Below are 115,343 nucleotides of genomic sequence, written 5' to 3'. Positions count from 1 at the left end.
AAGACACGACCTTTCATCAATATGGATCGGAGACCGGTCTGGATACAACCTCTCATCTGGGGGGAACCGCATACAACAGACACGGCTGCGGAACCCATTCAACCGCTTTCTCCTTACACGCAGCAAACAGCCTGGGCTCAGTATTTGACGATGGGCAGCCGGGGGTATCGATTTTCCCTGATCCGGTTATCAATAAATTGACGGTCCGGATCAAACAGGACCAAACCGGCCCTGTCCGGCTGGAGCTCTGGGATCTTAGTGGACGTATATTGCTAAGACAGGACAAACAATTGGCCGCGGGGGTAAATCTGCTGGGATGGGATAATATCCGGCAGGCTGCAGTCAGTCCGGGCGTTTATATCCTGCACATTACAGGGACTGCTCAACCGATAACCCGGAAAATCCTGGTATTATAAAAGAGAGGGGCAAAACAGTTAATTATTCCGGATCCGGAATAACACCGGGTTCGGAATAATTATTGAGGATCGTGGATCACTAATTGGGATTGTAATAAAATATGGTGGATAGGAGGGTTATCAGGGTCTTCCGAATTTCGCTCCAGTAATTGTAAGAGGATCTCTGTTGCTTTTTCCCCCTGTTGGTAAGGAAATTGCTCAACGGAAGCTATGGGAGGATTTTCCAGGTAATCGCAGATGGATTCATTGGCAAAACTGACAAAATAAATATCCTTGTTGACCTTGATCTTTGATTTTTTGGCATATTGAATACTGTCCATGGCAACGTAATCATTAAAGGCAATAATTGCCGTGGGTCTTTGTTTCCCATCCAAAAGCTGTTGCATGGCCTGACAGGTGCTTTCCTTGGAAAGGTTGGAAGTGACTACCAGGGAGAGGTTAATATCCATTTTGTTAAGCGCAAGGGCTTCCTTAAAAAATGCCAGTCTTTCCTGGCTGGCCAGTAATTTTTCAGGGCCGTTGATAAGGGCGATATGCCGGTGTTTCCTTTTTACCAGGAAACTGATGGCTTCCTGCATCCCTGAACCTAGATTGGCCGCTATATAATGAATGTCCGGCATATTGGGTATCCGGTCAAAAAATACCACCGGTATCTTAAGTTTCTTTAAAAGTTCAAAATGTTCGTAATTCGTAGTGTTCTTTGAAATGGAAATGAGCAGCCCATCGACCCGGTTCGATTTCATAGCTTCCACCAATTGTTTTTCCCGTTCTTCATCATCCCTCGACTGGCAAAGAAGAACAGTATATTTTTTTTTGTAAGCCACATCCTCGATGCCATTTACGATCGAAGCAAAAAAATCCTGCGAAAGATTGGGCAGGATAACCCCTATCATGGAGGTCCTTTTTTGTTTAAAAAAGATGGCTGCCTGGTTCGGCTCATAATTTAATTCCCTGGCAAGTTTGTGAACCTGCGTTTTTGTACGCAGACCGATACTGTAATGATTATGGAGAGCCCTGGATACTGTGGAAACAGAAAGATTTAATTGTTGGGCGATGATTTTTAGTGTGGGCAAATTATTGGACATAGCAGCGTCTTGTATAACTAAAGATAACAAAAACAAGTCATTCGGAGACTGGACTCAACCGATTGCGCAATTTAAATTTGCGCAATCGGTTGATAAATTTCCAGGTCCGCGCTTACTGTACCTTTAAACAAAAGAATGAGCAAAACTTATAATATCTTACATTGACTGGTAAGGTCCATTGCCATATTAATAACCCATACAACCGTAACAAAAATGAATTTATCCTTCCAGAACCGGACCGCTATTGTCACAGGAGCAGCGAGTGGCCTTGGTCAGGCCATTGCCCGAAAATTATCAGCGTTGGGAGCCTCTCTGGCCCTCTTTGATCTGAATGAAGATGACCTGCTTGTCACCCAAAGATCACTTTCCGGAAAATCAAAAATTTATAAAGTTGACATTACCCTTGAAGCAAAAGTAAAGGAGGCCGTGTATGACGCAGCTGACCGGTTTGGCAGCGTGGATTTGCTGGTGAATAGCGCGGGGATCACCGGAAGAACGAATATAAAAAGTCATGAAGTGGAAACAGAAGATCTGTTGAGGGTATTCCAGGTCAATTTTATGGGCTCCTGGAATACGTCCAAATTTGTATTGCCCTTTATGCTGAAAAATAATTACGGGCGTATTCTTCATATCGCCTCTATAGCCGGGAAGGAGGGGAATGCTGGCATGCTGGCCTACTCGTCCTCAAAAGCTGCAGTAATCGGGATGACCAAGGTACAGGGAAAAGAATATGCGGAAACAGGGATAACTATCAATGCCCTGGCCCCTGCGGTCATCAGGACGGCATTGGTGGATGCCATGCCGGAAGAACAGGTGCGGTATATGACCGATAAGATTCCCATGAAACGTTGCGGAACCCTTGACGAGGTAGCAGATATGGCCATGTTTGTTTTATCTCCGCAAAACAGTTTTACCACCGGTTTCACCTTCGATTTGTCCGGCGGCAGGGCCACTTATTGAACCAGGCAGTCTAATAACTTTTTCTATGTTACTTACTATTTTTCCCTTTTTCCATCCTTAAAATCAAACCGGTCATGAATCCATCTCAGAGCATGCATTCTTCTGTTGAACCCAAATCTTTACCGGTTGGGGTGGTCGGGCTGGGTCTTATGGGATGCAGTATCGCCACCTGTTTGTTGATTGCCGGTCATCCGGTCATTGCTGTAGCACCCATTCCGGGAGACTTGTCCCATGCCGGCAGCCGGATCCTGGAGCATCTTAAAAGGTCTGCCCAGGAAGGAATGATCCATGAGGATCCTGAGTATTATCTGCCCCTTCTCAAGATCACCGAGGATTATGGTGAATTAAAAGAATGCCGGATCGTAATTGAATGTACATTGGAAAACCTGGTCATAAAGGAAGCTGTTTACCAAAAAATAGAAAGGGAGATAGCAGAAGATGCTATTCTGACTTCCAATACGTCCGCTATCCCGATCAGCATCCTGCAGCAGCATACCAGCAGGCCGGCCCGGTTCCTTGGTTTACATTGGGCCGAACCTTCTCATACAACCCGTTTTCTGGAGATCATTTGCGGTGATCAAAGCGATATTGCCAACGGGGAATATCTTTATGCTGTTGCCCGGAATTGGGGAAAGGAGCCGACCCTGGTAAGAAAAGATATAAGGGGCTTTATTACGAACCGCCTAATGTATGCTATGTACAGGGAAGCGTTTAATCTGGTCGAGAACGGGTATGCCACCATCGAAGACGTAGACAGGGCCTGCCGTAACAACGCAGGATACTGGATGACCCTCGTAGGCGTTTTCCGGTGGATGGATCTGACGGGAGTACAGGCTTATTATACCGTCATGAAAGACCTTTTTCCTACATTGAGCAATGCTACCGAAGTGCCCAGACTGATCGAAGATATCGTAAGGGACGGTGGGAAAGGAGTCGCTAATGCCAAAGGATTTTATGAGTATACGCAGGAAGAAGCCAAACTTTGGGAAGAGACCTTCGTTCAATTCAGTTATGAGATCAGGAGATTAGCCCTAAAATATCCTGCTGATATCGTAAAAAAGGAGCTGATTAAAAATAACGGCACCATCCAGCCATAAGTTCCCCGATTTTTATTTCATTTTAAAAGAACAAAATGCTATTATTGACCATTCGGAATACGGATGACATAATATATAAGTTTTTTTAAAGTGTAACCCATGTCCATTTCTCAGACCATCCCGCTTCCATCACGGGCAACCACGATAAGCCCAAAGGGAAAAGTGATTACGACAGCCAGCATTCCTCTTTATATTTATGCGGCGTCTCTGGCTTCCATACTGACTGTTATCGGGATTTTATGGGATATATCCTGGCATCGGTCCATTGGAAGGGATAAATTTCTCTCTCCTCCTCATATCCTGATCTACCTGGGGGCTATTTTCGCCGGTTTGTTCTCGGGCGTTCAGGTATTATGGAACAGTTACCGTCCAACCGAGGAAATAAAAGCATCCTCGGTTAAGGTCTGGGGGATATTTTATAGTTCGCTGGGAGCCATGTTTTGTATCTGGGGAGCTATTGCCATGCTAACTTCGGCTCCTTTTGACGACTGGTGGCATAGCGCCTACGGATTGGATATCGTTATCCTTTCCCCTCCCCATGCGCTTCTCGGCCTGGGTATGTTGTTTCTCCAATTCGGGGCCTGTGTAAGTGTAAGTAAATACTTAAATAGTAACAGCTATGCAATGAATACTTCGGCAGACCGCCCAATGCAACCAGTCTTGCTGAAAGGATTGTTTATTATCAGCGCAGCCAGTTTAATAACGATGATCTATACCCTGGGAATTGCATTCCTTCATACCAGGAACATGCGGCATGCCCTTTTTTACCAGATCGTTTCCTTTATCACCCTTTTATTTCTGCCTGCTTTTGGCCGCGTATTACGAATGAAATGGGGAATGACAGCCATTGCCACCGGGTATTTTCTTATATGCGCTCTGACAAACTGGACCTTGCAGTTATTTCCAGCCGAGCCAAAACTCGGGCCGGTACTGACACATATAACCCATTTTCAACCCGCTCCATTCCCCTTACTGATCGTACTGCCACTTCTGACCATGGATTGGGTAATGCAACGGGCCAAGGCAAATGACTGGCTGAATGCAATAGTCCTCAGCCTTCTTTTTGTGCTTATCATACTCCTTATTCAATATCCTTTAAGCGGTTTTTTGCTGGAGTCTCCCGACGCCCGTAATTGGATTTTTGGCGCCGCATCCAGGACCTACAGCGAATCACCGGATTCGGTCTTCCGGTATAAATTCAGGGCCGGAGATATTGAAGCCTTGCCCGCCCTGGCAAAAGGGATCGGTCTGGCTATAGGCACGGGGATCCTGGTTGCCAGGCTCAGCCTTCGGTGGGGAAAATGGATGCAACAAATACAACGATAACCTTCTTTATGAAAAAACAGCTGATCCTTTTTATCGTAGCCTTGTTGCCGGTTTATGGCCTGTATGCCCATGTCGGAAGCCCTGGTGTTTCTATGGAAGGGACGGCGGGTCCTTATCATCTGTTGGTGATGATCAATCCTCCGGATGTTATTCCCGGAACAGCCACCATAACCGTCTTTGTTCAAAATGGTCCCGCAACAAGCGTATCTGTTCAGCCTATTTATTTTTATTCGGGAAAGAACGGAGCACCGCCGGCTGATCAATTGATAGCCGTTTCAGGACAACCCGGTAAGTTTACAGGAATCGTTTGGTTGATGAACAATGGTTCGGCAAGCATAGAGCTGCAGATCACCGGTCAGGCAGGAAGGGGAGAAATGATCGTGCCGATAATGGCTCTTTCCACCGCTGAAAAAAAGTTGCCGGGGATAACCGGAGGAAGTCTGGTGATCCTTGGAAGCTTACTATTTATCCTTCTTGTAACAATTGTAGGTGCAAGTGTCGGGGAAGGGATAACAAAAAAAGATAAAACAGTATCGCCGGCAGGAAAACGTTCCAAAAGAATCGCTTTTGCGGTAGCGGCAGTTTTATCCTCTTTGATCGTATATGGTGGAAACCGGTGGTGGCAGGGATTGGCAGGAAATTATCAGAAATATATGTTTAAGCCCATGCATGCCGCCTATGATCTCAGGCAAAAGGATGGCGCCAATGAACTTTTCCTTACTATCGATACGCTCCATGCGCAAAGAAGATCCGGATTGTCTTATGTAATTCCGGATCACGGAAAATTAATGCATTTGTTTATTATTCGTATTCCAGCTATGGATGCTTTTGCCCATTTGCATCCTCTCCGGTTGGATTCAGCGACCTTCAAAACCGATCTCCCTGCTTTGCCGAAAGGAAAATACCTGGCCTTCGCGGACATAGTTTATCATTCTGGTTTTACGGAGACCTTAAAGGATAGTTTCACTATTAATCAGGACCTGAATGATAGTCTTCACCGGATGGACCCGGATGATGCTTACGCTTTTGCGCTGGCCTTGCCCGACGAAAAACCAGACCAAAAGGCAGAACGCTCTTTCCGGGAGGACAGGAATACTATTGTTTGCCGGAAACCCGGAGCAGGGGTAAAAATGAAAGACGGATCGGTTATGGTTTTGAATGACATGAATGGCGAGGGGTATCAAACCGGCCAGTTATATGCCCTTCATTTTACGGTTTTTGATTCCAATAAACAGCCTGCCAACCTGGATCCTTATCTGGGAATGAAAGGACATGCAGCGATCATCCGGAACGACGGGAATGTTTATATCCATATTCATCCGGTAGGGACCTATTCGGTCGCTGCCCAGGAAGACCTGATCGGGCGGGTAGCAAAGGATATTAATGAATATCAATACCCGGACAGGGAAAAATTCCGGGATAGCATCGACGGTCTTGTCAGAAAATGGAAGAATATGAATGAAAAGGAACGCAATGACCTTTTGATGAAACAAATGAAAATGCCGGCAATGAAGGGTATGAATGGTGACAGTAGGAATAGCCTTAGTTTTCCCTATACCTTTCCTCAACCAGGCTTGTACAGGATCTGGGTACAGGTGAAAATCAACGGCCAGGTATTGACAGCCGCCTTTGACAGAACGGTGATATAAACCAATTTTAACCTCCCTGAATGTTTTACGGTAAATTTGCAGCCATGTTTGGCAGAAATTTTAGTTTATTAAAATACCTGCCATATAATTTAATTTGAATTAAACTTTGTAAATAGCTGATCTTGATCAAAATAGGAAATATTGAATTGTCGGAATTCCCTCTTTTGCTGGCCCCGATGGAAGACGTAAGTGACCCTCCATTTCGGGTAGTTTGTAAGGAGAATGGGGCAGATTTGTTATTTACCGAATTTATTTCCAGTGAGGGGCTTATCCGGGATGCGATGAAATGTCGCAGGAAATTAGACATATTCGAAGAGGAAAGACCAGTTGGGATTCAAATTTTCGGGGGTGATGAGGGCCGCCTGGGTATGGCTGCGGGCATCGTGGATATAACTAAACCCGACTTGCTGGACATTAATTTCGGTTGCCCGGTAAAAGGGATCGTAAGTAAAGGAGCAGGGTCAGGTGTTTTAAAAGATATTCCCTTAATGATACGGCTGACAGAGGCCTGTATAAAGGCTACCCGTCTTCCGGTGACCGTAAAAACAAGGCTGGGTTGGGATGAGCAGACTAAAAATATCGAAGAAGTTGCCGAACGTTTACAGGATATCGGTGTTGCTGCCCTTTCCATTCACGGCCGGACCAGGTGCCAGCTTTACAAAGGGGAGGCTGATTGGGATCTTATCGGCAAGGTCAGGAATAACCCCAGGATAAAGATACCCGTTTTTGGAAATGGAGACATAGACAGTCCGCAGAAAGCCCTTGAATACAAAAACCGTTATGGAGTCGATGGGATCATGATCGGCAGAGCTGCAATCGGTTATCCCTGGATCTTTCGGGAAATAAAACATTACCTGGCGACAGGTGAGTTGAGAAAAGGCCCCACCGTGGAAGAACGGGTGGCGGTTTGCAGAAAGCAGTTGCGTAAATCCGTGGACTGGAAAGGTCCGGTTGCTGGCGTTTATGCCATGCGACGGCAATATTCCCATTATTTGAAAGGTTTGCCGGGTATCAGGGAATTTCAAAAAAGAATGGTCCTGCTGGACAGGATCGAGGAAGTAGAGGAGGTTTTACAGGAAATAGTGACCACTTATCAGGGATTTGAAATAATAAGCACCCCGATCGCATTGATCAATTACCACGAAAATTGCACGTTGTAACCACGGCAAAATGATTTATGTCTCTTCCTTTTAGTAAACTCCTGTCAATCTGCATTTTTTAATACCGTAAGGACATTTTCCTGCGGACAGACTGCTTTATTATTTTGGCAATAAGGTTTATGATATTGTTCCAGGAAAAGTTTCTTGGAATCGTGGTATTCGCTCACGACACCGATCTTGCTCATTAGTTTAATATAACACCAGGCCAGATCCAGCTGATAATTCAAAAAACCACTGCGTGCGCTTGAAGGGTAGAGGTGATGGTTATTATGCCATTCTCCAGCCACGATACCAGGCCATATTTGGTTTATCGACATGTCCTTTCTGTTGAAATCCATACCATCCTTTCGTTTGTCCTTTCCTTTCCCATGTCCTTCAAAATTAAAGGTGCGGACTCCGATGGCCCAAAAACCAGCCGCTCCGAACAGGGCGCAGGCAAGGGCGTGGCCTCCTAATAAATAAAAGGCAAAGTACCAGAACGACCAGTTCAGCACACATAAAAGAACAGCCTTGTACGGATTCACGATAGACCCCCAGGAAAGGTACTGGGCATAAGAATTCGGCTTTACTCCGGTATGTGCCATCAAACCTGCCAGACGGCCATAATCGGCTTCATTCAGGTTGCGGGCAATAGGCTGATGATTGACATCCGCGAGAAAACAATAAAGGAATCCGGCAGAGGCATTATAGGGATCTCCCGGCTGATCTGACTTTGCGTGGTGGACATGATGCGAGATAACATATATTTCTTCGGGAATTATACTAATAGTAAGATTTTGCGTAACAAACTTCCAGAATTTATTACTAAACCTATACGCACTGTGTGTACAATACCTATGGTACCAAATTGTCCCGTGTGTTCCCATTACGATCATGCTGTACACAAAAGCTATTGCCAGCACGCCAAAACTGAAATAGTTAAAAAAGAAAATAAATAAAAAAGGGACTAAAAAAAAGATCTTGGCCCAACTGAAAAAGGGTAGCCAGTTCTTTTTACTCTTAAATACATTGAGCCGGGAAAAAAACTCCTTCAGGATCTGTTTGTGGGAAGGTTTGATCAAATTCTGATCGATATCCATCCAGCCGTAGGCAGGAGGTTCTAAGGCACGGTCAAGTAAGGGCATTTTTTTGTTCTATTAATGGTTAGTAATCAGAGCCCTCCTCCTAAAAACAAAATCTTAGATAAGCAACTTCTTCGTTTAAAAGAATTATTCACCTAAGATGCTATGTAGCAATCGTTTAAATTAGATGAGCCTTTAACACTCCCTGAATGTAAACAATTTTTCGCCTTTATTACATATTCGTTGGCCGAATTGTCTTATTTACCATTTATTTATCATTTAAATTGTTGATTTGAATCTTTTTACGGCATCGAATGTCTCACCCGGTCTTTAATCCTGGCCCCGGCTGCGGCATCCACCAAAATTTCGCAATGAGGATGTAATTGTACAACGGAGGCAGGGATATCTGTAGTCACCGGGCCCAGAACGGCTTTTTCGATAATTTCCGCTTTATGGGCTCCTTTGGCGATCAATATGATTTTCCGGGTATGCATGATATTCTTAATTCCCCGGGTCAGTCCGCCCAATTCTACCTCGGGAGCTGTCTGTGTTTCTCTGCGTACCCGCGCTTCGAAGTCCGGATCCATGGGGGAGACCCAGGTCTCTTTTTCAAAGGGAGTTCCCGGCTGGTTGATTCCTATATGGCCATTGGCCCCTATGCCCAGCATTTGCAAGTCGGCGCCCCCCCGCGCTGCCAGCCGCTGTTCGAAAAGTTTACACTCTGCCTCAAAATCGGCAGACAGGGTGGGAGGCATGATAAAATTTTCCTCTTTTATGCCCAGGGGGCCTGCAATTTGCCGCAAAATCATCGTATAACAGCTCCCGGCATATTCTCTTGGAAGGTTCGTCAATTCATCCACATTAAAAAGGGTAATGCCGGCTACATCAAATGGATATTGCCTATAGATATCCGAAACGATCCTATGCATATCAAGGGTAGTCTGCCCTGTAGAAAGGCCAATGACCGCAGTTGGTTTTTCCAGCATCTGGGCAATGATGCGCCATGCCGCCATTTGATTAAATTCCTGCTCGTTCTGCGTGATCGTTATTTTCATTTTTCATTTTTTACGGATTGGTTAAATCTTCCCGGATCCCAGGGACGCCTTATTCTTTTCCTAATGCGGTAAAAAAGGCATCGAATGCAAATGCCGCATTTAGTTCGTCTTCTCCTTCAAAAGTTACAGAGATCAATTCGCCGTATTGGAGAGATAAGGAAAGAATATTCAACCTACTGTTCAGTCTCACTTCCTGCCCGGCCTTTTGTAAACTGATCATGGAATTGAATTTTTTGGCTAGCCGGACAAGGGTGGTAGCTGGCCTGGCATGAAGCCCTTCAGGGGCCATAATCGTGTAGTCTTTTGTGATCATAGGTTTGTTTCCTTTAAATAGGATATGATATCTTGTGAGTTATCCATTTCCATAACCTTCCTGCAAACCTCTTTTGCTGCAGATAAAGAGTGGTTCAGAATAAGTTGTTTTATAAAGGGAATGGAGGGCGCATTCATAGAAAATTCTTCCAATCCCATTCCCAATAACAAAAGCGTAGCCATCGGATCGGCAGCCAATTCGCCGCAGAGCCCTACAGAAATATTGTTCTTATGCCCCTGTTCAATCGTGTATTGAATAAGCCGTAACAGGCCCGGGTTGAATGGATCATAGAGGGATGCTATCTTTTCGTTCATTCTGTCAACTGCAAGGGTATACTGACAAAGATCATTGGTGCCGATACTGAAAAAATCCACCTCCTTAGCCAATATATCCGAAGTTATGGCGGCAGAAGGGATTTCAATCATAATGCCAATCCGGATTTGGTGGTCAAAAGCAATCTTACTTCTGTCTAATTCCGCTTTGGCCACTTCCAGGACTTCTTTTGCTTCCCTTATCTCCTGCACATTTCCGATCATAGGGAACATAATCCGGATATTTCCAAAACACCCTGCCCGTAAAATGGCCTTCAATTGAATCCGGAACAGGTCTTTCCTGTCCAGGGAGATCCTGATGGCCCTGTACCCGAGAAAGGGATTTTGTTCCACTGGCCATTCAAAATAAGATAATTGTTTGTCTCCTCCGATATCCAAAGTCCGGATGGTGACAGGTTTGTTCCCGGATCGCAGGGCAACCTGTTTATAAAATTCAAATTGTTCATCTTCCGTTGGAAAAGAATCCCTGCTCATGAATAATAATTCCGACCGAAAAAGTCCAACCCCTTCTCCGCCATGATCGGATACCGCATCCATGTCACCGACCCCGGATATATTGGCCAATAGTTTTATGCTTGCTCCGTCGGAAGTTATGGCCGGAACATCCCTTAATGATTTTAGCTCCGAAGTTTGACTTTCATCCATCTCTTTTTTTAATCGGTATTCTTTCATCTCCTGTGGATCCGGATTAACCACCACTATTCCCTGTAAGCCGTCTATAATGAGGATATCGTTATTCCTGACCTCCAGTAACCCTTCCCCGCAGCCCACTACAGCCGGGATGCCTCTCGATCGTGCAATAATGGCGGCATGGGAGTTTTTTCCTCCGATCCGGGTTGCAAAACCTGTTATCGGGGAAATGTGCATCCCCAGCAAATCCGATGGGGCGATATCCTCAGCAATGATAATAATAGCTTCGCCGGGAAACCCGGTATCTGCAATATTTCCAAGGCTGCTATTTTCAGGAAAGGGAGCTTCTGTTCCCTGTAAATGTTGTAAGATCCTGTTGCCAATATCCTGTATATCGGCTGACCGGGCGCTCATATATTCATCCTTCATGTTTTTAAACAATTGAACGAATTCTCCGATTACCTCAATGATCGCATCATTTGCGTTTTTCCTGTCCTCCTTAATTTTATGAACAAGTGCTGTTTTGAGTTGAGGGTCATTGAGCAGCTCAATATGAACCTCCAGGATTTCCAGCTCTTCCTCCCCGGATCCCGGTTCGACACCAGTTTTGATAGCTTCGATCTCGCTAATGGATAATTGGACGGCCTGGTCATATTTTTCTATCTCAGCCAGCATCTCCGTTTCATCATTCAAAAGGATACCGGTATGTACCGCTTCCTTTTTAAGTAGAAGCCTGGCTTTCCCAATGGCAATACCGGGTGAAACTCCAATCCCTTTCATTCCTGTCAATTATGTTGTTTTCATCGGAACTTTGAATGGGGATTCCATATCATCGAAACGGCCATTATAACGAAGCTTTCGCTCCTGGTCGAAAATAAAGACATGGGGGGTGGCCACCGGTCCATAGGCCTGGGATGCCATTTCTGATTCACCATCATACAAATATGGGAAATTGAATTTTTTTTCCCTGGCCCGGACCTTCATATCTTCAAAGGAGTCGCCAAGGTCGGAATAATCCAATTCGGCCAAACACAGGGATTTTTCATCGTTAGGCATTATGGCAACAACAGCGACACCCTTCCCGGAGTAATCCTTCGTGAGTTGTATAATACGGTCCTCGTAAGCTTGTGCGGTAGGACAATGATTACAGGTGAAAACCAGGACCAGAACAGAAGCCTCCTTAAAATCCCCCAGCCGGTACATTTTGCTGCTTACGTCGGGAAGGTTAAAATCCGGTGCTGGCGCTCCGATTGCCAGGGTAGGGTGGTCGTCCTTTATAATTCCAGGGATTTGAAAGGCGATTGATGCCACCCAGATGATCCATAACAGGATCCTCGGTATATTAATCAACCTTATCATTTTCATAATCAATCGTTTAATAATCCTTGGACAGCTAGCTGAAGATATAGTATTCAAAATTCTAATTCTGTAATTAAAAAACCTATTTTTTCAATAAGGAATTATCAGGGTTTACTACTACATCACTACTACATTACCACTACAACCTAGTTTCAGACCATGAAATCATATTTATGCGGTATATTACTTTCCCATTCTTTTTTAACCAACATTATGAAATCATTGATTTTTGTATTGTCCTTTTTGATAAGCGGAATTTACCCTGCGATTATCAAGCCGGCGCCCGATTTTCCAGCAAACCCTTCGCTGATGGTCAAAAAATGTACTGATTTTGACATAACAGGCAAAGGGAATAATCCGGAATGGAATAAAGCGGATTGGAATTCCCTAATTAAGCTTGATTCGGGAGGCAGGAATTATGAAAGCCGGTTTAAGATCCTTTATTCCCCGAAAGGCATTTATCTTTTATTTGAAGGGCAGGACGACCGGATAACTACCTCTTATGATAAAGATTTCGAGAATCTTTTCCGGGGAGACGTTTTTGAAGCTTTTTTTCATCCTGACCCAAGAATGCCTTTGTATCTGGAATATGAGATCAACCAGTTGAATAAGGAATTGACCTTGCTGATCCCCAATTTAAACGGGAAAGTGAGTGGATGGGTTCCCTGGCATTATGAAAACCAGCGACGTATCAAAAAAGAGGTAGAGATAATTGGTGGAAAGGGAGAATCCAATGCCGCCATCCTGTCCTGGAAGGCCGAGCAGTTTTTCCCTTATTCCATATTTGATCCCTTAAGCAATGTCCCTCCCATTAGCGGAACAACCTGGAATGCAAATTTTTGCAGGCTCGATTATGACAGCGGTCGAATGATCAAGTGGGCCTGGAGTCCCATCAAGACTTCCTTTCATGAATTCGAAAAATACGGACAAATTGTATTTGAATGACTTTTGAGATTAAACAGGAATAATAGGCAAAACAGCTATAATCTGAAAAACCGGGTTCCATTTGGTAAGTATCCCAACCTTTCGCGAACAATGTCTTTCCATGCCTGAAACACAGGAGGTAGATCATATGGGGAATCCTGCTTTCCGGACAAAAAAAAGGATTTTTGCAACGCTCCGCGTTTTGGAAGGTACGGCGAATTTTAAATTTACGCCATTGGAACAGGCTGCATTTTGCCAGGCAGACAAAATATCCTTCAGCCCCGTAAAAGGTGGCTGGGGCAACCAGGGTTGGACAACCGTAAATTTAAAAAAAATAAAAAAGGAAATGCTTAAAGAAGCTATTACCTCAGCCTGGTATGATGCCGCCCCGGATAAAGTCCAGGAACAATTCCGAAAAAACAGGAATTTGGATTAATCAGGGTTCCTCAAAAATCACCGGTCCGGGCTGTCTTTATTATATTTTGCCCTGTAGGAAGCTGGAGTAATTCCCGTTATCTTTTTGAACACATCCCTGAATGCCTTCGTATCCGAATAACCAATATCATACATCACCTCGTTGACGTTTTTTCTCCCCGATTCCAATTGCAATTTTGCCGTCTCGATTTTTATACGCTGGATATATTCAACAACGGTATTGGACGTTGATTTTTTGAATCTCCTTTCGAATGTCCTGCGGCTGATGCTGAAGCGTGCCGCAAGCTGATCGACTGTCAGTTTCTCCCGGTAATTCTGTTCAATATAGACCTGTGCCTGGTGTATAGCCTGGTCATCATGATCCTTGATGCCCTTGAATACCGCAAAAGACAACTGGTTGGTCCGGTCCAGATCGATCACAAAATATTTGGACACCCGGATGGCCAATTTCCTGCTGGTGAATTTTTCCACCAGGTGCAACAGAAGATTCCAATATGACCCACCGCTCGAATATAATCCCCTGTAATCGGAGAACATTCTCTCGTCCACCAGACGTATGCCGGGATAATGTGTCCTGAATTCATTGGCATACATCCAGTGTGTCGTGCATTGTTTGCCATTCAAAAGGCCTGAAAAGGCCAGTAAAAAGGTGCCAACCGACAAACTTGCCACCTCCGCCCCGTTTTTAAATTGGGTTGATATCCAGGATATATAACCTTTATTCAGATAAGTAGCGCTGAATATGTCTCCGGTCATGGAAGGAATTATAACAAGGTCCGTTTGTTGAATGTCACCAACCATGGTATCCGGATGTATGGTGAATAATCCGTCCTGAAGGTCAACCTCCTGTGTCAGACCAGCCAGGGAGATATGAAACAGGGCAGGAGAGCCTGATTGCCTTAGAAATTCGTTGGCCATCTGAAAGATATGGACGGCATCGGCAATGGATGCCAGTACGGCCCGCTTTAATACCAATACAGTAATATTTATCATCGGTTAAAGATACCCCTTCTTCCTGGCGGGATCAACCCCCTTGATTGTCGTATTCACCCTCCATAATATCAATTATTGCCAATAATTTTGTGGCCATGACCAAAATCTATAATCATGCTTCAGCTCAATCCTTATTTACATTTTAAGGGGAATTCCGAAATTGCTATGAACTTTTACAGATCCGTTTTTGGTGGGGAATTCACTATTTTTTCAAGATATGGAGATGTACCGGGTGGCGAAAAAATGTCCACCCATGACCAGGAGAAACTCATCCATGTGTCTTTACCTGTTGGTGAGAATGTAATTATGGCTACAGACATGCTGGAAACCATGGGACAAACCATAATAACCGGAAACAATTTCCATATTTGTATCCATGCAGAAAGCGAAGGAGAAGTTGACCGCCTGTTCAAAGAACTGTCCATTGGCGGCCAGGTAGAAATGCCTTTGAACAAGACCTTTTGGGGAGCCTATTTCGGTATGTGTAAAGACAAGTTCGCCGTTCAATGGATGGTCAGTTACAGCGACCAGGAAAAGGAGAAACCGGGTAACTCCTAAACTAGTCGTCACTTATTTTTAACCAGCCGGTTATACTAAGTCGGGGTTTATTTGTCAGCAACACTTCATGTTCCAATTCGTTGCTTTTAAAAAATACACTTTTCCCGCTGGTGGGGGAAATGTCAAAGGTATTACCTTCCTGATGGATTCGTAATTGCCCTCCATCCGCCACTTCCCAAAGATTATTTAAATAAATGATCATGGAATATTGCCTGCTTTGATCGTTACGGAACTGATCCAGGTGCTTTTTATAAAAGGCGCCTTTTCCATATACCGCAAAATGAAACTCGCAGCCGGTTATACCTGTGTAGCAGGTACTGTTCAAATAGGCTATAAAAAGATCGATCAGGGCAAGGAATTCATTTTCGAACCGGTTATTATGTTTCCGGTCAAGCCAGTAAATGACATCACTTCTGAATAATTTATCGAGGACCTGCTCGTTCCCGTTGCCCGTTCCTGCTGCCAAAAAGTAGTTATCCTCCAGCAAACCGGCTAAATGAATTCTAAGATGACCGGCTAATTCATCCGTTAAAAAATTTTCAGTAATCCCGATCTTTGTATCAATAAAAGAGTTAATTAAAGTATCGAAGATCTTTTGCAATAAGTTTTAGATTTTGGCGTTGTCTGATTGAATTATCCAAATTGTGGTATGGCGAAGGTATCCTTATTAATAGGATATATGCTAAATGGTTAATTTCTTCCTAATATTAGCTTGTTAAATCAGCTAACGATTAACGGTAATGCAAAGTAGATTTTTAAATCCTGATAAATTGGTTATTTTTACATGAATCTTAGACATTTATCTTCTCGATCTAAATCTTTAACCTTTTAACTTAATCAATGAAAAATTTATCCAAACCTCTATTCTTTAGAAATTTGTTGGTTGTTACCCTCGTTGGTATAGGTCTTTTTTTATCCTGCAAAAAGGATAATCCACCTACCACTCCTTCCAAAGATGTTAATCTGAAAAAAGGGTTATTACTCTATCTTCCTTTTGATGGAAACTTTGCCGACTCCAGCGGAAATGGCAATTTAACTTATCCTACCGCTGATGCCGCTTTAACCTATGATGAACATGGATATGCCAACAGCGCATTCAATGGCGGCGGTAACGGAGAAAGAGTAAAAGTTGTGAATAATGGCTCTATTAAATTCGATACGGCTTTTTCCACGTCCTATAATGTGATGCAAAGGGATATTTCCCGCTGGCAAGGATTCTTAAGCATGGTCGACCCGGTCAACGGGTATGCACCTACTTTCATTTCCGGGACCAATATTATAGGCACCAATAATTTTAACTTTGCCGTTAACGATAGTACGGCTGGCTGTGATAATACCGGTTATTTGAAGCCAAATGGTGTAAATGATACAACCTCTTTTACTCCCCAACCCGAAAGCTGGTATAATATCATTTGTACCTACCATAAAGGAACTATTTGGGTTTATGTCAATGGGAAGTTAATTTCTACCAAGACCGGAACCGGAACCAGGGCTCTACTTTGTCCGGCGTCCAAGGTCATTATCGGAGGATGGTGGGATAACGATCCCATTTCCCTGAACGGTAAACTGGATGAGGTGCGAATCTATAACAGAGTGCTGAGTGCGGATGAAATCGCCGAATTGTCCAAGGACTTCCAGAATTAGATCAATTTTGTAGATCAATAAAGCTACTTTTAGAAGAGGCCGTCTCAAAATTAATTGAGATGGCCTCTTTTCTTTTTATTTCGCTATGTCAAGGCGTCTTTTCCAATAACCGTCCAATCTTCATTTCCATGGCCTCTTTCTATCCAATGGTCCATTCTGGCAGCGATGGCAGGTATAACAGTCAATGTTGTTCCGCCTTTTTGAGCGGCCTCGATGAATAACCCGGTGTCTTTTCTTGCCATGTTCAATTCCCAGGATGGTTTGCTGTAATCACCCCCTGACATCCTTTTTATCCTGGCCTGCAAACTTGTACCCGGGTTCCAGGAATCAAATAAGGCGGCAACATCATCTACGGGGATTTGCAATGCTTTTGCCAGGGAAAGCGTATCTGCCAGTCCTGCCGTAAGGGAAACAAGAAAGAGATTGCCGATAAGTTTCATTCCTGCCGCCTTTCCCGTTTCTGTACCAAAATTGATCAGTTTCCCGGTTATTTTTGATAATTCCGGCCCGAGCTTATCAATAATTGCCTGATCTCCGGAAACCAACATATTACCTGTACTTTCCAGAGCGTTTTGCGGGCCCATAAAAACAGGGGCATGCAGATAGGTAAAACCAAGCTCTTTCCATTCTCCGGTCCGTTGTATGGCTCCTGACGCAGAGGTAGTGGTATGATCAACGATTATGGCTCCGGGCTTAAGACCTGTTTTTGCTGCGGCCAGTACTTCGTTTACCGTTGCATCATCTTTGAGCGTAAGATGGATGATGTCCGCTCCATTTACCGCATCAGCGACCTGAATAAATGCTTTTGCTCCAAAAATTTCCAATGCGGTTGCTTTTGATGCTGTCCTGTTCCATACCTGTACCTGGTATCCTTTTGTCAGCAAAGCCCTGACAAAATTGCTCCCGAGAAGACCCATGCCTAAGAATGCGATCATTGTTTTTTTTTATTTATAAAGATAGGCAATACTTTATCTACTTGATATTTGTAATTGTAACCAAAACTGTAAAAGTTTATTTGTACTCCACACGGGAACTTTGTTTAGCTAATTCTGCAAGAAACGTTTACCTGGCCTTATTTAATCCCGATCCGGTTGATTATTATCATTCTACTTAATAATTTTGTATATACGACCCGTTATTTTTCATTATTAGGCCATTACCACACCTTTCAGGGCAGGGCATTTTGTTTCTTTGCTCCGGTAAGCGTGTGCAAAATCATCACCTTTTAAAAAAAAGTTATGGGAAGAGCAAAAAAGATACTGATCACGACAGTATCTCACGAGGAGGCGGAACAGGCAATGGCTGTTTTTGCAAAGTGCAATACGCTGTTAAAAGTAATTGAAACGAAAATGGAAGAAGAAAAACAGCTGATCGATAGCAAATTCCAGGGCGATATTTCAAAATTAAAAGCCTCGAAAGAAGAACAAATGGAACTTCTCCAGGTTTATGGTCAAAAATTTAAAGACAACTGGAAGGGAAAGAGTTTCGAACTTCTCCAGGGAAAGATAGGGTTCCGGACTGGTAATCCTAAATTAGTGAAAGATAAAAAGTTTACCTGGGATGCCGTAACTGAACTCTTGCGGAAAGCATTTCCGATGTTTGTCCGTACCTCCTATGAAATCAATAAAGAGGCCCTGATTTCTTCCAGGGATAAAAAAGAATTTGAAGAAATAAAAGATAGTTGTTACGTTGATGTCATTCAGGATGAAACATTTTATGTAGAGGCCAAAACGGAAGAATTATCCGTTGCCTATTCTATTCACCGCTGATCATATCATAAATCCCGTTAAAACATCCAGTTGATTCCCGCAAATAAAAAGGGTCTTTTAACGGTGGTTGTTATTCGAAATTATTTTCTTACATTTGAGTTACAACCTACTCGCCGGGGCATAGCCCTGATTTTTCCCTTATTTCAGATTCCCTGTCCATTAAGTATTTCTGTCCCTTAAGTATTTATTAAGCATTCATTAGGATTGCCTTTTAATTTTTTACCCGATCCTAACCAACCTGCGCCTGATAGTAGCTGATCTGTTATTCCTCAAATTCTAAATCAGTAATATCATGAAAAACCGCAGTATTCTTTGGGTAACGACTTGTATAACCGGTATATGTATTCTTCTTATTGGTATGTCCTCTACCGATCCCCAACCCGATTTTGCCCAAAAAGCCGCAGCAGGCTCAGGGCGCTTCCCGGATTTCGGAGCCATGATCCCGGTAAACCAATTCCTGAAACAATACCCGGGTCGTAAGGCTTTTATGTTAAGCCAGGATTATCCCAAAGATCTGCCGGGGGAAGATAAGATCCCTTCATTTTTTAAAATTCCTTTTGACAATAAGAGCCGGTGGAAAGAATGGCTGATGGCTGCCAGGGATTATTGTTTCGAAGGAATGATCCAGGCCGATTTTGTTGCACAGGATAATAAACAACGGGATTGGTATCATATGCCCTGGCTACACTATGGGCCCCTGGCTTCAGAAGGTTTTAGCGGCCTTGCCAAAGAAGCTCCCATCAGCCCCTACCAATTGTCCCCGCAACAGAAGAATCCCGGCCAGGTATATGCGCTTGGTTTTTATAATGATTTTGCCGGACATATACTTTACAAAATGTGGAACCCTTCCACCGATCCTGACCCAATGGCCACCCAAGCTCCAAAGGGAGGCTTTCCCCAGGGTACCGTTATATTTAAGTTGCTGTATACGGAACTGGATTCCACCGACGTACCCTATCTGAAAAACCCATATGCCAAACTGGCCTACATAACTCCGACTTTTGGGGATAGTGCCAATAGGATCGTCAAAACGGTTAACCTGATCCAAATGGATATCATGGTGAAGGACAAGGCGGCCGACAAGTATGGTACCGGTTGGATCTTTGGCAATTTTTGCTACAATGGAAATCTCAATAACGGTAAAACGATGAAGGAGCGGGTAAAAAATCTTGTGCCTGTCGGGATCCAGTTCGGTGATGACCCTAACTACACCACTAATTGGATCAATCCTTATCCGGTGATTAAAACCATGATCAATGATACGCTCAAAGAGACCTTTATCAATACTTCCGGAGATCTTCCCCTTCAGCATCTCGGATGGGGTGGAAGGCTGGATGGTCCCGTTGACCTGAATACCTGTTCCTGTATGTCCTGTCATGCAACCGGCGAATTCCCCCAATACGCTCCCCTGGTGCCCGAAGAAGCCTTTATTGGAGATACCTTGCCGAATGGGTCCATGAAATATCTTACCCAAACCAACGATCCGGCATGGAAAAGATATTTCCGGAATCTCAAATGCGGAACTGCCTATGACCCCGCCCTGGCTACCTCCACCGATTTTTCCCTCCAGGTCTCGCTGGCTTTGGGATATTACTGGGAATGGAAAAATAATCTCATCGGTGGATTTTATTCCAACCAATTCAAGGGAGAAGAACATCCGGCTATCCGGGGAGGCCTGCCTTTCAAAAGAGTGGAACTTCTTAAAAAGGGAGGCTCAAAACTTAAAGCCAATACCTTGCCCGAAACGAAGGAAAATTTCTAAAAATACCAATATGGATACCACCTTATCTTTTTTCCTGAATGGTAATCCCGTGACCATTGAGAATCCATCCACGGAAACTTTGCTCATCGATTATCTCCGGTCACCGGAAGTACATTTAGCAGGCCCGAAAAAGCCTTGCGCACAGGGTGGCTGCGGCGGATGCACGGTTATTTTATCCGAGTGGAATGAAAAGGCCGGTAAAGTGAAACACCGGGCGATCAATTCCTGTTTACGGCCGCTGGTGGCTGTAAATAGAATGGTGGTCACAACGGTGGAAGGGACCGGAGCGGCCCGTATGGCGAATGCCGAATTTCTTACCCACTCGGCGATATCCAGCAGGGGTGGGGCCCCGGCGGAAGAGCCCCTGATCCCATCGGTGCTGCAGGCTTACCAGGAAGCAACCTCGAAACGAGCGGCCGTATTCAGCGCGATCGAAAAGGCCCCTGCCTTTTCTCCCACATTCAAACCTTCCCTTTTACTTAGAAAGGAAATTGCGGAACATCCATCTGAGAAAACCCAGTTGGGGATGAACCCCGTAGCCCAGCGGCTGGCTATTAATAATGGCACGCAATGCGGTTATTGTACCGTTGGTTTCGTGATGAATATGTCCGAATTCATCGTCAATAATCCTGAGGCTACCAAGCGGGAAATCGAAGATGCGTTCGACGGTAATATCTGCCGGTGTACGGGTTACCGCGCAATATTAACCGGGATGAAAACCTTTGCCTCGGACTGGACACCTGCTGATGAATCATTCCGGATGCCTTGTATCGGGGATGATGCGGTTAATTCACAATTACCTGCTTCCTCCATTGTCATTCCCTTTCCGGATGACGCAAAATTCCCCCCAAGCGGCATTTCTGTTCAGGATGGATCAAGGATCTGGATAACCCCGCTTTCGATGGACGATCTGGAAAAGGCCTGGAATCAGCATCGTGATTCAAGCCCTTATATGGTCCATTCCAATACGGCTTTCGGGATCTATAAACTGAATTTCCAGGATGCCCGGGTATTGCTGGACCTCCGTTTCATTCCTGATTTGCACAAGGATCCGGATATAACGGATCAGCATATCCTGGTCTCTGCCGGAACCACCTATAGTGATCTGATTCAACTATTGGACCACGCCATAAAAAAATATGCCGACCGGATTCCAAAGGATCGCGACCGGGAAACCATCAACTGGGGGGCCGTTCAGTTCATGGCCCGAAGGACCGCAGGGCGCATCGTACGAAATGCAGCGACCCTGGGAGGTAACACCATGCTCGTGTTAAAACATATTGCGCAAGGCACGGGTGAACCCTTTCCTTCGGACCTCCTGACGGTACTGGCGGCCACTGGCAGTCAGATCCAATATTATGAATTCTCTTCCGATCAGGACGGAGGCAGTGATGAAGTCGATTACATACCCGTCCTTTGTGAAAAGATCATAAACGATCCGACCCTGGCCGAAAGGATCGTCCTTATCTCTTATCTGATTCCTTTCGGGGACATGGATCATGTGGTATTAGCGCAAAAAGTGGCCTTAAGGGAGGTGAACGCCCATAGTATCGTTAACGCCGGCACCCAAATTTGGGTGCAGGAAAAAACAGTCAAAGGAGCCCTGCTGTTTTTTGGAGGGCTGTTACCTTACCCCTTTGAAGCCGTTGAAACGGAAAGGCTGTTGAATGGCTCCACTTTATCACCGGATATTATTTCCCAATTAATAGCCGTCCTAGGATTGGAGATTATAGACGCCCTGGATAAGGAAACAGCACGTACGGCTCAATTACCTTATGACGGGTTCACCAGGACCTATAAGCTGGGATTGGCCATAAGTTTTCTGATAAAGGCCATAATCAATGCCATGACTGAATTAAAGATCCCTGTTCCCTCCGATATTCGCTCCGCCGGTGATATTACCTGGGGAAGATGGCCTGTCAGTGACGGTTTTCAATTATATGAGACGCAGGATTTTAAGGCCCCGGTTTCCCAGCCTTATATTAAGTTCACCGCAATGGAGCAGGCTTCCGGACAATTACATTATACCCATGAATTACCAGTACCCCCTCAAACAGTCAATGGATCTCTGGTACAGAGTAAAAAGGCTTTGGCCAATTTTTATTTCAGGTTGCCGGAAAAGGATGAACCGGTTTCAACGGACGTATTGCGTGATTTTCTTTCCGGGAAATTTGACAGTTTCACCGATCTGGTGACCAGCGAGGCGTTTAAGAACGGGGGAATTAACCTCCTGGGTATGGGGTCGGATCAGCCCGTATTCACTGAGCAACAAGTCGATTATGTTGGACAGGCTCTTGCACTGGCCTGTGCAGATACGGAACAGCAGGCAGCCCATATTGCGGGTTATATCACGGATAACTGCATCGGGTATACGCCGGTACTAATGCCGCCGAACGGGCAGGATTGGTGGATCAAACCGGTATTGGGTATTGACGAGGCCCTTCTTTATAACAGTATTTACCCGGATTACCCCAGTTCCGCCCCTTTTAATTCCCATGTTTGGCAGATTACCAGAAGGGGAAGCAGGATGGATTGGGTAAATGAAAAGAAAGCGCCCATCGACAGAACGATCGTCACCCGGGATACCATCGTGGACGGAAATACCTGTACCGTGGTGGAATCCACGCAATTGGCCGGTGGCCAGGCGCATTTTTATATGGAGACCCAGGCGGCCATTGCTGAACCACTGGACGGAGGACGATATATCGTCCGGCCCTCTTCTCAAAGCCCGATGGCCATGCATTCGACGGTAGCAATGGCTCTGGGTGTCCAATACAATAGTATCGATATCCAGATCCCCCCGGTCGGAGGAGGGTTTGGAGGAAAAACGGAACAGGCCAAGTTCGTTACGGCCGCCGCCGCCGTTGCTGCCAAGGCGTTGAAGCGCCCGGTCAGGCTGGTTCTCACACGTGAACAGGACATGGCGATGATCGGCAAACGGCATCCTTATTACGGGCAATCCCAGGTCGCCATTGACAAAGGTGAAGGGGAGGGCAACCTGGCCAGCAAAGGAATCCTCCGGGGTCTGTCCCTCAAAATGTATGGGGATGGCGGAGCATTTTATGACTGTTCGTTTGTTGTGTCTAACTGTATCATTACCCGTGCAGACAATGCTTACCGGATCGCCAACTCTTTGGCCCAAATCGATGTTTGCCGGACCAATACGGCCCCCAGCACCGCCATGCGGGCCTTCGGCGATATCCAGGGGAAATTAATGATGGAAAATGCCATTGCCGATGCTGCGCATTCCATTGGAATGACCCCGGAAGCGGTAAGGGAAAAAAATCTATACGAACGGGGAGATGTTACCCCGTTCGGCCAGGCATTGACCTATTGTTATATGCGGGAGGTCTGGGATTATCTGAAAGAAATGTGCGAGTATGAGAATAAAATAAAAGAGATCGAAAAATATAATAACGAAAATCTTTATCGCAAACGTGGATTGAGCATGATTCCCGTTAAATATGGCTCGGGTTATAATCTAACCATGCTGGAGCAGGCAGGTGCCATCGTCTCCGTTTACCAGGGCGACGGTAGTATTATCATTCACCAGGGCGGTGTGGAAATGGGGCAGGGCCTTTTGACCCAGGTGCGGCAAGTCGCCTCTTATATCCTGAATGTGCCGATGAGCCTTATTGAAGTGGAAGGCGCTAAGACCAGTACCATTCCCAACCCTACCAGCACAGGAGCATCCACCGGGACTTCCTATAGTGCCGAAGCTGTTAAACGGATCTGCGAACAGTTGCGACAGGTCCTGACGGAATTTGGTTACGATATGCTCAAAAAGAATGGAAATGACTGGTGCGTTTTGCAGGGAATCGATTTCTGGAATCATGGGGTGCTGGGCTGGCAGGACAAACCAACGGCCCCACACAAAAAACCGCTGATCTGGCAGAACCTGGTTTCGATGGCCTATCAGAACAGGATCAACCTGACCTGTAGTCTGAGCGGCCCCATCGTCGGGGGAGAAGCGCCTACGCCCAATCTTTCCTACAAACCGCATGATCAGCAGCCATCGATACCAGGTTATCAAAGCAGCCCTAACGGGGCGCCAGGAGCCTTTAATGCATTTTCCGGATTTACTTATTCGGCTGCCTGCTCCGTAGTCGAATTGGATGTACTGACCGGAGAAACCAAGATCTTAAGTTCGGATATCGTATATGATATGGGATGGAGCATGAATCCTGCCATCGACGTCGGTCAGGTAGAAGGGGCATTTGTACAGGGAATCGGTTATGTCACATCGGAAATGCTGGCTTTTGAACCTTCCGGTCCGGACAAGGGCAGACTGAACTCTCTCAATACCTGGACCTATAAGCCGCCGGCCGCGTCCAGCATTCCCCTGGAATTAAATGTTTATCTGTTCCCCAGGAATCTTGCCGCCATTGTTCCGGAGAATCCTACGGATGTATTATCCTCTAAAGAAGTGGGAGAGCCTCCGTTAGTCCTTGCCGTAACCGTATTCTTTGCGATCAAAGAAGCTGTGCGGGCGGCCAGGATGAATAATGGTATAAACGGTCCGTTCCGGTTAGATGCACCCGCTACAGTGCAGGAGATCATGATTGCCTGTGATAATGGAATAAGAATGGCAGGTTTAGGACCGGTTTAGATCAAACATGCGACTGTTTTAGAACAAACATGGAACTGCCGGGAGCTATAAATTTTTAGTTTCGTTTTCCAGGAACAGGCGAAATCTTTCGCGTAACTGGCGATGATAGACGATCATTTGTTTGGCTTCCTCTGAAACGGTGGAACCTCCTCCTTTTTCGCCTCCGGTACTGGTAAGGACAAAGGGCCTGGAACCCATGGTATTCATATTGCTGACCAGTTCCCATGCCTTTTTATAGGATAGGCCCATTTTTTTGGCTGCCTGAAGGATGGAACCGGTTTGGCCTATGTGTTCGAGTAATTCAACAGGGCCAGGGCCAAAAAATTTTTTTCCATTGCCTTCGATCCACAGACTTCCATTTACTGTAAAATCACCCTTTATTAATAATCCTTTTATTTTTTTTTCCATTGTCCCTGATTTTTAGCCGATAGCTAATTCGTCGGAAGAAAATTACTGCTTTTTCCGGAAGATTTTATGAGGAATAAACGGGGGAAATAAATTCTTTCCTCCTTTTTTTCTAATTTCGTTATATATTAAAGAATATAGCGAAAAAAACTAACCTTGTTATGAGAAAAAAAATCTTGCTGATTTCTTTTTGCCTTTTTTATTTGCTCGGTTACGGGCAGGTTAATCCATCGTCTTCAGCGGCTCCCGCTCAAATGGATTCCACCTTCAAAATCTTAACGGAAGTTACCGTCAATGCCACGCGCATCAAGGAAAATATACTTCAGTCTCCCGTTAGTATTCAGAAAGTAGGGCAACGCTATTTTAGCGGATCCCCGGGCCCTTCTTTTTTCGATGCCCTGGAAAATGTACAGGGAGTACAGGTGATCACGCCAAGCCTTGGTTTTAAAGTTTTAAATGCCAGGGGATTTGCCAATACTACCAATGTCCGTTTTACCCAGTTGGTTGATGGGATGGATGTTGCGTCACCTCATATCGGAGGCCCGATAGCAAATGCTCTTGGACCATCTGACCTGGATGTAGATAACGTGGAAATTGTGCCCGGTGTGGCTTCCGCCTTATATGGAATGAATACGATCAACGGGCTGGCCAATATTTCCACTAAAAATCCATTTTTTTCGCCCGGTCTTAGTGTTCAGCAAAAAACAGCAGTTACACATTTGGGTGACCCGGGGACGGGAGCAAGGCTGTATTCGGAGACCAGCCTGCGCTGGGCTAAGATAATTTCTTCCCGATTGGCCTTTAAACTGAATGCCTCTTTCACCAAAGGTTACGACTGGATTGCGGATAATCATTCCGATCTGAATGCAGCAGCCAATGCCAGTACCGGTCTTACTGGCTCAGATAACCCTGCACGGGATCCGGTGAATGGATATGGCAATGAGTCCTCCGACCGGAAAACGATCAGTCTGAAAGGAAAAAGTTATGTAGTGGCGCGAACAGGGTACGATGAAAAGGACTTGGTCGACTATGGCCTGCAAAATGTGAAAGGAGATGTCGGGGTCTATTACCGGATTGATGCGAATACAACCATCAGTTATCTTTATCATGTGGCCGTATTGGATAATGTTTACCAACGTGCAAATCGTTTCCGCCTGCAGGACTACCTCCTTCAGCAGCATGGACTGCAGTTCCAGTCGAACTCCGTGCAGGCCAGACTTTATCTCAACACGGAGAATGCGGGAAATTCCTACAATCTACGGTCAATGGCCGAGAATATTGATCGCAATTATAAACCCGATAATGCCTGGTATGCAGATTATACGACACGGTTCAATAATGCTTATCAGGGGGGCAGCTCCGTCGCAGATGCACACAGGCAGGCCCGTGTCTTTGCGGATGCCGGTAGATTTGAGCCGGGGACGCCCCCTTTTAAGAATGTACTGGGTAAACTGCAACAGATCAATAACTGGGATAGTGGTGCAGCCTTAAAAGTCAAAGCGAATTTTATACATGGTGAAGGACAGGTAAACTTGACGGAGCAATGGTTAAAAGGCCTGAAGAAAAAGGCTGGACTCGATATCCTGGCCGGGGCCGACCACCGGACTTATTTCATCGTTCCGGACGGAAATTATTTTATCAACCCTGTTCCTGGAAAAACAGATCAGGATATACGGTATAGTAAAACAGGAGGTTTCATTTCCCTGACAAAATTATGGCTGAAAGACAGGTTAAAAGCAGGATTCATCCTACGGACAGATAAAAACGATTATTTTAACCAGACCTGGAATCCAAAGTTTACGGCAGTTTATTCTCCCTGTCATACCCAGCATTTTCGTCTTTCCTTCCAGAGCGGATATCGCTTCCCCAGCATTTTTGAAGCCTATTCGAATGTTAATAGCGGAGGAGTTAAACGGGTAGGAGGGTTGCCGGTTATGTCGCACGGGATATTTGAGAATGCCTGGTTGCAAACTTCCATTTCAGCCTTTCAGCAGGCTGTGCTCAATGATATCAATACCAATGGGCTTAGCCAGGGCACAGCTATTGAAAAAAATAAATCCCGGCTTATCCGGAATACTTATACTTATATAAAGCCGGAGCATGTGAACTCGATCGAAGGCGGCTATAAAGGGCTTTTTGCCAACGGAAGGATATTCATCGATGCCGATTTTTATTTTAATAATTATCAATCCTTCATAGCACAGGCCAATATGAACGTCCCAAAAACGCAGAACCCGGACTCCATTCCTTTCAATCTGTACAATAAAGGACAGCAGAACCAATACCGCATGTGGACAAATTCTCAGACGAGGGTATATAATTATGGAGCAAGTCTGGGTATTAGTTATAACACCGATGGATACATGGCTAATGGGAATGCCTCATTTGCCAAACTTCAAAAATCTTCCGGCGAAGATGGATTGGAGGATGGATTTAATACCCCTCAATGGATGGTTAACCTTTCCATATCAAAGGAAAATATTTGCAACCATTTAGGCGCGGGTATCGTCGGGAAATGGCAAAGTAAGTATTATTGGCAGTCCTTTTTAGTCAACGGAAATGTAGCCGCGTATTCCTCGCTGGATGCGCAGGTAAATTATACCTGGCCGAAAATAGCCTGCCGGCTGAAACTGGGTGCTACTAATCTTCTTAATAAATATTATTATTCCTTTCTTGGGGGCCCTTCCATCGGCGGCATGTATTATACAACCTTAACGTATGGACTGAAATGACCTCAAATTTCGATCAGGAGCCAACAATTTAAGCCCGTCATAAACGTTTGAACCTTTGCTGTATTAGCCTTGTAATGGCTATTGACAGTGCATTTGACCCCTAAACCCTCTTTTTTTTTAAAAACTCAGCTATGAAAAGACTTTTCCTCTTAACTACCTGCCTGCTCCTGGCAGTGCTCATCCAGGCTCAGAATCAGCCTGTTGCCAATCTGACTATCTTTTCGGAAGATGGCGATAAATTTTTTCTTATTCTGAATGGCGAAAAACAGAATACTGTCGCCCAATCGAATATCAGGATCGAAGAATTGCCCCAGCCTTATTATAACGCAAAGATCATCTTTGACGATGCGACCCTCGGTACCATCGCCAAGGCTAATCTGATGGTAGCTGGTCAGGATGGGACGATGATGGATGTAACTTATAAAATAAGGAAGGACAAAGCGGGCAAAGTAAAGATCAATTATTATTCTGCGATTGCCGTCCAGCAGAATTTTATTCCTCCTACGGGTATGTATGTTCATCAGTTCGGCAGGCAGGATGCTGGGGGAAATACGGCTATAACAACATCCACGACCAAGACCACGATCGCTAACCCGCAGGTCACCAGTGTCACTATGAATGCGCCAGGTATGAATGTAACGATCAATCAGCCTGTGATTGCGGAAAGTACGACAGTTACCACGACAAGTACTTCCGGAGCAGGGTATAACCAGAATAACGGCAATACTCAATCTTCGGGAGGCAATGGACAGTCTTCCGGATGTAATGGTTATCCGATGGCTGGAACTGATTTTGCGGCCGCTAAAAAAACGATTGCCGGCAACAGCTTCGAAGATTCAAAATTGTCTTCGGCAAAAACGATCGCTTCCACCAATTGCCTTTGTGTAACCCAGATTATGGAGATCTGTAAACTATTCGGGTTTGAAGAAAGTAAACTTGCCTTCGCAAAATTTGCCTATTCCTATAGTACCGACCCAAAAAATTATTTTAAAGTAGTTTCCGTATTTTCCTTTGATGCCAGTAAAGAAGAATTAAATCATTTTATGGCCGGTAATTAAAAATGATAGCTTAAAGACGTATATGCATTAAAATATGCATTAGTTATATGGATTAGTTATATGTATTAGAAAGTATAGCATTGACAAAAGAGGCTATTTCCTTAGAGGAGATAGCCTCTTTTGCAGTAAAAGGCATAATAAGTGATCATGGGCCACTAATTTTGTTCTTTATTGTCATTTCAGGTACATTATTCATATTGTATAATTAAAAAATATGAAAACCCTTCTTGCTTCTTCTTACCCTGACCCACGCAAATTTCAAACGAAAATTGCAATCGGTTGAAAATAGTTTTGTTGATTGAGTATTAAAACAATAGATCAATCTCTTAATGTTTTAATTTCGCCCAAATCAAACCCATGAAGATCTTAGTTACAGGATATAATGGCTTCGTTGCCGGGAGTATCATTGCCCAGGCTCCCAAAAAGCGGGAATTGCATGCTACAGGCAGATCAGCGCTGTCGGAGGATACCGGGCGGGTAACCTACCACCAGGCGGACATAGTTGACCGGAGTGCCATGGAAATACTCTTCCGGCAGGTAAGGCCTGATTCAGTCATTCATACTGCTGCCATGGCCAATATTGACCTATGCGAGAACAACCAGGCCTTGGCAGAGTCTGTAAATGTAGGCGGAACGGAAATCCTTGCCTCTCTTTGTCAGGAAACAGGCGCTAAATTGGTATTTTGCTCGACCGATTCTATCTTCGACGGAAAAGAAGGCCTTTATACGGAAGAAGACCTACCCATCCCCATAAATTATTATGCTTCCACCAAAGTAAGGGCGGAACAGATCGTATTAAACGCAAACGATATAAACGTCGTGGCGAGGCTTTCTCTGGTAATGGGATTGCCGGTCATGGGCAAAGGCAATTCTTTCCTGGCGGATCTGGTAGGAAAGCTGCAGAAAAAAGAACCGGTCAAATTCCCGGCCAATGAAATTCGCACCCCGGTGGATGTGATTACTCTTGGTTCGGCTCTCCTTGAATTGGCTGAAGGAGGATTTGGTGGGATCATTCACCTGGCAGGAAATACCAGGATAAACCGGTATGAAATGGGTAGAAAGATCGCCGCCTTCGGTGGTTTTCCCGAGGAACTTATTCTTTCTGTTGATTCGAATTCTTTACCCGGCAGAGCACCCCGTCCAAACGACGCCTCACTCAGTAATGAGCGGGCGAAAGGTATCCTGAGAACGCCGATGTTATCCCTGGAAGAGGCGCTGGCCCTTATTTTTAAAAATTAATAAATTACCCTATAAAACGACAAAATATGAGTAGTATTAAATTCGACCTGGAGATCAAATTTGGGACACAGTATGGTAAAGAGGAAGAGGAGGCTGTACTGAGGGTGCTTCGCAACAATGCGCCCACCAGCGGGGATGAGTGCATCCGTTTTGAAAAGGAGTATGCCGATTACTCGGGTTCAACATATGCCAGGGTTGTTAGCAACGGGTCAACGGCTTTGTATTTGTCTATGATCGGGATTGGACTTAAACCGGGAGACCGCGTGCTGACCACGCCCATTACCTGGATAGCCACTGCTGCAGCTCCTGTCACGCTTGGCGCCAAGGTGGATTTTGTCGATATCGACCCGGAAACCTATAATATCGACCATCGCCTTATCGAAGAAAAACTGACCCCGAATACCAAGGCGGTCATCCCTGTTCACCTCTATGGTCAGCCTTGCGAGATGGACGAGATCATGGCGCTTTCACGAAAACATGATTTCCATGTGGTCGAAGACGGTGCTCATGCAATAGGTGCAGAATACAAAGGTAAAAAAGTGGGTACCTTCGGTACTACAGGTTGTTTTAGCTTCCATGAACAAAAAAATATTTCTACACTCGGAGAAGGCGGTATTGTCCTTACCAATGATGCGTCGGTATACGAACGGATCTCTCTTTACCGGTCTCATTGCACAAGGGTACATGGCAAAAGCACGAAATATTGCAAACTGGATGAGGAGAAGTTTCCGGTAGGAAAAAAATTCTGGTGGCAGGATTTCGATGACTGCGGTTATAATTTCCGAATGACAGATATCCAGGCTGCTGTTGGCGTTGAACAATTGAGGAAACTGGACTACCTTAATCAGCAACGTATTAATAATGCTGCATACCTGACCGAAGGACTTAAGGATATCCCGGGTTTGACCCTGCCAACTGTACGTCCTTATAATAAACACGTCTTTCACCTGTACCCGGTAATGATCGATCCTGCTGAATTTGGTATGAATAAGGAAGACCTGATCTATGATATGCTCCATAAATTTGGTATTAAATTGGGTTTTCATTATATCCCTCTTCATTATTCCACGGCCTTCAAAAACCGGGGATTTAAAAAAGGGCAGTTCCCTAATGCTGAAAAATTGGGAGAAAGGCTTGTTACACTTCCCATCAACCCAAGACAAACGGAAGAAGCCCTTGCTTACCTCGTTGAAAGCTTTAAGAAGGTCAGACCCTAAAAAATAATTATGCATTTTGAAGAAATAGTACTGCAGCTTCAATCAAAAAACGATTTTTTTTCACAAGCGTCACCCATATTTATATCCCGTGCACCGGGCCGTCTGGACCTGATGGGAGGAAATGACGATTATACCGGAGGGCTGGTTTTTGAATCGACGATAAGGGAAGCAACTTATGCGGCTGCCCAATTACGGGAAGACCGTTTCGTAATTCTGAAGAACAGCAATGTCAGCAAGGCTGGGTGGCAGGGGGATATCCGGATCAGTCTCGATGAGTTAACGGATATGGAAAAGGTCCGGGCATTCGTGAACAGTACGCCTTCCGTTAGGTGGACTGCTTATGTATTAGGGAATATACACTTCCTGTTAAAAAAATACCCGGGACAAATTGAATCTGGTCTTTGTTTGTTTATGGAATCTACCATTCCCTTTAATAGAGGGGTCAGTTCCTCGGCGGCAATCGAAGTCGCGGTGATGAAAGCGGCTGCCGCGGCATACGGGATCGTATTGGAAGGGGTTGAGCTTGCCCTTGCCTGCCAATGGGTGGAAAATGCCATTGCCGACTCCGCTTGTGGGATAATGGACCAGATTGCAGTGGTGACTGGGCGACAGGGATATATTATGCCACTTGTTTGTCAGCCTTGTAATCCCGAACCCCTGATCCGTCTTCCGGAACAATTAAAAGTTTGGGGCATCGATTCCGGCGTCAGTCACCAGGTATCAGGCATAGAATATGAAGCGGCAAGAGCAGCTGCCTTCATGGGTTATAAGATCATCTGCGATCTGGAAAACCTGCCCGTACGCCTGGATAACAGTGCCGACATATCCCGGTATACAGATCCGGTATGGAATGGTTATCTGGCCAATCTTTCCCGTTCTGAGTTTTATGAGAAATATGAATATAGTCTTCCTGAAAAGATTTCACGGGAAGAATACCTGGATAAATACAAGGTCCATCCGGACCCTTTTACGTCTCTGAGGGAGGGAGTGGTCTATAACATTCGTGCGAATACGCGATATGCCATCGAAGAGAACCAGCGGGTTCAATTATTTTCTGAGCTTTCCCGGGGCGCTTCCATGGCTCCTTCGCCAAGGGCCTTTACCCTGATGGGAGAATTGATGTACCAATCCCATTTTGCATACACGCAATGCGGTCTGGGTGCAAAAGCAACGGATTACCTGGTTGGCCTTTGCCGAAGCCAGGGGGTTTCGAATGGTATTTATGGCGCCAAGATTACAGGAGGAGGAGCCGGGGGAACGGTCGCCATCCTTGCCGATGCCCAGGCTGGACCTTTGATCCATCAACTGTTTTCTAATTATGCGGATGCGAAATTGGGAGACCCTTATCTATTCGAAGGAACCTCCGACGGTGCAGATAGTTATGGTATCAAAATAATAAAATAGTAATTTATAACCCTAATCCACCAAGATCGGTTAATTCTTTTTTTAATTGATCCGCTGATTGAAAATGGATGGCATGAAATCCCAGGGCGGAAGCCGGAACAAGGTTGCGGGCATTGTCATCGATATAGATCGTCTCTTCAGGGCGAACTCCGTAACGATCGACCAGCAATTGATAAAAACGGGGAAAGGGCTTACGTATCTTCTCTTCTCCCGATACCAGCCGGCCGTCAAACCAGTGAAGAAAATCATAATGCTTTAGTGCTAATGGGAAGGTCTCAGCGCTCCAATTCGTAAGTGCATATAATTTTTTGTCGGTATTGAATTTCAGATGACGGAATATCTCCAGTGTACCACTGATTGGACCTCCCAGCATTTCCTCCCACCGGTCGTAATAAGCCCGGATGGTCAATTCCTGTTCCGGAAATTTTTCCAGCAGATCTGCAGTGCCGGCAGCCAAACTTCTCCCGGCATCCTGCTCTTCGTTCCAGTCCATGGTGCAAACCTCATCAAAAAAACGGCGGCGTTCTGTTTCGTCAGGAATTATATTCCGATAGAGATAATCCGGATTCCAATCGATGAGTACTGCGCCAAGGTCAAAAACAACGGAAGAGATCCTTTCCATGAAAAATATTTGGCGCAAATATCCTTCATTTCAAGCATAAAGCAAGCGATATCAGCGTAGTATTAAGAACCGAAAAGAAGGTTATTTTATTCCGGATTTTATTTGATGCAACAAGCCGGACAAATGTCCGACTATTAAGGAACGTATAACCGGAAAGATAAATACAAGATGGGCAACAATGCCCGCAAACCAAGTAACATGATTAAAAGCTTCTTAAAGATCGCCTGGCGAGGGCTGCTCAGGAACAAAGGCTATACTTTTATCAATATTATGGGATTAGCGACAGGTATGGCGATTGCCTTGCTGATCGGTTTGTGGATAAGTGACGAGGTTTCTTTCGATCATTACCATACCCTTCACAGCCGGATCGCTCAAGGCAGGATCGTACAATCCATGAACGGAGAATCCTACGTCGGCGAGGTAGTCTCGATGCCTATGGGGCAGGCATTCAGGGATCAGTTCCCTGATCTTTTCAGTAAAGTCGCTCTTACCTGCGACGGGGGAGATCACCTGATCGCCAATGGCAATAAAAAACTGGCCGCTCCTGCCATTTGGGCTCAACAGGAATTACCCGAAATGTTTACTTTCCGGATATTGCAGGGATCCATTGCTTCTATGAAGGATCCTTCCTCGGCACTGATAGCACAGTCTCTTGCTACAGCCCTTTTTGGAAAAGACAACCCCGTCAACAAGACCTTCCGGCTCGATAATCATCTTGATCTTACTATTGGCGGAGTATACGAAGACCTCCCCCGCAACAGCAGTTTTTCCGGGGTAAAGGCAGTCCTGCCCTGGTACAATAAAGAAAATAATTATCATAACACCAATACGAATTGGAACGATCACAACGGAAGGCTATATGTAGAATTGGCCGGAAAGGTGACTGCAGAACAATCGACAGCCCGTATCCGGAAACTGCCTTCGTCTTTTATACCCGGCTGGAAAGAAGAAGCCATGATCTACCCGCTCGACAAAGCCTATCTCTATAATGAGTTTAACAGGAACGGCCAGGTTTCCGGGGGCCGGATCCAGTTCTTGTGGTTATTCGGCATTATCGGTGGTTTTGTATTATTGCTCGCTTGCATCAACTTTATGAACCTGTCCACCGCCAGAAGTGAAAAAAGGGCCAAGGAGGTAGGTATCCGCAAAACCGTCGGCTCGATGAAAAAACAACTTATTCTGCAATTCCTGAGTGAATCGGTACTCGTAGCCCTGTTAGCTTTTGTCCTGTCAATAGTGTTGGTGGAATTGTCTCTTCCTTTTTTTAATTCCCTGGCCGCCAAGGAAATGAACCTTCCTTTGTTAAACGGATGGTTCTGGTTGTTTTCTTCCGGCTTTATCCTTTTCACCGGTATCCTCGCAGGTAGTTATCCGGCCTTTTATTTATCACGCTTCGATCCTGTGCGGGTACTCAAAGGCACATTCCGTGCAGGCCGTTATGCTTCTCTTCCCCGCCGGATATTGGTCGTTCTGCAATTCACGGTGTCGCTGATCCTTATTATCGGGACGCTGATTGTATTCCGGCAGATCAATTTTGCAAAGGACCGCCCGGTGGGATATGAAAGGGATGGGCTGCTCACGGTAGATATCAATACTCCGGATCTTGAAAGCCATTACACCGCTCTGCGGGAGGAATTACTGCGAAGCGGCTTAATCGGGAATGTCGCAGCCTCTTCTATGAAATTGACGGGTTTTCAGAATAATAATGAACTCTATTGGCGCGGAAAACGTGCAGACCAGGAATCCATTTTCTTCAGGAATGTTAATGTAACCCGCGACTTTGGCAGGACTGCCAGATGGACCGTTCTGCAAGGACGCGATTTCAGCCGCGACTTCCCAACGGATTCCAGCGGAATGATCCTCAACGAAGCCTCGGTTAAAATCATCGGGATCAAAAACCCTGTAGGAGAAACCATGAAATTTTATGGTAAAAATTATACGGTCATTGGCGTAGTTAAAGATATGGTAACCAATTCTCCTTTTGACAATATAGAACCAGCCATTTTTATGGGTGATGGTTATGTATCGGCTATCACCATTCGAATCAAAAAAGGGCAGCCTGTCCACGCAGCCCTGGATGCCATGGCCCCTGTCTTTAAAAAATATAATCCCGGCAGCCCGTTTATTTACCAATTTATGGATGATGAATATGCCCGAAAATTCGAAGCCGAGCAACGGATCGGCAGTCTGGCATCGGTATTTACTTCACTGGCCATCTTTATTTCCTGCCTGGGTCTTTTCGGTCTGGCCTCTTTTGTAGCGGAACAACGCACCAAAGAGATCGGGGTCAGGAAGGTTCTTGGCGCAGGGCTACTCAGTCTATGGGCCATGCTCTCGAAAGAATTCCTGGCCCTGGTTGGAGTCTCCTTCCTGGTTGCTATTCCGGTCGCTTATTGGAGCATGGATCACTGGCTGCAAAATTATACTTTCCATACGGCTATACCCTGGTGGATATTTGTCGCAGCCGGAGCCGGTATCCTCCTGATCACTTTACTGACGGTAAGTTTTCAATCAATTAAGGCGGCGCTCATGAACCCGGTAAAAAGTTTGAGAAGCGAGTGACCTTTTTACCTTCCGGAAATGTCCATACGTCAAAGAAATTCACCGCTACCAACAGGGAAAACTAGTTTAGCCTATAAATCATTTATATGGATCATTCTATTACAACCCCCATTGTCAGTATCCCCGGCACTTTTGTAAAATCCGGTTCCAAAGCCGTAACGGGTCGTCTTCTTTATATCGATAATCTCAGGTGGGTTATGATCATGCTGGTTGTTAGTATGCATGCAGCCGTAACCTACAGTCACCTGGGCAGTTGGTATTATATGGAAAACAGCCCGGTAGGCCTTCCGGAAACAGGAATTTTCGCTACGTACCAGGTAACTCTCCAGTCCTTTTTTATGGGCTTCCTTTTTTTTATTGCCGGATATTTTGTGCCTGGGGCGTATGATAAAAAAGGGGTAGGCAGATTTGTGCGGGACAGGTTATTCCGGTTAGGTTTACCCCTTTTGTTCTATATGTTTATACTACAGCCGCTGGCTGTATTTTGTATTTCCCTTTTTCATGGTGAGGTTGTCTATCCGAAAGGTTTTGTAATTGGGTATAGCCATTATATTACCAATGGTCGTTGGTTGGGCGGCACCGGCCCTCTTTGGTTTTGCGAAGCATTGCTGATCTTTTGTCTCGGGTATGCACTTATCAGAATTTTGGGCAGCAGGAAGAAGACGGAAGATACCGCAAACAGGGAGTACAGGACCGGTGATCACATCAGAACCAGTGATCCCGGATTGAGAGAAACAAAGACGATGCAACTACCGGGTAAGGGTCAGATTTGGGGGTTTGTCGCCCTGATTGCCGGGCTCACCTTTCTGATCCGGTTTCCATGGCCCAACGGGACCTCTTTTTACAATCTGCAGTTTTGTTATTTTTCACAATACGTTCTCTTTTTTATTGCAGGTACATATGCTTTCAGGGGGGATTGGCCGGGCAGATTCACTGCTGGCACCGGGAAGTACTGGGGCAGGGTAGCCCTGCTGGGGGGGCTTAGCGGCTGGGTAGCTCTTTTGCTGCTGGGAGGGGCTTTCAACGGAAATCTTTCTGCCTATAAAGGCGGACTCCACTGGCAGAGTCTGGGGATGTCCTGTTGGGAATCAATGACAGGCGTTGCCATATCCCTGTTCCTGCTGGTCTGGTTCCGGGAAAAATTCAACGAACAAGATTCAACATCCAGGTATTTCTCTGCCAATGCATTCGCGGTTTATGTTTTTCATGCCCCCATACTCATTACCATCAGTCGTATGATAAGTGATGTACATGGTCCACTGCTCCTGAAATTCATCTTTCTCACGCTCACCGGCATCCTGGTCAGTTATGCGCTTTGTTCGTTTCTGTTTAGAAAAACACCTTTATTGAAACGAATTTTGTAACAGAGAACCATGTACATCTTATCACCTGAACCCTTCAGGGTTGATCATAGGTAATATTATTTTCAGCTTCATTATCCGGGAAGAATACCCTAAATTTTCATAAAAACGTGCGGAAATCCATTCACTTTTGTATTTTTCAATAGCACAATCGTACCTCATTTTTTGTACCTTTAGGAAATAGGTTAAACTTGCCCGTATAAAACGATTCCTGTGGCTGTAAAAAATCTCCTTCATAAGGTGGATCTGACACATCCCAAATACCTGCAAACATTGGTTGAGAACAGGCGTATATTTAATTTAGAGAATTGCGAGTTGAATATTTTCGAGAGTTACCAGCAAACTTATCACGTGCCCCTGACTTTCAGCGAATTCGTTATTACCAGCATGATTCGCGGGAAAAAAGTAATGCACTTATTCGATAAGCCGGCTTTTAATTACCTTCCCGGCGAAACGGTAATCGTTCCTGCCCATGAAACGATGATCATCGATTTCCCGGAAGCCGAGACTGAAAATCCTACCCAATGTATTGCTTTGGCTGTCGATACGCTTTATATAAAGGAAACGGTACACTATTTAAATACGTATTATAACAGCAGCCCCGGAGAAACTAATAATTGGAAACTGCAATTCAACCAGTATCATTTTAATAATGACAATGAGATCTCGGGTCTGATCAATAAACTGATCAGGATTTGCAGAAGTGGCGACCACTCAAAGAATATCTTCGCCGATCTGAACCTGAAAGAATTGCTTATCCGCTTAATGCAGAGCCAGCATCTTCAGCAGGTATCCTGTGAAATTAACGACCATTCGAATCAGACCCGTCTCCATGCTATTTTGCATCATATACATGAAAATCTTTCCGAAAAGATAGCTATAAACGGTCTATGCCGGAAAGCCTATCTCAGCCGGAACATGTTCTTTAAATGGTTCAGGGAACAATGCGGGCAAAGCCCGCTGGATTATATCAATAGCCACCGGATCAAACTGGCCAGACAGCTGCTTGCCGATAATTGCCATGATATAAGGTCGGTAAGCGTATTGTGCGGTTTCAATGATGTCAATTATTTCATCCGTCTTTTTAAGAAAACGGAAGGGATCACTCCAGGAGCATACCAGGCTTCGGCAGCAAAGGGGGTATTTCACAGTTAAATCCAAACAGGCATCTCTCTTTAATCATTTCGGCAACCTCGGCTGGTACATATTTCTCCCATCCCTCAGCGCCCTGTTTTATCAGTTGCAGCACTTTATCCGTTTGAACCTGCAGATTATTTTCATTGTAATCCCTGATATCTTCTATTTTATTATTGACGATCAGATATTGATACAAATCAATCAGGTGCGCAGGGGGATCAAATTTACGTCCATTCCAGATCACTCCATTTTGCAAGGTAGGATAAATGAAAAGCTTTACCTTCCGGCTGAACAACGTAGCAAAAGATTCGAGGATGCCGCCCGGAAGATCTTTGTAATGTTCTTCAGAAAAGATATATTCCAGATTGGGATATCCCAGAACAACCCCCAGTTTTAATTTGGTTATTTTTGAGAGGTAGGCGACCAACTTATAATATTCATGAAAATCCGAGATCAGAACCGTTTGCCCCAGGGAGCAAAGGATGTCCACCCGGTCGAGAAAATCTTTTTCATCGATCTCTGCAGTTTGGTCGGCATTCCTCTCTTTCAACGATTGCAAGGTAAGTTCGGTAATGACCATCACATTTGTACGATCCACATCAGGCTCCTCCATAAATTGTTTAACGCCCGTGTTCATCATATCCAGATGTACATTGATAAGAGGCCGGAATCGTCCCCTTATCACTACGATATGCTTTTTATACAGGACTTCGGAAGGCTGAAGGTTTTTGCCGTCTGGACCAAATAAGGCCGCATCGGAAAAACCATACTTTACCAGGTGTAAACTCATCAGTCGGTTATCCACCTTTGTAAAATTTGGCCCTTCAAAACGGATCATGTCAATCTGAATGCTCTCTTTTGACAAATTGTCCATAAGGGAAAGCAAAAAAATAGGAGGGTGACCATTGTAATAAAAACAGGCATAAATCAGGTTTACGCCCAGGATACCCACCGCCTGTTGCTGCAAATTATTATCGTTATCCAATAATTTGACATGGAGTACCACATCATTGAATTCCCCGTTCGGCTCAAGTTGGAACCGAACACCCATCCAGCCATGTCCATCATTTGTTTTGTGGTAATTCAACGCCGAGGCAGTATCTGAAAATGCAAAAAAAGTGGTGGTATTGCCTCTTTTTTCTGCCAACCGCTCGATCAGCAGCCCATATTCATGTTCAAGCATGGATATCAACCTCGGCTCACTGACATATCGCCTGCCTTGTTGTGCTCCGTAAATGGCGTCTGAAAAGACCATATCATAGGCAGACATCGTTTTGGCGATGGTTCCTGAAGAGCCTCCTGCCTTGAAAAAATTGGCGGCTACATCCTGGCCTGCGCCAATTTCGGCAAAGGAACCATATATTTCAGGGTCAAGATTAATGGCAAGCGCTTTTTGTTTTGTTCCAATATCTTTATTGTGAATGATATTCATACACGGAATTTATAGTTTACGGCTACCACAATCATTAACTGAAAAGATGCCTTAAATGTACGATTTTTTTATATAACGGGTTGATCGCAAAAAGCGGTGAGCAGAAGAGGGAATTATTTTTTCTGATAAATCTGTTTCCAGATAAAATTTAACAGAGAATTTTTCGTTGCCGGAGTTTATTACATGGATAACCAGGTTTTTTAACGGTGGCATACGGCATATAAGGCGCTCCATTGCCTTATTCCTTTTATAAGCATTTTTAGCTTTTTCTGTTTTATGCCATAACCCATGAACCGGCGAATATATTTTTTAGCATTGCGGACAAAATAGGCGTAAGCAACCGGACTTAGGAAAGGATGATCCTTCCATTGACGGCATTGATAGATATAGTCCTCCATAAGTTTTCCTACCAGGTCGGCATCCTCAAGACTTCCTGTAACCGATCCGCTGTGGATCCTGTAAGATGCATACGGTTTCAGAATACCAATCACCTTCGTATACATTCCAACCCGATAAAAAAAGTCATCATCCGCAAGATGTCCTGAGGAAGGTTCATATCTGCATTGATCAAAAATACTTTTATGGGTAATAACTCCGGGACATCGGTGAATATGCGGTTCCCCCCCCGTCTGATAGGAAGAAACATATTCGGGACCGGTATAGGTTAATTCCTGAATAGGTTCGGGAAACAGGTTGTCAGGAGAATAGGACAAGGACAAGACCTTATCATTTTCATCGATATAACTGCAGGTGCAGAACAGATGGCGAACGCCCGGATTCCTCTCCAGCGCGTCCATTCCAGCCCGGATAAATTCCGGCTCCAACATGTCATCCTGGTGCAAAATGCTGATATATTCCCCTTTTGCCCTGGCTATCGCTTTGTTCCAGGAATTGACAAAACCGGAAGGACCGTCCGGATTGAAGAAGATGGAGATCTGATCTTTATAACGCTCACAGATCTCCAGGGTATTGTCCCATGAATTATCGTCGCAGACAAGGATCTCGTCCGGTCTTCTTTGCTGACCAAGCACTGAAAGAATGGCACGTTCTACAAAGCGGTTTCCGTTATAAGTGGGTATGATGACCGAAATGGTCATATCTGTTGATTTTTGTTATCTCCGTTGATAGTTTTAATCACCCGCGCAGGAATACCTACGGCAATACTATTGGCCGGAACCGACCTGGTTACCACGGAATTGGACCCAATTATGCTGTTTTCTCCGATTTCGACGCCCGCCAGAATCACCACTCCCGTCCCAATCATAACATTTTCCCTGATAATGACGCCGCCTTTGGATGTCAACGCTCTTCTCATTACAGTGGTTTTAAGGTCCTCATATCCCGGAAGGCCATGTGCATGGTCCATAACCTTTGTGCCTACTCCCAGGCCTGAATTATTACCAATCTCGATCCGGTGCGTGCAATTGATTACACAATCGGTGGCCAGATGCACATTGTTGCCAATTTGCAGGGTAGGAGTGAATGTGGCATCTTCATAAGAAGTATAGGCTCTTAATTTTACCCCGGAACGTGCGGTGAAATTATCCCCTATGGAAATACATTGCGGATTCATTATCTTAATCGGCAATTCGATAGTGGCATTTCTGCCTATATGGCGAAACTCTCCCTTTAATTGAAAAAGGTAAATATCCGAATAGATCTTCACCAGTTTTTGAACCAGCCTGATCAAAATCCTGGCTAAAAAATGTTTTACTTTATTCATACAGGTGTTTTTTATACATATTCCGGACCAGCGTCCTGAGAGAAATTTTTTTGAGTTGCAAGGCCTTTTTTTCGATAAAATGCCAGGAAAGAAAGGCCAGAACCCCCGTAACCATTAGAGAAAAGAGGAAGTTCAACCTTCCATCGAATAGATGGAGCTGATAAAATGAGTTTAAAATAAGAAGATGAGTCAGATAAACCGCATAGGAATAATCGTTTCCTTTCAATATTTTTCCGGAAAGACCTGTTCGCGAAAAGGCGGCGGAGAATACCATAAACATAAGAAACAGATGCCGGAATAACGAGAAAGGGTCGGGGGCATACCGGTCGACCCTGGAAAGATCGGTGAAGAAACTGGAGACAGAACAGATCAGCACATAGAAGATAAGATAAGAAAGGAATTGCCTTTCCAGAAATTTTTTCAGGTACCGGTAATTGACATAAAACAACATCCCGGTAATAAAAAAGAATAAAAAATAAAAGATCCTGAATTCGCTTACGAGGATCTGAAGATAGCCGTTGAGCCTATTGACATTAAAAGGCGGTTCGGGGTCATGTCTGTCGATCCAGTACGACAGGAATCCGATACCCAGCAGGATCAGGTTTTTACCTAAGAGAGAACGTCTTCGGATCAACAGAAATATCAGGGGGAGGAGGAAATAAAATTGAAGCTCCACTCCAATGGTCCATAAGGAACCATTGGGGTTGCCTTGCGCAAATCCTTTAACGACAGTGGGAACAAAATAAAAAATGGCAGTGCATCTTCCAAAAAAATAAAGCAGGAAGCTGGGATCGGAAAGCCCCCGCCATGTTATAATTCGAAAAGCCAGAAGGATAAAGGTAGTAAGGATCATGGTAGCCCACAAAGCAGGATATAACCGAAGAAACCGGTTTTTAAAATAAGTTGCCAAATCCGGATTCCGCTCAAACGACCATAATAAAAGGAAACCGCTCATTCCAAAAAAAACCGGCACCCCGGGAATGAACCACAGGAAGGCCGAAACCCGGTTTTCTCTAAAAAAATGAAAGAGGAACGCATGTCCGGCAAAGACCTGCAAAGACGCCAGCAACCGGATCAGGTCGAAATTATTAATTAATGGTGGAAATTTGGCAGGGCTCATAAAAAATATTTTTTAATTTTTTCGGGTCCTTAAAAGGTCCAGAAACAAACATTCCCATTGCCGGTAAATGATCTCCGATGAATAGAAGCTATGTATCCTTTCGACACATCGTTTTCCCAATTCCCGGATTAGATTTTCATCTTTCCATAAGGTAAGGATGGCTGCCTCAAGATCAAGGGGGTCATTGGGGCGAAAAAGACACCCGAGCGCATGACGTCCCTTACCGATGATTTCCGTAAATCCTCCGTGATCAGGGGCTATAACGGGTTTGCCCATGGCCATTGCCTCCAGGGCAACAAGCGGGAATCCCTCATAACACCTGCTGGGAATGACCAGGAATCTGGCCCGACGATAGAACTCCATTAACTCGGTCTGATCCAGGTATCCTGCAAAATGGATATTGGAGGGTATTGCACCGGATGTGGTATGCTCATGTATAAATCCAGCCACAGCAATCTTCAGCTCCGGGTTTTTTCCTGCGATCCCCATCAGCAGATCCCATCCTTTTTCCTCACTTAACCGGCCCACATAGGCAATATAAATGCCTGGAGTCTCTGAATAGGGTGGTGGGACAGGTACGCTATTCGGTATGACCATGATTTTTTCTGCCGTAAAACCAGCCTCGATCAGTTTCTTTTTTTGAAAAGAGGAGAGACATACATATCTGTCCACATTCTTTTGATAAGCTCCGATCTTTCGGGCTACATATCCTCTCAGGGCATATCCAAATGATTTGGACAAATTCTTCTCACAATTATAACGAACGCAGCCCCATTCATTTCCCTGCTGGAGGCAAAGCTCACAAGGCTGACCATCCCGCAGGAAAAGGCCTGTTGGGCAAACCAGCCGGTAATTATGCACCGTCATTACAATGGGAATACCCGCTGCCTTACAGGCAAACAAAGCCGCCGGAGAAATAAAAGGGTAAAGATTGTGTATATTTATAATATCAGGATTCTCCTTAAGTAAAGCCTTTTTAATCCCTTTAACGCCACGGTAAGAATAAACGCCTGACAAGAACATCCTGATTTTGCTGACCAGGCCATGCTGGTGATCCGCTGTACTGGGGCGATAAAAGCATATATCGTGACCGTGAGCTTTCAACATTTCTCCCATTTTATCCACTACCGCTTCCTCTCCACTGCGTCTGCCGTAATCGTTGTGTGTGATAAGGATTTTCATTGATTTTGATTTTCGGATGGTTTTAGAGATTATCCTATATTGACTATTAGATTATACCGGCCTGTATCTGCCTTTCCAATTTTTCAGAACAATCCAGGCAGGAACCGATCTGCATGTTTTTTTGTTGGCCATCGCATAGGTTATTGCCTGCAAGCTGCCCTGGACAAACCGGTCGAGCCCCCATGACCGGATAAGATTTTGGGAAGACTGCCCCATGGCTTTTTTTTCTGCAGGATTTTTTCCCGTAAAGGACAGAAGGACTTCCAGCAATTCATCAGGGCTATCCGGGGAAAAGGTATATCCGTTTATACCTTCCTGGATCAGTACCGGTGAGCAGCCGCATGTATGGCTTGCCAACACAGGGATCCCCGATGCCATAGCTTCGTTTATAACCAATCCCCAGGTTTCTGATTTGCTCGGAACCACCAGCGCAGCGGCCTTATGATAAAAGATTCTCAATTTTTTGGGACTGACGAAGGGAACCAAATACACCTTTTCCAGTTGTTTTTCCTGCATAAAAATTTCCAGTGATTTACGCTCAGGCCCGTCCCCTATCAATATAAGGGGCAGACAATGCTGGGCCCCTGTTGCTGTCTGGTATTTCTCATAAACCCGGAGCAGAAAGAGAAAATTCTTGACGGGTATCTGACGACCTACGGCAAGGAGATATGGAACGGATAATTCAGGGATTTCTCCACCTATCACCTCCTGGATCGTTAACGTCTCATCCGGCTCAGCCGGGTCCTGATGAGCCCAAAAATTGTTGTCTACCACATCCACTCCAAAAAACAACTGTTCCGGCCGGAATTTCCAACGAAGGAAGGTGTCTGTCCATGGCAAAGCCGGACAGAGAATGGCATCCACCTGTTCATAGATCAGTTGTTTTATATAATTAATCAATGAATTGCGGGGGACATCCTGTGGCCTTGCATCGTCGAAAATAATGACAGAGCGATCTGTAGTTTTTGCCCAGTTTACCGCTGTGGCGCCTGAAGGGTAAGCAATACTTCCTGCCATTACCACATCAGGAGAAAGTTCGTTCAATATGGAGAATAATTTAAGGGACGCCTTTGCCGGGGAAAGGTCCTCCATCCTGGTTAACGGAAACAGGCAAATCCAATTTCTTATTTCTCCTGTCAGCGATTGTCCATTTTCTGAAAAGGCATAAGGACTTCCTTTTCCGGCTATCTCAATGATGTATAGTTCATCCCCGCTGCTTTCCAGCGCCCGCTGCAAGGCTGAGATCCTGGATGGCCAGTAGATCCTGAAATCGGTATGGGTAATTGCTACTCTCATCGGTTTTTCATGGCCAGACCTTTACCGGACTAATCAGCAATAAAAAATAGGCCCAGGTCTTATAATGGCCCGGGCTGAATTGAACCAGTTGCCTCCATTCCTCCCAGGCCTCCTTCCTCATTGAGTGGGTCAGGAAAATCCTGGCCCTCATTTTATGCCATAATCCCACGTACTGTTTCAAGCCAGGTATTCCGGAATGTTGGTGCAGTAGTTTTTTCAGACAGTCTCCGACAATATCCTTTTTGGGGGGCATACGTGTCTGCTGGTCTCTGTTGAACCATTTGGGATCCTGGTTATAAACCCCGAGAGATCTTTTGTTAAAAGCGATCCGGCAATTTAAAGCCAACTTTGCCCAGGTAAGCAAATCTTCGCCGGATGAAATACCTTCAGGAAAACAACCTGCAGCCAAAATGGCCTTTTTCCTGGCGATGGTAGTTATACTGCTTAGGGGGGGGTGGGAACAGGCGGCCACTTCAAAATAATTATTTAATTCACCTTCGTTTTCCCTGAATGGCAGCTTTGAAAATTTACCCGGCACAAATTTTCCGGCACCAAAGTTGAACCCATAAGCGGCAGCCAGCACTTCACAAAAAGGGTATTTAAGGGAAAGATCATACTGGATCTGCAAATATTCCGGTTCCCAGGTATCATCTGCGTCCAGGAAAGCAATCCAGTCAAAACGGCTTTCATGGATTGCTTTGTTACGTGCGGCTGATACACCTGCATGAGGCTGGCCGAACACCCTAACCCTTCCGGAAAAATCATTGTCATTTTTCAGATAATCCCGGACAATATCCAGACTTCCATCTGTTGATCCGTCATCCACAATGATCACTTCATAATTGGTGAATATCTGGTTACGCACAGCGGTGAGCGTATTTTTTACCTGGCCGGCTTTATCATACAGGGGAATAACTATGGAGATCATGGTTGTCTTTTATTAGAGGATCCGTTTCTTCATTGCCTGATTCCTTCCAGCCTTCTGCCAGACGGCTGTAAACGATGCCAATCAGACAGAAATGAAGATTGCCGAAAAAAGGAGAATATTTAAGGGCATTATCCGTATACATAAACCCGGCCCACGCGATGAATATCGTCAATGCCGCATAAAAGATCACTGCAGTAAATGCATCTTCAATTTTGTTTTTATTAAGATATAATAACCAGAACTGGAATATAAATGCGAAAAGCAAACACCCCAAACCTATCCAACCACTGTTGTACCGGACCGCAATAAAGTCATTGTGCAATTCTTTTAATTTATACCTGTATTTGATCAGCAATTTAAGATCGGCCCTGGAACCGGCACCTAACCAGGGATTGGCGCCCATTTCTTTTTCCGCCAGCATCCACATTCTGTTTCGGCCGCTGGTATTCAGATCTTCGTTGTTCCGGGTCAGGCTGGTAATATCTCCCTGGCCTGAATAAAATGTTTTCTTTTGAAACCCCGGCGAATAAAATACAATAAGCCCTACACAACAGACTACTGCGGAAATAAGCATCCTGGATACCATATTCCTGTTGCCAAAATGAAAGATAGCAACGGCAAATATCATGGCTATCCCCATCCTGGTGAGTGCGATAATGGGGATAATTGCCATAAGGGAGAAATAAAGGAGCATCTTCCTGTCGTTATAAAACCAGTACTCACTCAGCACAATGGCACCCAATACAACAAGCGTCATGACGGACCCCACACCTTTTCCGAACTCCGCGACGTCTGCCAGAGCGAGGAACATGCTGGCCATTACTACAAGCATATACCTCCCGAACCACTTTTTCAGCCTGACCATTGTTTCATCAGAATACGAATAGGTAGAGGCAGCCACTCCGACGATGGGAAATACCATATATTGTAAAGTTGACTGAAGACCCAAAAACCCCAGGTCATGCAACCATTGACCGGTAATATAAATTATCCAGGGAAGCCAAACCCAGCCGGGCATGGTAATGGAATTAAAATGTACGATGGTACGCACAAGACTGACGATCAATATAATGATCCAGGCAAAACCACTTAGATTGAAACCCCAGATTCCATCAGGGAAAATGGGAATAAACCTGTCCGCATAGGGCAGAAGGGCCGTAAAAAAAATCAGCTTATAATACCCGATCGTAGACTTATCGTACATGTAAAATTCTATTATCCTGAACAAGTGAACGGAATAGATTTTTCCAACGGTCCATAATTCTGTCTTCTGCAAATCGTGCTGCTGACGTTATAGCATTTTTTCCCATCCTGGTTCTTAATTCCGGTGAGGCAATTAACAGAAGAAGGGCTTCTGCAAATTTCTCTGTGTTTTGTGGTTCGACGAGTATACCATCGGAACCATCACAGATTATTTCCCGGGGACCGCACTGGCAATCAAAAGCTACGCTTGGTACACCGCATTCCATGGCTTCTGTGATGACCAATCCAAATCCCTCATACCGTGAAGGAGCTGCATAAATAGAGCTGCGAAGCATTTCTCCTGCAATATCAGCGGTGGGAGGAAAAATTTCCACCTGATTTTCCAGGCCATAGTTGCGAATTTTATTCAAAAGGAATTGTTTGTCCTGCCCTTCACCGAAAATAGCGAGCTTCCAATCAGGATACCTTTTGGCTACAAGCCTGTAGGCCTCGATTAACAGATCGAAGCCCTTGGTAGCGATCAGGCGGCCCGCCGAAAGAATTCTTTTACTGTCCAGGCCGGATTTAACCGGACTGGTAAACGAGAGGGGATTGGGTATGACGACGACATTGGGGGGATTCCCCCACAAACCACGGTCTGCTTCTGTAAGCAGCACCAGGCAATCATAGTGCCGGGCGCATCGTTCATCCAGATATTGGAGCAGCCTGACATATTGCAGCCTCAATTTCCGGAACCGCAAATGGGGTAGTCCTTTAACCAGGTGTACCAAATGATTCCTGGTGAAATGGAATTCCAGGATCTTTTTACTACCATCCCTGATCTTATACAGGAACCTTGATTCTTCTCCGTAAAGACTGATTACGATATCCGGCCTTAGGATATAAAGAATGGTAGCCAGTTCTTTTTTATAATTCTTTCCGATCGTATGAATTTTTACTTTCGCCGAAAGGTTAAACGAATATCTGCCGGCCGGCCCACTGGATTGGACCGGTTGGGTCCTCGTGATCACATGAATGGAAAATCCGGCCACTTCTGCCAGGTAAGTAGCCTTCACGCTAAGAGCCCGCTGCATACCGCCCGGAGGAGCCAATGAGAATATACAATATACAATGGTCATAATTTTTGGACGACTCTTTTAACTAATTGCCGCATTCCTTTCAGTGGGTACATCATGACGAACAGCAACATACTATACATCGTTACTATCATCAGAGAATAAGTGATCCAGTTGGAATATCTCCTGTAGGGGTCAACGGAACTGAGCAGCAGGATCATCCTGCTGCCGGCCCACCAGGAAATAAACAGCAGGGTAATATATTTGGCAAGCTCCCGCCAGTAGAGGCTGACCGGTTGCTTAAAACCGCGACGGAACAAATAGACAGGTTTCCACAGGAAAGCAATCGTGAACATACTGATGACAGACCCCATCAATACTCCCTGGATGCCATAGTGATATCCAAGGATGATGGATAATCCGATGTTTAACCCGGCTTCAATAGCCGGAGCGCCAATGTCGCCAAAAAGGCCATATCCCTGTACGAAATTGATGACGATATCCCTGGTTTGAATAAAAAAAACATTGCACATCATCAGCAGAAGGATACTTTTGTCCAGAAGGTATTCACGGCCCAACCAAAGGGTTATGAACGGATCGATCAGGTGATAGACCGAGAAAATAAACACTCCGGTCGTAAAGTACCTGAATGCGCATATCTCCCAAAATATGGCCATGGTCTTTTGGGTATTTCCCTCAGCGATCAGGTTTCCAATGCCGGCCTGCAATCCGGTCAGGGCAGCCAGCAGCAAATAGTTCAGCCTGGTCATGACAATTACATAATTTCCATAGAAGGCCACCATCGTCAAAGAGGAGAACAGATAAATCAAAAGATCCTTCGTGGAAACGAGTGCAAATTCCGAGATCTTGTGAACCGAGAGCTGTTTGATGGACCTGGTGATCTCCGGGTGCTTCCCGAGGGCAGCCTTTCCCCTTTTCATGGATATTTTTAAAAAAGGATATGTTTTCCTGATCTTCCGGTGCAGCAGAATACTCTGCAATATGCCGAAAGAAAATTCGATCCCGATCCAGGAATAATACCCTCCGCCGAAACGGCTTAGACAGGTGAGTTGTGTTATTATCTTTACAAAAGTGGTCGTCTGAACCCAGGCAGTAACCACATAATTCCGTTGATCTGCATCCAGCAATACCTGCCCGCAATTCAGGTAATAGCTCAGCAGCGGGCCAATCAGAAATGCATAATAGGCAAAGTAGACGACACCCATGGAGAATCCGGGGTTCGGAAAAATCAGGGGCAGGAATAAGGATAACAATATTCCTGCCCCTGTCATGATGAGCGCTATACGCCTGTATAGATAACCTGTCAATGCAACTATATCTATTACCCTGGTTTGATCCTTCTCCATCAAAGGCTTATAGAGGGCAAAACCAACTGCCATTGCCGTTCCCATTTCTGCCAGGTTGAGAAACCCAAGAAAATTTCCGACGGTTCCGGAGAAACCCACGAACTGAGCTCCCAGGGCCTGAAGAAAGATCTTCCTGGAAAAATAGGATAAGACAAGCGCGAGGAAATAGAACAAGGCATTAATTCTTGCATTCAGCAGGCTTTTCTGTACCCTCGAAATACTGATTTCCATTATTGGTTAAGGTTAGTCCTGCCGGATTATAACGGTCCTGTTCACCTTCGTTGGGCTATATTGGTCAATGCCTCCCCTTGGTTCAATGATCAGTTGCCCGGGATCCACCATTAATATTTTCACGAGATAGTCCCGGACAGAATTACTACGTCTGGTGCTAAGCGCCTGGTTGTATTTGGGTGTAGCCGTCGCCCGGTCTGCAGATCCGATCAGCCTGAATCTGGCCCCTCCGCTGGATTTGATGACATCGGCAGCAAAGGACAGATTGACTTTTGCAGTGCCCGTTATTGTTGAGCTGCCCAGTTCGAAGAAGACTGCTATTGGCTGGGTAAGGGTCACCTTTTTTTCCACCACCGTTTCTTTTTCCCTGATAATCTCAGGCTGTATCAGGGTGTCCCTCTCTCTGGCGGGCTCCCTGGCAGGAATTGCGGGGAGGTGATTATAAGAACTTTGGATGGCTGTTACCGAACTAATGGGCTTTTTGAACAGCCGGTCGCCGGCCTGCCCAAAACGATAAGTAATACCTGCAGTCACCCCAAGAAAGGTCTCAAAATTCTTGTTTGATTCCTCCCTGTCATAGGTATGATCTACGAACGCATTTTTAATTTCCAGGTTCAGATCGAAATTTTTAGCAACCCGAAAACGGTTGAGAAGCCCCAAAGTTGCCATAGCAGTCCGGTCTCCATCATTTTTTGGTTGGTCCGACGCTTTGGCGATACCAACCCCGGCATAAAAAACGGCGCTGTAAAGCCGCTCTCTTTTATATCCGCCGATGGCATTATTGAGATCGACCAAAAAATCCAGTTCTCCATAAAACTGGTTCCATTTCTGAGTAAAAATACCATCTGCATCCGCCCCCCCTACGATGAGACTATGACCGATGGATGTAAGTTTTCCGGAGGAATATCCCTTTACAGGTCCTCCTCCGATCTTTACACGAAACCCTAAAGCAGGATGAACCCATTTCCCAACACTTAACTCATAGGTGGCTGTGATTCTTTTGCCCACCGGTTTCAATCCGTCCTCGTTCCCGAAAAAGATCTGACCTCCGGCTCCTGCGGTGACAAACCAATTATCCCAGAACCTGTTAAAATTATATCTCCCTCCCTGTGAAAATTTTATTGAACTATCGGTCTCAACGATAACTTTCTCATTAGGATATTGAAGGGTGTCGGCTCTCTTCTGCCCAATGGCCGAACCGGATAGTAAGGAGCCGGATAATATCAAAGCGGCAAATAAGAGATCTTTCATGAAAATGGTTTTTAATAGTTTGTATTTCGGTTTAAGAATTCCTCATTTATTAATTCCTTATTTATTTCCCGGGATACCCATAGCCATACCCATACCCATAGCCGTATCCCCACTTACTTCCCTGGTGGCAGCCATTGAGCAGAACGACCATATTTTTTAGTCTGGCATGCTGATGGAATTTTTGAATTTCCGGCAGCATACGACGGTCAAGCACTCCTTCCCTGACCACATACACCGTCAGATCGATCACCCTGCTTACGATAACCGCATCGGCGACCTGTCCCATGGGGACATTATCGAGGATAATATAGTCGTATTCGTTTTTAAGGGCATCTATAAGATGGTCCAGTCTTTCGTTCATTAATAGTTCCGCAGGATTGGGAGGAATGGGACCGGACCCAATGATGTCAAGATTAGGGTGGATCTCTCCTTTATTTATGATTTGAGTAAGGTCTGTTTCCTTACCGGCGAGGTAATTGGTAAGGCCGTTACTTCCGTTATTAAAAGAACCTGGCGCATTACTTTTCTTACGTATATCGGTGTTGATCAGCAGGATCCGCTGATTGGTAAGGGCAAGCGAGATGGCCAGGTTAAAGGAGATAAAAGTCTTTCCTTCTCCACTTTGTGTGGAAGTGATCATAATGACTTTTTCCGAAACCGATGGCAGGACAAAACGTAAATTAGCCCTGACGATCCGGAAAGCTTCGGAAATATTATCCCTGCCTGGTTCCTGGTGAACTACCTCCAATGACCGGGATTTATCACCCTGTGGGATCTCTCCGATAATGGGGATGGAAGTATAAGTCTCGATATCCTTTTTACCTCTGACCCGGGTATTCAATTGTTGCCAGAGATAGATCACTCCTGCCGGCGCAACGAGCCCTATTACAAAAGCAATGGACATGATGCGCACTTTATTGGGGGAAACGGGCTTATGGCCGCCTTCTGCATAATCGATTACCCGTATATTCGAAGTGGCCAGGGCCAGATTTAGGGCATTTTCTTCCCTTTTTTGAAGTAGGTACAGATACAACTGCGCTTTGACCTGCTGCTGTCTGGAAATGGTTTGTAACCCCCTTTCCTGTTCCGGCAATTGTTTTAAATTACGGGAAACGTTTTTTTGCTGTTCATTGATGGTTTTCAATTGCGCCCATAAAGAATATTTCAGGTTCTCATAGGAGCGAACAAGGGTTGTTCTGGCATTGGACAGGGCAACATTCAGATCTTTTACAGCCTGGCTTTCCCCGCTTGAATTGTCCTGTAATTTGTTCCGGTTAGCCAGGGTCTGATTATAGGCCATGACCAGTTGACTGATTACATTGTCTCCGGCTCCAGCATTTGCCGGTAATATTTCGTTCCTGTTACCGGGATTAGAGAGAAAGGTCATCATATGATCTGCTACGGCAATTTGTGTATTAATGCCCATAGCTCCGGTCTTATATTGATTTTGATTGCTCAGGTACATTTCAGCCTCACCATCGATGTCCGTTAAATTATTTGACTTTTTAAAATTTTCGATCTCTTTGTCGACATCCCCAAGCTCTATACCTATCAAACTCACCCGTTCCCTGATAAAATTCGCCGTATTTTCCGCTGCTTTATTTTTGTCCTGCAGGGTATATTCGTTATAAACGGCGATAAGCATATTGATAAAATCTGCCGTTTTCTTATAATTGTCGTCTATCAGCGATATTTTAACGACCTCTGCCTTTTCATCTTCTACTTCAACAAGGACGCGTTCCCAGTAAAGGCCGGCTATAGAATCCACATCGGATCTGGTAACCGTTACCGGGGATGCAAACGAAGAAGCTTCGCTATTGTCCGAACGTTTGATGATCATGATCCCCATCGGTGTCCTGAGCGTATCACCCAATGCCGCCGTTTTTGCATAGGATATGTCATTTCCCCTTACGCTTACATCCGAGATCCTGAAGGAGTTATTTCCGGAAGGAGTGACACGAAAATCTGATGACGGAATATCTAAACCCGCAAAATCGACAGTTATGGGAGACATCGTATATAATTCCCTCCGCTTGAACCCTTCTTTCAGAGAATAAGAACGGTTGAGTTTGAGGCGATTGACTACGTCACGGATCAATCTCCGGGACTTCAGCACCTGCACTGTTTTTTCCGCATTGTTATTGTTGTCGGGGAAAATGCTGGGGTCCAAAAGGGTAGAGGTACCCGAATTCATACCACCCATTTTTGGCCGGCTGTCAACCATAATGGCAGCACTAAGCTTATAGGTTGAGGGGGTGATCCTAAACACCAGGTAAGCAAGACCAACCGCTGCCAGGATAGCAATGATGAACCAGTACCAACGATTGACCAGTTGCTCTACCAGATTACGCAGACGGAAATCTTCTGTTTTATTCTTGTCCAACCGGAAATTACTATTCATATTATTTGGTAATCAAAATAATTATAGATGCAATGGATGTCAGTACGGAAACCGCGGACAGAATCAACGGCAGCCTTGGATTATACTCACTTTGCTGGGCTCTGGCCTTGTTAGGTTCTACATATACCAGGTCATTCTGCCTGAGATAATAATAAGGAGAATTGAATAGGGAGGTCGAATTAACATCAATATAATGCATATCACGCTGACCTTCTTCTTCCCGGATCACCAGTACTTTGTCCCGCTTGCCATATACAGACATATCTCCCGCCAGGGTGAGGGCCTCAAGGATGCTGACCCTTTCGCTCGGAATAGGGTATACTCCGGGTTTGTTTACTTCACCCATTACAGAGATTTTAAAATTGAGCAGTTTGACGGCAACGGAAGGATCTTTGATATATCCTTCGCTGATGATCCTGGATCTCAGCGCATCTGCCAGAACGATGGGAGTCTTGCCAGCAACTTTTATTTCACCGAATACCGGAAAATCAATAACACCCTTTTGATTTACGAGATATCCATGTCCTCCGGGAGCCCGGTTAAAAGGCTGGGCCAGTACGGTATCTTTACTGCTTACTGAAATAGATAGAAGGTCATCGTTCTCTATCGTTATCTGGTAGGCTACAGGTATTTTTTGTTTGGTAAAGGAAACGGCATCCTGCATATAGGGAACTTTTTGATAAGTAGTGCAGGAAACTGCTGTAGTAAGAAACGCGATCAGTACAAGGAGTCGTATTGGAGGAGTCATTCTATTATCATTTTGGTTTTGTTCTTTTTGATGTTTTGAGCGTTTATTTTTGATTTAAAGTTCAGTTTCGATCTGCATTTTAAATACAGCATTTTTGCAATAAAACAGGGTGTAGATATAATGTTCCTTTTCCACATTCTCGAAGGCTCACTCAGGAACCGGAATAACCACTCCAATCCATAGTTTATCATCCATTTTGGAGCCCTGGGTATCGTTTCTGCATAAAAGTCAAATGCGCCGCCGATCGCACACATAACCGTTGCATGAATTTGTGATTTGTGCTGATATAACCACTTCTCCTGTTTTGGAGCTGTCATTCCGACAAATAATACATCCGGGTTGAATTCATTGACGGCCTCCACCATTTGCCTGTTTTCTTCTTCTGAGAAAACATCTCTGAACGGCGGGGTAAAAAAACCTACCTCAATATGAGGATATTCCTTCTGCAGTTTCTGCCGGATACGGTCGAGAACCTGTGGGGAAGCACCCAGATAAAAACACCGGCCTGAAACCTGGTTGAGCTTTTTGAGAACAATTTTATGCAAATCGTCACCTGCGATTTTCCGGAACTTTTCATGCCATAGGAATCGGGCAGTAAGCACTATCCCGACACCGTCAGGAAGAAGGATATCGCTGGCCAGAAGAGCTGATTGGAATTCAAGATCTTTGTCGGCCGTCACCCAGGAATGCGGATTAATGGTATTAACAATCGTTTTCTTTACCGGAAGACTGTCAAAAACAAATTGTTTGGATATCCTATAATTACTTAGGTAAAAGAAGGTCTCCATAAACGTGGTTAATTTCAGAAAATAGAATAAACCCCCGGTGTTTCAACAAGTGAAGTCCAGGTCATTAACCGGGCAGAGCCCAGCCCATGGAGGAAAAGAATTACCTTCTAAAAGACATTCTTTTCCCGCATGCCATTAGAGACAGGAAGTAAGGGAATTTAAAAGAAGCTCACGAGAGCTTTGCGACTTTAATAGTGGTGAATTATAACGAATTTAATCAAACTGTTCTTGTTCTTGAACAGCAGGAATGAAGAAGAAGAATAAAAGGACAACGTAAAAATAGGGCATTTTTGGTTTTTTACGGGGAGAAATAGAATAAATATTTTAAAAAAAGATTTTACTGCCCATATCGTATAGTGAAAGAAAGTGAATACATGCCCCGTCGTTATTCGGGCAAAAGATAATTTAAGCTATTTATCCCAGACCTGAAATAATCCTTTTGAAAGCAATTGCTGCATGGTGTACCTGAACTAACCATTCTTCGGCTGCCGTACCGTCTGCCCCATCCGAAATATACTTCAGACACAGAAAGGGTATCTGTTCTTTCATAGCAATGAATGCCAGGGCATAGGCCTCCATATCTATAACGTCATATTCGGATGATTTATGGGCCATTTCAAAATTATCGCCCGTTCCGCAGGTTCCTTCAGGTAACCCATCCAGTTTTAAACCGTAGGTTAAAACCGGGTCTATTTCAGAAAAAGGCGTTTCAAATTTTTTGTAGCCAAGACCCATAACATCCATATCCCGTTGAATAAATTTGGTGCAGCAAACTACCTCGCCGCGCTCATACTTATTACTGCCAGCAGAACCAAGATTGACAATCAGCCCAGGCCTCTTCTCCATTATTTTCCTGGTTAGCTGAAAAGCAGCATTGACCTTTCCTATCCCTGTTATCAGGGGGTCGAGTCCCTCAAACTCCTGTGCAGCTTCAGCATTTAATGCAAAAACAAACAGAGGGTTGTAGCTTAACAGGTCTGATAAGATTAAAGAAGAATTGGGAGCTGTATTTGTCATATTTTAAATCCTTTAATAATTCAGGCTTTCGCCAGCTTAACAATGTCTTTTACTTCCAGGATTTGTTCAGGATATCCTTTGTTAACCGTGTTGATCATGGCAAGCCCAACTTCCTTCAACGTGCAAAATCCGGCGGGATAAAGGGCCCGGCCGATAGGGTAGAGCCAGGCAAAATATTTGTAATAACTTTTAGCATTTTTCTGACCTGGTGAAATTTTCATAAAACCCGGTCTGAACATATATGACCGTTTGAACATTCGCATCAAGACATTTTCGGTAGCTCCTTTTACCCTTGCCCATGCAATCCGTCCCTGTTCACTACTATCTGTGCTTGCACCTGTGACATAACAAAAGGTCATTTCCGGGTTAAGTTTTGCCAAAAGCTGCCCAACATTCAACGTGAGATCATAGGTAATGTGTTTATATTCTTCCTTACTTATTCCAACAGACGATATACCCAGACAAAAAAAACAGGCGTTGTAACCCCTTAATTGGGATTCAATAGGATCAAGGTTAAAAAAGTCTGCATGAATAATTTCACGTAATTTTGGGTGCGAAATTCCACCTGGCTTTCGGTTGATTACCAAAACCTGTTCAACATCTGAATGATTCAGGCATTCAAGCAGAACTCCTTCCCCGACCATACCCGTAGCCCCGGTAATAATTGTTTTAATTTTCATGCGTTATTTGTTTGGCGAACAGACATTTAAGGAGACCCATACCTATAGCCCTGCAAATGTAAGGAATACGACTAAGAGCCCGATCTCCTGTTATTTTATGAAATACTAAATATTTTAGTATTAAATTCTAATTTAATTAGTATTTTTGTTCTGAGAAATGAATTATAATAACCAATCTTTATCACAAAAAGAAGCAGGAGAAAAATGGCTAAAATGTTATAAAAGGGTAAAAAAAGTGAAATACCATCCTATAGAAAGTGAAAAGTCAGCATTTTTAATAGGAATAGATGGCAAATACAAAACTCAGGAAATTTATAAACCTTTTCTTTGAATATGCGACAGCGGGATCCCCGTTATGAAATCATTAAACCGATGCTAAATGATGGAAAAATTCAATCCTTTCCGGATATTTTCAAATTCATTAAAAAATCGGTTGTGGCTGCAGATCTGGGTAAACGTGGACCACGGTTTACAGAGCTGATCCATAAAGTAGAAGATTTTACCGTAAAGGAATTACAGATCATTGCCCGGCTTTGTGACCTGACCATGGAAGAAATGTTCAAATTAGTAGAAGCAGAGCTGGCCAAACGGAAAATTAAAAATTGATGCTACAGCCTGAATACCATAGCCTAAGCCAAATGGCGCCTTATCCTTTAGTAGACTATTACAGGTAGACCTTTACCTCAACCTTGTTGCTGATCCGGCTCTATCGAGCCGGATTTTTTATGTTTATTTTCCAGTTAGAATGCTGGCCCGGATAATTCTTCGCGAATGGCTTTGAACACAGCCTTATCATTTGTCTTTTTAATGGTGACAGCTTCACAATGATTAAATTTCGCAAAGGCTTTAATGGCGTCGATAATCTTGACGACCATTGGCCTGGTCAGTTTCAAGGGCTCGAAATGTAGATTGTGAATGATTAACACCTTTTGTTTTCTGTCCGCCTTTGCATCCATCCTGGCTACAAATTTATCGCCAATCAATACTGGCAAGGAAAAATATCCATATTTTCGTTTAGGCCGCGGAACAAAACATTCCACCTGGTAGTCGAATTTAAAAAAATCGCTTAGCCGATGTCTGTATACATTTAACACATCGAACGGAGAAAGAATAAACGCGTCATCGGACAGTTCTATCTTCTTTCTTTTATAGCTGGAAAGCATGTAGAGATTTGATGTTTTCAGCCCTTCAATTTCGACGGAGCAAACTTCTCCGTCATTAACAAGCCTTTCCAATTCCGCTTTTACCGAATTTTTTACATACCGGGCAGGATAGGCGATGTCCTTTACATTGGCTATACCCAGGGTTTTCAAGGAACGCCGGATAACCTGTTTTGCATATTCCCCAGCGTCTGGGTTAGTGGTATCTATGTCACCCGGGATTATATTCTTTGGCAAATCATATGTTTTCTGAAAATCTTTTCTGCGCATTGTCATAAGTCTGCCGTCCAGATGCAGTCTTTCCAGTGCAATCTTCGATGGCCGCCAATCCCACCATCCAGAACTTACCGCTACGCGATCGTTCTCGAAATCCTTTGCCATTAGTGGCCCTTCCCGTGAAATCCTGTCCAGCACCTTGTTCATCAGATTGATTTCTGCCTGAGTTAAGGATTCCCTTTTGGACAAAAAACTTGCTTTCACGGGCAGGGAAAAACGGAAATCCGACATAGGAATATATCCTGAAGCATAGGTAAAGAATTCAAAGATCCTTCCATCCGCCTGGAGTTCGTCAAGCCATTCCAATTTATAGTCTGGTACCCGTGTTGCAATGGCATGATGATGAGCCCGCTCCACGACATAATTTGTATCGACCTGAACAAACCCCAGATGGTCGATGAGTTTGTAGACAGCTTCCTTGCCTTTGCCAAATTGCCCTCGTTTGGATAAACCTGCTGCATGGAGGATGATTTTTCGGGCTTGCGATGGAGTGAGGGGAAAGGGGTTCATGGGATAAATTAAATTTTCTGCACACACCAGGTTGTCATGCATCTTAAATTTTGCACGTTGGTGGTTTTAATAGGTTCGTATAATACGCCTAACTCTCCGGTATATTTTACCAGTGTTTCTTCATTAACTAAAAAGCGTTCTGAGCGATCGGGCAGTAAATAGCGGTTATTGCCTACTGGTTTTACCAGTGTTTCTATCCCAATATCCGAGGCTAACCTCCCAAAAAAGTAACCTCCCGGTTTTAAAACCCTGAATATGGACCGCAGCATGAGTCCAAAATGTTGCTTATCCTTTGCAAAATGCAATACTGCACTGCAAATAACCAGATCAAATGTATCATCGCTAAATGACAGATTTTCTGCACTGCAAACCAAGAAATTTTCCTGAGGATTATTTGGAGCAAGCGAGGCTGACAATCCCTTAACCGCATTAACAGCCTGTTGATCGGGGTCAATTCCAAATACTTCGTATCTGTTACGTAAAAAGTAAAAGAGGTTTCGTCCGCTACCGCAACCCACATCTAACACTTTTTTGGAGTTATCATATCTCCCCTTTAGCAATTGATCAAACAGGTAGATATCAATATTGCCGTATGTTTGCTGGAGTATGTTTGTCATGATAGGTGTTTAATAAAAAGCAAATTAGGTATAAAACCGTAACTTTCTGTAAAAGGTCTAAAGCCAAACAATACCCCTGCTAAATGGAAAAAAAAATAAATAAATACTGCTGGCCAGTTCCGCCTTTATACCTATTCTGCCTGATCATCTTATGCATGCGAATTACCACCCTCCATGCCCAGACCTCCGTTGCCGCCTCTAATATTCCCTGGATCCGGCCCGACAACGGAAATAGTCAACCTATTTGGGGAATACACAATGGAATCGTTGTCGGCCTCTGGCCGGCTGCGATCGAAGGATTTAATGCCAGTTCGAACGGCGGACCCCGGGGGTTACTGCGAATAGGTTACGAATACGGAGGCATTATTTATCTTATTAATTATATTGCCGTTGAGCCCGTTGTGAATGGGGATATGGAATTCAGTGAAATATCTTCCTCCTCCGCAGATGATAAATGGGGGAAATTCTTTTGGGCTTCGGATACTCTTCTGGCGGGCAGTTTTGCGCCTTCCGCCATCACCCGCGGCAATATTAACTTTCCCGATCCCAGACATCCGGAGATCGAAGAACTTTCCTTGTATATATTCATGGAGAAATTCCATAATGGAGCTCACCCTTATTTAAGATTAAGTATCCGTAGCGATCAACCTGGTGAACTTGGCCTGCAGATTTTTAACGAGCAGAACAGTGCCCGCATGGAACGTTGTGGCCTTACAGCGACGATGGGTAATTATTCCAGGTTGAGATCGCTTTATCTGAAAGACCAGGTTGTCGACTCGCGAAAACTTTTTTTCGGTTATGAGGATATCGGATTCACGGAAAAAAAACCCTATCCACGGGCGAAAATGCTACGAGGCAAGACGGGAGATTATATAGTACTTGCAGAATCCAACGAAAGTTTCGCAGAATTAGCTGCCTGGCCGCAACAAGGAGTCTACCTGGACAGATGGCATTGGCGGTACCGGCCATTTTATAAACTTTCCCAATATTGGAGGACAGATTCTTCCGGTACCGACTCCTCTCTGCAAGTTCGGGTGAATGGGAGAGCCAAATATTGGAGTGGTGGCATCGAAGACCCGAAAGCCTATATTTCGATCCCCGGTGGTCCAGCATTTGAAAACTTTGAGCTTCGGGAAAATTACCGGCCCGGTCAGCAATTCTTTTTTGGCCTCTCGCAGAAACCCGCCAGGGAGTTGTTGGCAAACTGGTAGAGTAGGGCGAGACTTATTTTCTTTTTTTCAATTCCAAACACCATTCATTTCTGTCAGGATAATTGGTTTTCCCTCCGTCACTATAATAGTATGTTCGTGTTGTGCCATAAAGCCACCTTTATTTCCAACCATTGTCCAACCGTCAGTTAGGGTTTCCGCATAAGTTGATGTTGTTGAAATAAATGTTTCAATGGCAACGACAGTGTTTTTTCTAAATCTTGTCAGGTTAAACCGGTCTTTATAATTTGCTATTTCCCTTGGCTCCTCGTGAAGGCTTCTGCCTATTCCGTGTCCCGTTAAGTTTTTAATTACTTTGTAACCACGTTTCTTAGCCTCCGTTTCAATTAGAAGTCCTATGTCTGAAACGCGAACGCCCCCTTTTATGTTATAGATTGCTTTATGCAAAATCTGTTTTGAAGCGTCAATGAGTTTTTGATGTTGGTTAATGTCTTCCCCAAGTACAAATGAGTTGCCATTGTCCGACCAAAAGCCGTCAAGTTCGGCCGAGACGTCAATATTAATCAAATCGCCTTCTTTCAGTATTCGGTTTTCGGACGGAATACCGTGACAAAATTCATTGTTTATGCTTATACAAGTCCAGCCCGGAAAACCATAGGTTAGATAGGGTGCAGATTTTGCCCCGAAATCCAAGAGAATTTTTGCCCCATAGTTGTCTAATTGTTTTGTTGTCATACCGGGTTGAGCATAGTTGCTCATTTCTTTTAAGGTGTGGGCAACGGCTTCACTTGCCTTTTTCATCCCGATTAGTTCAGTTTCTTTTTTTATTGACATATTCGTTTTTGTCTATTTGTTCATTTGTTTGGACTGTCGTCATAGCCTGACCAATAACTATCAAATATATGCAATTACCTATAACGTAAAGCTTTGCTGGCTTTTTACTATCTTCGATAACTTTGAGAATTCCGAAGCTCTCTAAGAGTTTAAAAGTGGCTCAATTAAACCAAAATGGAAAAATTACGCACGTACATACATTCCCTGATCGATCTTTCAGAAGAGGCATGGAAGGTCCTCAATCCCGCGTTGACCAGGGCTGAATATAAAAAGGACGAATACCTTTTACAGGAGGGCCAGGTATGTAATAATTTGTTCTTTATCTCTAAGGGGTATTGTCGTACTTTCTATAGAAAAGGCGATCAGGAAATAAATACAAATTTTTTCTTCGAGTCCGAAATAGCCACCAACATGAATAGCTTCTGGAATGGCGAAAGATCCGAATTTTCTATTCAGGCCTGCGAAAACATTTCAACCATTGTATTTGACAAACCAACACTGCTTACTGCGGGTCAGGAAAATCATGAAATTGCCACCTTGGGCAGGCTATGCGTGCACCAAACGGCGGCAAAACTGGAAAATCACGCCAGCTTATTTAAACTCCTGACGGCTCAGGAGCGGTATGAACATGTGGAAAAGCATTTTCCGATGATGTTGCAACGTGTGCCTTTAAACCAGATTTCCTCCTATCTCGGAATTGCGAGGGAAACGTTAAGTCGCATCCGCGGTCGAAGAGCATAGGCTCTCTTTTGTGACGATCGTCACTTGTATGATTCCCTTTGCCTGGCGATCTTTGCCCAAAAATTAAACATATGAAAATCGAAGGAAAAACAGTTTTGATAACCGGCGCCAATCGCGGCATTGGGCGAGCCATGGTCGAAGAAGCCCTGAAAAGAGGCGCGAAACAGGTGTATGCCGGTGTGCGAGCATCATTTGCACATCCGGACCCCCGTGTCACTCCCCTAACGCTAGACGTAACTGACGAGGCTCAGATTCAGAAAGCCGAAGAGAAAGTCAAGTCTCTCGATATGCTGATCAATAATGCCGGTATCATGTCTTTCGACGACCTGAGGGATCGCAGCATGATAAACAGGCATTTCGCTGTCAATCTCTTCGGTACCTACGACGTGACCAAGGCCTTTCTGCCATTGCTGCTTCGATCACAAGGAGCGGTCGTTAATATTCTATCAGTCGTTGCACTTGCTCCTTTACCGCCCAATGCATCTTACTCGATTTCAAAGGCTGCTGCTTTCTCGATGACTCAAACCTTGCGTGCTTTTGTGGCCGGACAAGGGGTGAAGGTTCATGCCGTTCTTGCCGGTCCCACAGATACTGATATGATCAAGGCGTTGAACATACCCAAATCTTCTACGGAATCGGTCGCAAAGGGCATTTTTGACGGCGTGGAAAAAGGTGAGGAGGAAATCTTCCCGGATCCCCAGTCTGCGTTCGTGGCAGAGAGCTGGCGCAACAGCGCGATGAAGGCACTCGAACAAAGGTTTGCGACGTTGGTGGCGGGACAGCCTGCATAGGCTGCTTTTTACCTTTGGTGCTGTTATATACAGACAGGTCGAATATGATTAAAAGAGGGTGTCTCCTGTTTTTTACAAACATAGGAGACACCCTCTTTAGTTTTTTACGATTTAAAATATTTCCGCAGGTAATCCGTCTACCTAAATAACCACGAAAACAAACATACAATATGAATGCTACCATTCAGGGTAAAAAAATAGCGATAGTAGGCAGCGGCCCGGGCGGATTAACATTAGCACGTTTACTCCAACTTAAAGGTGTTGATGTAAATGTGTACGAACGGGACAAAGACGAATCAGTTCGTCAGCAGGGTGCAACCCTTGACCTTCACTACGAATCGGGGTTAAAGGCGTTACGGGAAGGCGGATTGATGGAAGAGTTTAAGAAAAATTACCGGCCTGGAGCTGATAGATTAACGGTTACTGATAACAATGCAGTAGTGCGCTTTGCCGAGTATGACGAAGGTGTAATTCAGGATTGGAGCAGCGAATATTCCCGACCTGAAATTGACCGTGGTCCGCTTCGTGATTTACTCATTGCATCTTTACAAAAAGGAACTATTGTTTGGAATTCAAAATTTGCTGAACTGAAAAAAAAGGGAGACGGATGGGATTTGTTTTTTGAAAACGGAACAGCAGCTTTTGCCGATTTGGTAATTGCAGCAGACGGAGCAAATTCAAAAATAAGGGAATACATTACCAACATTCAGCCTATTTATTCAGGTATTACCATTATTGAGGGAAACCTTTATAACGGTGCAGTCAATGCACCTGAATTATGGGCACTTGCCAAAGGAGGGAAGGTTTTCGCGATGGGTAGTTACAAAACAATTGGTCTTAGCGCTAAAGGCGAAGGTTCGCTTTCGGTTTATACTGGCACTAAAGAAACAGAAGATTGGGTGAGAACAGCTGGCATCGACTTTGAAAATAAAGAACAGATTTTTACCTGGTTTAAACAACGATTTTCAGATTGGAGCAGCTATTGGCACGAAATATTTTTAACGGATGAATCTTACTTTATTGCCAGACCTCAATACCATTTCCCTTTAAATCAATCCTGGCAAACTCTTCCAAACCTAACTATGCTTGGAGATGCGGCCCATCGAATACCGCCTTTTGCAGGTGAAGGGGTAAATCAGGCAATGCAGGACGCATTGGAATTGTATGAAGCATTGTGCCTGGAAAATTTCAGCACCCTGCAGGATGCCATTGCATCGTTTGAAAAGAAAATGTGTATTAGAGCGTCAGCGGTAACGGAAGGTACTTTGATGCAAACCGAAGCAATGCATTCCAAAAATAACCTTCAGTTTTTGCTCAATATGTTTAGCCAAAAACCTCAATAATTTATGAATAAGAAGGCCATTAGCTACGGCGGGTTGCGTCGAACAACAGACAACCAAATAGGCCCTTCATTCGGATTATCGTTTTACCGGATTATAATTTAACAAATTCCACTCTTCTGTTCTTCGCCTTTCCTGCATCTGTAGTATTGGGGGCAATGGGTTGGGTAGCTCCCTTGCCATCCGGCCGGATACGGGCGTCTTCAATAGAGAAGTGGGTCGTGATATAATTTTTTACCGCCGCTGCCCTGCGTTGAGACAGATCGAGATTATTGGCGACCGCGCCATCGCTGTCCGTATGACCGACAATGAGGATCTTCAGCGAAGGATTTTTCTGTAAGACATCCCCCAACTGGTCGATGATGGAATAAGAGGATGGTTTGATGACATCGCTATTGATATCAAATAAAATATCGTTAGTCACCGCCTTGCCATCTTCCAGCAATTGTTTAACCAGGAGGCTGCGTGCATCCGTCTCAGAAGAAGCGATCCGGATATTACCCACCAGCAGATCCACCTGCGGGGCAGGTACCATTTGCACGCTGGATATAAAAAAGTTATTGCGCATGCCGGGGGTCAAGGCCCTTGGCAGATCGATGAGTTTGACCTGGTCGGCATACACCCGGATCCTGGTTTTATTGATGGCCATATCGATATGCAATACCCTGTTGGTATAAGATATAAGCGGGAAGTCATTTTTATTACCTACCGGATCTCTCAGACCGTATTCCAGGGAATGTCCGTCATTCTCGTTATAGCGGCTTATGCCTACATAAAATTTATCCTTATAGGCGATATCGTCCTTTAATATATCGGATACGGCGGTAAGCCCGAACTGTATCACAGGCGTCAATTGACTTCCCTGCGCCAAAAGAAAAAGATCAAACCCGACGGTGCAATTTTCCGGCAATGGTTTGTTGAGTACGGGGTTGACTACCGTATTGACCGCGATGTCCAGCCATTTGCCCTGCTGACCGTCTATGTTTACCACCTTCCCGCTGCCATTGGTATTCCATTGGGCGGGAAAGTCGAGTAGAGCGTCCTTTTCAAAATGTTCGTCCAAAAGCAGATTCGTGCCCGGCACAAAATCTCCATAAGCCCCGCCGGAAATTATCGGACCGGCCGGGCCGGCGGCTAATCCGCCAGACCCACCCGACCCGGCCAACCCGCCTGATGCAGCCGATGCACCTGACGCCCCCGACGAACCCGATCCGTTCGGCGTTCCAGATCCGGCGTTCGCACCCCCCATACCACCTGGAACATTATCCGTCGTTGTCTTTTTTGGTTTTTTTCTGAAAAGGTTTCCTATCGCACGTCCTGTTTTATTTACGGAAGAGTCAATACCGGAAGTTATGGTCTGGTCCATACGTTCACCTGCTTTCTGGTTGGCGGTGGTCTTCGCCCGATCACCCAATGTCTGGGCATAACTTCCCATAAAGCAGGTCATCAGCCCAAAAAGAATAATAATTTTTTTCATACTGTCGGTTTATTAATGATTGGGAGGAGTAATAAATATCGGCATCGAATAATTATTATGTTCGTTAGACTCTTTTGAGTTATCATAAAAATCAGCCAACATGATAAAATAGAATTTGTCATGCTGGTCAATACCCGTGTATAAGACCTCGAAAGAGAGTTCTCCGCCCCAGCTTTGGCCGCCCTTCACGATGGGCAGTTTTGGCTCCGCCGCGCAGGGTGTCCATGGGCCGATGGTTCCGTGATTGGGGTCATTAGCCGCAGGTGGGAGTGAGGCAGGCGGTTTGATTAATCCCCGGCCATCGGAATAAAAGCATTTCAGCGTGGTCAGATTGCTGGATGGCAATTCGCCATTGTTGTGCACGGTGACGTTGATGGTTACCTCATAGGCCCCATGCAGATCGTTGCGGGTAATTCTGCTCAAACCAAAATAGGTGATCACCAGATCCGAAGGCCGGTAAAACCGGATATTCGGGCCCACCGGCTGGGGTTTGCCCGTTAACCTGGGCGTCAGGGTCTGCGCGCCTGTGGCACAGCTGAGGCAGATCAGGAGGTTAAAAAGTATTGTTCTCATTGTATGGTTACTTTTCGTATACAATTCCATGTCCTGTCGGCCAGGTAAAAGCTGTTTGCCGCATCCCCGACGGAACCCGCCAGCAACCCTGTGCCCGTTCCGGTATTCCCAATCGTCTGGACAAAGCCGTCTTTGGAGACCCTGCGTATCCGTGTTGGCGGATAATCGTCTCCGTTCTGTTCGGTGACGTACATCGTACCGGCGGCATCCATGGCCATGCCCAACATGCTGGAGAACTGTGCGGCCGCTCCATACCCGTCCACACCGCGATAGGCATCTTTTGACCCTGCGATCAGGGATACCGAACCTGAAAGCGATACCCTACAGACCGTTTTTCCGTCGGCTACATAAAGCTCATTATTGTTGAAAATCAAGGCTACGATATTGCCAAAACCTCTGACGAGCGTAGTTACGACCCCGGCAGGCGTGATCTTCCGGATGGTTGTTCCGTCACCGACATAGATATTATTGGAACCGTCTATACAGACACCGCCGCGGAGGCTGCCAAAGCCGGCAGCCCTTCCCGTTCCATCCGCAAAATGACCGCCGGCATTGCCCGCGAGGGTGGTTACCATACCGGACGGTGTAATTTTCCGGACCAGGTGGTTGCCGTCATCGGCAACATAGATATTCCCGTAAGCATCAACCGCCAGTGTAGTAGGGTAGTGGAAGGACGCAGACGCACCCGTACCGTCGGCTGAGCCTATTGCCCCATTGCCGGCGATGGTCGTCACTTCTCCGAAATTGTTCATTTTGCGTATACGGTTATTCTCACAGTCTGCTATATAGATATAGCCCTGTGCATCCCGCGCCAGTCCCGTAGGGTGATTAAATTTTACACCGGCCCCTGTTCCATCTGCATAGCCCGGGGAGTTCGCCGAAACGCCGGCCATAAAGTTGATGGCGCCGTTCCAATCATAGGTGAAACCGGCCCCCGAAGCCCATTTGCCTTTTACTGCTACCGCGATAGGCCCCGAACCGGCCTTATCCGGCACGATCGCCAGGATCTGGTTATCGGAGATCCCGGTTACGATGGCGGCGACACCATTCACCTTTACCACAACATCGGAGGTAGAGTTGCCGAATTTTTGGCCGCTGATCGTGATGACGGTACCCCGTGTTCCTTCCGCAGGAATTACACCACTGATGGTCTGATCGCTCGTGATCATCATTGGTGCATTCTTTAAAACGGGATTACGCTGAACCGGCATTACCATTTTTGGCGAGGCAACGGTGTTGGCTGAATTTACCGGTTTCGCTGAATTGGAAGCCACTGGCTTGAGAGGTATTTGCGCTCTTGTAATTATACAGACGGCGCAAATTACACTTAGGAGGGAGATGTATTTTTTCATAGAACCCGAAAGTACCCTATGGACCCGGGGGTTACAACTACATCATCATGTAGGGTACTTAAAATAAAAGACTTATGAGTTTGTTTTTCAGCCCCTTGGTCACCGCTTCGGGGGCGGAATGGACGTGCAGTTTGTCGTAAATATTCTTTATGTGAAAACGTACGGTGTCCATACTGATCTTTATTTCCGCGGCAATCATCTTATAACTAAACCCCCGGGCCAGCAATTGCAGAATCTGCACTTCCCGCCGGGAAAGATCCGCATGCTCCGTATCAGGCCCCTTGGCGGCGGGTACCATCTGCAGGATCTTACGGGCTATTGTACCTGTCATGGGAGCCCCGCCGCTGAGCACATTCCGAATGGCCCCTGGTATCTCTTCTGAAGCGCATCGTTTTAAAATATATCCTGATGCGCCGGCGCATACGGCATTGAAGATATTTTCATTGTCGTCAAACACGGTCAGCATGATGATGGGCAGCGTCGCATCGATCCTGCGGATACGCTTTACGGCAGATACGCCGTTTACCGCGGGCATATCGATATCCATCAACACCACATCCGGCTTTAGCTCACGTATGTCGGTCTCTACCGTCTCCGCATTGGACATGGCAGCGATCATCTGCAAGTCTTCCTCTTCACGGATCAGGGTTTCCATGCTTTGTCTCAGCGCTTCATTGTCGTCATATAATAATATTCTCACCGGCATATACTTCTCAATATACAAAGAAGGGGCCGCAAGGCCCCTACATTATCATGTAGTCACGGGCAGGTCCAGCAATATGGTTGTTCCTTTGCCCGGCTCAGCCTTTATATGGCACTCACCGGCCAGGGAGGCGGACCTGGCCCGCATGTTGTTCAAACCATTGGTGGAGCGCAGCTTGCCCGGCTCAAAGCCTACTCCATTGTCCTTTACTTCCAGCAGGATACGATGATTGCAGAGCCGGAAAGACACTTCCATCAATGTACAACCGGCATATTTGGCAGCATTGTTCACCGCCTCTTTGAAAATAAGAAAGATATCTTTCCGTTGCTGCATGGAAAAAGAATACTTCAGCAACTCCTCTGCCGCTTCAAACTTTATGGTAATATTCCTGGATTCCAGGGTTTGCGCCAGATATTCCCGCATCCTGACCGTCATATTCCCGATCTTGTCATTATCGCTTTTTATCGCCCATACGATATCACTCATGCTCTGCTGCATCTGACGGGACTGTTCGGTGATCTTTTCAATCAGGGAGAAGGCCCGGGAGGGGTTCTTTTCCTTTTCCAGGTGGTTACGGGACACCTGGGATAGGATATGGATACTGGTTAAAGTCGACCCCAGCTCGTCATGCAGATCGCGCGCTATATTATTGCGTATCTCCAGCAAGGCCTCCTGTTGCTGCAGCTTCTTTTTCAACTGATATCTGTTGAAGAGCCCGGCCGCCATGAGGGCAAGCAGGATAGTAGCCCCGATGATGATGTTCCTGGTCTGCTCCTGTTGCTGTAATTTCCGCTGGTTAAGCTCTTTTTCCTGTTTGGCCAATTGCAGCTCCTGCTCCTTGCTTTTTGCCTGCAGATCCCTCCTGTCAAGCTCGGCATTCTGCTGCGCGATCTTCGTATTCTTTAATTCCCCGGCCTGGGAGAGAAGGTCGATCTCGTTTTCCTTGCGAAGGGCTTCCGCCAGATTTCCGGTTATAATTGCTTTTTGTTTGTCGATCTCCAATTGGTGGATCCGATCACTGGCCCTTAGTTCCCCGATGGACATATCCTTTTTTTCCGTCTCATACTTTGTCTGTATCTCGGCAATGTTCCGGGTGGTCTCTTTATTTATGATGCTGTCCTTATAAGCATGGTATTTCTTCAGGTTCTCGTAGGCCTTGAAAAAATCTTTTCTTTCCTTATAAAAGACAGTACGATAGAGATAAAGATCCCGGAGATTGTATTTGTCATTGATGGCCAGCGCAACTGCGGCAGCCTCGTCAAAATAGCCAATGGCGGCTACCGAATCCTTTAAGGCGCCGGAAAGCACGGCCGCTGCGATACAACGGCGTGCCAGCATGCTGGAATCTTCCAACTCCCTGCAAAGAAGGATGGCCTTCTTCTCATAATCAAGCGCCTCTTTATTTTTTCCTTTTCTATTCAATAATAAGGACATGCTGGTATAACTCTGCGCCAGTCTTATTTTCGACCCGCTGAGCGCTGCATATTTCAACCCCTCCTGTTGAAAACGGATGGCCTGGTCCATGCTGTCCGTCTGAAGATAGATCTGGGAAAGATTGTTACAGGAGAGAGCGAGCAAGTCTTTATCCAGTTTTTTTTCCCTTATCTGTAAGGCCCGGAGGGCATAGGTAATGGCATCCTGCTTGTTCCCCAGCTCCAGACTGCTGCCGGAAAGATTGCTGAACGTCTGCGCCATGCCGGTGGAATCCTTTATCCTGTCATAGAGACGCATGGCCTTCAGATACCATTCCCGTTGTTGGTCCAACTCCCCTTTATTCCCATAAAGATAACCCAGGTCGTTGTATACGCCTGCCGTGTAAGACGACTGATCTTTTTCAAAACGGATGGCCAGCGCCTGTTTAAAATCCGCGAAGGCATCCTCCTTTCTATTGATGCCCTGCGCCCACTGCCCTAATCCATAATAAGCAAGTGCGATAAGAAAACTGTCCTTTAGTTGGAGGCCAAGCTGTAACCCCATCGAATCCTGGGATTTCATAGTAACCCATTCAGAAAGCCGGTATTGAACATCGCCAAGGGCTAGATAGGAATAAGCTTCTCCCCGAAGCATCTTCTTCTCCTTACTCAGCTTCAATGCCCGCTGACAAAGTATGGTAGCAGAATCCAGTCGGGAAAACTCCTTCCATCTATCCGCTTCGCCCAGTAAAGAAAAGATGATGATGGAATCACGGAGACTATACGTCCCTTCAGTGCCATGATGAGCCCTTGCGGCCTTGACGGACTGGGCGAAGGTTGTTGTTATAAGGAGTAAAAAGGATAGACCGGTCAGGAAACCTGGTAAAAAGCGATTTTGGCTCATTTTTTATTCCGTAGTAGTGAAGATACAAAAAATGAGGACTATTTCGACATCCGTTTCACCGATGGAAACGGCATCCGGGAGAGTTATACAATTGCAGGAAAAAGATACCATCAAGTGCCAGCAATAAACAATTTAACGCTTGTTGAAGCCGGTCATTGAAGACAATTTAGCATCGGTAATAGTCAAATTACTGTTTGTTGCGGTCGTTTCAGTTTCCGAAACTTGCGCAGTTAATTATATGCAACCGATTGCGCCGTAAATTTTGGCAAAAAAAAATGACAAACCAGGAATGTTCACTTTGGATGACCCAAAGATCAAAACCGGAGTATGTTGCTGGCCGCCGGCAGCTATTTAAATGAATTGGATATGAAAAGGATCTTCAACTGCCTGTCTGTATTTTCGGTTTTGTTATTATCCTCGTCATCCATGCTGTTTTCGGAAGTCGGTACTTCTGATCAGAAGCCTGCCTGCAAGGAATCCGGAAATAAACAGACCGGTCTGGAAAGGCTTTTGTCTGTGGTAAAGGGAGCCATACGATTTACAAATTGTAAATATAAGGGGACTACCTTATTGAATGAGCAGACTTTCCTGAATGATCGTATTGAAGGGGACAGTAGCAGCTGGCGGCTTAAGCTGGATGTTAGGTCTGTGGGAAGCGTACAGGAAGTATTCGACGTAAAGGCTATTTTTCGAGTGAGCGCCGGCGAGGCCCGTTCGACAGCCGTCGCGATCCATTTTGATTTTGGGGACTGGACGCCGGATAACTATGTAATGGTACCTGCCTCGGTGTATAACGGAAATAGATATCCAGTACTGGGTAGTGGATATAACCCTCCCTATACCCTTGAAATGTTCTTTAATCCAGCTCTGCCGCTTACGATATCCGATAACCCTCATTTGTCGATGGATCGGGGGACCTTGTCCTCCATAGAACTGCAGACGGGAAATGCGGCAACGCCGGCGGTCTGCTGGTATTCCGCCAAGGCGGGTAAGGGCTTTATCCTGCTTACGGAGCAACAGACCCGTTGGGGGAACAATGGGCTTTCCATTACGGAGAATAAGACCAAAGACAGTTGTACCGTAAGTCTCGTTGCGCCAGCCATGCGTAAGCTTGCCTCGGGATTTGGGGATTATCACGCCAGCGGTGACATGGCGCCTGACTGGAAAGCCGGAGACGAAACAACGATTCGGTTCCGTGTCTACGTATTTGATGCCCATCAGATCCCGGATGTATTGGATAAATATATGACGATCCGAAAAGAGCTGAATGGTCCGAATCAACCCCGTAATTTGGTGCCCATGAGCAAATTGCTGGACTTGGGACGAGGGATCTGCAGCCATAATTTTATTCGCGTGCCGGCCGGCGCTTATTATAAACCGGAAAATGATGAACACTTTCAGCTAGGGTGGGTAAGCGGTATGATGAATACCTATCCGATGCTGGCTTCGGGGGTGGAAAAAGAGCGCAGACGGGTGATGGAAGAACTGGATTTCGTGACAAGCAGTTTGCAGGGAAGGAGCGGTTATTTTTATGGGGGATGTCTGGCGACCGGCAAATTGCGTTCCGACAAGGAGGAGGCCGGTTGTCACATTACTACCGCTATGGTTCGCAAGAACGGGGATGCGCTCTTCTGGCTGATGAAACATTTGCTGTTATTCCGGGCACAGGGGTATGGGGATAGCATCAAACTGGCATGGGAACTGGCGGCCAGGAGACTGGCATCAGCCTTTACCACCACCTGGAAGAAAAACGGACAATTCGGCCAATATGTATTGCCGGAGACGGGTGAGATAGCAGTCTTTAATTCGACCGGCGGCGGTATCGCACCTGCCGGGCTGGTCCTGGCGGCCGATTATTTCCATAATCCCGAATGGTTAAAAGTTGCCGGAGACGCGGCTCTCTATTATTATAAAAGAGATGTGGCCGGTCAGGGTCTGACAGGAGGCGATTGCGGTGATATTTCGCAGGACGCCAATTCCGAATCGGCCTTCGCCTTCCTGGAATCACTGGTGGCCCTTTACCAATCTTCAGGAGAAGAGCGCTGGCTTAAAATGGCTCAAACTGAGGCGGCTCTTTGTGCAACCTGGGCACTTTCCTATGATCCCGTCTTCCCTCCAAACAGTACGATTGGAAAATTGAACGGTCATATGGCAGGCGCCGTATGGGCCAGTATTCAGAACAAACATGCGGCGCCGGGAATCTGTACTTCTTCGGGAGATTATCTTTTCAAATTATTCCGTATTACCGGTGATCACCGATACGCCGAATTGATCAGGGATATACAACATGCACAAACGGAAGCCGTCAATATGCCTGGGCATATTACTTCCGGCAATCTTATAGGCTCCTGTATGGAAAGGATCCAGCCCAGCGATGCAGAAAGCCGCGGGAGCACCGGAAACTTTATCGATACCCGTAATTCCTGGACTGAAACGGACGGGATGCTGATGGCATTGGAATTACCCGGCATTTATCTTCGTACCGACAAACGGGAGTTGTTTATATTCGATCATGTCGAAGCGAAGATCCTTCCCGGGGCATCCGATTATGTCAGGATGGAAATCCATAACGGAACGCCTTATGACGCGGAAGTGGCTGTTATGGCGGAGACAGGCAGCAAAGCACCCGTGCCCATGGGCTATACCGCATTCCTGCAATGGCCGAAGGTAAAGATAGAAGCCGGAAGGTCCATAGTAATAAGCGTGTATCCTGATGGAAAAGTAAAATAAATAAAATAAGTTTATGGTTATTCGTAAGAAGGGTATTGGGTTTATCATTTGCGTATCGATGGCGATGGGGTTGTTGTTCACACAGCAGCTGCAGGCACAGTGTGATTTTAAGACGGCTTTTTTATCGGTGCATATCGATGGGAGAGGATGGATTACCAGTATGAAAAATGTGTCCGGTCGGCCGGCCAGGGAATTCAGTCCCATCGGTAAGCCTTCTCCACTCCTTTGTCTTTACCGCTCGGATAGTGGAAAATATTATTATCCGGTGCGTGCGCATTATGAGGCTGGAACCGGACAAATTTCTTTACAATATGGGAATGGATCGACGGCTATCGTGTTGGTCGAAGAGGTGAAAGAGAAATTCATCCGGTTGACCCTATTAAAATTGTCTCCCGGAAAAGGGATCGACAGGATTCAATGGGGGCCTGTTCACACAAGTATTACCAACTTGCCGGGCGAAATGATAGGCGTGGCCCGGGATACGAGTGCAAAGGTAAATTATGCCATCGGCCTGATGACCCTGAATGACGCTACTACCGGAGGTCCGGCCGATACGCCAGGCGATATCGGCCCTTTCGAATATGTTATTCATTCGCCGGATGCGGCACGTTTTCCGTTGCCTGCAGGGTTGAAAGAAGGACATTATTTTTCGATCGGCGGAGACGGGATCAATGATGTGGCTTTTTATGCTCATCCGGAGGAATACTATCGGATACTGTATGGAAATGCAGCGTTGGTTGACAGTCTGGGCAGGATATCTGTAGTTTGTCATGCAGCAGACCGTACCCGTTCCCAGGAGATCCTGTTTTCACTGATGCCGAAGATGGAGGCCAACCGCCCGGTCCATCAGCAGCTGCAACCTATAGCCGGCACCGGGTTTATTGGATCGAAGGCCGCATTATGGGGCTGCCCCGATACGATCGCGCTACTGACGGTGATCAGGGATATCGTACAGAATGAAGGGCTTCCTTACCCGGTCCAGGACGGCAAATGGATCAAGGATCCTGCCCGTTATACTCCGGGTATACTCTGGAACGGAGAGCATTATGACAGTGTGATCAGTTATACCTCCCGGCTTGGGTTCCGGACGATAGAAGGTTGGAGCCTGGGTGAATATTATCCGAACAGGGCCGATAGAGGTGACATACCGTTAAAAATACCTTTTTCGTCAGGAGAAAAAGAAATTAGAGATTTTACTTCTCTTTCGAACAAAAAGGGAATATCCTTTGGCCTCCATACCCTGCAGAATTTCCTGCAACTTAAAATCAGTAGCGATGTAAGCCCTGTCCCCAATGACAGTCTGTGTTATTTGCAAATCAGGCTGCTAACGAAGACAATCGATGCAACTGATACGGTAATTGAAGTGGACAACCCAACCTTCCTGGATGAAGTAGCGGGATGGGAAGCCCATCCTGCCTCAGCCAATATGATCAGGATCGGACAGGAATTGATCCATTACGACGCTGTCAGCAAGACAAGACCGTTCGTATTGCAACACGTTACAAGAGGGTATTGGGACACTCATTCCGCTGGACATGAGAAAGGGAGCAAGGCCTATAAACTGCAAACCAATTGTTATGGAGGTCTTGTTCCCGATATATTCCTTCAGGATCGTTATGCGGAGTATTATGCTGATGTTTTTAAAAAGAACGGTATGCATTTTATTGATTTCGATGGGGAGGAAGGAATGTTTTATCAAGGATATGGCGAATGGTCGGTGAAGCGATTTTATGCGAAATTATATGCGGCGGCCAGGGAGCGGGGGATGGATGATCTTCGCATTACAGGGGCCACGTTGTCGGGAGGGGCCTGGCATTATCACAGCGCCTGGAATGTGGGCGGCGGCCGCAATATGTATATAACATCCGACAGGTCCTGGGGTATAGAAGGGAAGGATCTGCGCAATGTGACTTTTGCCAATTATTTCCCGTCCTCTTTTGGAGGAAATTTTGAACTTGGTCCGCATTCTACGGTTCAGGAATACGAAAATATCCAGGCGATTTCCGTGGGGTTGGGGGTGACCTATATGATGAATCTTACGGAGGAGTCGGTCGAGTCCTGTCCGGAGAAAAATTCGATATTTCAGGCGATAAGGACCTGGGAAAATGCAAGGGCGGCAGCAGCCTTCCCTAAAGCGATCCGCAAAGAGCTGGTCGACCCGGAACAATTTTTTCATTTGGAGGAAGTGGATGCAGACACCTGGAATCTGTATAAAGTGAATAAAGAAGGCAATAACAAGACGATCTATATACGACTGAAAAGATCCGCCGGATATTGAATCAGACGTACGGAAGACCCTCTCTTTTTATTATTCTATTTTAAAAAATTCATTTTATGTATTTGCAGCAAGCTTTTAATTGGGGTGTTTCCGGCCTTGGCCGGTTCTGTTGTTTCCTACTGGTATTTTTGTTTATGGAGGGTCAGTCGCTCAATGCCCAGGTATTGTTGCAGACCCGGAAATTCAGGATAGGGCTGGATAAGGAAGGAAGATTGACGGAACTTACCAGCCTGGAGACAAAGAAAAGCTTTCTGCCCGAAGGACAACATGCCGCCCTGCTGAGCATTGGAGCGAGTGGCAGGATCATAGCGCCGGAGTCGTTACGGTGGAACAGCCGGGCATCCGAGATTGATTTGACCTACCCGCTGGACGCCGCTGCCAAGGTTCATGTCACGTTAAAGGTGGTCCGGAACGACGACTATATCAGTCTGGAATTGACCAGGCTATCACCTTCTGACGCTATAGGGCTCGTCATCTGGGGCCCTTATCCCACTACGATCGGCGATACGGTCGGAGAAGTGGTGGGAGTAGTGCGCAACAAGGAATTTGCTATCGGGATTCAGGCCTTGAATATAAAGACCCTGGGAGGTGACCCGGGGACGGGAAATGATATACAACCTTCCTATGACTATGCGGGGCAGTCCTATCGCGGGGATGCGGCCAAACCGACCTCCTTTGGAAGTGTATTGCAGGCTTATTGCCGCAGCAGGGATAAAGACAGGATCATCGCGAACTGGGGGCATACCCAATACCTGGCGCCTGCATTTGAAGACGGGGGCATTGTCGGTAGTAAGCTGGCACTGTTCGGCACTGCTCCGAAAGAGGTTTTGTTGTTGATCGGGATGATCGAACAGCAGGAGCACTTGCCGCATCCGATGCTGGATGGGGTATGGGGAAAGGTTTCGCAAAAGGCTTCTGAGTCCTACCTGATCATGGATTTCGGCGTAAATAATGTCAGGGAAGCCATGGCCTTTACGCATCAGGCGGGATTGCGGTATTTGTATCACGGCGGCCCTTTTGAAACATGGGGGCATTTTACCCTGCACAAGGATGAATTCCCGGAGAACTGGGTCAGCTTAAAGAACTGTGTGGATATAGCAAAGACCGAAAATATACGTCTGGGTTTGCACACGCTCTCCAATTTTATCACGACCAATGATCCTTATGTAACGCCTGTACCCGACAGCCGTCTGGCCAGGGTAGGGTATTCAAAGCTGGCGGAGGATATCGACGCCATGGCAAAAGAAATAACGATCGACGATCCTGCATTTTTTAATCAGTTTCAAAACAATACGTTGAAATCCGTCGTTGCAGGAATGGAGATCATCCGATATGGTAGTGTATCCGGGTCGGCTCCCTGGAAACTGAAGGATTGCCAGCGGGGTGCCTTTGGGACCCTGGCTTCCTTCCATCGGAAAGGGGACAGTATTGGCAAGCTGATGGACCATGGCTACCAGGTATTCCTGGGCAACCATTCGCTTGACCAGGAGATTGCGGGAACGATCGCCCGGCTGTTCAACGAAACAGGGTTGATGCAGGTGTCCTTCGACGGGCTGGAAGGCTGCTGGAGCGAGGGGATGGGGGATTATGGGAAACAATTGTTCACGCAGACCTGGTATGACCAACTGAAAGGGGATTTGAAAGGGCGCGTGATCAATGACGCCAGTAATCCCGGACATTTTTTCTGGCATGTCTATACCAGGATGAACTGGGGCGAGCCCTGGTATGCCGGGTTCAGGGAAAGCCATCTGGATATCCGTCTGAAAAATCAGCAATTCTTCCGACGCAACCTGATGCCGGCCATGTTGGGATGGTTTAGTCTCAAACCGGAGACGACGCTGGAAGATATCGAATGGATGCTGGCGAGGGGCGCAGGGTTCGATGCCGGTTTCGCATTGGCGACCAGCCTGAAAAATTTGAAGGCGCATGGCCGCAAAGACGAGATCCTGGCGACGATCAAAATCTGGGAGACTGCTCGTCAGCAAGGCGTGTTCAGTGAAAGACAAAAGACGGAAATGCGGGATATCGCCAAAGAGTTCCACCTGGAGACTGCGTCCGAAGGCAGCTATCGGTTGTACCGTGTTTATAATGGCTACTTTACTCACGAGCAAAAGCTAAAGCAACCGGGAGAACCAGTATTCTCCACCTTCCCATTCCATAATCCCGCAGGCCGGCAGCCTGCCGCATTTATCCTGAGGATGGCACCAGGAGGGGACAACGATCCCGAGGTGACCTTCGACAACCTGTCCATCACCGTAAATCAGCAAGAGGCGTTGGTGTTGCCTGTCAGCCTGAAGAAAGGGCAGATTATGTATTGTGACGGGAAAACCATAAGACTATACGACAAACAATGGAAAATCCTGCAAACGATCGGGCTTACAAAGCCATTGCCTGAATTAGCGGCCGGTGACAATGAAATCCTGTTTGACGGGAAATATAGCGGCGAAAATGGCGCACCCGTAAAAATGGAGATCAGGGCAAAAGGAGAGGCAGAGCCGGCGGGAAAATAACCGCCTTTTTATTTAATGACATAACATAGAAAATTTTGAAACAAAAAATTTGCTTGTATTTATCCTTGTTATTCTTTATCAGCACATCTTCCTCTGCGCAGCAGCCGGTTGATACCTCAGTGAAAGAAATAGTTATTGTGTTTAAAACACATTTTGATATCGGCTATACAGATTTTGCGGAAGCGGTTGTTCAGAAATATAGTACTTCGATGATGGAAAATGCTTTCGACATCATTGAACGAAATAAGTATCGGGCTCCTGAGAAACAATTTGTTTGGACGGTTTCCGGCTGGCCGATGAGTCAAATGCTAAATCAGCGTTTACCCGCTACCAGGTCTAAGGTCGAAGGAGCCTTAGTCAAAGGACGTTTTGTGATACATGCATTGCCTTTTAGTATGGAGACTGAATCCAGCGATCCTGAAATGCTGGTTCGGGGCCTGAATATTTCATCAGGTATTTCACGTAAATACGGTTTGCCTTTGCCCTACGATGCAAAAATGTCGGACGTTCCAAGTCACTCCTGGATATTGGCGACACTTTTGACTCAGGCAGGTGTTAAAATTCTTCATATAGGATGCAATTCGGCATCTTCATCACCGGAAGTACCGGTTTTATTTTGGTGGGAAGGACCGGATGGCTCAAAATTAATGACCATGTATTCAGAAAAGTATTATGGTACTTCCTTGCTGCCGCCCCCAAACTGGCCATATAAAAGCTGGCTGGCTATCATGCAGACAAATGATAACTCAGGACCTCCTACACCTGAAAACGTAGATAATATTTTAAGGGAAGTACATCAAAATGCCCCGAATGCAAAAGTAAAGATTGGACGGATTTCTGACTTCTATGATGCGATTATCAAAGAAAACCCTCAGTTGCCTGTCGTTCGGGGAGATATGCCCGATACCTGGATACATGGGTTTATGTCCATGCCAAGGGAGGTGAAAGATTCCCGCAGGGTTAGTAAGGATCTTTTTGCATTGGAATCTCTCAATACCTTATACAACTTATGGTCAACTAAAGGGTATGACATTTCCGGGCTACTATCGAATGCCTATACCAATAACCTCCTGTTTGATGAACATACTTTTGGCATGGCAATGAGCCATGGTAACAATGGTACCTGGTGTTATGGAGATGAATTTAAAATGCAAAGGGCAAAGGGCGCATTTGATGATATTGAAAAGTCATGGAAAGAAAAGGCAGACCGGGTGTTTGCAGCTGAAAAAGTAGTAACCCCTTCTTTGAACCGCCAATTACGGGAATTGGCCGGAGATGTGAACATAAAAGGTAAGCGGATTTTTGTTTATAATCCGCTGCCATGGAAAAGAAGCGGGGTGGTAACTATCAAAGAGAGTAGTTCATGGAACCTGGGTACTGCAGTGAAAGACATTGAAACAGGGGAGATCATACCTGTTTCCAATGAAAAGAATCTCATTCAATTTGTAGCGAACGATATACCACCATCCGGCTATCATAATTATATACTGGTGAATGAAGCCCTTTCACCTGTTGAAGGGGAATTTTTAGTAAACAAATCAGCCAAAAGTATAGAGAACAAGTACTTGAAAATACAATTTGACCCTGCTAAAGGAGTAATAAGCTCAATTGTAGAAAAAAGCTCGGGTAAGGAAATGGTTGATGCAAAAAGCGAATATGGATTTGGTCAATATTTATACGAACGTTTTAGTAAGGAAGATGCCGGGAACTATGTTAAAACATACGTAAAAGCCAGTCATGAATGGGCTGATGATGAATTAGGCAGGCCGAATTTAACGGAAGGACCGCATGTAACTGCAAAAGGGAGGGGTGCAAAAATCATTTTTTCAAAAACCCCTGTTTCCGTAAGCGCTACCCTGCTTTTTGGTGCATCAACCGATCTTCCGCACAGTTATAGCATTACGGTAAGTTTATACAAAAACAGGCCTAATCTGGAATTGATATGGAACATCAACAGCAAGCCGGCAGAATCCTGGCCGGAAGCCGGATGGATAAGCCTGCCCTTCCGTGTCAACAATCCGACATTTAAATTAGCAAGGCTGGGAGCAGTAGTAGACCCAGCCCGGGATTTTATTAAAGGAAGCAATTTCGACTATTGTTTCCTTAACTCGGGCATGTGTGTAATAGATAATACCGGAAATGGATTTGGACTTTCCACGCCTGATGCTCCCGGCGTCAGCCTTGACCGGCCCGGGTTATGGAAGTATTCAAGGTATTTTATTCCTCAAAAACCCAATGTCTTTGTTAATCTGTACAATAATATTTGGAGTACCAACTTTACGGAATGGATTGAGGGTTCATGGTCTGTAAAAATTAGCTTATGGTTTACAGACCATTTTAATAATGAAAAATCTATTATAACGCCATCGGAAGAATTCCGGTCACCCCTTTTGTCCGTATTGGCAGATGATAACGGTGGAAATCTGCCTGCCTCTGCCGCCGGTGTGCAACTGTCGCAAAAAGGAGTATTGATAACTGCATTTGGAAAAAACCCTGATGGTGATGGGACGATATTGCGTTTGTGGGAGCAAGCGGGAATTTCGGGAAAGCTTAGAGTTACATTACCAAAAGACATGAAAGTAGCAAAGGCCATACCTGTGAATTTGCGGGGAGAAATAAACGGCAACCCGATTAATATTATAGCAGGAAAATTCGAATTTAATCTTAATGCCTATACCCCGGCGAGTTTTGTTTTACAATAGCATGGGAATGGGTTTTTGTCAAATAAGTGTTAGTATCCGGGCCGGTTTTTAGTGTATTTGCAATTCTAAAATAGTCCGATCATGTTTATGCTCCAAATGAAAAAATATATTTCCTATGCCGTATTCAGTGGTTGTCTGGCATTTTCGGGTCTATCCCGTCTGCATGCGCAGACTCAGGGGCTGGTTGCATCTACCGATAACCGTAATCTGGCAGCTGAGATCATGGCGGATACCCGGCTGGACAGTATAGAAGCGAGGGCCTTGCAGTTATTGCATGGGTTCAATGCCGGCACGTCTTACGGAGAGGTCTGGATCCGCGACTTCAACACATTCATCAACGGGTCGATGCGGGTGCAGCCCCCGGCGAAGGTGAGAGAGATGCTGTTGCTGTTCTTTAAGCTGCAGGGGGCGGACGGGAATATCGTCGACGGTTTTATCGATTCGACCAAGGCGAATGTGGCGTATCCATTCCTGTACAGCCCACTGGCGCCGGGTTGGGCGGCACATAAGAACACGGTGGAGACGGACCAGGAGTCTTCATTGATCCAGGCGATGCGGAAGTATATCCAGGGCACAGGGGACAGCGCGGTGCTGCGGGAGGTGATCGGCGGAAAGACGGTGATCAGCAGGATGGAGGCGGCCTTGCGGTATGTACGGCATTATCGGTGGAGCGAAAAGTATGGGCTGGTTACCGGTGCTACGACCGTAGACTGGGGCGATGTTCAGCCGGAGTCGGGTTGGGGAGTAAGGATCAACGACCATACGAAATGGGCGATCGATATTTATGATAATGCGATGTATGCGTTGGCGATCCGGGATTTCCAGGCGGTCCTGCCCCGTGACTATAGAACCGAGGAGAACTGGTCGGCTGTCGGAGTAATGTTGAAACGGCAGGTCCGGAAATATTTGTGGAAACCGGACATGCAGAAATATATTCCGCATTTGTATCTCGACGGATCGCCGTTCCCGGCTTTCCTGCGGGAGGAAAGAATGCTGTTTACGGGTGGATCGGCCTGTGCGATTCTGGCGGGGTTCAATACCAAACAGGAGATTGCGGCCATCAATGGCCAGATGAAGACGGCAGCGGCCAGCGAGCCCTTTGCGACGATCGGCGTGACGGTATATCCACCTTACCCCGACATCGTTTTTCCGAATATGAAGGCCTATATCTACCAGAATGCCGGCGACTGGACCTGGTTTGGCGGGCGGATGATTGTAGCGCTGGCAGAGAACGGATACGTGAAGGAAGCCTGGGAGGAGTTACAGCCAATAATTGCAAGAACAATAAAATACAACGGCTTTTTTGAATGGTATGATATTAAAACCGGGCAGCCAAAAGGATCGGGGGATTTCCGCGGAGAGGCGGGCGTTTATTACGATGTGATCCAGATCCTGCGGAAGTGGGCCAGCAGTATATCAAAATAAATAATTTCACTCCTGTGTTATGAATAATATTTCACCTGCTAATGTTGGTACGGTAATTTTTTCACCATTCTGCTTCCATCCCTTTCTGATGGTGCTTTTGATGATGAAGGTTTTTCCTTCCCAAGGATTTTTAATAACGCAATCCAGTCCTTTTTCACTTACTATCTTCAAGTATTTAACAGTATTGTTTTGTAATTCGGACGAAACCAGGAAAGCACCGTCACACCTGATATTGGAAAAGGCAGCATACTTTTCTTTAGGCCAAACAGCAAATACACGCAATGTCTTTTGGTTTGACATGCATAACATTTCATTAATGGTATTGGGCACCGTACTGCAATTCTCGATACCATGCGGATTATTTAATTGAAACCCGTTGGGATAAGTATGTAAACTGTAATCATGAAGTTTAGCAAAAATAGTATCTGCATTATAACCTACCCTCACCGCAGCCGGGAAAAAACTATTGGAGCCATTAATATCCATCCACCTGTTCATTACTGTAATCGTATTTCTGGCAATCTGCAGCAGATTGCTATCGCTTTCCATCCCAATTTGCCCGGCAGGATAAATATGCTGGATGCCAAGGGTATTGTCATCCCACCAGTCTGTTCCTTTTTCGCTATACCTGAATACGGTTTTGCCGTTTCTAACCTGTAATGTATATTCCGAAAGATGATTCATCTTCTCTTTCCAATCTTCCCGCAACGCTGTATCTGTGTTCAGCAATACACTCATGTCAAATGCAGTTCTTAATATCATGGGTACCAACCCCAGGGAAAGAATGGGATTAACTGTCCCGTAGGTACCTTCATGGATGGCATCGTTTTCAATAATGTAACGGTCTCCTTCTTTCTTCAGATATTGCTGCCAGAATATGGCCACAGACCGGATGAACGGATATACATGTTTGGTAAACGAATAGTCATAGGTCTTATAAAAGTGCATGGACATAGGGACTGCACAATAGGCCGCATTGCTTTTTTGTCCAAAAAACAAACCCTCGTCCTCTGTTTTATAATTCATGAGTTTATTCTTGCGGGTAGTTTCTATGCCTAGTGGACCAATACCAACCGGGTATAACACTCCATCCGGAATTTGGGCAATCTTTTCCGAATAGTATTTTCCTCTTTGTATAAAGGCCAGCAAAGGCTCGTAGTAAGGCATTGCCTGCCGCAAATGGTTCGATGATAACAAGCCATAAAATGGCGCTGTATAATTGTAATTGAGATGATAGTCTCCATTCCAGTTAGGGATTTCACGCGTTGTCCAACTACCAAAAATGCCTGGTGGAAATGTAGGATCACGACTACAGGATGCCAGATTGTACTGAGACCTGTAGTATTGGTGTTCAATGATGGAGTCTTCAATATTTACAAAACTTTCGTTCCAGAATTGGCGCCACCATACCTGATGGTCGTTTCGGACATTTTTAACCATTTGGAATGATGTATGCTGAGCCTGTTTCAGGACCGATTGAAGACAATCGGGATCCTTAAAATTGCTTGACAGTGCACAAACCATTACAATTTTCTCACCTGTTCTGAGCCAAAACACATTCGATGACTTTCCAATTATTTTTATGGCGGCTGCCGCCTGGGTTTGAATGCTTACATCATTGATAAAACCACGCTGAATCCATTGCACACCTTGTTCGTTGTTTCCAGAAGAGGTACTGTCGGGGAATTTGTTTTCCAGGGGGGGATTTACATAGAACTGATCGGCCTGAGGCAACAATAATGCAGCCTTACCTTCTATTGATTTTTTGCCATTATTTTTTATCTCGATAATCAACCAGTCTTTTGTGGCAGCAACTTCGGATTGAAAATGGACGGATACATCTCCTTTGGTAAAATCTGTAATCGTGGTGGCATTGTATAAATCCTGTTGTACTTTATAGGAAGCAGATTTTAATAAAGGGATATCAATCTGCAATTTGCCCAGCACCGCAGGAAAGGATTCATTATATCCCGATTTCAATCTCCAGAAATCATTGCGAGCCAGGTAATAAACTTGTTGCTCCGGCTCTCCTGCTATTACCACGGCAACAGAGCCATTGCCTAACAATGGACCATCAACTGCCACCCTGCCGGGGGTTTTGGAAGGAGGCGATGAAAAAACATTTTTGTACTTGCCAATAATCTGATCCGGAGATCTCATTTGAGCGTGAGCGCCGGAAGCAAGTATGGCGACGCCTGTTAAAGTGCTCCCAAATATTTTCAATAATACTTTTTGCATGATACTTTATTTTAATCATCATATCGGCCTTATCCAAATGGCTTGCCCACCCGATGCAAGCAAATGCACATTTAATACAGAGGATGCGCCAACTATCGCTTAAAGGTCTGCGCATGGTAGCTGTTGCGTATGCTACTGCGTTCTCCATAAACCGGTTTCCATAATTCATCTTTTGAAGTCTGGCGAACCGATTGGAGACTTAACCCTTCTTGCCAGCCATCAACCCCCAGGGTGGATGCTTTGATAATTTCCTTTTGCTGATACTCAACTTCATATTGGATAATACGCTCTCCTGTAACGAATAAACGAAACCGAATGTTACCATCCGGTGATTGTAAGGTGGAAGGAACCTGGGCAACTGTTCCTATTGTTGCCGATAATAAAATAAGCAGAAAAAAAGGTCTGCACATAGTTGAAGTATTTTTTTAATATATATATAATGACTCTTCCCATTCCGTAGCTACTACAAAATGGGAAGTTAACCAACATCTTTTATTCAAGGCTCAACTTTTATCATCTATCCAATCCCGTTCAGCCTATTCATAAGGATGTGGAATGTATTCATTCTTCAAAGTACCGTCCTTATACAGTTTCAGGATAGCATAACCGGGAGGCGTTTCCAGGTAATAACCGGTTCCGGCCGATTCTTTATCCCCTTTGCCCCACCAAAATCCGCTCATGGCCCCGTTGCAGAGATATCGAACGCCGTTGTACTCACAGTCATCCTGCAGGTGATTGTGCCCGCTCAGACAGGCCTTAACCTTGTCCCGATGCGTGTAAAACAACTGTTTCAGTTTTTTGTTATCCGAATGCAAACCACCTACCAGGTTGCCGGTGATACCCAGGATTGGATAATGCGACATGACCAGTACGGGCGTTCCCGCAGCAAGGCTGCCCAGGTCCTTTTCCAGCCATGCGAATTGTTCATCATCCAGGGACACATTGGCATTATTGCTGTCCAGGATAATAAAATGCCAGCCTTTTTTGGAGAAGCTATAGTAGCGGGATGGCATGCCGACTCTTTTGATCACATAATTTTTTCCATACATCTCATCCTCTTTGGACGGTGCGGCCCACCACATATCATGGTTACCCAGGCAACTGAATACTTCATAGGACTGGAGGCTCTTCATACTTTGGTCCCAGGCAGCCCATAATTCCAGCACGCGTTCTCTTTTGATATCATTATAATCTGCCGACATGATGGAATCGCCTCCGTTCAGGAAAAAATCTACCTTATGTGTTTTGATTTGTTCCAGTATACCGGTGAATTTCTCCGGCACCTTATCCTTGGGATGAATATGTACATCGGTGATATGAGCGATGGTCAGTACGGGTATGCCTGAGCTGGCTTCAGCTTCTTCAATGGCCATTGTATTGCCGGCGATCGCGTTCTTGCTGAGAAGGGAAAGTCCTGCAACCCCCAAGGTCGCCTGTTTCAATAAATCTCTTCTTTTCATTTCATTCAATTTTTATGTCCTGGACTTTTTATGTCTTGGGATATCCTGAATATTACCATCCGAAGATCTGCTTCAGATTCGGGTTTAATACCGTTTCCGTCAGCGGGACCGGTCTGTAATAGTATTTTGGGTCGAGAAATTGTCTTGGTCGGGTATCGGTAATCGTAGCACCGCCATTGATCCCATTTTGCAGGGATACGGTGACGGCATCGCTGTACGTACCCACATTGTAATAGATCAGGGGAACACCTAATGAATTCTTTGGCGCCGGAGCGGGAATGGGATCATGGGTGCCGATCAGGGCAATATCGGGGACGCCATCGCCGGTCAGATCATATTGTCCCAGCCCGGGGAAATACATGCCCTGGGGAATATTGGTCAGGAGTTGACCGGCATGCCAGCGCATAAGGTCATCGAAGCGGAGGGCTTCGAAAGCCAGCTCCACCCTGCGTTCCCTGCGGATCTCCAGAATAACGCCCAGGTTGGCGCCGCTGACATCCGGGTATTGGGTGCTCATGAACGGATCAGGATTACCATTGGCCGCAGCCATATTCAAAGCTGGCATGCCTGCCCGGCTGCGCAAAAGGTTAACAGACTTATCCAAATCAGCCTGGTTCAGTGTGCCCAGTTCTGCGTTTGCTTCTGCATATACCAGCAAGGCTTCCGCATAACGATATACTGGAAAATCCGCACCGCCCGTAATATTGGGGTCCGTGCTGTTGATATATCCTTTCAACTGATGATAACCGCTAAAGCTGTTGCTTATTTGCTGGACATAGGCAGTAGTGGCAGGTTGCCGGACCCAACCCGGGTAGGCCAGGATCTGGCTCATGCGGGGGTCCCTGTTCTGAAACTCCTGTACAAACTGCATCGTTTGATATCCCGGAATGTCCGTAAAACGGGTTCCATCTTTCATGAGGAAGGTCTGAACCAGGTCCCTGGAAGGAGATTGTTCATAGGTACCGAACAAATACCCATTGTTATTTCCGTCCAGCTTCTTACTTACATCATAGACATTATTGAAGATCACTTCCTTGTTGGAAGACAGATCCTGGCTATTGAACAGGGTTGCATAATCCTGGCTGGAATTTCCTGTATTGTAGATGACAAATTTTCCGGATACCATTAAACTGTCTGCGATATCGCCGGCCTTTTGCAGGAAGGTATTGGCGGTACCTTGCAGGTTCAGCTCAGGATGGTATTTCCGGTAAGTGCCTTCATATAACGCTACACGGGCATACCCCATTTTAACCGCCCAGTTATCCGGCGTCCCGGAAGGCACGCTGGTACGAACATGATTGGAAGCAAATTCCAGATCGGCCATCACGCTATCCATGACCAGGGCACGGGGATCCCTGGGTTTGTACAGGGCGGAATCCGTCGGGGAACTGAAGGAATGGGAATACCAGGGCAGATCGGAATACCTTTTCACCATACCGTAATAAAATTGGGCCCGGCAATATTTGGCAATCCCCGCGTAATGGTCCTTTACTTCCTGGGGAACATTAGCCTTATCATAATTGTCAAGGAAATAGTTGGCCTGGCGTAAGGCAGAAAAATCCCATCCACTTGATATATTCTGTGCAGTCGGGGTACCGGACAGGACGGATTTGATCTCGACGGCCCCTGTCGTGACGCAGTTATCGCTGCCTTGTTCACTTGCAGCCAGGTAGTTGTCTCTTCCCGGCAGTGAAAACGCCCCGTTGGAAATCATCCCATTGGTATAAAGCAAGAGGTCCTGTTCGGTATTAAAGAATTGATTCGGTGCAATGGTCGTCTGGGGGTAACGATCCAGGAAATTCTTTGTGCAGGAGGATATCGTTCCCATCGCTGCCAGACCGATCATATAAATAGCTATCTTTTTCATTATTGATGTTTTGCGGATCATTCAAAAAAATTAAAAATCGAGATTTAATCCCAGCGCATATTTTCGCTGGAAGGGGTATGCCCAGGCATCCGTGGCATTTACCGCTTCCGGATCCACATATTGTTTGATCTTTGAAAATTCAAAAGGATTTTCACTGCTCAAATAGACTCTCAACCTATTGATCTTGTATCGTTGAGTTAAAATAGCCGGTAAGGTATATCCTATCGTCACATTTTTTATTCTCAGGTAGGCTGCATTCAACATATAACCCGTTTGCGGGATGTCCAGGCCAGAGCCATAATTATGATCTGCCAGCCAGGATTGCAGGACAGGATACCGGGAATTAAGATTGGCGTCGGCCAGGCCGAGCGCATTGTATGATTTCGAGTTCTGCGCTTTTTGTTGTGCCGTTTCGGATGTACCCCTGTAAAAGTTAAGGTTCCATGGGTAAAGGCCGGCGTAAGGCTGTTGGAAAGGGCCCCAGAACAGGTAGTGATGGGGATAATAATCCATTTTGGCAACTCCCTGAAGGAATATGGAGGCGTCCAGTCCATTCCAATTCATATCCAGATTGAATCCGAAACGGAATCGGGGACTACTGTTGCCGATTATACGCAGATCTTTGGGATCCTTTGCAGATATTCCCTGTTCAATTTTGGCATTGCCATCCATATCCGCATATTTCGGCCATCCGTTTACGATCGACAATGCCCCCCAGGGAACGATCGCTGATTCGTCGAGTTTGGCTATTTCACCGGCATTCTGAAATAAGCCGTTGCTTTTTAAGCCCCATATCTCTCCGATCTGCTGTCCTTCATAATAGGTGGATTTGCCATTCTGGTCTTTGAATAATTTCAGGGGATTATTGAACCGGGTGATCCTGGCACGGGAATCCGATAAAGTAAAACGGGCGTTCAGGCTGAAAGGTTTGGAGGCAACTTTGTATACATTCCTGTATGATGCTGAAAATTCAAATCCTTTCGTCGATTCATCCGCTGAATTTTGCCGGGGTACAGCGGTTCCCAGCGCGTTAGGCACAGGTTGCCCCGGTACCAGCATCCCTGAAGTATTTCTGACAAAGTAGTCAAAAGACAACTGCACTTTATCCTTCATCAGACCGATATCCGCACCGAAGTTCCTGGTCGTCACTTTTTCCCAGGTATAGGTCCTGGGATCGATGGATAATCCCGGGGCGTTCCTAATCACCGTCTGCAGATTTCCATTGATCAGGCTATTAGACAAACCTGTAGGCAGGGTCTGCAAATAATCAAAATTCCCCTGGTTGGGCGAGGATCCATATTGGTTACCCAGGCTGCCATAGGAAGCACGGAATTTTAAGGTAGGGATATAATTGGTCATTGCATCCAGAAATGGCTCTTTACTGGCTATCCATGCCCCGGATACGGAAGGGAAAAATCCCCAACGGTGACTGGATGGGAAACGGGAGCTTCCGTCATAACGACCATTGCCTTCCAGGATATATCGATCCTTGTAGGAATAGCCGATCCGGCCGAAATAACTGCGGGTGGCAAAGGAATGATAATCCGGCGTGACGAAGTTTGTCCCTGTAGTTAACCCCAGGTAGGGCAGGCCCGCTGATATCAGGCCATCCCTTTCGCTGGTCACTGCAGGATTGGTATAACTTTCCTGGTTATAACCCAGGAGGATCCGGATACCGTGGTCTCCGATTCGCTTATTATAATTGGCAAATACATCGAACACATCATCTGATATCGTACTATTCGTCTCCAGGACAGAACCTGTCCCTCCTGTGCTCCTTACATCATTCGGGCCATACCCGATGGAATAGGGGGTATGTACCGTATCGGCTTTATTGCTTTCCCGCTTGATACTGGCATCGGCGGTAATTTGCAGATCGCCATGCAGGAATATACCAACGACACTACCTATATTTTGAAAACCGAACATACCGGATACGGAATTACCCCCATTAACCTGGGAAGCGGCGAATTGACCTGCGCCGGTATTTGCCCAGGTGCCATCGGGGTTCCTGGCAACATCAATGGGCTTCAGATAATAAAGGTCGGTCAGGGCTGCGGATGGAATAGTGGATTTGGTTTGATAGAGGTTTAGATTGTTATCGAGTTTAAGCCATTTAAGCGGCATAAAATTCATGCGGGCTTTCAGTGCATACCGGTTCCAATCATCCCTTGCCAATTTATTTAATCCATTCTCTTTCGTATAGTTGGCTGACAGATAATAACCAAATGGCTGTTGTTTCGTTGTTTCGGTTGCTCCGCTGATGGAAATACTGTGATTCTGGGAGAAACTTGTCTTATTCAGGAAATAATTGTACCAGTTGTTATTACCCATATAATCCCATTGGGTTGGGTCGGTAGGCTTCAGGCGGGTATCGGGAAGTGAAGGATCATCCGACCGGTTCTTAGCCCATTGAAACTGATCATCTGTAAATTTGATATACTGCCAGGGAGTGTTATCGGTGGAGGTCTCCAGGATCCTGGCATAGATATAGGGATCCGTTATCGGTTGCGGCAATACGGTTGGCCTGGAAGAGCTGAAATAATTATTATAACTGATAACCGGTTTTCCCGATCCCTGTTTGGTCGTCACAATTACCACGCCATAAGATGCCCTGGCGCCATAAATAGCTGCCGAAGCTGCATCCCGTAAAACGGTAAAGGAGGCAACATCCGCAGGGTTGATGCGCATCAGATCTGCCGTAGTAGAGGCAATTCCGTCGATCACGACAAGAGGATCATAGTTTTGGCCGCTGTTGGAGATGGACGTGAACCCGCGTACGTTAAAACTTGGGGCAACTCCCGGCTTCCCTCCCGAATAGGTAATATTCAGACCGGGGCTAAGACCCTGCAACCCCTGGAAAACGTTGGCAATGGGACGATTGGCCAATTCTTTTCCGGAGATCTGATCAACCGCGCCGGTAACATTCATCTTTTTTTGGCTGCCATAACCAACCACTACAACTTCATTCAAACCGCTGGATGTCTCGGTTAACCTTACCACGAGGGAGATGAGACTCCCGGGTTTCAACGTATAACCGGACATAGCGGCGGCGGCGTACCCCACGCTGGTAAACGTAAAATGATAGGGCCCCCCGGCGGGTAACTTCGTGAATTTGAATACACCGGTGCTGTCCGACAATTTGTTTGTCCTGAAGTTCTTTCCGGGATAGATGGCTGTTACCGTCACCCCTCCGACAGGATGACCGGCCTGATCTTTCGTAATACCGGACACTCCCGCGGTTTCATCCTGGGCTTTCAATAAAATCGGGCATAAAAATGCGATTGCCGATAGACCCAAAAGATGCTTCCATTTCGGCCTTGATGCCTTAACCATATTCATGTTGTAGATTTTTTGTACGTTTTGGTAATAGAATCCCTGTCCGCTGTCAGGCAACGGTCTGACCGGTTAGGTTCTCCCTCCGGTTTGGGTCTCCGGATTAGATTTTAATTAGTGCTGAATGCTGTTTTAATTAATGCTGAATGCTTTTCAGGATGTAGGTTTTACCTTGTAGTGTGACGGATAATTCATTAAGCAAGGCGATCTCGCTCAATATGGAATCGATAGGTTCGGATGTATTGATTTCGCCAAAGAAAAATTTATTACTCATTTCCTTTTCTGAAAACCGGATCCGTACGCCATATATGCCTTCTAATTGCAGTAATACCCGCTTCAGGGAATGATCATTTTCTTTTGCCATGTCCTTTCTTCCGGAATCATCACCGGACCCAACAAACACTTCTGCCGTTCCTTCGTGTTTATCATAGATCAATTCATTACCGGGTAATAAAAAGGATTCTTTTTCCTCCTTTCCGGTCTCTTTTCCGGTTGATCTTACGACCACTTTTCCTTCATACAGTTTTACTTTTATAAAGGATCTTCTCTTATCATATTCAATAAGAAATTTGGTGCCCAGTGCCGAAGTCGCCAGTTTTCCGGTAAAAACGGTAAATGATTTCGTTCTGTCATGCGCTACATCGAAGCAGGCGGTTCCATCCAGGTAAATATCCCGCTTATTGTGTTCAAAGGGTTCCGTATAGCTGATCCCACTATGGGGCTGCAGCGATACCCGTGACCCGTCCTTCAGCACGATGGCCATGACCTTGTCCGTTCTGTTCACTTTTTGTTGCTGGATTGGCCGGTTTTCAAGATTGACCGGAGCCTTTTTACTTGCCACGGTATCTCCGCGATTATTTCCCATCTTCATTATTCCCAACCCGGTCACCACGATGACCACCGCAGCGGCAACCCAGGCTTTTAGCTTTCTGAAGGAACGGTATTTTTCATAGGTCGCCAGCCGGATCTTTTCCTGCATTCCGGTTGAAACTACCGGATGCAGGCGTACTCCATATTGGAATTGCTCAAATTCTTCATCGCTCATCCATTCATCAAGTGATTCCGGATGTTTACGCAGGTATTCCCTTACCCGGGCAGACTCTTCCGGGGTGGTTTCCTGGCTAATAAAACGTTCATACAATTCTTTTGATATCATTTCCTTTCGATGTGGATGCGCTGTATAAGTGAATGTTCTGTATAGTTTACGTTTGCCGGGATAACTATCCCCTAGCCGGGGTCTGTTTTTTTTATATTTTTCGGGAGAGTTCGTTCCGCTATGAATTAGCGCCAGTTCATCAGGATGAGTAGATAAAGCGGCATTGATTTGCGAAGATGTCTGATGGCCTGCGTAATATGATTTTCAACGGTCTTTGTGGAAACGGACAATTCCGATGCTATCTCTTTGTTGGACATTCCACTGATACGGCTCATTTCAAAAACGCGGCGGCGCACGGTTGGCATGCCCTTTATGGCCGAATGGACAACGTTCATCAGATCGTTCTCGTTTATTTTTTCAAGGGTCTCATTGGAACTTCCGGAACCGGGAATAGACAGGGAGGCGTATTTTCGGGTATGGCTGGCGGCCACATGTTGTTTGCGCAAAAAATCGATCATGGTCGTCTTGGCGATCCGGAAAACCTGTTTCGCCAAAGGAATATCCGGGTTCAGGTTGGTCCGGTACCGCCAGATCTTTATAAAGGTCAGCTGCACGATTTCCTTAGCCATGAAATCGCTTTTTGTCTTGCTTAAAAAGTAGAAATAAAGCTTTTCATGGTATTCCCGAAACACTTCGTCGAATACGACCGTATTGCCGCCTTGTAGAAATGCTATTACTTCCAATTTCTTTTATGAATTTATTTCAAACCGCGAATTTCTAATCTTTAACCTGAATATCAACATTAACAGATTGTAAACTTAATAATCCTTATTACTGCGATATGCGGGGGCACATGATAAATAAAAACCGGGAGAAAAACAATACGCAAACGTTTGTGTGAAATCAAACTATGCCGCCTGTCTCACGGAAGGGATCATGATAAGATCTTCATACGGGAGTTTAGTATGACCTGAGGAGATCCCTGTTACAAGATTGCGCAAACGTTTGTGCAGCATTAACTCATTTAAAATTCTTTTATGATCCCTACATTCGTATAGGATTAAGACTGGCAGATCTTTTATGGTCTATCGGCAATAACTAGACGAAAAAATGAGAAAGATACTTTTATCTGTAATCGCGGCCTTATCCATAATAGGGTCGTTTGGTCAAAAGCCCATTAAAGATCCTAAACTATTCTGGTCGGAAACCTTTAAAACAGGGCAATTGCCGGATGGTTGGAAAAATGTCGATAAAAGCGGCCGGGACCTGAACTGGATCATTACCAACCAGCCCTATCCGGGTTCTTATCAATACCAGCAACAGGCGCCTCCTATCGCCTCCAAAAGCCGGGGTTATCATCTTCAGTTCCAGGCTGGTTATTTTGTTGACGAAGATCAGGAGCAGTGGGTAAAAAAGAATTGGCACCCGGATACCTGGATGCAGACGGGAAGTATCGACTGTTCAGGGAAATCCTCGGTTATTTTGCGCTTCCAGCATACTTTTAGATATAACCAGGACTCTGCTGCCCCCGGAGCAGGTTTGTTTGTAGGGGTAAGTACGGATGGCGAAAAATGGACAGATTATGATGTAATAAACGCTACGCCTCAGGCTACGGACATGTTCACGCCCATTAACCAGGAACTGAATATCACAAAAATAGCCGCAAACCAGCCTAAAGTGTATATCCGTTTTTACTGGAAGGGCTTTTATAGCTGGTACTGGATGATAGATGATATAGAACTCGCTGAAGCGTATGAAAAAGATCTCGCGATCGGACGGTTGATCTCCCACCATGAAGAAGAGAACAGTTTTACAAAAAAAGATATTTTAGCTATATCCGTTAAGAACAGTGGCACAAAAACTATTCAATCGGCCTTTAAAGTAGGTTGTACGATTGATGGGAAAAAGGAAATATCGGCTGATGTACCGGCAAATGATAAAGAAATTGGCCCGGGCGGGGAAATTACGGTAAAGTTCCCGCCGGTTGATTTAACAGACCGGCCTGGTCATACCTTGATTTTTCACTTGATTTACGAAGAAGATCAAAAGAGTTCCAATAATACACTTGGGATTAAAATAAATGCCAAAGAAACCAAAATCGGGAATTTGACTGATTTTAAGGCAAATGGAAACGAGTTTACTATCTCCGCAGGTTTGTCTGCTTTTAAAGTAATTTTTTACAACAATGATATCTTCCGGATCTGGATGGCCCCGGACGGCGAATTCACCAACCCTGCAGGCAATGATATCGTGGTCAGTTATGCTGTTAAGAATCCCGGGGTCAAGGCTTTGGATAATGGAGACTATTTTCGGATAAGAAGTACCGAATGCGTGGTACGGGTATATAAGAAACCATTGCGTTTTGCCCTATATGATGTTACCGACACCAAACAGGTCTGGGAAGAATCAGAACCCCTGACGGTTGGCTCAAGAACCATACAAAGTATGAAGCGCAGTGCGGATGAATATTTTTATGGCTGCGGTATGCAAAATGGGTATTTCTCCCATCGCGACAAAGAGTTACTGATTGAAAAAGGAGGGGGATGGGATGATGGCGGCAGATCCAACCCGGCGCCTTTCTATATGTCTACGGCTGGTTACGGCGCTTTCCGAAACACCTTTGATGCAGGCAAATACACCTTTAAAGAAAACCTTCGTTTTTCGCATAATGAAAACCGGTTTGATTGTTTTTATTTTTATGGGCCATCCTTAAAAAAGATCCTGGATGACTATACACAAATCACCGGCCGGCCTTTTTTAATGCCCCGTTGGGCTTTAAGTATGGGTGATGCCAATTGTTATAACCGGGGAGCAAAGGGTACGGAGACAAAAAATTATACCGGTTCCGGTATCACGGGTACGACACCTGATGTAATAAAACTGGTGGCGGACAAATATGTGGAGAATAATATGCCGCGTGGATGGATATTGCCAAATGACGGCTATGGTTGCGGGTATACTAAACTGGATTCTACGATTATGGAGCTGCATAAACGCGGATTCTATACCGGTCTCTGGACAGAGAACGGAGTGGAGCGAATTGCAAAAGAAGTGGGCCAGTATGGTTCGCGGTTGGCTAAGCTGGATGTCGCCTGGGTTGGCCCGGGGTATAAATATGCGCTTGACGGATGCAGGGCGGCTTATGAAGGAATAGAGAAAAGCTGCGATGGACGCGGTTTTATATGGAGCGTAATGGGCTGGGCGGGTACTCAGCGATACTCTACCATATGGTCCGGTGATCAGAAGGGCAACTGGGAATATATCCGTTTCCATATCCCAACGGTCATCGGCTCTGGCTTGTCCGCTCAAAATGCGGCAACAGGGGATGTCGATGGCATTTTCGGCGGCAGCGACTCCACCTATGTAAGAGATCTTCAATGGAAATGTTTTACCCCTGTGCTGATGGTAATGAGCGGATGGGCCAAAAAAGACAAACAGCCTTATGTTTATGGTGAACCCTTTACGTCGATCAACCGGAAATATCTACAACTGAAGATGCGTCTTACTCCTTACATGTATACCTATTGCGAAAAATCTTACGAGACCGGGGTACCGACCAGCAGGGCCATGGTATTAGAATATCCGGACGATCCGGTTACCCGGGATAAAAAAACGCAATACCAGTTTATGAACGGCGAATGGCTGCTGGTAGCGCCGGTTTATAAAAGTGAAGGGAAAAGAGATAGTATTTATCTGCCAAAAGGGACATGGTATGATTTCTGGAACGATGCGCCATTTGAAGGCGGCGTTTGGCTGAATAATTATCCGGCGCCCCTGGATAAACTTCCTCTGTTTGTAAAAGCAGGAGCCATCCTTCCGATGTACCTGGCCATGAATTATGATGGGGAGCGGAAAACAGATAGTCTAACCCTGGAATTATACCCCTACCTGAAATCATCATTTGATCTGTATGAGGATGATGGATTGACCAGGGAACACCGAAAAGGCGCATTTACAAAGACCCTGATCCAAATGGATGCAACCAGGAATGTTACAGTCGATATTAAAGCCGGCCGGGGTAATTATCAGGGAAGAAACCTGACCAGAGTGTATTTATTAAACATTCATGTTAAAGCGGTGCCTAAAACGGTTCAATTGAACGGTAAGACAATGCCTGTTTACCGCGAACAATTGCAGTTCGATCTATCAGCACCGGGGTGTTATTTTAATTCACAGGAAAAAGAAGGCATCCTTCATATTAAAACGAAATATTTAAGCACTAAAGAGGATCAACAAATAAGGATCTCGCTGTAACCATATTGGCAGAAGATCAAAAAAGCATTCAATAAAATCAAGATAGAAGTGGTGGGGGCGTCTTCATTCGCATAATTTTAAACATGCAAGCTGAACGTCTGATATTGGGTACTGCAGGATTGGGAGGAGCTTGGGGAAAGGTGGATCCGGAAGAGTCTTTTGGAACGATCCTGTATGCGCTGGAGTATGGTATCGGTGCGATTGATACGGCACCGGCCTATGGAGATGCGGAAGTACTGGTTGGAGAGGCCTTGCGTCACTGGAATGGCCGCAGGCCCCAGGTCAGCTCGAAGGTAGGGCGGCTTCAGGCCTATGCGGCAGATAACGGGCGTTATAATTTTACCGACGATGGAATGCGCCGGAGCGCGGAGTCCAGCCTGAAGGTGTTGGGGGGAGCGGGGCTTGATATTTTATTTTTGCATGACCCGGAGGCTGCGCCCTGGAAAGAGGCCGACCGTATTGTCGGGACGATGATTCGATTACGGGAGGAAGGATATGCGCGAAGGATCGGTCTGGGAGGCAATGCCCCCGGCTGGATGCATCGGTATGCAGGGCAGGGCATATTCGACGTCTATATGGAGTTCAACCGGTTAAATGCTTGTAATGTTACTGCTTTAGCCGATACCCTTCCATTTTGTAAATCTTTTGACATACCCTATTTCGCAGCCAGCCCCCTGAACATGGGACTGCTGGGAAGAAATTTTTCTGCCTTCTCCATGAACAGACCGGCTTGGCTGGATTCTCTGCCGGTTATGGTCGCGCGTGAACTGGATAGTATTGCTGACAGGTATAGTCTGGACTTGTCGGAACTGGCGCATAGATTCCTATTATCCTTACCGGGTGATTTCCATATCGTGCTTGGCGCTTCGAACAGACTGGAACTACATTCCAGCATTGGTTCCCTTGAAAAAGGACCTTTACCGAAGGAAATGCTAAAGGAGATTATGCAATATAGTATTGCTAATATGAAACAGTTAGGTTGATCGACTATATTACGAGGCATTTGCGTCGCAGGCCACCCGGGAATAGGTTACCGGTATTGCTTGAGAAAATCACGGGGTGAAACGCCTTGAACTTCTTTGAAGTGTTTGTTGAAATTAGACAGGTTATTATATCCGCTCTCATAACAAGCTTCGGCAACATTGTGCTGGCCCTCCAGCAAGAGTCGTGATGCATGACCGATACGGACATCCTTAACGAAATCTATCAAGGTGCGATTGGTGCCGCGTTTAAACAGGCGGCAAAAAGCAGCAGAAGACATGGCCAGCAGACTGGAGACATCCTGAAGACTTATATCCTCTTTGAAATGGGCGAAGATATAATCGAATACCTTATTGAGTTTTTTGATTTCTCCGGAACTTTCGGCCGTATTGAAATATAAGGAAGATAAAACCACCGACTCCGGAGATTGTGCCAGGATATCCAGGAGCTGGAGCATCAATGCGGCCCTGCTTAATCCTGAATCAAAGAGCATTTGCTGCATGACCTGTTTGGCCTGGATGATGGTCGGCCCGGTAAATAATACTCCTTTTGCCGCTTTATCGAACAGGATATTGAGCTGTTTGGCCTCCGGTTTGTTCAGTAATTGCTGGCCAAGAAAGTCGGGAAAAAAATGGATGACGATCGCCTGTGGCTGAACCAAGGGATCGATAGTCTTATAATATTGCCAGCAATGCGGGACATAACTGCCGAGCAATACCAGCTCAGGCCCTTCGAATTCGTGAATATGGTCCCCGATAAAACGTTTACCGCAGCAGTTTTCCAAAAGAGCTATTTCGAAATTTAAATGAGACTTCAATTCAGTATACCTGCGCATCTCCAGGACCTCCGACCTTATGGTGAAGGATTGATCCGGAGGGAACGTAAAGTTTTCATATATATACCGCATACATCTACTCCCTCAAGTTTTGGTTTGCTAAAATTAGTAAAAATGATGATACGAAATGCGATCGGTTGCAATTGAATTTTTGTGCAGCTCCATATTGAATAAGATTTATCCTCCGTTGAATCCCGGTTACTAAAAATTGAAATAAAGGGGGTTTTGTATACTCCATCATTTTTTACGCTTAAATTGTCTGCCTAAACGAATATTATGCGTCTTGGCAAAATAGGTGGCATCCTGCTTTTTATCCTGTTATCTCTTTTTCAGGCCCGGGGGCAACAAGGAAACAATTCGGCATTAAAAAGTAAATTAAAATACCTCCTGGAGCAAAACGATTTTTTCAGATTGCAAACCATCTTTAATCGGGAAGGGAACAAATTGACGGAGAAGGACCGGCTTTATTTTCAGGCATTTATTGACAATGCCTTTAACAGATGTGAGGCATCTGTCCGGGAGATCGATAGTTATTTAGATTCCTATGGAAAGGATACGCACGATACTATTAAAGTGTCTTTATTGTCCTGCCGGATGGACGATTATTCCAAGATCTATGATTACAAGCTTGCCGGCGAAACAGGTGAAAAATTGATAACTGAGTATGAAAAGGCTATGCCTGCCGATCAGTTGGCCACCTTCAAAAACAGTACCCAACTCTGGAAATTCCTTTCTTCCATTCCCAGGCAGAGGACCGTTCATAAGACCAGCCGAATCTCCTGGAAAAGAGATAAAGTGGGGTTGGTCAATATCCCGGTCATGGTAAATGACCAAACCGATTCTTTTGTGTTTGATACGGGAGCCAATATTTCGACTATTAGCCAGAGCTATGCCGATAAACTTCATCTTCAGATCATTCCTGGTGTGATCGATCTGGGCAGTGGTACTTCCATTGTAAACAAAGCTTCGATGGCTCTGGCAAAAAAGATCGTTATTGGAAATATCGAAGTGTATAATGTGGTCTTTATGGTATTACCGGATGATCAGCTAAGTTTCCCATCGCTTCAATATTCCATCCATGCGATTCTCGGATTCCCCGTCATCAGTCAAATGGGTGAAATCCATTTACTGCAAACAGGCACGATGGTTTTTCCAGAGACGCCTACCGCCAAAAACAATAATAACCTGGCCCTTTTTGGATTATTTCCGGTCATCTCGCTGAGAACGGACCAAGACACCCTTGCTTACCTTTTTGATACAGGCGGGCAAACTTCGCAGTTATCAAAAAAATATTTTGATAAATATCGGACGGAGGTTAGCCGGAATGGGAAGGAAGATAGTATTTCCTTGGGGAGCGCCGGAGGTTCCGTTAAGATTAAAGCATTTAAATTACCCGAGGTTAGTTTTTATACCGGCGATAAAAAAGTAGTTTTACAGAATCTGAATGTGCTGACCGCCGGTATTGGCGAGGTCGATCTCTTCTATGGCAGTATCGGGCAGGATTTTATCAGTAAATTCGATGAGTTGGTTATTAGTTTTTCACCTATCTATATTGATTTCAGGTAGCCTTTAATGTAAAGATGCTTATTATTACAGACCATTGCAGACCCTAACTATTTAACCTAAGGCATTTATTCATGCGATATATTTTCTGTCTTTTATGGATTTTCCTCTCAGCTACACTATGCGGAGCCCAGCGTATTACCTTTAATAAAGGTAATACGGTCAGCAAAAATTACTATGCAGAAATTCCCTATGAGTTTATGAATGGTTACCTGTATGTCACCGCTGAAATTAACGGCGTAAAACGAAGGTTCCTTTTTGACACCGGCGCCCCGGTACAGATCACATCTGAACTATTTAAGGAGTTGCAACCTGATGTTGTTAATACTATAGAAGTAAATGATGTTTCCGGAAATAAAGAGCATCTGGATATGGTTACCCTAAAAGAAATTAAATTACAAGGGCTATCTTTTACCGGAATACCGGCCTTGGTAGCAAATTCTGAAATTTATGCATGTATGCATATAGAAGGAATTATCGGGAGCAACCTGCTTCGTAATTCAATAGTCCGGATAGAACCCGGGAGACATGTTATTATTCTAACGGATGACGAAACCAAACTTCCCCTGAATAAAAAAAATGCGGTGCCCCTTGTTATCGGCGAGCCCCAAAGTTATCCCTATTTTATGATGGGGATTACCCCTAAAAAGAGCCAGTTGATTGGCTTTGATTCGGGTTCTCCCTATTTCCTGGTGATGGCAGAAAGCCATGCAAAGCCGTTTGTAAAAGATAATACATTTGAGAAGGTCTCATCCGGATACGGAACCAGCAGCCGGGGGCTCCTGGGGTTACAAAAAAAGGATAGCTTGTATCGCCTTAAATTGCCATCAATCACCATAGCCGGATCTGTATTTACTAATTTAATTACCGAAACCAATAAATCTAACAAAACCAGGTTGGGTACAAAAATATTGGATCACGGAATAGTGACTATCGACTTTATAAACCATTTTTTTTATTTTGAACCGACAACTGAAAATAATGACCTGGGTGAAAAATTATGGCCATTAAAACCTATTGTAAGTGATAATAAGCTTATAATAGGCGTGGTGTGGGAAAAGTTGAAAGGCCAGGTTAACGCAGAAGATCAAATCCTGGCCATGGATGATGTAACCAGTGAAAATATGGATTTATGTGAATGGCTTAACACCAGATTGGAACAAATGATGAACAAACAAACTACCATTCTCACCATTAAAGATAAAAATGGTAGTATCAGAAAAGTAGAGATCGTTAAAGATTGAAAAAGGAGGAAATGGTGACCAATCCCTTACAACAGTTTTTAAAACAGTATGCTGCACTAACGGATGAGGAAGTCCTTGATGTTTTGGCTTCCTTTACACCGATGACGACAAAACGGGGGCAATTCCTCGAGTCAGAAGGTAAAATTTGTAAACATTTGTATTTCATCAATCAAGGATGTCTCCGGATGTATGAGATTGACCAACACGGGAACGATATAACCGGGTATTTTGCGCTGGAGGACTGTCTGATGACCGCTTTTACCAGTTTTATCACCCAAAAACCTTCGAGAGATTTCTTGATATCCTATGAACCGGCTGAGCTGGAAGTAATCGATCGGAAATCTTTTTTTACATTAACGGAGAAATATGCGGGTTTAAAAATGGCCTATAATCGTCTGATTGAGTTTGCCCTGATCCATTCCCAGATGCGTATATATAGTTTCCTGGGTATGGAAGGCATTGATAAATTAAAATGGGTGATAGAACATGAACCCAAACTTTTGACAAGAATATCCAGTAAAGCCGTTGCCTCCTATCTGGGTATGACCAATTCTACCCTGAGCAAATTAAAAGCTAAATTGTAAAAACCTTGTCATAAGACAACATTTAGGATTTTTCTCCATTATACTTTTGACTCATTGGATAACAATTAAAAAACTAAACAATGAGCAAACCAATTGGAAAAGTCTTCCTGTACGGAGAGTTTCAGCTATCTGTCCCTTCTTTTACCAAAGAAATTTGGGTCCCTGTAAATGAGCAACTAAAAGGTGTCAAAGGTCTTGTAAATAAGACCTGGTTGTTAGGTATAGGTGCGACCACCGCTGGCGGTTTTTATGAATTCGATTCGGTTGAAAATGCAAGGGCTTTTGCCACCGGCCTTTATGCAGAACAGGCAAAGTCCATGAATGCCAGCTTAACCGTAAAGATCTTCGATGGAGATGTAAGTGAAGAGGGGAGCCGCGGGATGAGATCACCTTTTTATGATTAAGCGGCAATTCGGGAGGGTACCGAAATTAATAAAGGTACCCTCCCGAATATAACAGGGCTGGAAAAACTACGATCTGTATACGTCATTTTGTGTTACACATTCCTCTTTTTGAGTTATCACCCAGACATTGGGTTAGTCTACTTTTGTGTTATTAAAATGCATCGATAAAAATATCACAAAAAGTAAAAGCTGGTTATATTTTCAGCAACAATAAAGATACAATTAAATATGTATTAAATTCATTATCTTTTGGAGGTGGCGCGGTAAACCAGGTAAATATTCAAAAATGGTTTTCAATCGTTAACGCATGCCAGGTCTGTTCTTCATGCGCCTGCTGACCAGGCTATTGAACACCTGTTTCCGCCTTACACTATGGAAAAGATAAAAGATTTAAGCAAATGGGCTGAATACTAACCTATCATTTATTTTAAATTAAACCCCCATGATACATTTTAAATCAGTCAGTGAACTGGCGCTCGCCAATGGTATGGCACTGCCGGAGCATCCAATGCTGGGCCTGGTACGAATTAATGCCTCTACAAGCATGAATAATACAGCAGCTTATACAGGCGATTTTTATATGATTGGATTTAAAAAAGTAAAGGCAGGTTATATACTGTATGGCAGAACAAGGTTTGATCATGAGACCGGTTCAATGATCTTTATGAAACCCCGGCAGGTAATTGAAATGCGGAACCTACAATTTGAAGAAGATGGCTACATTTTAGTATTTCATGAAGATTTTCTAAATGGACATTTATTGCATGAAGACATTCAGCGATATTCTTTTTTTGAGTACGAAACCAATGAAGCGCTTCACCTGGCGCCAAAAGAAGAAAAGATTGTCTGGAATATTTTTCACACCATAGAGCAGGAATACAATAACAGCGAAGATGAATTTAGCAGGGAAATTATTCTTGCCGCAATCAACTTCATGCTTAAATATGCAGAACGATTTTATAAAAGACAATTCATCAACCGAAAACAACTTTCAGGGAAAACCGTTACGGAATTTAGTAAAACCTTACAGGAATATTTTAATGACGGCCATCTTATTAATAATCGGTTGCCAACTGTTAGCGATATAGCAGGCAAATTGAATATTTCTCAACGCTACCTCACCGACCTGTTAAAAATAGAGACCGGTAAAACTGCTTTGGAACTTATTCATATTATGCTGATCAACGAGGCAAAAAACCGGCTGAGAAAAAATGATAAAACAATCTCTCAGGTGGCATACGACCTCGGCTTTGAGAACATGTCTTACTTCTCCCGGCTGTTTAAAAAAGAGGCAGGTATGTTACCGTCCGCTTTTAAAAATAAATTCCTAAACTAACAACCATGAAAAAAGTATTGATCACCGGTGCAAGTGGTGGCATTGGGTTAGAAGTCGCACGCCTTATGGCAACAAAAAATTATCAGCTCACGCTCGTTGCAAGAAGTGCAGATAAATTGAAAAAAGCAGTTGCAGAACTGCCTGGCAGTAACCATTCCTTTTTTGTAGCAGACTTAACGGACACAACCGATTTGGATAAATTAGTATCCCATCTTTCTGCCAATAAATATGATATACTCATTAACAACGCAGGCGCCGGTTTGTACGGGCAATTCATAAACATGCCTCTGAAAGACCAATTAGACACCATGCACCTTAATATGGATGCAATCGTGGTGTTGTCGTATGCCTTTTTACAGCAGGCGAAATCAGGAGACAGTCTTGTGAATATAGCTTCACTCCTGGGCCATTCCTCTTTCCCCGGTGCATCGGTGTATGCAGCTACTAAAAGTTTTGTAGCAGGTTTTTCTGAGTCCCTTTGGTATGAGTTTAAAAAGAAAGGGATTTACGTTATGGGTTTCAATCCTGGTGCTGCCAAATCCGACTTTCATGTGCATGCTGGCAAGGAGGCAAGTGAGTATCCAGCCTTTGTACTTTCTACCGTTGAAGATGTTGCCAAAGAACTGATAGCAGCGCTTGAGAAAAGGCAGAAGGCAAGAGTGATGCAGGGTTGGAAGAACCGTATGATGCTGTTTGCTTTTAAATTCCTAAGCAGAAAAACAGCCATTAACATCATGGGGCAATTAAGCCCGGGAATGAAATGATTCCCCTATAAACCGAAATCATATAAAAGAGGCTATCTCGACTTGAGACAGCCTCTTTTATTTAGTAGGCGTTGTTGATCGGGTAGGAGAAGCTTTCAATTTCAATATTATCAAATATTTATTTTTTCATTTATGCTGTAATTGATAATCGGTATTTACATACATTCGCCGCATTTTAGAATAATTTATACCGTATTATTATTTGACATATATTTATATCAACTTGAATAAATCTAACTAAGTTGCTTAGCATAAAAGAATTAAAGGAAGGAGATGAACTTTACTTCAGAAAAGTATTTGATCAATACAATCAAAAACTTTATTTCTTCATCCTATACAAAACAAAATCAGAATATATAACAGAGGAAGTAGTACAGATGGCATTTACTAAATTTTGGCAATGCCGCCAAACCCTGAAGGAAGAGTACACTATTTCCACACAGTTGTTCAGGATGGCCACTACCATACTTATTGATTTTTTGCGAAAGTATAATACTAAAGATGCAGTAACTGCTCGTTTGGATGCAGTAAAATATGAAAAAGGAATTGACAGTACCAATGAAAAAATGAACGAGGCCGAATTGCAAAAGAGAATTTTGGAAGCCGTTAAAGATTTACCTCCGGTAAGAAAGCAGGTATTTGAGATGAGCCGCGAACAAGGTATGACCTATAGGGAAATTGCGGAAACCTTGTGTGTTTCTTCCAAAACAGTAGAAGCGCATATTTACAAGGCGCTGAAGCAGATTAAGAAGCATATCATGGTAATCGATTAACCTATTTTTTTACAACGAATAAGGGATAGAGTTAAAAAAAACGTACAATTACAAATAGAACATAATTTGATAACAGAGGAAATCATAATAAGCTTCTTTGAAGGCAAATGCGACGCCCGGGATGCTGCTATGGTACACGCATGGCTCAGTGAAAACCCGGCTAAATTGAAGGAATACATAGGAGTGGAAGAATGGGATGACTTTCAGCCCGCTCATGACTTATCACCCGATAAATCCGGTAAATTATGGAATAGCATTTATAAAAATATAGGTTCCCCTGAAGTTCGTTATTCAACCTTCAAATGGATGGCAGTCGCGGCATCCGTTTTATTGGTAGTAGGCCTGTCCTGGCATTTTATGTTAAAACATCAAAAGACAGGTATAATCAGTGAGGCAACTGTTGCACGCACAAAGCATATTTTTAATAATACTCTTCAAAAAATGGCGCTTACGCTAAGCGATGGTTCCAAAGTAGAACTGTTGCCTAACAGTACCTTATCATATGGCGAAAACTTTAACTCGTTAAAAAGAGAGGTAATCTTAAATGGCGAAGCAAATTTTGACATAGCTAAAGATGTCACCAAGCCCTTTTCCGTATATACCAATGCTGTTTTAGTCACTGTTTTAGGCACTCGTTTCACCGTAAATTCTTTTGAATCGAATAATGCCGCAAAAGTAATATTGCATGAAGGAAAGGTGATAGTAAAAATCTCCAATTCCTCTTCCCGGGACAATAAAAATGATTATTATCTTAACCCCGGAGATATTTTTATATGTAAAAAGGTAAATAAACAATCCCGTATCAACACGGCAGAGCATGTTGCAACCCCGGAGAATACCCAGGAGAATACACCGGAGAATAGGAATGGTTCAAACGATTCAATAACTGCCCGTATTTTACATCTTGAAAAGGATAAAGATGATGATTATGTATTCGACAACTTCCCTCTCGATGTAGTATTTGACCAATTGCAGATTATTTACAATACAAAAATCATATATAATAAAGCAGAACTGGGTAACCGGTCGTTTATTGGAAAAATAGATAAAAAAGATTCGCTTTACCATATACTCAAAAGCATTGCCCTTCTCAATAAATTCGATTTACATCAACAAGGTGAAAGCTTCATAATAAGCAATTAATTTATAAACCACCAGGATATCCTTGTGGCCGTATGGATCCCCCGGATAACCTGGAAGTCAGTTAGCTACAAATATTTTTTTTCTTAATTTTATCCCCTTTTAAGGGCAAACCCTTATTAAGTTAATATTAACAGTAAGGGGATGGTTCATGTAATGCGTATAATAAAGAGCCAAAATCTTTATAACGAAGCATAAGTTTATTTTTTATGATCAGATCAATTACCAAAATCAGACAGGTTCTGTATATCGTATTAATGGCAATCTGCTGTCATATTCAGTTGATTGCCAATGCGCAAAATATAAATGAAATAAAGGGCCAGGTAAATGACGAGAACGGGCAACCGGTTACCTACGCCTCTGTTTTTGCAAGAAACCAAACTACGGGCGTTAGCACAACTACACAAACAGATTCCCTGGGTATTTTTACTTATCACAATTTGCCAGCAGGAGGCCTTTATTCATTTGTTGTCTCACATATCGGTTTTCAAACGCAAACCCTATCCGGATATAACATAAAGACCGATGCCAACATATCTTTATTGATCAAATTAAAAGCGGTGGAGAATGGTTTAAATGAAGTTATTGTCACCGGCCGTGCCGGCGCTTTAAATCGTACCAAATTGCATACTAGCTATTCAGTTACCACTATTGGTTATAATGCGCTTAGCCTGCAGGCGCCTACCAGTGTCACCGAGTCTTTAAAATCGGTACCGGGCTTCTGGGTAGAAGCATCAGGCGGTGAGGCGAGCGGTAATGTAAGAGCAAGAGGCGTACCTGTGGATGGCTTCGGATCCATTCAGCTGCTGGAAGACGGTGTACCGGTACAACATGACCCGGGCTTAGGCTACCTCAATGGAGACCAGGCATTTCGTTTCGATGAGACCATTCAATCTATCGAAGTAGTTCGTGGGGGTCCATCATCCGTTTTTTATTCAAATGCCCCGGCAGGAGCAGTAAACTATATTCCCCGTGCCGTTGGTGATAAAACAGAAGGTATTTTTAAAGTATCCCTGGGAAGCGATAATCTTAACAGAGAAGATTTTTGGATTGGAGCTCCTATCGGTGATGGCTGGAAATTGGCTGCCGGAGGGTTTTTCCGTACAGGGGCAGGGGCGCGTAACCCAGGTTACAACGGCAATCATGGTGGGCAATTTAGAGCTTCGCTTGGTAAGAGCTGGGATAAATCATCCATAAGCATAGACTATAAGCAATTAAAAGACAATGTAATGTTTATTACAAGTCTACCAATGACCTACAATAGCAAAGGGAAAATAGTAGGGGTGTCTGGCTTTGATGGCAATTACGGATCAATTGCCGGTGCCGAAACGGAAAGAATGAACATGGTACAAGGGGACAGCAGTTTGTACCATTATGATAATACCGTTGGAACGGCCGTAAACAGAAGCCAGATAACCGTTAAATTTCAGACTGAACTTGCCAATAACTGGATCCTGAAGAATTCACTTCGTTACGATAATACCAAAACCCAACGTAATGGGGTATTTGCGCTTAATGTATTAACGGCCGATTCATTTTACAGAGCCCAATCAGCGCTGTTGTCACAAGCTCCGGGCGCACAAAAATTAGGGTTCCAATATGCAACTACAGGCACACCATTTAACTCTGCCAGTCAAAACGGTAATGGCCTTGTTATTCAAGGCGGGTTAAGAGGCATTACCATGCCTGTTACAGAAATTACCAATGACCTTCATCTTTCGCATGTTTTTTTGACGGGTTCTTCCAAACACGATTTTAACCTTGGCTACTACTACAGTCACTTTGATGAGACCTTCAGCAGATATTCTTCAAAGGTATATCTGGATGTCCAAAACAATTCAAGATTGTTGAATATCGTAGGCTTGGATGGCAGTGGAAATGTAGTGCATAATTTTTCCGATAATGGAGTATCCCAATATGGGTATGAGTGGGCGGATGCCCGTGGTGAACAGACAACCAATGCGCTTTATGTTAGTGATGAATGGCAGGTAACACATGCCTTACGTATTGATGGCGGATTGCGCTGGGAAAATGCCTCAACGAATGGAGTGGTAGAACAATCGAAAACGGTGAACTTAGGAACTTATGCGACATCCCAAATAACAACCGGAAACGGAATATTCCAGGGCTATGACCACCATTTTGACTATACTACCTGGACATTGGGAGCAGATTATCAAATTTCAAACAATATGGGCCTCTTCTGCAGATTTACTTCTGCGGCACGCATTCCGGGATTTAGCACTTACTATACCAATGTAAAAGCGGTACCTGTTACCCAAACGATGGACCTCGGAGAGGTTGGATTCAAATATGCCCGCAAACTTTTCTCTGTGTATGGCACGGGATTCTGGACAAAGTATCATAACGTCGGCTTTACAAATACAGTAAGTACCCTGAACGGTTTTACACAAGTAAATGCGTATGCAAATACAGAGACCTTTGGTCTTGAATTGGAGGGCAGCCTATATCCGGCAAAATGGTTTGATATTTCAGCGACAGCGACATTGCAGCATGGAGAATATCAGGGACTTGTTGCAGAGGCTGTTACCGGAGGAGTTCTAACGGAAAAATATAATTACAATGGTAATAAGCTTATCAGAGTACCGCAGGTCTCCATTAGAGCTGTTCCGGGATTCAATTTTTTTAGCGACCGCCTTCGTATACAATCTGCTATAGAATTCGAAGGCAAACGGTATACGGATGTTGCCAATTCTCAGATACTCCCAAGCTATACGAAATTTGATATAGATGCCCAGGTAAAAGTTACCAATGAAATATCAATTTTTGGAGTTATTGATAACCTTACCAATTCTTTAGGCCTTACAGAAGGTAATCCACGCCAAGGTGAGATCCAAAGTGCTGCAGCAGGTCAATACATATTTTTAGCGCGTCCATTACTCGGAAGAAGTTTTAAAGTTTCTTTAAGATATAAGTTTTAATCTTGAAAAATTGCTATGAGAAGAAAGGGTATAACTTGTTTTTTATTAGTAGTGGCTTCGATTTTAATGGACAATGCGTATGCCCAGGATGCAAATGCTCAAGATGCCCATGGACAAGACACGCAAAAGGCAATTACGGATAAAATACCGTACAAGGTCCTGAAAGGGAATGTTGAAAGAAAAGATTACCACTCTTATATAGAAAGGCCTTTTGTTTTACCCGTTGGGGTCAACCGTCTTAAGATAGAATTCTCCTATAACGGAAAAGACCAGCACACTACCATAGATATCGGGCTTATGGATCCGGAACGGTTCCGGGGATGGAGCGGCGGAGCAAGGAATGCTTTTACCATCAGCACCGAAGAAGCGACACCGGGATATTTACCGGGGTCCCTTCCGGGGGGGGAATGGAAGCTTTTACTGGGAATACCCAACATTCGTGAAGGAGTGGTGTCATCCTATGAAGCACGTATATACATAGAAACCAAAATCGGAATCACGGAATTTTCCGATAAGCCCATTTGCACCGAAACGGGATGGTACAGGGGAGATCTTCATATGCATAGCGGAAATAGCGATGGTAAATGTACCTCGCAGTCGGGGAAAGAAGTTCCTTGCCCTGTTTACAAAATTGCGGAAACTGCGACTGAAAAAGGCTTGGATTTCATTGCAGTAACAGATCACAATACGACAGCACAGGCTGATGCGCTACGCGAATTGCAGCAGGCATTTGATAAAATCCTGCTTGTACCCGGGCAGGAAATCACTACTTTTTACGGACATGCAAATATATTCGGGCTAACGGATTTTATTGATTTTAGAATGACAAACCCATCCTATGCAGCGGCAAAAAATTGGATGAGTGCCGTAAACAATAGTGGAGGAATAATATCCATTAATCATCCGGGTATTCCATCGGGAGAGAATTGTATGGGGTGTGGCTGGCAAATAGAGAATATTCCGGATAAAGTAATAACCGCAGTGGAAGTGTTAAATGGCGCCAGCATGAAATATAGTATCGATGGCTCGATAGAAGGCTGGGATCAATGGCATAAAATGCTGAATAGCGGGCAACATGTAACAGCCATAGGAGGGAGTGATGACCACCATGCTGCAACCATTGGAACTCCGACTACTGTAATTTATATGAAAGAATTGTCGGTGTCGGGTTTAATTAATGGGATCAGGAGCGGAAGGGTATTTATAGATATTGAAGGAAATAAAAACCATTTTCTCGATCTGTCTGCTACTAATAGAAAAAAAAGGGAAGAGTATATGGGAGGGACATTAAAGGTTGAGCCTTCAGATACAATTAATTTAACGGCCTATGTCAATGGTGTTTCCGGAGGAAAAATTGAATTTATTATCGATGGAAAATTAAACTCAACATTGAATCGGGAAATATTGTCGAACAACGAAAAAATTCAGGTAAAATGGGGAACGGAAGATAATAGGCACTCGATTTATATAAAGGTTCGGGAAAAAGATGACAACCTTGCTCTTGTCGGTAATCCTATATATATTGAAAAATAGATTTTGCAGTGTGTCCCGGTTGTATAATTTTCGACCTTAATCATCCTCACTTTATACTTTCTTTCTTTATCAATCGTCACTAGGAAAGATATTCAAAGCCGGGATATAATCATTTTTTAGTATTTTTATCTTCTCAATGGTTATAAGCTCGTATTCATCTCTTTCCGATACACGGTTGGCTGAACTGCTAAAAACAGATGGAGAACCTGTCTTTCGAGTGCTCTACGAGCGGTATTGGGATAAAATTTATATTATAGCCCGTCATCGCCTGCAGGACCGGACGGAGGCCGAGGAAGTGGTCCAGGACATCTTCCTCCGGTTATGGCGCCGTCGCTTCAAATTGCAGCTTACCAAAGGGTTTGATAATTATTTCATGGCTGCGGCGAAATTCGAAGTGATCAACCGCATTGCGAGAAAAGCCCGGGCTTCCGCATTTGAAAAGGATATGGCGCTGGCACTTTCCACCGTAGATGAAACTACCATACAGGAATTGGATTATAATGAGTTGAATGAACGATTTCAACTTACCATCAATGCCTTACCGCAAAAATGCAGGATCGTATTCCGCCTTCAGCATGATCAGGGCTACTCCCAACAAGAGATCGCCAATGAATTAGGCATCGCCACCAAAACCGTGGAAGCGCATCTGGCGCGGGCCCGTAAAATCTTACGGGACCAGTTCGGCCATTTACTGGGTCTCCTTGCATAAAAAAAATCAAAAAAAAATTCCCAGCACTAAGGGATTCTTCAGTTTCATTTGGCTTATTATATAAAACCAGCCAATGCCCGAAGATAATCTTAACAACCGGATCGCGTTGCTTGCCCAAAAATGGCGGATGAATCAACTGTCTCCAGAAGAGAAAACAGAGCTGGAGCAATGGTATGCCGGTTTTGATGATTCCCTGCTGGAGGATGATTCTGACGGTTCGGTGGATGAGCTCCGACAGCGGCTGTATCTGTCGATCTTGCAAAAGGCCGACATAGAGCCTCTCTACAATGCAATGAACGCGCCATCCGGATTAAAGGAAATTCCCGACCGGCATCGGATCGGCCGTCGCTGGAAAATAGGGTATGCTGCCGCCTCCATACTCCTGGTCATATCAGTTGCTGCCTGGTTGCGAGTGCATCAACATAGTAATGAGCGGATAGCCCGGTCGGTCGAACAGGATATTTCTCCCGGGAGTAACAGAGCCATCCTTACGCTGGCCGGCGGACAGCAGATCGTCCTTGCCGACGTGCAAAGAGGCAAGGTTGCTGAGCAGGAGGGGGCTGCCATCGAAAAGACATCAGACGGGGCGATCCGATATAATGCAGTCGGTACTTCCGGTGGAATCCGGTACAACACAATATCCACTCCCCGCGGCGGGCAATATGCAGTGATGCTGGCCGATGGCACCAAGGTGATCCTGAATGCTGCCTCTGTACTCCGTTATCCGGCTGCCTTTGTCGGAGGCTACCGCAAAGTGGAACTCAGCGGCGAGGCCTGGTTCGAGGTGGCCCGGGATAAGGAACTTCCCTTTATCGTGATGGCTGGCGGGCAACAGGTCGACGTGTTGGGAACTTCATTCAATCTGAATGCCTATGAGGATGAGCCCGGCATCACAACAACGCTGTTGACCGGGAGTGTCCGGATCTCCGATAGCATCACCCGCCGGTCCGGTCTGTTACGACCAGGGCAGCAATCTATTCTTAATAACCATAACCTATCCTTTATGGATGCCGATATGAAAGAGGCCACTGCCTGGAAAGACGGCTATTTCGTATTTCAAAGTGAGGACATATCTTCCATCATGCGGAAAATAGCCAGATGGTATGATGTCAATGTCTTCTTCACCGGCCCTAAACCAACTGATTTGTTCAATGCCTCGATCCAACGGTATGTGAATGTTTCCCAGGTCCTGCGGAAACTGGCATTTACCAATAAAGTGCACTTTACTGTTGAGGGGAGGAAGATCGAGGTCAGCCGATAAAGCCAATACCTGTCCAACTTAATGAACCGGGTAAAAAAAACCAGTTGTGATTGCAACACAACTGGCTGACTTGCCTGGCTCAGGCCGATAAATATTGCGATTCGATCAACTTGTAAACCAGACTAACAAATGTACAAAACTTATGGGAAGAACAACCATAGGCATTATGCACCTATGGGTAAATTACTGCTAGTTATGAGATTAACTTTTCTTGTAGTCCTGGGGGCGGCGATGCATGTCAGCGCTTCCGGAATTGCACAAAAAATTACGCTGCATGAGAGAAATGCATCTCTTCGTAATGTGCTGACGGAGCTCCAGCGGCAGAGTCACTATGACTTCATTTACACGAATGAGCAACTGGCGCTTTCAAAAGCCGTCAATCTGAATGTACAGTCCGCAGACCTGCAGGATGTACTGAATCAGTTGTTCAGTGATCAGCCCCTGACCTACATGATCGATGATAATTCGATCATTATCCGGGACAAGCCGGTCGGCAAAGCGCCCCCAATCAATGCTAAACCGCCGGAAGGCCCGCCGGGCAGCAAGGTAATAGGAATAGTGCTGGACGAGAAAGGCAATCCCATCGCCGGCGCCAGTGTGCAGGCTAAACATAGCAATGCTGGTTCGTCAACGGATAAGAACGGATATTTCATGTTGAAAGAGGTATCAGAGAAGGACACACTGATCGTCAGCTTCATCGGTTATCGGACCCGTTCTGTACCGGTCTCTAACAATATTATGCTCACCATTAAAATGGAGGAGGCGACTGACGCCCTCGATGAAGTGATCATTCAGGGATATGGTCATACGACTCAACGTCTGACAACAGCCAATATTGGCCGGGTAACGTCATCGGAGATCGGGAAGCAACCTGTTACCGATCCGCTGCTGGCCATCGAAGGACGGATCGCCGGTGTGGTGGTGACACCGCAGAGCGGCTATGAAGCGGGACCGGTGAAGGTGGAGATCCGGGGAAGGAATTCCCTCAACAGCAGTTTTACTTCCGACCCCCTGTATGTTATCGATGGGGTTCCCCTGACAATATTGGATGTTGCCGGGACGGTCCGTAATGACCTCAGCACTTCCAATATTTCGCGTGGTTTGGACCAGACCGGTCTTTCCATTTCTCTCGGGCAAAGTCCCATGTACAATATCAATCCGGCGGATATTGAATCCATTGATGTATTGAAGGATGCGGATGCTACGGCTATTTATGGCAGCCGGGGCGCTAATGGGGTGATCCTGATCACGACCAAAAAGGGTAAGCCCGGAACGAATGTTTTCGATTTGCAGGTGGCTGAAGGCATCAGTTTCAATACCCGGGCGTGGCCGCTGCTCAAAACCCCGCAATATCTTGAAATGCGCAGGCAGGCATTTCGAAATGACGGTGTTGTTCCCACTGTCCTGAATGCTCCTGACCTTTTCTTATGGGATACTACCCGTTATGTAGACTGGCAGAAGGCCGCTTACGGTGGAGTGGGGCAGAACCTGCATCTTACTTCTTCCGTTTCGGGCGGTACTGCCCAGACCACTTTCCGGGTCGGTGCGGGATACGATCGTGTCACGGATATTACCCGGGTTGCGGGGGCCAACCAACGGGCTACTGTGTCGATCAATATCAATAATACCAGTTCCAATAAGCGATTCCAGACAGCTATTTCAGCTAATTATGCCTATTCAATACTGAACCAGGTGCGCATGGACGGGCAGGCCAGTCTTCCGCCCAATGCACCACCGCCCTATGACAGTTCCGGCAAATTAAATTTCCGGGAGTGGGATCAGGCCGGGGTGCAATTGCCTTTTACAGCCCTCCTGCAGCCATATAACAGCAGAACGAACGCCATCTCGACCAACCTGTCCCTGAGTTATCTTATCCTGAAGAACCTGAAGGCCGCAGTCAGTTTTGGTTATAACAATAATCAGGCTTATCAGTCGCGGTTGACGCCCATCGCCTCACAGGATCCATATTCACTTATAAAGCCTACAGGGATCAACAACTATGGCAATTCCCGCTCCAATAACTGGATCATCGAACCGCAGTTGACCTATTCTACTTTTTCAGGCCGGCACAAGTTCGATTTCCTGGCAGGCGCTACAGCTCAAAGTAACGTGACGGATGGTTTGCTGGTCACCGGTTCGGGTTATACTAGTGTCTAGTCAATATAATATTGTCGGATAAAGTTTTTTTAGTTTTATCCGGGCCTCCTTGGTGGTAAACTGCCA

At 45.1% G+C, this 115,343-nt stretch carries 90 protein-coding genes (1 of these 90 running past the window's edge); 47 read left to right on the top strand and 43 right to left on the bottom strand.

Annotated features, from left to right (window positions below; all coding sequences use genetic code 11):
* A protein-coding gene (locus tag ACX0G9_RS13625; RefSeq protein WP_459065470.1) for a right-handed parallel beta-helix repeat-containing protein crosses the window boundary here: on the top strand, positions 1 to 416 show its 3' portion. 2,095 nt of this gene lie to the left of the window's left edge; 416 of the gene's 2,511 nt are visible here — the last part of the coding sequence; the start codon falls outside the window, past its left edge; it ends in the stop codon at positions 414 to 416.
* 59 nt (positions 417 to 475) lie between these two features.
* On the opposite strand, the gene ACX0G9_RS13620 is transcribed toward ACX0G9_RS13625, so the two are convergent.
* Positions 476 to 1,501, bottom strand: coding sequence for a LacI family DNA-binding transcriptional regulator (locus ACX0G9_RS13620; RefSeq protein ID WP_459065469.1), 1,026 nt, complete (start codon positions 1,499 to 1,501; stop codon positions 476 to 478).
* A 213-nt stretch (positions 1,502 to 1,714) separates the two neighbouring features.
* Between ACX0G9_RS13620 and ACX0G9_RS13615 the strand changes: the two genes are divergently transcribed.
* The 5 genes from ACX0G9_RS13615 to dusB all read left to right on the top strand — a co-directional run bounded on the left by ACX0G9_RS13615 (position 1,715) and on the right by dusB (position 7,693).
* Positions 1,715 to 2,461, top strand: a complete 747-nt coding sequence (locus tag ACX0G9_RS13615) for an SDR family NAD(P)-dependent oxidoreductase (protein ID WP_459065468.1) — start codon at positions 1,715 to 1,717, stop codon at positions 2,459 to 2,461.
* 74 nt (positions 2,462 to 2,535) lie between these two features.
* Positions 2,536 to 3,558 carry a 3-hydroxyacyl-CoA dehydrogenase family protein gene (locus ACX0G9_RS13610; protein WP_459065467.1) on the top strand — a complete coding sequence of 341 codons (1,023 nt, stop codon included), beginning with the start codon at positions 2,536 to 2,538 and terminating at the stop codon, positions 3,556 to 3,558.
* 99 nt (positions 3,559 to 3,657) lie between these two features.
* Positions 3,658 to 4,884 (top strand): hypothetical protein, encoded by a 1,227-nt coding sequence (locus ACX0G9_RS13605; RefSeq protein ID WP_459065466.1) that lies wholly within the window; start codon positions 3,658 to 3,660, stop codon positions 4,882 to 4,884.
* Between the two features lie 8 nt (positions 4,885 to 4,892).
* A complete protein-coding gene (locus ACX0G9_RS13600; protein ID WP_459065465.1) occupies positions 4,893 to 6,533 on the top strand; it encodes a hypothetical protein in 1,641 nt (546 codons plus the stop codon).
* Positions 6,534 to 6,655: 122 nt separating this feature from the next.
* Positions 6,656 to 7,693, top strand: a complete 1,038-nt coding sequence (gene dusB / locus ACX0G9_RS13595; protein ID WP_459065464.1) for a tRNA dihydrouridine synthase DusB — start codon at positions 6,656 to 6,658, stop codon at positions 7,691 to 7,693.
* Between the two features lie 44 nt (positions 7,694 to 7,737).
* Here the strand turns inward: dusB and ACX0G9_RS13590 are convergent, their stop codons facing one another.
* The 5 genes from ACX0G9_RS13590 to ACX0G9_RS13570 all read right to left on the bottom strand — a co-directional run bounded on the left by ACX0G9_RS13590 (position 7,738) and on the right by ACX0G9_RS13570 (position 12,449).
* Complete coding sequence (locus ACX0G9_RS13590) at positions 7,738 to 8,817, bottom strand: fatty acid desaturase (protein ID WP_459065463.1); 1,080 nt, start codon at positions 8,815 to 8,817, stop codon at positions 7,738 to 7,740.
* 239 nt (positions 8,818 to 9,056) lie between these two features.
* On the bottom strand, positions 9,057 to 9,809 hold the full coding sequence (locus ACX0G9_RS13585) for a 6-phosphogluconolactonase (protein WP_459065462.1): 753 nt from the start codon (positions 9,807 to 9,809) through the stop codon (positions 9,057 to 9,059).
* Positions 9,810 to 9,858: 49 nt separating this feature from the next.
* Complete coding sequence (locus ACX0G9_RS13580) at positions 9,859 to 10,122, bottom strand: HPr family phosphocarrier protein (protein ID WP_459065461.1); 264 nt, start codon at positions 10,120 to 10,122, stop codon at positions 9,859 to 9,861.
* Positions 10,119 to 11,864, bottom strand: a complete 1,746-nt coding sequence (gene ptsP, locus ACX0G9_RS13575; RefSeq protein WP_459065460.1) for a phosphoenolpyruvate--protein phosphotransferase — start codon at positions 11,862 to 11,864, stop codon at positions 10,119 to 10,121. Before ptsP ends, ACX0G9_RS13580 begins: the two co-directional genes overlap by 4 nt.
* A gap of 9 nt (positions 11,865 to 11,873) precedes the next feature.
* Positions 11,874 to 12,449 carry a thioredoxin family protein gene (locus tag ACX0G9_RS13570; RefSeq protein ID WP_459065459.1) on the bottom strand — a complete coding sequence of 192 codons (576 nt, stop codon included), beginning with the start codon at positions 12,447 to 12,449 and terminating at the stop codon, positions 11,874 to 11,876.
* A gap of 207 nt (positions 12,450 to 12,656) precedes the next feature.
* Between ACX0G9_RS13570 and ACX0G9_RS13565 the strand changes: the two genes are divergently transcribed.
* Both ACX0G9_RS13565 and ACX0G9_RS13560 read left to right on the top strand, forming a co-directional pair.
* Positions 12,657 to 13,388 (top strand): carbohydrate-binding family 9-like protein, encoded by a 732-nt coding sequence (locus ACX0G9_RS13565; protein ID WP_459065458.1) that lies wholly within the window; start codon positions 12,657 to 12,659, stop codon positions 13,386 to 13,388.
* A 100-nt stretch (positions 13,389 to 13,488) separates the two neighbouring features.
* Positions 13,489 to 13,803 (top strand): MmcQ/YjbR family DNA-binding protein, encoded by a 315-nt coding sequence (locus ACX0G9_RS13560; RefSeq protein ID WP_459065457.1) that lies wholly within the window; start codon positions 13,489 to 13,491, stop codon positions 13,801 to 13,803.
* A 17-nt stretch (positions 13,804 to 13,820) separates the two neighbouring features.
* On the opposite strand, the gene ACX0G9_RS13555 is transcribed toward ACX0G9_RS13560, so the two are convergent.
* The gene (locus tag ACX0G9_RS13555; protein WP_459065456.1) at positions 13,821 to 14,795 is read right to left on the bottom strand and encodes a GlxA family transcriptional regulator; all 975 of its coding nucleotides are present in this window, start codon (positions 14,793 to 14,795) and stop codon (positions 13,821 to 13,823) included.
* Positions 14,796 to 14,909: 114 nt separating this feature from the next.
* Here ACX0G9_RS13555 and ACX0G9_RS13550 point away from each other — a divergent pair, with 114 nt between their 5' ends.
* On the top strand, positions 14,910 to 15,353 hold the full coding sequence (locus tag ACX0G9_RS13550; protein WP_459065455.1) for a VOC family protein: 444 nt from the start codon (positions 14,910 to 14,912) through the stop codon (positions 15,351 to 15,353).
* Position 15,354: 1 nt separating this feature from the next.
* On the opposite strand, the gene ACX0G9_RS13545 is transcribed toward ACX0G9_RS13550, so the two are convergent.
* On the bottom strand, positions 15,355 to 15,954 hold the full coding sequence (locus ACX0G9_RS13545; RefSeq protein ID WP_459065454.1) for a 2OG-Fe(II) oxygenase: 600 nt from the start codon (positions 15,952 to 15,954) through the stop codon (positions 15,355 to 15,357).
* Between the two features lie 239 nt (positions 15,955 to 16,193).
* On the opposite strand from ACX0G9_RS13545, the gene ACX0G9_RS13540 reads away from it, so the two are divergent.
* Positions 16,194 to 16,997, top strand: a complete 804-nt coding sequence (locus tag ACX0G9_RS13540) for a LamG domain-containing protein (RefSeq protein WP_459065453.1) — start codon at positions 16,194 to 16,196, stop codon at positions 16,995 to 16,997.
* Positions 16,998 to 17,080: 83 nt separating this feature from the next.
* On the opposite strand, the gene ACX0G9_RS13535 is transcribed toward ACX0G9_RS13540, so the two are convergent.
* Positions 17,081 to 17,932 carry an NAD(P)-dependent oxidoreductase gene (locus ACX0G9_RS13535; protein WP_459065452.1) on the bottom strand — a complete coding sequence of 284 codons (852 nt, stop codon included), beginning with the start codon at positions 17,930 to 17,932 and terminating at the stop codon, positions 17,081 to 17,083.
* Between the two features lie 303 nt (positions 17,933 to 18,235).
* On the opposite strand from ACX0G9_RS13535, the gene ACX0G9_RS13530 reads away from it, so the two are divergent.
* From ACX0G9_RS13530 to ACX0G9_RS13520, 3 genes are all read left to right on the top strand, one after another.
* Complete coding sequence (locus ACX0G9_RS13530) at positions 18,236 to 18,766, top strand: host-nuclease inhibitor Gam family protein (RefSeq protein WP_459065451.1); 531 nt, start codon at positions 18,236 to 18,238, stop codon at positions 18,764 to 18,766.
* A gap of 292 nt (positions 18,767 to 19,058) precedes the next feature.
* Complete coding sequence (locus ACX0G9_RS13525) at positions 19,059 to 20,528, top strand: hypothetical protein (protein WP_459065450.1); 1,470 nt, start codon at positions 19,059 to 19,061, stop codon at positions 20,526 to 20,528.
* 10 nt (positions 20,529 to 20,538) lie between these two features.
* On the top strand, positions 20,539 to 25,137 hold the full coding sequence (locus ACX0G9_RS13520) for a molybdopterin cofactor-binding domain-containing protein (RefSeq protein WP_459065449.1): 4,599 nt from the start codon (positions 20,539 to 20,541) through the stop codon (positions 25,135 to 25,137).
* A gap of 45 nt (positions 25,138 to 25,182) precedes the next feature.
* Here the strand turns inward: ACX0G9_RS13520 and ACX0G9_RS13515 are convergent, their stop codons facing one another.
* Positions 25,183 to 25,545 (bottom strand): winged helix-turn-helix domain-containing protein, encoded by a 363-nt coding sequence (locus ACX0G9_RS13515; RefSeq protein ID WP_459065448.1) that lies wholly within the window; start codon positions 25,543 to 25,545, stop codon positions 25,183 to 25,185.
* Between the two features lie 158 nt (positions 25,546 to 25,703).
* On the opposite strand from ACX0G9_RS13515, the gene ACX0G9_RS13510 reads away from it, so the two are divergent.
* From ACX0G9_RS13510 to ACX0G9_RS13490, 5 genes are all read left to right on the top strand, one after another.
* Positions 25,704 to 28,274: a TonB-dependent receptor gene (locus tag ACX0G9_RS13510; protein WP_459065447.1), complete on the top strand. Its 2,571-nt coding sequence runs from the start codon at positions 25,704 to 25,706 to the stop codon at positions 28,272 to 28,274.
* Positions 28,275 to 28,405: 131 nt separating this feature from the next.
* The gene (locus ACX0G9_RS13505; protein ID WP_459065446.1) at positions 28,406 to 29,332 is read left to right on the top strand and encodes a DUF4476 domain-containing protein; all 927 of its coding nucleotides are present in this window, start codon (positions 28,406 to 28,408) and stop codon (positions 29,330 to 29,332) included.
* 357 nt (positions 29,333 to 29,689) lie between these two features.
* Positions 29,690 to 30,571 (top strand): SDR family oxidoreductase, encoded by an 882-nt coding sequence (locus ACX0G9_RS13500; protein ID WP_459065445.1) that lies wholly within the window; start codon positions 29,690 to 29,692, stop codon positions 30,569 to 30,571.
* 26 nt (positions 30,572 to 30,597) lie between these two features.
* Positions 30,598 to 31,788 (top strand): DegT/DnrJ/EryC1/StrS family aminotransferase, encoded by a 1,191-nt coding sequence (locus ACX0G9_RS13495; RefSeq protein ID WP_459065444.1) that lies wholly within the window; start codon positions 30,598 to 30,600, stop codon positions 31,786 to 31,788.
* 9 nt (positions 31,789 to 31,797) lie between these two features.
* The gene (locus tag ACX0G9_RS13490) at positions 31,798 to 33,192 is read left to right on the top strand and encodes a GHMP family kinase ATP-binding protein (protein ID WP_459065443.1); all 1,395 of its coding nucleotides are present in this window, start codon (positions 31,798 to 31,800) and stop codon (positions 33,190 to 33,192) included.
* A gap of 4 nt (positions 33,193 to 33,196) precedes the next feature.
* Here ACX0G9_RS13490 and ACX0G9_RS13485 read toward each other — a convergent pair whose 3' ends face one another.
* Complete coding sequence (locus ACX0G9_RS13485) at positions 33,197 to 33,814, bottom strand: HAD family hydrolase (protein ID WP_459065442.1); 618 nt, start codon at positions 33,812 to 33,814, stop codon at positions 33,197 to 33,199.
* 198 nt (positions 33,815 to 34,012) lie between these two features.
* Here ACX0G9_RS13485 and ACX0G9_RS13480 point away from each other — a divergent pair, with 198 nt between their 5' ends.
* The 3 genes from ACX0G9_RS13480 to ACX0G9_RS13470 all read left to right on the top strand — a co-directional run bounded on the left by ACX0G9_RS13480 (position 34,013) and on the right by ACX0G9_RS13470 (position 38,892).
* A complete protein-coding gene (locus ACX0G9_RS13480; protein WP_459065441.1) occupies positions 34,013 to 36,376 on the top strand; it encodes an ABC transporter permease in 2,364 nt (787 codons plus the stop codon).
* 86 nt (positions 36,377 to 36,462) lie between these two features.
* The gene (locus tag ACX0G9_RS13475; RefSeq protein ID WP_459065440.1) at positions 36,463 to 37,740 is read left to right on the top strand and encodes an acyltransferase family protein; all 1,278 of its coding nucleotides are present in this window, start codon (positions 36,463 to 36,465) and stop codon (positions 37,738 to 37,740) included.
* 210 nt (positions 37,741 to 37,950) lie between these two features.
* Positions 37,951 to 38,892, top strand: coding sequence for an AraC family transcriptional regulator (locus ACX0G9_RS13470; protein ID WP_459065439.1), 942 nt, complete (start codon positions 37,951 to 37,953; stop codon positions 38,890 to 38,892).
* Here ACX0G9_RS13470 and ACX0G9_RS13465 read toward each other — a convergent pair.
* The 16 genes from ACX0G9_RS13465 to ACX0G9_RS13390 form a co-directional block, all read right to left on the bottom strand.
* Positions 38,840 to 40,306, bottom strand: coding sequence for a hypothetical protein (locus tag ACX0G9_RS13465; protein ID WP_459065438.1), 1,467 nt, complete (start codon positions 40,304 to 40,306; stop codon positions 38,840 to 38,842). The two genes, ACX0G9_RS13470 and ACX0G9_RS13465, sit on opposite strands and share 53 nt — an antisense overlap.
* 200 nt (positions 40,307 to 40,506) lie before the next feature.
* Positions 40,507 to 41,403, bottom strand: coding sequence for a glycosyltransferase (locus ACX0G9_RS13460; protein WP_459065437.1), 897 nt, complete (start codon positions 41,401 to 41,403; stop codon positions 40,507 to 40,509).
* Positions 41,400 to 42,029: an acyltransferase gene (locus ACX0G9_RS13455; RefSeq protein WP_459065436.1), complete on the bottom strand. Its 630-nt coding sequence runs from the start codon at positions 42,027 to 42,029 to the stop codon at positions 41,400 to 41,402. Before ACX0G9_RS13455 ends, ACX0G9_RS13460 begins: the two co-directional genes overlap by 4 nt.
* The gene (locus ACX0G9_RS13450) at positions 42,022 to 43,149 is read right to left on the bottom strand and encodes an acyltransferase family protein (RefSeq protein WP_459065435.1); all 1,128 of its coding nucleotides are present in this window, start codon (positions 43,147 to 43,149) and stop codon (positions 42,022 to 42,024) included. Before ACX0G9_RS13450 ends, ACX0G9_RS13455 begins: the two co-directional genes overlap by 8 nt.
* A 12-nt stretch (positions 43,150 to 43,161) precedes the next feature.
* The gene (locus ACX0G9_RS13445) at positions 43,162 to 44,331 is read right to left on the bottom strand and encodes a glycosyltransferase family 4 protein (protein WP_459065434.1); all 1,170 of its coding nucleotides are present in this window, start codon (positions 44,329 to 44,331) and stop codon (positions 43,162 to 43,164) included.
* Between the two features lie 51 nt (positions 44,332 to 44,382).
* The gene (locus ACX0G9_RS13440; protein WP_459065433.1) at positions 44,383 to 45,627 is read right to left on the bottom strand and encodes a glycosyltransferase family 4 protein; all 1,245 of its coding nucleotides are present in this window, start codon (positions 45,625 to 45,627) and stop codon (positions 44,383 to 44,385) included.
* 7 nt (positions 45,628 to 45,634) lie between these two features.
* Entirely contained in the window at positions 45,635 to 46,555 is a 921-nt protein-coding gene (locus ACX0G9_RS13435; RefSeq protein ID WP_459065432.1) for a glycosyltransferase family 2 protein, read from the bottom strand.
* Positions 46,527 to 47,759: an O-antigen ligase family protein gene (locus ACX0G9_RS13430; protein ID WP_459065431.1), complete on the bottom strand. Its 1,233-nt coding sequence runs from the start codon at positions 47,757 to 47,759 to the stop codon at positions 46,527 to 46,529. The genes ACX0G9_RS13435 and ACX0G9_RS13430 overlap by 29 nt, the downstream gene beginning before the upstream one ends.
* A complete protein-coding gene (locus ACX0G9_RS13425; protein WP_459065430.1) occupies positions 47,749 to 48,876 on the bottom strand; it encodes a glycosyltransferase family 4 protein in 1,128 nt (375 codons plus the stop codon). Before ACX0G9_RS13425 ends, ACX0G9_RS13430 begins: the two co-directional genes overlap by 11 nt.
* On the bottom strand, positions 48,873 to 50,411 hold the full coding sequence (locus tag ACX0G9_RS13420; RefSeq protein WP_459065429.1) for a lipopolysaccharide biosynthesis protein: 1,539 nt from the start codon (positions 50,409 to 50,411) through the stop codon (positions 48,873 to 48,875). The genes ACX0G9_RS13425 and ACX0G9_RS13420 overlap by 4 nt, the downstream gene beginning before the upstream one ends.
* Positions 50,412 to 50,423: 12 nt before the next feature.
* Complete coding sequence (locus ACX0G9_RS13415; protein WP_459065428.1) at positions 50,424 to 51,662, bottom strand: OmpA family protein; 1,239 nt, start codon at positions 51,660 to 51,662, stop codon at positions 50,424 to 50,426.
* Positions 51,663 to 51,723: 61 nt separating this feature from the next.
* Positions 51,724 to 54,063: a GumC family protein gene (locus ACX0G9_RS13410; RefSeq protein WP_459065427.1), complete on the bottom strand. Its 2,340-nt coding sequence runs from the start codon at positions 54,061 to 54,063 to the stop codon at positions 51,724 to 51,726.
* 1 nt (position 54,064) lies between these two features.
* Positions 54,065 to 54,811: a polysaccharide biosynthesis/export family protein gene (locus ACX0G9_RS13405; protein WP_459065426.1), complete on the bottom strand. Its 747-nt coding sequence runs from the start codon at positions 54,809 to 54,811 to the stop codon at positions 54,065 to 54,067.
* Entirely contained in the window at positions 54,808 to 55,599 is a 792-nt protein-coding gene (locus tag ACX0G9_RS13400) for a WecB/TagA/CpsF family glycosyltransferase (protein ID WP_459065425.1), read from the bottom strand. Before ACX0G9_RS13400 ends, ACX0G9_RS13405 begins: the two co-directional genes overlap by 4 nt.
* A 414-nt stretch (positions 55,600 to 56,013) precedes the next feature.
* Entirely contained in the window at positions 56,014 to 56,616 is a 603-nt protein-coding gene (locus tag ACX0G9_RS13395; protein WP_459065424.1) for a 5'-methylthioadenosine/S-adenosylhomocysteine nucleosidase family protein, read from the bottom strand.
* Between the two features lie 20 nt (positions 56,617 to 56,636).
* Entirely contained in the window at positions 56,637 to 57,296 is a 660-nt protein-coding gene (locus ACX0G9_RS13390; RefSeq protein WP_459065423.1) for a Rossmann-fold NAD(P)-binding domain-containing protein, read from the bottom strand.
* A gap of 157 nt (positions 57,297 to 57,453) precedes the next feature.
* On the opposite strand from ACX0G9_RS13390, the gene ACX0G9_RS13385 reads away from it, so the two are divergent.
* Both ACX0G9_RS13385 and ACX0G9_RS13380 read left to right on the top strand, forming a co-directional pair.
* A complete protein-coding gene (locus tag ACX0G9_RS13385; RefSeq protein ID WP_459065422.1) occupies positions 57,454 to 57,627 on the top strand; it encodes a hypothetical protein in 174 nt (57 codons plus the stop codon).
* Between the two features lie 2 nt (positions 57,628 to 57,629).
* Positions 57,630 to 57,902, top strand: coding sequence for a hypothetical protein (locus tag ACX0G9_RS13380; RefSeq protein ID WP_459065421.1), 273 nt, complete (start codon positions 57,630 to 57,632; stop codon positions 57,900 to 57,902).
* A 134-nt stretch (positions 57,903 to 58,036) separates the two neighbouring features.
* On the opposite strand, the gene ACX0G9_RS13375 is transcribed toward ACX0G9_RS13380, so the two are convergent.
* The gene (locus tag ACX0G9_RS13375; protein ID WP_459065420.1) at positions 58,037 to 59,242 is read right to left on the bottom strand and encodes a winged helix-turn-helix domain-containing protein; all 1,206 of its coding nucleotides are present in this window, start codon (positions 59,240 to 59,242) and stop codon (positions 58,037 to 58,039) included.
* A gap of 8 nt (positions 59,243 to 59,250) precedes the next feature.
* Entirely contained in the window at positions 59,251 to 59,859 is a 609-nt protein-coding gene (locus ACX0G9_RS13370; protein WP_459065419.1) for a class I SAM-dependent methyltransferase, read from the bottom strand.
* 83 nt (positions 59,860 to 59,942) lie between these two features.
* Here ACX0G9_RS13370 and ACX0G9_RS13365 point away from each other — a divergent pair, with 83 nt between their 5' ends.
* A complete protein-coding gene (locus tag ACX0G9_RS13365) occupies positions 59,943 to 61,070 on the top strand; it encodes a hypothetical protein (RefSeq protein WP_459065418.1) in 1,128 nt (375 codons plus the stop codon).
* 27 nt (positions 61,071 to 61,097) lie between these two features.
* Here ACX0G9_RS13365 and map read toward each other — a convergent pair whose 3' ends face one another.
* On the bottom strand, positions 61,098 to 61,862 hold the full coding sequence (gene map / locus ACX0G9_RS13360) for a type I methionyl aminopeptidase (RefSeq protein ID WP_459065417.1): 765 nt from the start codon (positions 61,860 to 61,862) through the stop codon (positions 61,098 to 61,100).
* 174 nt (positions 61,863 to 62,036) lie between these two features.
* Here map and ACX0G9_RS13355 point away from each other — a divergent pair, with 174 nt between their 5' ends.
* From ACX0G9_RS13355 to ACX0G9_RS13345, 3 genes are all read left to right on the top strand, one after another.
* Positions 62,037 to 62,603, top strand: a complete 567-nt coding sequence (locus ACX0G9_RS13355) for a Crp/Fnr family transcriptional regulator (RefSeq protein ID WP_459065416.1) — start codon at positions 62,037 to 62,039, stop codon at positions 62,601 to 62,603.
* 71 nt (positions 62,604 to 62,674) lie between these two features.
* The gene (locus tag ACX0G9_RS13350) at positions 62,675 to 63,394 is read left to right on the top strand and encodes an SDR family NAD(P)-dependent oxidoreductase (RefSeq protein WP_459065415.1); all 720 of its coding nucleotides are present in this window, start codon (positions 62,675 to 62,677) and stop codon (positions 63,392 to 63,394) included.
* Between the two features lie 170 nt (positions 63,395 to 63,564).
* Entirely contained in the window at positions 63,565 to 64,737 is a 1,173-nt protein-coding gene (locus ACX0G9_RS13345; RefSeq protein ID WP_459065414.1) for an FAD-dependent oxidoreductase, read from the top strand.
* 91 nt (positions 64,738 to 64,828) lie between these two features.
* Here the strand turns inward: ACX0G9_RS13345 and ACX0G9_RS13340 are convergent, their stop codons facing one another.
* The 5 genes from ACX0G9_RS13340 to ACX0G9_RS13320 all read right to left on the bottom strand — a co-directional run bounded on the left by ACX0G9_RS13340 (position 64,829) and on the right by ACX0G9_RS13320 (position 71,155).
* A complete protein-coding gene (locus ACX0G9_RS13340; protein WP_459065413.1) occupies positions 64,829 to 66,211 on the bottom strand; it encodes an OmpA family protein in 1,383 nt (460 codons plus the stop codon).
* A gap of 12 nt (positions 66,212 to 66,223) precedes the next feature.
* Positions 66,224 to 66,784 (bottom strand): hypothetical protein, encoded by a 561-nt coding sequence (locus ACX0G9_RS13335; protein ID WP_459065412.1) that lies wholly within the window; start codon positions 66,782 to 66,784, stop codon positions 66,224 to 66,226.
* Positions 66,781 to 68,058: an IPT/TIG domain-containing protein gene (locus ACX0G9_RS13330; RefSeq protein WP_459065411.1), complete on the bottom strand. Its 1,278-nt coding sequence runs from the start codon at positions 68,056 to 68,058 to the stop codon at positions 66,781 to 66,783. The genes ACX0G9_RS13335 and ACX0G9_RS13330 overlap by 4 nt, the downstream gene beginning before the upstream one ends.
* A gap of 136 nt (positions 68,059 to 68,194) precedes the next feature.
* Positions 68,195 to 68,842 carry a response regulator gene (locus tag ACX0G9_RS13325; RefSeq protein ID WP_459065410.1) on the bottom strand — a complete coding sequence of 216 codons (648 nt, stop codon included), beginning with the start codon at positions 68,840 to 68,842 and terminating at the stop codon, positions 68,195 to 68,197.
* Positions 68,843 to 68,887: 45 nt separating this feature from the next.
* Positions 68,888 to 71,155: a tetratricopeptide repeat-containing sensor histidine kinase gene (locus ACX0G9_RS13320; protein ID WP_459065409.1), complete on the bottom strand. Its 2,268-nt coding sequence runs from the start codon at positions 71,153 to 71,155 to the stop codon at positions 68,888 to 68,890.
* Between the two features lie 327 nt (positions 71,156 to 71,482).
* On the opposite strand from ACX0G9_RS13320, the gene ACX0G9_RS13315 reads away from it, so the two are divergent.
* From ACX0G9_RS13315 to ACX0G9_RS13295, 5 genes are all read left to right on the top strand, one after another.
* Positions 71,483 to 73,885 carry a hypothetical protein gene (locus ACX0G9_RS13315; RefSeq protein ID WP_459065408.1) on the top strand — a complete coding sequence of 801 codons (2,403 nt, stop codon included), beginning with the start codon at positions 71,483 to 71,485 and terminating at the stop codon, positions 73,883 to 73,885.
* Between the two features lie 13 nt (positions 73,886 to 73,898).
* On the top strand, positions 73,899 to 76,163 hold the full coding sequence (locus ACX0G9_RS13310) for a hypothetical protein (protein WP_459065407.1): 2,265 nt from the start codon (positions 73,899 to 73,901) through the stop codon (positions 76,161 to 76,163).
* Between the two features lie 56 nt (positions 76,164 to 76,219).
* On the top strand, positions 76,220 to 78,673 hold the full coding sequence (locus ACX0G9_RS13305) for a hypothetical protein (protein ID WP_459065406.1): 2,454 nt from the start codon (positions 76,220 to 76,222) through the stop codon (positions 78,671 to 78,673).
* Between the two features lie 35 nt (positions 78,674 to 78,708).
* The gene (locus ACX0G9_RS13300; protein ID WP_459065405.1) at positions 78,709 to 81,375 is read left to right on the top strand and encodes a glycoside hydrolase family 38 N-terminal domain-containing protein; all 2,667 of its coding nucleotides are present in this window, start codon (positions 78,709 to 78,711) and stop codon (positions 81,373 to 81,375) included.
* Positions 81,376 to 81,456: 81 nt separating this feature from the next.
* Positions 81,457 to 82,800, top strand: a complete 1,344-nt coding sequence (locus ACX0G9_RS13295) for a glucosidase family protein (RefSeq protein ID WP_459065404.1) — start codon at positions 81,457 to 81,459, stop codon at positions 82,798 to 82,800.
* A gap of 6 nt (positions 82,801 to 82,806) precedes the next feature.
* On the opposite strand, the gene ACX0G9_RS13290 is transcribed toward ACX0G9_RS13295, so the two are convergent.
* From ACX0G9_RS13290 to ACX0G9_RS13260, 7 genes are all read right to left on the bottom strand, one after another.
* Positions 82,807 to 85,038: a glycosyl hydrolase family 95 catalytic domain-containing protein gene (locus ACX0G9_RS13290; RefSeq protein ID WP_459065403.1), complete on the bottom strand. Its 2,232-nt coding sequence runs from the start codon at positions 85,036 to 85,038 to the stop codon at positions 82,807 to 82,809.
* A gap of 92 nt (positions 85,039 to 85,130) precedes the next feature.
* Entirely contained in the window at positions 85,131 to 85,448 is a 318-nt protein-coding gene (locus ACX0G9_RS13285; protein ID WP_459065402.1) for a glycoside hydrolase family 97 N-terminal domain-containing protein, read from the bottom strand.
* 126 nt (positions 85,449 to 85,574) lie between these two features.
* Positions 85,575 to 86,498, bottom strand: coding sequence for a metallophosphoesterase family protein (locus tag ACX0G9_RS13280; protein WP_459065401.1), 924 nt, complete (start codon positions 86,496 to 86,498; stop codon positions 85,575 to 85,577).
* Between the two features lie 52 nt (positions 86,499 to 86,550).
* Positions 86,551 to 88,365, bottom strand: coding sequence for a RagB/SusD family nutrient uptake outer membrane protein (locus tag ACX0G9_RS13275; RefSeq protein WP_459065400.1), 1,815 nt, complete (start codon positions 88,363 to 88,365; stop codon positions 86,551 to 86,553).
* Between the two features lie 30 nt (positions 88,366 to 88,395).
* A complete protein-coding gene (locus ACX0G9_RS13270) occupies positions 88,396 to 91,707 on the bottom strand; it encodes a SusC/RagA family TonB-linked outer membrane protein (protein WP_459065399.1) in 3,312 nt (1,103 codons plus the stop codon).
* Between the two features lie 130 nt (positions 91,708 to 91,837).
* Positions 91,838 to 92,857: a FecR family protein gene (locus tag ACX0G9_RS13265; RefSeq protein WP_459065398.1), complete on the bottom strand. Its 1,020-nt coding sequence runs from the start codon at positions 92,855 to 92,857 to the stop codon at positions 91,838 to 91,840.
* Positions 92,858 to 92,982: 125 nt separating this feature from the next.
* A complete protein-coding gene (locus ACX0G9_RS13260; protein ID WP_459065397.1) occupies positions 92,983 to 93,540 on the bottom strand; it encodes an RNA polymerase sigma-70 factor in 558 nt (185 codons plus the stop codon).
* A 367-nt stretch (positions 93,541 to 93,907) separates the two neighbouring features.
* Between ACX0G9_RS13260 and ACX0G9_RS13255 the strand changes: the two genes are divergently transcribed.
* The gene (locus tag ACX0G9_RS13255; protein WP_459065396.1) at positions 93,908 to 97,051 is read left to right on the top strand and encodes a glycoside hydrolase family 31 protein; all 3,144 of its coding nucleotides are present in this window, start codon (positions 93,908 to 93,910) and stop codon (positions 97,049 to 97,051) included.
* Between the two features lie 83 nt (positions 97,052 to 97,134).
* Complete coding sequence (locus ACX0G9_RS13250) at positions 97,135 to 98,034, top strand: aldo/keto reductase (RefSeq protein WP_459065395.1); 900 nt, start codon at positions 97,135 to 97,137, stop codon at positions 98,032 to 98,034.
* A gap of 47 nt (positions 98,035 to 98,081) precedes the next feature.
* On the opposite strand, the gene ACX0G9_RS13245 is transcribed toward ACX0G9_RS13250, so the two are convergent.
* Positions 98,082 to 98,939 (bottom strand): helix-turn-helix domain-containing protein, encoded by an 858-nt coding sequence (locus ACX0G9_RS13245; protein WP_459065394.1) that lies wholly within the window; start codon positions 98,937 to 98,939, stop codon positions 98,082 to 98,084.
* A gap of 204 nt (positions 98,940 to 99,143) precedes the next feature.
* On the opposite strand from ACX0G9_RS13245, the gene ACX0G9_RS13240 reads away from it, so the two are divergent.
* From ACX0G9_RS13240 to ACX0G9_RS13180, 13 genes are all read left to right on the top strand, one after another.
* Complete coding sequence (locus ACX0G9_RS13240) at positions 99,144 to 100,433, top strand: pepsin/retropepsin-like aspartic protease family protein (RefSeq protein WP_459065393.1); 1,290 nt, start codon at positions 99,144 to 99,146, stop codon at positions 100,431 to 100,433.
* 71 nt (positions 100,434 to 100,504) lie between these two features.
* Positions 100,505 to 101,674, top strand: coding sequence for a retropepsin-like aspartic protease (locus ACX0G9_RS13235; protein WP_459065392.1), 1,170 nt, complete (start codon positions 100,505 to 100,507; stop codon positions 101,672 to 101,674).
* Positions 101,675 to 101,685: 11 nt separating this feature from the next.
* Positions 101,686 to 102,258, top strand: a complete 573-nt coding sequence (locus tag ACX0G9_RS13230) for a Crp/Fnr family transcriptional regulator (protein ID WP_459065391.1) — start codon at positions 101,686 to 101,688, stop codon at positions 102,256 to 102,258.
* 80 nt (positions 102,259 to 102,338) lie between these two features.
* Positions 102,339 to 102,662, top strand: a complete 324-nt coding sequence (locus tag ACX0G9_RS13225; protein WP_459065390.1) for a YdhR family protein — start codon at positions 102,339 to 102,341, stop codon at positions 102,660 to 102,662.
* 442 nt (positions 102,663 to 103,104) lie between these two features.
* The gene (locus tag ACX0G9_RS13220; protein WP_459065389.1) at positions 103,105 to 103,998 is read left to right on the top strand and encodes a helix-turn-helix domain-containing protein; all 894 of its coding nucleotides are present in this window, start codon (positions 103,105 to 103,107) and stop codon (positions 103,996 to 103,998) included.
* A gap of 5 nt (positions 103,999 to 104,003) precedes the next feature.
* A complete protein-coding gene (locus ACX0G9_RS13215) occupies positions 104,004 to 104,762 on the top strand; it encodes an SDR family NAD(P)-dependent oxidoreductase (RefSeq protein ID WP_459065388.1) in 759 nt (252 codons plus the stop codon).
* A gap of 242 nt (positions 104,763 to 105,004) precedes the next feature.
* Positions 105,005 to 105,535, top strand: coding sequence for an RNA polymerase sigma-70 factor (locus ACX0G9_RS13210; protein WP_459065387.1), 531 nt, complete (start codon positions 105,005 to 105,007; stop codon positions 105,533 to 105,535).
* Between the two features lie 66 nt (positions 105,536 to 105,601).
* Positions 105,602 to 106,678, top strand: coding sequence for a FecR family protein (locus ACX0G9_RS13205; RefSeq protein WP_459065386.1), 1,077 nt, complete (start codon positions 105,602 to 105,604; stop codon positions 106,676 to 106,678).
* Between the two features lie 206 nt (positions 106,679 to 106,884).
* Positions 106,885 to 109,617: a TonB-dependent receptor domain-containing protein gene (locus ACX0G9_RS13200; protein ID WP_459065385.1), complete on the top strand. Its 2,733-nt coding sequence runs from the start codon at positions 106,885 to 106,887 to the stop codon at positions 109,615 to 109,617.
* Between the two features lie 15 nt (positions 109,618 to 109,632).
* Positions 109,633 to 111,150: a CehA/McbA family metallohydrolase gene (locus tag ACX0G9_RS13195; RefSeq protein ID WP_459065384.1), complete on the top strand. Its 1,518-nt coding sequence runs from the start codon at positions 109,633 to 109,635 to the stop codon at positions 111,148 to 111,150.
* A 136-nt stretch (positions 111,151 to 111,286) separates the two neighbouring features.
* Entirely contained in the window at positions 111,287 to 111,859 is a 573-nt protein-coding gene (locus ACX0G9_RS13190; protein WP_459065383.1) for an RNA polymerase sigma factor, read from the top strand.
* Between the two features lie 73 nt (positions 111,860 to 111,932).
* The gene (locus tag ACX0G9_RS13185; protein ID WP_459065382.1) at positions 111,933 to 113,120 is read left to right on the top strand and encodes a FecR family protein; all 1,188 of its coding nucleotides are present in this window, start codon (positions 111,933 to 111,935) and stop codon (positions 113,118 to 113,120) included.
* Between the two features lie 195 nt (positions 113,121 to 113,315).
* A complete protein-coding gene (locus ACX0G9_RS13180) occupies positions 113,316 to 115,277 on the top strand; it encodes a SusC/RagA family TonB-linked outer membrane protein (protein ID WP_459065381.1) in 1,962 nt (653 codons plus the stop codon).
* Positions 115,278 to 115,343 lie beyond the last annotated feature (66 nt).

This window comes from Flavitalea flava (assembly GCF_054461575.1).
Note: the sequence above shows the minus strand (reverse complement) of the source record. Positions and strands in the feature narration are given on the sequence as shown.

What these genes read in the sequence shown, in the direction of transcription:
- ACX0G9_RS13285 (WP_459065402.1), bottom strand. Translation starts at nt 85,448, where the DNA reads ATGTGCAGACCTTTTTTTCTGCTTATTTTATTATCGGCAACAATAGGA.
- ACX0G9_RS13250 (WP_459065395.1), top strand. Translation starts at nt 97,135, where the DNA reads ATGCAAGCTGAACGTCTGATATTGGGTACTGCAGGATTGGGAGGAGCT.
- ACX0G9_RS13480 (WP_459065441.1), top strand. Translation starts at nt 34,013, where the DNA reads ATGATTAAAAGCTTCTTAAAGATCGCCTGGCGAGGGCTGCTCAGGAAC.
- ACX0G9_RS13450 (WP_459065435.1), bottom strand. Translation starts at nt 43,149, where the DNA reads ATGAGCCCTGCCAAATTTCCACCATTAATTAATAATTTCGACCTGATC.
- ACX0G9_RS13495 (WP_459065444.1), top strand. Translation starts at nt 30,598, where the DNA reads ATGAGTAGTATTAAATTCGACCTGGAGATCAAATTTGGGACACAGTAT.
- ACX0G9_RS13490 (WP_459065443.1), top strand. Translation starts at nt 31,798, where the DNA reads ATGCATTTTGAAGAAATAGTACTGCAGCTTCAATCAAAAAACGATTTT.
- ACX0G9_RS13200 (WP_459065385.1), top strand. Translation starts at nt 106,885, where the DNA reads ATGATCAGATCAATTACCAAAATCAGACAGGTTCTGTATATCGTATTA.
- ACX0G9_RS13225 (WP_459065390.1), top strand. Translation starts at nt 102,339, where the DNA reads ATGAGCAAACCAATTGGAAAAGTCTTCCTGTACGGAGAGTTTCAGCTA.
- ACX0G9_RS13610 (WP_459065467.1), top strand. Translation starts at nt 2,536, where the DNA reads ATGAATCCATCTCAGAGCATGCATTCTTCTGTTGAACCCAAATCTTTA.
- ACX0G9_RS13435 (WP_459065432.1), bottom strand. Translation starts at nt 46,555, where the DNA reads ATGATCTCCATAGTTATTCCCCTGTATGATAAAGCCGGCCAGGTAAAA.
- ACX0G9_RS13465 (WP_459065438.1), bottom strand. Translation starts at nt 40,306, where the DNA reads ATGAATATCATTCACAATAAAGATATTGGAACAAAACAAAAAGCGCTT.
- ACX0G9_RS13190 (WP_459065383.1), top strand. Translation starts at nt 111,287, where the DNA reads ATGGTTATAAGCTCGTATTCATCTCTTTCCGATACACGGTTGGCTGAA.
- ACX0G9_RS13405 (WP_459065426.1), bottom strand. Translation starts at nt 54,811, where the DNA reads ATGACTCCTCCAATACGACTCCTTGTACTGATCGCGTTTCTTACTACA.
- ACX0G9_RS13355 (WP_459065416.1), top strand. Translation starts at nt 62,037, where the DNA reads ATGGAAAAATTACGCACGTACATACATTCCCTGATCGATCTTTCAGAA.
- ACX0G9_RS13390 (WP_459065423.1), bottom strand. Translation starts at nt 57,296, where the DNA reads ATGAAAATTAAAACAATTATTACCGGGGCTACGGGTATGGTCGGGGAA.
- ACX0G9_RS13535 (WP_459065452.1), bottom strand. Translation starts at nt 17,932, where the DNA reads ATGATCGCATTCTTAGGCATGGGTCTTCTCGGGAGCAATTTTGTCAGG.
- ACX0G9_RS13325 (WP_459065410.1), bottom strand. Translation starts at nt 68,842, where the DNA reads ATGCCGGTGAGAATATTATTATATGACGACAATGAAGCGCTGAGACAA.
- ACX0G9_RS13335 (WP_459065412.1), bottom strand. Translation starts at nt 66,784, where the DNA reads ATGAGAACAATACTTTTTAACCTCCTGATCTGCCTCAGCTGTGCCACA.
- ACX0G9_RS13580 (WP_459065461.1), bottom strand. Translation starts at nt 10,122, where the DNA reads ATGATCACAAAAGACTACACGATTATGGCCCCTGAAGGGCTTCATGCC.
- map (WP_459065417.1), bottom strand. Translation starts at nt 61,862, where the DNA reads ATGTCAATAAAAAAAGAAACTGAACTAATCGGGATGAAAAAGGCAAGT.
- ACX0G9_RS13525 (WP_459065450.1), top strand. Translation starts at nt 19,059, where the DNA reads ATGAAAAACCGCAGTATTCTTTGGGTAACGACTTGTATAACCGGTATA.
- ACX0G9_RS13215 (WP_459065388.1), top strand. Translation starts at nt 104,004, where the DNA reads ATGAAAAAAGTATTGATCACCGGTGCAAGTGGTGGCATTGGGTTAGAA.
- ACX0G9_RS13275 (WP_459065400.1), bottom strand. Translation starts at nt 88,365, where the DNA reads ATGAAAAAGATAGCTATTTATATGATCGGTCTGGCAGCGATGGGAACG.
- ACX0G9_RS13340 (WP_459065413.1), bottom strand. Translation starts at nt 66,211, where the DNA reads ATGAAAAAAATTATTATTCTTTTTGGGCTGATGACCTGCTTTATGGGA.
- ACX0G9_RS13265 (WP_459065398.1), bottom strand. Translation starts at nt 92,857, where the DNA reads ATGATATCAAAAGAATTGTATGAACGTTTTATTAGCCAGGAAACCACC.
- ACX0G9_RS13310 (WP_459065407.1), top strand. Translation starts at nt 73,899, where the DNA reads ATGGTTATTCGTAAGAAGGGTATTGGGTTTATCATTTGCGTATCGATG.
- ACX0G9_RS13380 (WP_459065421.1), top strand. Translation starts at nt 57,630, where the DNA reads ATGCGACAGCGGGATCCCCGTTATGAAATCATTAAACCGATGCTAAAT.
- ACX0G9_RS13240 (WP_459065393.1), top strand. Translation starts at nt 99,144, where the DNA reads ATGCGTCTTGGCAAAATAGGTGGCATCCTGCTTTTTATCCTGTTATCT.
- ACX0G9_RS13555 (WP_459065456.1), bottom strand. Translation starts at nt 14,795, where the DNA reads ATGATAAATATTACTGTATTGGTATTAAAGCGGGCCGTACTGGCATCC.
- ACX0G9_RS13500 (WP_459065445.1), top strand. Translation starts at nt 29,690, where the DNA reads ATGAAGATCTTAGTTACAGGATATAATGGCTTCGTTGCCGGGAGTATC.
- ACX0G9_RS13410 (WP_459065427.1), bottom strand. Translation starts at nt 54,063, where the DNA reads ATGAATAGTAATTTCCGGTTGGACAAGAATAAAACAGAAGATTTCCGT.
- ACX0G9_RS13565 (WP_459065458.1), top strand. Translation starts at nt 12,657, where the DNA reads ATGAAATCATTGATTTTTGTATTGTCCTTTTTGATAAGCGGAATTTAC.
- ACX0G9_RS13350 (WP_459065415.1), top strand. Translation starts at nt 62,675, where the DNA reads ATGAAAATCGAAGGAAAAACAGTTTTGATAACCGGCGCCAATCGCGGC.
- ACX0G9_RS13505 (WP_459065446.1), top strand. Translation starts at nt 28,406, where the DNA reads ATGAAAAGACTTTTCCTCTTAACTACCTGCCTGCTCCTGGCAGTGCTC.
- ACX0G9_RS13590 (WP_459065463.1), bottom strand. Translation starts at nt 8,817, where the DNA reads ATGCCCTTACTTGACCGTGCCTTAGAACCTCCTGCCTACGGCTGGATG.
- ACX0G9_RS13520 (WP_459065449.1), top strand. Translation starts at nt 20,539, where the DNA reads ATGGATACCACCTTATCTTTTTTCCTGAATGGTAATCCCGTGACCATT.
- ACX0G9_RS13295 (WP_459065404.1), top strand. Translation starts at nt 81,457, where the DNA reads ATGTTTATGCTCCAAATGAAAAAATATATTTCCTATGCCGTATTCAGT.
- ACX0G9_RS13615 (WP_459065468.1), top strand. Translation starts at nt 1,715, where the DNA reads ATGAATTTATCCTTCCAGAACCGGACCGCTATTGTCACAGGAGCAGCG.
- ACX0G9_RS13425 (WP_459065430.1), bottom strand. Translation starts at nt 48,876, where the DNA reads ATGACCATTGTATATTGTATATTCTCATTGGCTCCTCCGGGCGGTATG.
- ACX0G9_RS13365 (WP_459065418.1), top strand. Translation starts at nt 59,943, where the DNA reads ATGGAAAAAAAAATAAATAAATACTGCTGGCCAGTTCCGCCTTTATAC.
- ACX0G9_RS13195 (WP_459065384.1), top strand. Translation starts at nt 109,633, where the DNA reads ATGAGAAGAAAGGGTATAACTTGTTTTTTATTAGTAGTGGCTTCGATT.
- ACX0G9_RS13445 (WP_459065434.1), bottom strand. Translation starts at nt 44,331, where the DNA reads ATGAAAATCCTTATCACACACAACGATTACGGCAGACGCAGTGGAGAG.
- ACX0G9_RS13540 (WP_459065453.1), top strand. Translation starts at nt 16,194, where the DNA reads ATGAAAAATTTATCCAAACCTCTATTCTTTAGAAATTTGTTGGTTGTT.
- ACX0G9_RS13515 (WP_459065448.1), bottom strand. Translation starts at nt 25,545, where the DNA reads ATGGAAAAAAAAATAAAAGGATTATTAATAAAGGGTGATTTTACAGTA.
- ACX0G9_RS13235 (WP_459065392.1), top strand. Translation starts at nt 100,505, where the DNA reads ATGCGATATATTTTCTGTCTTTTATGGATTTTCCTCTCAGCTACACTA.
- ACX0G9_RS13560 (WP_459065457.1), top strand. Translation starts at nt 13,489, where the DNA reads ATGCCTGAAACACAGGAGGTAGATCATATGGGGAATCCTGCTTTCCGG.
- ACX0G9_RS13600 (WP_459065465.1), top strand. Translation starts at nt 4,893, where the DNA reads ATGAAAAAACAGCTGATCCTTTTTATCGTAGCCTTGTTGCCGGTTTAT.
- ACX0G9_RS13255 (WP_459065396.1), top strand. Translation starts at nt 93,908, where the DNA reads ATGAGAAAGATACTTTTATCTGTAATCGCGGCCTTATCCATAATAGGG.
- ACX0G9_RS13585 (WP_459065462.1), bottom strand. Translation starts at nt 9,809, where the DNA reads ATGAAAATAACGATCACGCAGAACGAGCAGGAATTTAATCAAATGGCG.
- ACX0G9_RS13385 (WP_459065422.1), top strand. Translation starts at nt 57,454, where the DNA reads ATGAATTATAATAACCAATCTTTATCACAAAAAGAAGCAGGAGAAAAA.
- ACX0G9_RS13395 (WP_459065424.1), bottom strand. Translation starts at nt 56,616, where the DNA reads ATGACAAATACAGCTCCCAATTCTTCTTTAATCTTATCAGACCTGTTA.
- ACX0G9_RS13440 (WP_459065433.1), bottom strand. Translation starts at nt 45,627, where the DNA reads ATGAGAGTAGCAATTACCCATACCGATTTCAGGATCTACTGGCCATCC.
- ACX0G9_RS13570 (WP_459065459.1), bottom strand. Translation starts at nt 12,449, where the DNA reads ATGAAAATGATAAGGTTGATTAATATACCGAGGATCCTGTTATGGATC.
- ACX0G9_RS13220 (WP_459065389.1), top strand. Translation starts at nt 103,105, where the DNA reads ATGATACATTTTAAATCAGTCAGTGAACTGGCGCTCGCCAATGGTATG.
- ACX0G9_RS13305 (WP_459065406.1), top strand. Translation starts at nt 76,220, where the DNA reads ATGTATTTGCAGCAAGCTTTTAATTGGGGTGTTTCCGGCCTTGGCCGG.
- ACX0G9_RS13420 (WP_459065429.1), bottom strand. Translation starts at nt 50,411, where the DNA reads ATGGAAATCAGTATTTCGAGGGTACAGAAAAGCCTGCTGAATGCAAGA.
- ACX0G9_RS13460 (WP_459065437.1), bottom strand. Translation starts at nt 41,403, where the DNA reads ATGACCATTTCGGTCATCATACCCACTTATAACGGAAACCGCTTTGTA.
- ACX0G9_RS13270 (WP_459065399.1), bottom strand. Translation starts at nt 91,707, where the DNA reads ATGAATATGGTTAAGGCATCAAGGCCGAAATGGAAGCATCTTTTGGGT.
- ACX0G9_RS13375 (WP_459065420.1), bottom strand. Translation starts at nt 59,242, where the DNA reads ATGAACCCCTTTCCCCTCACTCCATCGCAAGCCCGAAAAATCATCCTC.
- ACX0G9_RS13230 (WP_459065391.1), top strand. Translation starts at nt 101,686, where the DNA reads ATGGTGACCAATCCCTTACAACAGTTTTTAAAACAGTATGCTGCACTA.
- ACX0G9_RS13455 (WP_459065436.1), bottom strand. Translation starts at nt 42,029, where the DNA reads ATGAATAAAGTAAAACATTTTTTAGCCAGGATTTTGATCAGGCTGGTT.
- ACX0G9_RS13280 (WP_459065401.1), bottom strand. Translation starts at nt 86,498, where the DNA reads ATGAAAAGAAGAGATTTATTGAAACAGGCGACCTTGGGGGTTGCAGGA.
- ACX0G9_RS13475 (WP_459065440.1), top strand. Translation starts at nt 36,463, where the DNA reads ATGGATCATTCTATTACAACCCCCATTGTCAGTATCCCCGGCACTTTT.
- ACX0G9_RS13485 (WP_459065442.1), bottom strand. Translation starts at nt 33,814, where the DNA reads ATGGAAAGGATCTCTTCCGTTGTTTTTGACCTTGGCGCAGTACTCATC.
- ACX0G9_RS13550 (WP_459065455.1), top strand. Translation starts at nt 14,910, where the DNA reads ATGCTTCAGCTCAATCCTTATTTACATTTTAAGGGGAATTCCGAAATT.
- ACX0G9_RS13315 (WP_459065408.1), top strand. Translation starts at nt 71,483, where the DNA reads ATGTTGCTGGCCGCCGGCAGCTATTTAAATGAATTGGATATGAAAAGG.
- ACX0G9_RS13345 (WP_459065414.1), top strand. Translation starts at nt 63,565, where the DNA reads ATGAATGCTACCATTCAGGGTAAAAAAATAGCGATAGTAGGCAGCGGC.
- ACX0G9_RS13530 (WP_459065451.1), top strand. Translation starts at nt 18,236, where the DNA reads ATGGGAAGAGCAAAAAAGATACTGATCACGACAGTATCTCACGAGGAG.
- ACX0G9_RS13185 (WP_459065382.1), top strand. Translation starts at nt 111,933, where the DNA reads ATGCCCGAAGATAATCTTAACAACCGGATCGCGTTGCTTGCCCAAAAA.
- ACX0G9_RS13415 (WP_459065428.1), bottom strand. Translation starts at nt 51,662, where the DNA reads ATGAAAGATCTCTTATTTGCCGCTTTGATATTATCCGGCTCCTTACTA.
- ACX0G9_RS13370 (WP_459065419.1), bottom strand. Translation starts at nt 59,859, where the DNA reads ATGACAAACATACTCCAGCAAACATACGGCAATATTGATATCTACCTG.
- ACX0G9_RS13245 (WP_459065394.1), bottom strand. Translation starts at nt 98,939, where the DNA reads ATGCGGTATATATATGAAAACTTTACGTTCCCTCCGGATCAATCCTTC.
- ACX0G9_RS13605 (WP_459065466.1), top strand. Translation starts at nt 3,658, where the DNA reads ATGTCCATTTCTCAGACCATCCCGCTTCCATCACGGGCAACCACGATA.
- ACX0G9_RS13400 (WP_459065425.1), bottom strand. Translation starts at nt 55,599, where the DNA reads ATGGAGACCTTCTTTTACCTAAGTAATTATAGGATATCCAAACAATTT.
- ACX0G9_RS13320 (WP_459065409.1), bottom strand. Translation starts at nt 71,155, where the DNA reads ATGAGCCAAAATCGCTTTTTACCAGGTTTCCTGACCGGTCTATCCTTT.
- ACX0G9_RS13620 (WP_459065469.1), bottom strand. Translation starts at nt 1,501, where the DNA reads ATGTCCAATAATTTGCCCACACTAAAAATCATCGCCCAACAATTAAAT.
- ptsP (WP_459065460.1), bottom strand. Translation starts at nt 11,864, where the DNA reads ATGAAAGGGATTGGAGTTTCACCCGGTATTGCCATTGGGAAAGCCAGG.
- ACX0G9_RS13430 (WP_459065431.1), bottom strand. Translation starts at nt 47,759, where the DNA reads ATGTACGATAAGTCTACGATCGGGTATTATAAGCTGATTTTTTTTACG.
- ACX0G9_RS13180 (WP_459065381.1), top strand. Translation starts at nt 113,316, where the DNA reads ATGAGATTAACTTTTCTTGTAGTCCTGGGGGCGGCGATGCATGTCAGC.
- ACX0G9_RS13290 (WP_459065403.1), bottom strand. Translation starts at nt 85,038, where the DNA reads ATGCAAAAAGTATTATTGAAAATATTTGGGAGCACTTTAACAGGCGTC.
- ACX0G9_RS13510 (WP_459065447.1), top strand. Translation starts at nt 25,704, where the DNA reads ATGAGAAAAAAAATCTTGCTGATTTCTTTTTGCCTTTTTTATTTGCTC.